Origin of the sequence: Saccharothrix sp. ALI-22-I, from assembly GCF_001984175.1 — a bacterium.
Lineage (GTDB): Bacteria > Actinomycetota > Actinomycetes > Mycobacteriales > Pseudonocardiaceae > Actinosynnema.
Window position 1 is genome coordinate 57,672 of record NZ_MTQP01000058.1, and the last position, 115,343, is coordinate 173,014.

86 protein-coding genes and 3 pseudogenes (2 of these 89 cut by a window edge) are annotated in these 115,343 nt (G+C 70.0%); 49 read left to right on the plus strand and 40 right to left on the minus strand.

The genetic code is table 11. The features are described from left to right. The 4 genes and pseudogenes from ALI22I_RS17500 to ALI22I_RS17510 all read right to left on the minus strand — a co-directional run. Positions 1-295: the beginning of an extracellular solute-binding protein gene (locus tag ALI22I_RS17500; protein WP_077006584.1), read on the minus strand. Its footprint begins 1,130 nt before the window's first position; 295 of the gene's 1,425 nt are visible here — the first part of the coding sequence; the start codon lies at positions 293-295; its stop codon lies beyond the left edge, outside the window. 96 nt (positions 296-391) lie between these two features. After that, positions 392-559 carry a hypothetical protein gene (locus ALI22I_RS53735; RefSeq protein WP_238598414.1) on the minus strand — a complete coding sequence of 56 codons (168 nt, stop codon included), beginning with the start codon at positions 557-559 and terminating at the stop codon, positions 392-394. Positions 560-938: 379 nt separating this feature from the next. Continuing rightward, positions 939-1,265, minus strand: a pseudogene (locus ALI22I_RS53740) (Gfo/Idh/MocA family oxidoreductase); the annotation flags it as partial. Positions 1,266-1,312: 47 nt separating this feature from the next. Next, entirely contained in the window at positions 1,313-2,056 is a 744-nt protein-coding gene (locus tag ALI22I_RS17510; protein WP_238598415.1) for a FadR/GntR family transcriptional regulator, read from the minus strand. Positions 2,057-2,128: 72 nt separating this feature from the next. Between ALI22I_RS17510 and ALI22I_RS17515 the strand changes: the two genes are divergently transcribed. Together ALI22I_RS17515 and ALI22I_RS17520 are read left to right on the plus strand one after the other, a co-directional pair. Further along, the gene (locus ALI22I_RS17515; RefSeq protein ID WP_077006586.1) at positions 2,129-3,286 is read left to right on the plus strand and encodes a mandelate racemase/muconate lactonizing enzyme family protein; all 1,158 of its coding nucleotides are present in this window, start codon (positions 2,129-2,131) and stop codon (positions 3,284-3,286) included. Between the two features lie 745 nt (positions 3,287-4,031). Next, positions 4,032-5,804 carry a hypothetical protein gene (locus ALI22I_RS17520; RefSeq protein WP_077006587.1) on the plus strand — a complete coding sequence of 591 codons (1,773 nt, stop codon included), beginning with the start codon at positions 4,032-4,034 and terminating at the stop codon, positions 5,802-5,804. Positions 5,805-6,087: 283 nt separating this feature from the next. On the opposite strand, the gene ALI22I_RS17525 is transcribed toward ALI22I_RS17520, so the two are convergent. Continuing rightward, complete coding sequence (locus tag ALI22I_RS17525; RefSeq protein ID WP_143532264.1) at positions 6,088-6,336, minus strand: hypothetical protein; 249 nt, start codon at positions 6,334-6,336, stop codon at positions 6,088-6,090. 619 nt (positions 6,337-6,955) lie between these two features. Here ALI22I_RS17525 and ALI22I_RS17530 point away from each other — a divergent pair. Continuing rightward, on the plus strand, positions 6,956-7,792 hold the full coding sequence (locus tag ALI22I_RS17530; RefSeq protein ID WP_077006589.1) for an MBL fold metallo-hydrolase: 837 nt from the start codon (positions 6,956-6,958) through the stop codon (positions 7,790-7,792). A gap of 142 nt (positions 7,793-7,934) precedes the next feature. Here the strand turns inward: ALI22I_RS17530 and ALI22I_RS50930 are convergent, their stop codons facing one another. Beyond that, positions 7,935-8,084 (minus strand): hypothetical protein, encoded by a 150-nt coding sequence (locus tag ALI22I_RS50930; protein ID WP_179118261.1) that lies wholly within the window; start codon positions 8,082-8,084, stop codon positions 7,935-7,937. Here ALI22I_RS50930 and ALI22I_RS17535 point away from each other — a divergent pair, their 5' ends adjacent. From ALI22I_RS17535 to ALI22I_RS17555, 6 genes are all read left to right on the plus strand, one after another. Continuing rightward, positions 8,085-8,852 carry a hypothetical protein gene (locus tag ALI22I_RS17535; RefSeq protein ID WP_238598416.1) on the plus strand — a complete coding sequence of 256 codons (768 nt, stop codon included), beginning with the start codon at positions 8,085-8,087 and terminating at the stop codon, positions 8,850-8,852. It abuts the gene before it with no gap. Positions 8,853-9,378: 526 nt separating this feature from the next. Next, positions 9,379-9,894, plus strand: a complete 516-nt coding sequence (locus ALI22I_RS17540; protein ID WP_077006590.1) for a GNAT family N-acetyltransferase — start codon at positions 9,379-9,381, stop codon at positions 9,892-9,894. Between the two features lie 39 nt (positions 9,895-9,933). Continuing rightward, a complete protein-coding gene (locus ALI22I_RS54700; protein ID WP_274522976.1) occupies positions 9,934-10,059 on the plus strand; it encodes a hypothetical protein in 126 nt (41 codons plus the stop codon). 79 nt (positions 10,060-10,138) lie between these two features. Beyond that, the gene (locus tag ALI22I_RS50935; protein WP_179118262.1) at positions 10,139-10,306 is read left to right on the plus strand and encodes a hypothetical protein; all 168 of its coding nucleotides are present in this window, start codon (positions 10,139-10,141) and stop codon (positions 10,304-10,306) included. Positions 10,307-10,341: 35 nt separating this feature from the next. Continuing rightward, the gene (locus ALI22I_RS55125) at positions 10,342-10,476 is read left to right on the plus strand and encodes an SDR family oxidoreductase (RefSeq protein WP_238598417.1); all 135 of its coding nucleotides are present in this window, start codon (positions 10,342-10,344) and stop codon (positions 10,474-10,476) included. 56 nt (positions 10,477-10,532) lie between these two features. Then, positions 10,533-10,889: an MmcQ/YjbR family DNA-binding protein gene (locus tag ALI22I_RS17555; protein WP_238598418.1), complete on the plus strand. Its 357-nt coding sequence runs from the start codon at positions 10,533-10,535 to the stop codon at positions 10,887-10,889. A 182-nt stretch (positions 10,890-11,071) separates the two neighbouring features. Here the strand turns inward: ALI22I_RS17555 and ALI22I_RS17560 are convergent, their stop codons facing one another. Both ALI22I_RS17560 and ALI22I_RS17565 read right to left on the minus strand, forming a co-directional pair. Further along, positions 11,072-11,785 (minus strand): hypothetical protein, encoded by a 714-nt coding sequence (locus ALI22I_RS17560; RefSeq protein ID WP_077006591.1) that lies wholly within the window; start codon positions 11,783-11,785, stop codon positions 11,072-11,074. A 12-nt stretch (positions 11,786-11,797) separates the two neighbouring features. After that, entirely contained in the window at positions 11,798-18,298 is a 6,501-nt protein-coding gene (locus ALI22I_RS17565) for a DNRLRE domain-containing protein (protein ID WP_077006592.1), read from the minus strand. 191 nt (positions 18,299-18,489) lie between these two features. Between ALI22I_RS17565 and ALI22I_RS17570 the strand changes: the two genes are divergently transcribed. The 22 genes from ALI22I_RS17570 to ALI22I_RS17675 all read left to right on the plus strand — a co-directional run bounded on the left by ALI22I_RS17570 (position 18,490) and on the right by ALI22I_RS17675 (position 41,204). Beyond that, positions 18,490-18,924: a helix-turn-helix domain-containing protein gene (locus ALI22I_RS17570; RefSeq protein WP_077006593.1), complete on the plus strand. Its 435-nt coding sequence runs from the start codon at positions 18,490-18,492 to the stop codon at positions 18,922-18,924. Further along, positions 18,921-19,406: a hypothetical protein gene (locus ALI22I_RS17575; protein WP_077006594.1), complete on the plus strand. Its 486-nt coding sequence runs from the start codon at positions 18,921-18,923 to the stop codon at positions 19,404-19,406. Before ALI22I_RS17570 ends, ALI22I_RS17575 begins: the two co-directional genes overlap by 4 nt. Next, a complete protein-coding gene (locus ALI22I_RS17580; protein ID WP_077006595.1) occupies positions 19,399-20,478 on the plus strand; it encodes an MAB_1171c family putative transporter in 1,080 nt (359 codons plus the stop codon). Before ALI22I_RS17575 ends, ALI22I_RS17580 begins: the two co-directional genes overlap by 8 nt. Before the next feature lie 198 nt (positions 20,479-20,676). Then, the gene (locus ALI22I_RS17585; RefSeq protein ID WP_077006596.1) at positions 20,677-21,933 is read left to right on the plus strand and encodes a sensor histidine kinase; all 1,257 of its coding nucleotides are present in this window, start codon (positions 20,677-20,679) and stop codon (positions 21,931-21,933) included. A 15-nt stretch (positions 21,934-21,948) separates the two neighbouring features. Continuing rightward, positions 21,949-22,593, plus strand: coding sequence for a response regulator (locus ALI22I_RS17590; protein WP_077006597.1), 645 nt, complete (start codon positions 21,949-21,951; stop codon positions 22,591-22,593). 81 nt (positions 22,594-22,674) lie between these two features. Then, positions 22,675-23,412, plus strand: coding sequence for an ABC transporter ATP-binding protein (locus ALI22I_RS17595; protein ID WP_077006598.1), 738 nt, complete (start codon positions 22,675-22,677; stop codon positions 23,410-23,412). 11 nt (positions 23,413-23,423) lie between these two features. After that, entirely contained in the window at positions 23,424-25,307 is a 1,884-nt protein-coding gene (locus ALI22I_RS17600; RefSeq protein WP_077006717.1) for an FtsX-like permease family protein, read from the plus strand. A gap of 42 nt (positions 25,308-25,349) precedes the next feature. Then, positions 25,350-26,027 carry a DUF998 domain-containing protein gene (locus ALI22I_RS17605; protein ID WP_179118264.1) on the plus strand — a complete coding sequence of 226 codons (678 nt, stop codon included), beginning with the start codon at positions 25,350-25,352 and terminating at the stop codon, positions 26,025-26,027. 340 nt (positions 26,028-26,367) lie between these two features. Continuing rightward, positions 26,368-27,339 carry an ArsR/SmtB family transcription factor gene (locus tag ALI22I_RS17610; RefSeq protein ID WP_143532265.1) on the plus strand — a complete coding sequence of 324 codons (972 nt, stop codon included), beginning with the start codon at positions 26,368-26,370 and terminating at the stop codon, positions 27,337-27,339. 118 nt (positions 27,340-27,457) lie between these two features. Next, entirely contained in the window at positions 27,458-28,651 is a 1,194-nt protein-coding gene (locus ALI22I_RS17615; RefSeq protein WP_077006601.1) for a LeuA family protein, read from the plus strand. Next, entirely contained in the window at positions 28,651-30,051 is a 1,401-nt protein-coding gene (gene leuC, locus ALI22I_RS17620) for a 3-isopropylmalate dehydratase large subunit (protein ID WP_077006602.1), read from the plus strand. The genes ALI22I_RS17615 and leuC overlap by 1 nt, the downstream gene beginning before the upstream one ends. Positions 30,052-30,066: 15 nt before the next feature. After that, a complete protein-coding gene (gene leuD / locus ALI22I_RS17625) occupies positions 30,067-30,684 on the plus strand; it encodes a 3-isopropylmalate dehydratase small subunit (RefSeq protein ID WP_077006718.1) in 618 nt (205 codons plus the stop codon). Next, positions 30,677-31,720 carry an isocitrate/isopropylmalate dehydrogenase family protein gene (locus ALI22I_RS17630; RefSeq protein ID WP_077006603.1) on the plus strand — a complete coding sequence of 348 codons (1,044 nt, stop codon included), beginning with the start codon at positions 30,677-30,679 and terminating at the stop codon, positions 31,718-31,720. The genes leuD and ALI22I_RS17630 overlap by 8 nt, the downstream gene beginning before the upstream one ends. A gap of 21 nt (positions 31,721-31,741) precedes the next feature. Beyond that, positions 31,742-31,951 carry an MbtH family protein gene (locus ALI22I_RS17635; RefSeq protein WP_077006604.1) on the plus strand — a complete coding sequence of 70 codons (210 nt, stop codon included), beginning with the start codon at positions 31,742-31,744 and terminating at the stop codon, positions 31,949-31,951. Between the two features lie 10 nt (positions 31,952-31,961). After that, the gene (locus tag ALI22I_RS17640) at positions 31,962-33,119 is read left to right on the plus strand and encodes a pyridoxal phosphate-dependent aminotransferase (protein WP_238598430.1); all 1,158 of its coding nucleotides are present in this window, start codon (positions 31,962-31,964) and stop codon (positions 33,117-33,119) included. 153 nt (positions 33,120-33,272) lie between these two features. Beyond that, positions 33,273-33,671 (plus strand): cobalamin B12-binding domain-containing protein, encoded by a 399-nt coding sequence (locus ALI22I_RS17645; protein ID WP_238598419.1) that lies wholly within the window; start codon positions 33,273-33,275, stop codon positions 33,669-33,671. A gap of 68 nt (positions 33,672-33,739) precedes the next feature. Further along, a complete protein-coding gene (locus tag ALI22I_RS17650; protein WP_274522979.1) occupies positions 33,740-35,035 on the plus strand; it encodes a methylaspartate mutase in 1,296 nt (431 codons plus the stop codon). Next, positions 35,032-36,039 carry an asparagine synthetase A gene (locus ALI22I_RS17655; RefSeq protein ID WP_077006606.1) on the plus strand — a complete coding sequence of 336 codons (1,008 nt, stop codon included), beginning with the start codon at positions 35,032-35,034 and terminating at the stop codon, positions 36,037-36,039. Before ALI22I_RS17650 ends, ALI22I_RS17655 begins: the two co-directional genes overlap by 4 nt. After that, a complete protein-coding gene (locus tag ALI22I_RS17660) occupies positions 36,036-37,331 on the plus strand; it encodes a glutamate synthase-related protein (protein WP_077006607.1) in 1,296 nt (431 codons plus the stop codon). Before ALI22I_RS17655 ends, ALI22I_RS17660 begins: the two co-directional genes overlap by 4 nt. Beyond that, positions 37,328-38,839 carry a hypothetical protein gene (locus ALI22I_RS17665; RefSeq protein WP_202971003.1) on the plus strand — a complete coding sequence of 504 codons (1,512 nt, stop codon included), beginning with the start codon at positions 37,328-37,330 and terminating at the stop codon, positions 38,837-38,839. Before ALI22I_RS17660 ends, ALI22I_RS17665 begins: the two co-directional genes overlap by 4 nt. Before the next feature lie 23 nt (positions 38,840-38,862). Next, the gene (locus ALI22I_RS17670) at positions 38,863-40,047 is read left to right on the plus strand and encodes a trans-sulfuration enzyme family protein (RefSeq protein ID WP_238598421.1); all 1,185 of its coding nucleotides are present in this window, start codon (positions 38,863-38,865) and stop codon (positions 40,045-40,047) included. A gap of 44 nt (positions 40,048-40,091) precedes the next feature. Continuing rightward, positions 40,092-41,204, plus strand: a complete 1,113-nt coding sequence (locus ALI22I_RS17675; RefSeq protein ID WP_143532267.1) for a class I SAM-dependent methyltransferase — start codon at positions 40,092-40,094, stop codon at positions 41,202-41,204. Positions 41,205-41,279: 75 nt separating this feature from the next. Here the strand turns inward: ALI22I_RS17675 and ALI22I_RS55600 are convergent. The 4 genes and pseudogenes from ALI22I_RS55600 to ALI22I_RS17695 form a co-directional block, all read right to left on the minus strand. Further along, positions 41,280-41,483, minus strand: a pseudogene (locus ALI22I_RS55600) (IS3 family transposase); the annotation flags it as partial. A 171-nt stretch (positions 41,484-41,654) separates the two neighbouring features. Then, a complete protein-coding gene (locus tag ALI22I_RS17685) occupies positions 41,655-42,866 on the minus strand; it encodes a cytochrome P450 (protein WP_077006608.1) in 1,212 nt (403 codons plus the stop codon). Next, complete coding sequence (locus ALI22I_RS17690) at positions 42,863-44,182, minus strand: MFS transporter (protein WP_077006609.1); 1,320 nt, start codon at positions 44,180-44,182, stop codon at positions 42,863-42,865. The genes ALI22I_RS17685 and ALI22I_RS17690 overlap by 4 nt, the downstream gene beginning before the upstream one ends. 30 nt (positions 44,183-44,212) lie before the next feature. Then, on the minus strand, positions 44,213-45,214 hold the full coding sequence (locus ALI22I_RS17695) for a TauD/TfdA family dioxygenase (protein WP_077006610.1): 1,002 nt from the start codon (positions 45,212-45,214) through the stop codon (positions 44,213-44,215). 347 nt (positions 45,215-45,561) lie between these two features. Here ALI22I_RS17695 and ALI22I_RS17700 point away from each other — a divergent pair, with 347 nt between their 5' ends. The 7 genes from ALI22I_RS17700 (at position 45,562) to ALI22I_RS17730 (ending at position 73,179) form a co-directional block, all read left to right on the plus strand. Continuing rightward, positions 45,562-54,990: a non-ribosomal peptide synthetase gene (locus ALI22I_RS17700; protein ID WP_077006611.1), complete on the plus strand. Its 9,429-nt coding sequence runs from the start codon at positions 45,562-45,564 to the stop codon at positions 54,988-54,990. A 31-nt stretch (positions 54,991-55,021) separates the two neighbouring features. Continuing rightward, positions 55,022-68,065 (plus strand): non-ribosomal peptide synthetase, encoded by a 13,044-nt coding sequence (locus tag ALI22I_RS17705; protein ID WP_077006612.1) that lies wholly within the window; start codon positions 55,022-55,024, stop codon positions 68,063-68,065. Further along, the gene (locus tag ALI22I_RS17710; protein ID WP_077006613.1) at positions 68,062-69,435 is read left to right on the plus strand and encodes a serine hydrolase domain-containing protein; all 1,374 of its coding nucleotides are present in this window, start codon (positions 68,062-68,064) and stop codon (positions 69,433-69,435) included. The genes ALI22I_RS17705 and ALI22I_RS17710 overlap by 4 nt, the downstream gene beginning before the upstream one ends. A 61-nt stretch (positions 69,436-69,496) precedes the next feature. Further along, positions 69,497-70,573: an enduracididine biosynthesis enzyme MppP gene (gene mppP, locus ALI22I_RS17715; protein ID WP_202971004.1), complete on the plus strand. Its 1,077-nt coding sequence runs from the start codon at positions 69,497-69,499 to the stop codon at positions 70,571-70,573. Next, on the plus strand, positions 70,566-71,798 hold the full coding sequence (locus ALI22I_RS17720; RefSeq protein WP_077006614.1) for an aminotransferase class I/II-fold pyridoxal phosphate-dependent enzyme: 1,233 nt from the start codon (positions 70,566-70,568) through the stop codon (positions 71,796-71,798). The genes mppP and ALI22I_RS17720 overlap by 8 nt, the downstream gene beginning before the upstream one ends. Next, a complete protein-coding gene (gene mppR / locus ALI22I_RS17725; protein WP_077006615.1) occupies positions 71,795-72,622 on the plus strand; it encodes an enduracididine biosynthesis enzyme MppR in 828 nt (275 codons plus the stop codon). Before ALI22I_RS17720 ends, mppR begins: the two co-directional genes overlap by 4 nt. Before the next feature lie 161 nt (positions 72,623-72,783). Further along, positions 72,784-73,179 (plus strand): HNH endonuclease, encoded by a 396-nt coding sequence (locus tag ALI22I_RS17730; RefSeq protein WP_143532268.1) that lies wholly within the window; start codon positions 72,784-72,786, stop codon positions 73,177-73,179. Between the two features lie 148 nt (positions 73,180-73,327). Here ALI22I_RS17730 and ALI22I_RS17735 read toward each other — a convergent pair whose 3' ends face one another. From ALI22I_RS17735 to ALI22I_RS17750, 4 genes are all read right to left on the minus strand, one after another. Beyond that, complete coding sequence (locus ALI22I_RS17735) at positions 73,328-74,455, minus strand: transcription termination factor Rho, short form (RefSeq protein WP_077006617.1); 1,128 nt, start codon at positions 74,453-74,455, stop codon at positions 73,328-73,330. 388 nt (positions 74,456-74,843) lie between these two features. After that, the gene (locus tag ALI22I_RS17740; RefSeq protein WP_077006618.1) at positions 74,844-75,587 is read right to left on the minus strand and encodes a glycosyltransferase family A protein; all 744 of its coding nucleotides are present in this window, start codon (positions 75,585-75,587) and stop codon (positions 74,844-74,846) included. 126 nt (positions 75,588-75,713) lie between these two features. Continuing rightward, positions 75,714-76,826, minus strand: coding sequence for a fatty acid desaturase family protein (locus ALI22I_RS17745; RefSeq protein ID WP_077006619.1), 1,113 nt, complete (start codon positions 76,824-76,826; stop codon positions 75,714-75,716). A 12-nt stretch (positions 76,827-76,838) separates the two neighbouring features. Then, the gene (locus ALI22I_RS17750) at positions 76,839-77,894 is read right to left on the minus strand and encodes a ferredoxin reductase (protein ID WP_077006620.1); all 1,056 of its coding nucleotides are present in this window, start codon (positions 77,892-77,894) and stop codon (positions 76,839-76,841) included. 83 nt (positions 77,895-77,977) lie between these two features. Between ALI22I_RS17750 and ALI22I_RS17755 the strand changes: the two genes are divergently transcribed. The 3 genes from ALI22I_RS17755 to ALI22I_RS17765 all read left to right on the plus strand — a co-directional run bounded on the left by ALI22I_RS17755 (position 77,978) and on the right by ALI22I_RS17765 (position 81,215). Beyond that, positions 77,978-79,123 (plus strand): PucR family transcriptional regulator, encoded by a 1,146-nt coding sequence (locus ALI22I_RS17755; RefSeq protein ID WP_077006621.1) that lies wholly within the window; start codon positions 77,978-77,980, stop codon positions 79,121-79,123. Between the two features lie 148 nt (positions 79,124-79,271). Next, entirely contained in the window at positions 79,272-80,417 is a 1,146-nt protein-coding gene (locus tag ALI22I_RS17760) for a glycosyltransferase (RefSeq protein WP_077006622.1), read from the plus strand. A gap of 291 nt (positions 80,418-80,708) precedes the next feature. Next, positions 80,709-81,215 carry a universal stress protein gene (locus tag ALI22I_RS17765; protein ID WP_083751802.1) on the plus strand — a complete coding sequence of 169 codons (507 nt, stop codon included), beginning with the start codon at positions 80,709-80,711 and terminating at the stop codon, positions 81,213-81,215. A 56-nt stretch (positions 81,216-81,271) separates the two neighbouring features. On the opposite strand, the gene ALI22I_RS17770 is transcribed toward ALI22I_RS17765, so the two are convergent. Genes ALI22I_RS17770 through ALI22I_RS17815 form a run of 10 tightly spaced genes read right to left on the minus strand, consistent with a single transcriptional unit; the run spans position 81,272 to position 88,054 of the window. Beyond that, positions 81,272-82,858 (minus strand): FAD-dependent monooxygenase, encoded by a 1,587-nt coding sequence (locus ALI22I_RS17770; protein ID WP_077006623.1) that lies wholly within the window; start codon positions 82,856-82,858, stop codon positions 81,272-81,274. Next, entirely contained in the window at positions 82,851-83,180 is a 330-nt protein-coding gene (locus ALI22I_RS17775) for a TcmI family type II polyketide cyclase (protein ID WP_077006624.1), read from the minus strand. Before ALI22I_RS17775 ends, ALI22I_RS17770 begins: the two co-directional genes overlap by 8 nt. After that, positions 83,165-83,623, minus strand: a complete 459-nt coding sequence (locus ALI22I_RS17780) for an SRPBCC family protein (protein WP_077006625.1) — start codon at positions 83,621-83,623, stop codon at positions 83,165-83,167. Before ALI22I_RS17780 ends, ALI22I_RS17775 begins: the two co-directional genes overlap by 16 nt. A 1-nt stretch (position 83,624) precedes the next feature. Further along, positions 83,625-83,867, minus strand: coding sequence for an acyl carrier protein (locus ALI22I_RS17785; protein WP_077006626.1), 243 nt, complete (start codon positions 83,865-83,867; stop codon positions 83,625-83,627). A gap of 1 nt (position 83,868) precedes the next feature. Then, positions 83,869-85,107, minus strand: coding sequence for a beta-ketoacyl synthase N-terminal-like domain-containing protein (locus tag ALI22I_RS17790; RefSeq protein ID WP_077006627.1), 1,239 nt, complete (start codon positions 85,105-85,107; stop codon positions 83,869-83,871). Continuing rightward, on the minus strand, positions 85,104-86,360 hold the full coding sequence (locus ALI22I_RS17795; protein WP_077006628.1) for a beta-ketoacyl-[acyl-carrier-protein] synthase family protein: 1,257 nt from the start codon (positions 86,358-86,360) through the stop codon (positions 85,104-85,106). Before ALI22I_RS17795 ends, ALI22I_RS17790 begins: the two co-directional genes overlap by 4 nt. After that, positions 86,357-86,746 (minus strand): cupin domain-containing protein, encoded by a 390-nt coding sequence (locus tag ALI22I_RS17800; RefSeq protein ID WP_077006629.1) that lies wholly within the window; start codon positions 86,744-86,746, stop codon positions 86,357-86,359. The genes ALI22I_RS17795 and ALI22I_RS17800 overlap by 4 nt, the downstream gene beginning before the upstream one ends. After that, positions 86,743-87,351, minus strand: a complete 609-nt coding sequence (locus tag ALI22I_RS17805) for a SchA/CurD-like domain-containing protein (protein ID WP_077006630.1) — start codon at positions 87,349-87,351, stop codon at positions 86,743-86,745. The genes ALI22I_RS17800 and ALI22I_RS17805 overlap by 4 nt, the downstream gene beginning before the upstream one ends. Beyond that, positions 87,348-87,719, minus strand: coding sequence for an antibiotic biosynthesis monooxygenase family protein (locus tag ALI22I_RS17810; RefSeq protein WP_238598422.1), 372 nt, complete (start codon positions 87,717-87,719; stop codon positions 87,348-87,350). The genes ALI22I_RS17805 and ALI22I_RS17810 overlap by 4 nt, the downstream gene beginning before the upstream one ends. Then, on the minus strand, positions 87,716-88,054 hold the full coding sequence (locus ALI22I_RS17815) for a hypothetical protein (protein ID WP_077006631.1): 339 nt from the start codon (positions 88,052-88,054) through the stop codon (positions 87,716-87,718). The genes ALI22I_RS17810 and ALI22I_RS17815 overlap by 4 nt, the downstream gene beginning before the upstream one ends. A 590-nt stretch (positions 88,055-88,644) precedes the next feature. Between ALI22I_RS17815 and ALI22I_RS47790 the strand changes: the two genes are divergently transcribed. Both ALI22I_RS47790 and ALI22I_RS17830 read left to right on the plus strand, forming a co-directional pair. Then, positions 88,645-90,042, plus strand: a complete 1,398-nt coding sequence (locus ALI22I_RS47790; protein WP_083751817.1) for a family 43 glycosylhydrolase — start codon at positions 88,645-88,647, stop codon at positions 90,040-90,042. A gap of 17 nt (positions 90,043-90,059) precedes the next feature. Then, a complete protein-coding gene (locus ALI22I_RS17830; protein ID WP_077006632.1) occupies positions 90,060-91,511 on the plus strand; it encodes a glycoside hydrolase family 43 protein in 1,452 nt (483 codons plus the stop codon). A gap of 171 nt (positions 91,512-91,682) precedes the next feature. Here ALI22I_RS17830 and ALI22I_RS17835 read toward each other — a convergent pair whose 3' ends face one another. The 4 genes from ALI22I_RS17835 to ALI22I_RS17850 are packed head-to-tail and all read right to left on the minus strand — an operon-like array spanning position 91,683 to position 97,496. After that, positions 91,683-94,400, minus strand: a complete 2,718-nt coding sequence (locus tag ALI22I_RS17835; RefSeq protein ID WP_077006633.1) for a hypothetical protein — start codon at positions 94,398-94,400, stop codon at positions 91,683-91,685. After that, a complete protein-coding gene (locus tag ALI22I_RS17840) occupies positions 94,397-95,287 on the minus strand; it encodes a carbohydrate ABC transporter permease (RefSeq protein WP_238598423.1) in 891 nt (296 codons plus the stop codon). The genes ALI22I_RS17835 and ALI22I_RS17840 overlap by 4 nt, the downstream gene beginning before the upstream one ends. Further along, the gene (locus ALI22I_RS17845) at positions 95,284-96,186 is read right to left on the minus strand and encodes a carbohydrate ABC transporter permease (protein WP_077006634.1); all 903 of its coding nucleotides are present in this window, start codon (positions 96,184-96,186) and stop codon (positions 95,284-95,286) included. Before ALI22I_RS17845 ends, ALI22I_RS17840 begins: the two co-directional genes overlap by 4 nt. Beyond that, positions 96,183-97,496: an ABC transporter substrate-binding protein gene (locus ALI22I_RS17850; RefSeq protein ID WP_077006635.1), complete on the minus strand. Its 1,314-nt coding sequence runs from the start codon at positions 97,494-97,496 to the stop codon at positions 96,183-96,185. The genes ALI22I_RS17845 and ALI22I_RS17850 overlap by 4 nt, the downstream gene beginning before the upstream one ends. A 207-nt stretch (positions 97,497-97,703) precedes the next feature. On the opposite strand from ALI22I_RS17850, the gene ALI22I_RS17855 reads away from it, so the two are divergent. Beyond that, on the plus strand, positions 97,704-98,468 hold the full coding sequence (locus ALI22I_RS17855) for an IclR family transcriptional regulator (protein WP_179118266.1): 765 nt from the start codon (positions 97,704-97,706) through the stop codon (positions 98,466-98,468). A 213-nt stretch (positions 98,469-98,681) separates the two neighbouring features. Here ALI22I_RS17855 and ALI22I_RS17860 read toward each other — a convergent pair whose 3' ends face one another. Continuing rightward, positions 98,682-99,620, minus strand: coding sequence for an SGNH/GDSL hydrolase family protein (locus tag ALI22I_RS17860; protein ID WP_077006636.1), 939 nt, complete (start codon positions 99,618-99,620; stop codon positions 98,682-98,684). A 374-nt stretch (positions 99,621-99,994) separates the two neighbouring features. Between ALI22I_RS17860 and ALI22I_RS17865 the strand changes: the two genes are divergently transcribed. Next, positions 99,995-100,390, plus strand: coding sequence for a bacteriophage spanin2 family protein (locus ALI22I_RS17865; RefSeq protein ID WP_077006637.1), 396 nt, complete (start codon positions 99,995-99,997; stop codon positions 100,388-100,390). A 401-nt stretch (positions 100,391-100,791) separates the two neighbouring features. Further along, positions 100,792-101,454, plus strand: coding sequence for a lytic polysaccharide monooxygenase auxiliary activity family 9 protein (locus ALI22I_RS17870; protein ID WP_077006638.1), 663 nt, complete (start codon positions 100,792-100,794; stop codon positions 101,452-101,454). A gap of 268 nt (positions 101,455-101,722) precedes the next feature. Here the strand turns inward: ALI22I_RS17870 and ALI22I_RS17875 are convergent, their stop codons facing one another. From ALI22I_RS17875 to ALI22I_RS17895, 6 genes are read right to left on the minus strand one after another with little or no spacing between them, the layout of a single operon-like run. Continuing rightward, positions 101,723-102,874, minus strand: coding sequence for a cytochrome P450 family protein (locus tag ALI22I_RS17875; RefSeq protein WP_238598432.1), 1,152 nt, complete (start codon positions 102,872-102,874; stop codon positions 101,723-101,725). Continuing rightward, positions 102,811-104,187 (minus strand): cytochrome P450, encoded by a 1,377-nt coding sequence (locus ALI22I_RS53750; RefSeq protein WP_238598424.1) that lies wholly within the window; start codon positions 104,185-104,187, stop codon positions 102,811-102,813. Before ALI22I_RS53750 ends, ALI22I_RS17875 begins: the two co-directional genes overlap by 64 nt. Next, the gene (locus tag ALI22I_RS17880) at positions 104,184-104,780 is read right to left on the minus strand and encodes a GTP-binding protein (protein WP_077006640.1); all 597 of its coding nucleotides are present in this window, start codon (positions 104,778-104,780) and stop codon (positions 104,184-104,186) included. The genes ALI22I_RS53750 and ALI22I_RS17880 overlap by 4 nt, the downstream gene beginning before the upstream one ends. Further along, positions 104,758-105,111, minus strand: coding sequence for a DUF742 domain-containing protein (locus ALI22I_RS17885; protein ID WP_077006641.1), 354 nt, complete (start codon positions 105,109-105,111; stop codon positions 104,758-104,760). The genes ALI22I_RS17880 and ALI22I_RS17885 overlap by 23 nt, the downstream gene beginning before the upstream one ends. Beyond that, positions 105,108-105,533, minus strand: coding sequence for a roadblock/LC7 domain-containing protein (locus tag ALI22I_RS17890; RefSeq protein WP_077006642.1), 426 nt, complete (start codon positions 105,531-105,533; stop codon positions 105,108-105,110). The genes ALI22I_RS17885 and ALI22I_RS17890 overlap by 4 nt, the downstream gene beginning before the upstream one ends. Beyond that, positions 105,530-106,789: an ATP-binding protein gene (locus ALI22I_RS17895; RefSeq protein ID WP_077006643.1), complete on the minus strand. Its 1,260-nt coding sequence runs from the start codon at positions 106,787-106,789 to the stop codon at positions 105,530-105,532. Before ALI22I_RS17895 ends, ALI22I_RS17890 begins: the two co-directional genes overlap by 4 nt. Positions 106,790-107,275: 486 nt before the next feature. On the opposite strand from ALI22I_RS17895, the gene ALI22I_RS17900 reads away from it, so the two are divergent. Together ALI22I_RS17900 and ALI22I_RS17905 are read left to right on the plus strand one after the other, a co-directional pair. After that, positions 107,276-108,238, plus strand: a complete 963-nt coding sequence (locus tag ALI22I_RS17900) for an ATP-binding cassette domain-containing protein (RefSeq protein ID WP_077006644.1) — start codon at positions 107,276-107,278, stop codon at positions 108,236-108,238. Then, complete coding sequence (locus tag ALI22I_RS17905; RefSeq protein ID WP_077006645.1) at positions 108,235-108,981, plus strand: ABC transporter permease; 747 nt, start codon at positions 108,235-108,237, stop codon at positions 108,979-108,981. Before ALI22I_RS17900 ends, ALI22I_RS17905 begins: the two co-directional genes overlap by 4 nt. A 119-nt stretch (positions 108,982-109,100) precedes the next feature. Here the strand turns inward: ALI22I_RS17905 and ALI22I_RS17910 are convergent, their stop codons facing one another. Then, on the minus strand, positions 109,101-112,229 hold the full coding sequence (locus ALI22I_RS17910; RefSeq protein WP_077006729.1) for a BTAD domain-containing putative transcriptional regulator: 3,129 nt from the start codon (positions 112,227-112,229) through the stop codon (positions 109,101-109,103). A 99-nt stretch (positions 112,230-112,328) separates the two neighbouring features. After that, a pseudogene (locus ALI22I_RS49325) lies at positions 112,329-112,472 on the minus strand (short-chain dehydrogenase); the annotation flags it as partial. A 28-nt stretch (positions 112,473-112,500) separates the two neighbouring features. On the opposite strand from ALI22I_RS49325, the gene ALI22I_RS17920 reads away from it, so the two are divergent. Further along, the gene (locus ALI22I_RS17920; protein WP_179118267.1) at positions 112,501-112,761 is read left to right on the plus strand and encodes a hypothetical protein; all 261 of its coding nucleotides are present in this window, start codon (positions 112,501-112,503) and stop codon (positions 112,759-112,761) included. 83 nt (positions 112,762-112,844) lie between these two features. Here ALI22I_RS17920 and ALI22I_RS17925 read toward each other — a convergent pair whose 3' ends face one another. After that, positions 112,845-115,343: the 3' portion of a type I restriction endonuclease subunit R gene (locus tag ALI22I_RS17925; RefSeq protein ID WP_077006647.1), read on the minus strand. The gene runs 552 nt beyond the window's last position; 2,499 of the gene's 3,051 nt are visible here — the last part of the coding sequence; its start codon lies beyond the right edge, outside the window — the gene reads right to left on this strand; it ends in the stop codon at positions 112,845-112,847.

The window sequence follows — 115,343 nt, forward strand, 5'->3', positions numbered from 1 at the left end:
TGTCGCCGGCGTCGCCGGAGACCAGGTCGTTGCTGACCGTGGTGCCGGTGGCCTGCGCGAACGCCTGCAGCGACCTGTCCAGCGCCTGGTTGGCGGCCTCCGAGTACAGCTTCTGCGAGAGCATCCCCACCGACCCGCCGCGGAGCGCGGCCGCCTGGTCGAGCAGCGCCTGGGGCACTTGGACGTCGACCTGCGGCACAGCGGGGCCGCCGCCCCCGCACCCAGCGAGACCGAGCACGCCCAGCGCGCTCATCCCGAGGAACGTGCGCCTCGATAAGTCCTTCTTCTCTTCCATGATCACTCCTCTCGCGTCCGATCGAGCGGACGCTTACCGACGGGGCGACGTTGCAACCGGCGGGACAGCGAGGCGAGCGCCGCGCTGCCGGGTCGTTCATGCGGCGAAGGACGCCGAACTGCTGATGCGTTGTCCTGGCAGCCCGTCGAACAGCCCGGTCGAGCCACGGGGCCGCCACAGCGGTACCGGGCCCGCGCCGGGCACGGGGTCGAGCGCCAGTACGGCCGCCCGTTCCGCGGAGTCGAGAGCCCGCTGGACGACCATCGCGTTGGCCGCACTCCGAACTGCACGGCATCGGCGAAGTCGACGAGCTCCGCGCGGTAGCCGTTGTCGATACCGCGGAAGACTGTCGTGGGTGGTGGCGTCGGAGCCGCTGCGCGTCACGCGGCGCTCCGACTCGGATGTCGTTGGGTTCGGGCGGCACCGGGATCTCGGGGTAGGACGCGGTGTAGTTGCCGATGGCGCCTCCGGTGAAGACGAGGTCGAGCGCGAGGTCCGACGGTGCGTCCATCGTGCTGTTGGCCGCCTGCACGGCACCGTGCACCCGCGCGATGTCGCCGCAGAAGAAGTTCTCGCCCACCACGAAGGTGCGGTCCGGATGCCCGGCCGCCAGTGCGAGGAAGGCCGCGGCCTGCTCCGCGTCGACGCCGGTCGGCTTCTCGCAGAGCACGTCCTTGCCGGCCGTGAGCGCGTCGCGCGCCACCTCGTACAAGTGCGGGATCGGCACCGAGATCAGCACGGCGTCCACGTCGTCGCGGGCCGGCAACACAGCCCGGTCGGCGGCGGCCCGGGCTGGACCGGCCCCGCTGTAGTCGGCGAACCGCCTGCTCTGCTCGGCGGACCGGTCGCTGAACGCGGTGACCACGTACCGATCGGCGAGCCTGCGCAACGCCGGCCAGTGCAGCTTCTCGACCGCGAGTCCGGTGCCGATCAGCCCCAGCCGGATCGGCGGAATCGCAGGTGCTGCCATGCCTCTTCCGTCCTCGTCATCGGTCCGGATCTCGGTCGTGCAGTGCGCTAGCGCCGCCGGGCGGCCCGCTTGGTCTGCTGCTCCTTCTCCGCGAGGAGCGTGGAGTTTTTGCTCAGGTGCCTGCGCATCGCCGCGCGGGCACCTGCCGGGTCGCGCGCCACGAGCGCCTCGTAGATCTCCGTGTGGTCGGCGGTGGCGCTGCGCAGCGCGGCCGGCGCCTCGTTGGTGATGCGTCGGCTGGCCGTGCCGAGCCAGCGGGCGGAGTACATGATCCGGTCGAGGATGCGGTTGTCGGCCGCCCGGCAGATCTCCATGTGGAATTCGTGGTCGACCTCGAGGTAGGCGTCGGGGTCCGCCTCAAGCGCCGACATGCGGTCGATCTCGTCCCTGAGCCGGTCCAGCGTCTCGTCGGTGATGCTGGCCGCGGCGATCGCGGCAAGTTCGGGCTCGAGCAGCACGCGCAGCTGGTGCAGCTCCTGTAGCAGCTCGCCGACGATCTCCGTGGGCAGCCACTCGACCAGCAACGGGCTCAGGTAGTCCCACTCCGCGCGGGGGCGCACGACGACGCGGCGGCCCTGCGCGACATCGACGATGTCGAGCGAGGCGAGGATCTTGAGCGTCTCCCGCGCCACCACGCGGGACACCCCGAACTCCCGGGAGATGTCGAGCTCCGACGGGGCCCGACCGTCCTCGATGTCGCCGCTGACGATGCGCCGGGTCAGGTGTGCCGCCACCTGCACCGGGAGAGTCCGGACCTTGACAGCATCCGGAGACTCTTGTCCCCTTTGCATGTCATCAGCTTATAGGACAAGTTGGACACCGCGACAGTCCGTTCACATGCACGACCCGGCGGCGGGAGAGCAATGCGGATCGTGAACGTCACGACGGCAGTGGTGGCCTACCACGGTCAGGCCACGCTGGTGCGGATCGACACCGACGAGGGCCTCAGCGGGTTCGGCGAGGCCAATCCCGATGCCGGCGCAGGCGCCGTCGTCGGAATGATCAACTTCCTGACGCCCCTCCTGATCGGCGAGGACCCGCGCAACGTCGAGCGGTGCTGGGAGAAGCTGCGCCGCAGCAAGGTCTTCGCGGGCCCCCAGGGCGGGGTGTTCGTGATCGCCCTGTCCGGGATCGAGCTCGCGCTGTGGGACCTCGCAGGCAAGGCCGCGGGCCAGCCGGTCCACCGGCTGCTCGGTGGGAAGTTCCGCGATCGGATCCGCCTCTACGCCGACTGCGGCGATGGCGACGACCCAGCGGGCTCGATCGCCGGGTGCGTCGACCGAGCCCAACGGATGGTCGCCGAAGGCTTCACCGCCATCAAGTTCGACATCGACGACCTGCACCACCCTGCCAAGTTCGACGCCTTCAACCACACGATCAACGCCGCCGAGCTGCGAGCGATGGTCGAGCGCGTAGCAGCCGTCCGGGAGGCGATCGGACCAGACGTCGATCTGGCCATCGACCTACACGCCCGCTACGACGTGCCGAGCGCATGCCGAATCTCGTGGGAGCTCGAGCCGTTCCACCTGATGTGGCTCGAGGAGCCGCTGCCGGCGGAGAACATCGACGCGCTGGTGCGGGTGCGCGCACAGACCCGCACGCCGATCTGCGCAGGCGAGAACCTCTACCTGCGGTGGGGATTCCGCGAGCTGCTCGAACGCGGCGCCGTGGACGTCATCGAGCCGGACGTGCCGAAGTGCGGTGGCCTCGCCGAGGCCAAGAAGATCGCCAACCTCGCGGAGCTCCACTACATTCCCTTCGCACCGCACCTGGTGTCGACGCCGCTAGGCACGATGGCCACGTCGCACCAGTGCGGAGCGATCCCCAACTTCCTCGTCCAGGAATGGCACGCCCTCGAGGAGCGCGCGGTGTGGGACAGCTACGTCCACGCCCCCGACGGGAGTGGCTCGATCGTCAAGGACGGCTACATCACGCTTCCCGACACTCCCGGCATCGGCGTGGAGCTCGACATGGACGGCGTCCGGGCACACGCCGTCGCGGGCTATGGAGTGTTCGAGTAGCGGAGCCGATCACCCGGCTGCCCTGTCCAGCCTTCTCAGGACCTCGGAAATCCTGGAACTCGTGCTCGCGCTGATCACAGGTCGAGTTCGGTGCCGACACCCGCTTCCCGTGCCGTCCCTCGGCCCCACACCGATGCGCGCCCCGCACGACGCCTGGGCGATGCTCGTACTCGCCGTGGACATCCTGGCGACGCAGGTCAAAGGCACAATGCCGACTTCTTGGTCTTCGAGGTGGTGAGGACCGGGGTGGTGTTGTCGATGTTGGACAGGGTGTGGCGGACGAACAGGATGTGGTCGTCGAGGTGGATGTCGTGCCAGTGCAGGGCGAGGGCTCGCCTTTGCGCAGGCCGGTGCCGATGACGACTTCGTACAGGTCGGCCAGCGGGTCGTCGTGGTCGGGAACGCACACTCCACGGCGTCCGAGCAGCTCGCCCTGCTCCGCGACGGCGGCCTGCTCACCTCCCGCCGCGACGGCAAGACCGTCTACTACCGCGCCGACGGGGCCAGAGCCCACTTGTCACCCACAAAGCCATGCACCCGACGACCGCGGTGTGGTCCCCTGTTAATCGGGTCGGGGACACCGTTGTGGGGGGTTGGGATGAGCGAAGACAGATCGAAGGCACAGCCACCGGCGGCCGAACCGCCGGACGAAGCGTCAGTGTCACAGCTTGTTGCCGAACCAGCACAACTTGAAACCACGGTCGCAGAACTGCCGACGGAGCCGGCATCGGCGGAGCAGGAAGCGATGGCGGAGCAGGAAGCACCGACCACCGAAACGGCAACCGCCGAACCGCCGGCGGACCCCGCACCGGCCGAATCGGAAGCACCGCAGGCCACCGAGCCGACAGCGGCCGACTCGCCGGCCGCCGGACCGGATCCGGCTGAACCACCGGCCGCCGGACCGGCGACCGCCCACTCCTCCGAACTCTCGGCGGCTTACCCCACCGTGGTGAGTCCGTGGGCACGGCCGACCGGGCCGGAGGAGCAAGCCGAGTGGGTCGACCCGACGCCGACCGACCCGATCCTGCGGATACCTCCGACGCCGCCCGAGCCGAAATCCACCGCGGCAGCCGTGCTGTTGAACCTGACCGGGGTCGGCGCCGGCTACTTCTACCTGCACCGACGCTGGCAGGCGTGGACGGCGACGGTCCTCGCCGTCGTGCTCGTCGTCGTCGCGTTCGCCACCAACGCGGCGGCCAACCCGTGGTTGTGGCGGATCCTGGCGGCGGTCTGGCTCGCGATCCTCGTTCTCGACGCGCGGCGGATCGCGGTGAAGCACCCGCCGATCGCGAACCGCCGGCCCGTGGTGATCGGGGCGATCGCGGTGGTCGCCGTGGTGGGCGCGTACATCGGGTACGGCGTGCTGGGCCGCGGCGCCTACGATGACGGGCTCGCCGCTCAGGGCCGCGGTGACTGCGCGGCGGCGACCGACCAGTTCAAGGCGGTGACCGGGCCCTACGAGCTGACGCTCAGCTCGGACATCGCCGCGGCGAACCGTGGCCTGGCCGAGTGCGCCGACTTCACCCACGCGGCCGACTCCGAGGACGAAGCCGCCGCCGTGCAGCGCTACGGCCAATTCCGCCTCGACCACCCGGACAGCCCGCTGAGCCCGTTCGTCCGCGACAAGCTCGTCGAGACCTACTCGACCTGGGCCCGCAGCCTGCGCGACGAGGGCCGGCTGTCCGATTCGATCAAGGTCTACCGCGACCTGCTCTCCGAGGACGAGTCGTTCGCCCCGGAGGTCGCCGACGCCTACCTGCGGCTGGCGAAGAAGCTCACCTCCGAACCGCCCGTCAGCGCCAGTGCGGCGGCCGCCGCCCTTGAGGCGATCGCCGACGAGTTCGGTGACACGCCGACCGCCAAGGAGGTGCCCGCGGCGTTCGACGCGCTCTACGCGGCGGCCACCGCGCCGCTCGCCGCCGGCCGGCCGTGCCAGGCGGTGGACGTCCTTGCCTTCTTCGCGGGCCTGACCAACAAAGTCGCCGCGAAGGTGGTGGGCGAGGCGAAGAACCAATACCCGCGCGCCATGCTCGACTGCGGGCTGAACGAGCTGCGCGACGGCCAGGCGGCGGTCGCGGTCGGCACGCTGGACCGGTTCATCAGGACCTTCCCGGGCCACGGCGACCTGCCGCAGGCCCAGTCGGCGCAGATCGCCGCCCAGGTGGCCATCGGCACCGGCGCGCGGGTGCCGGTGCCCGCACCCCTCGGCGCGGGCGGCCCGATCACGATCACCTTCTACAACACCGTCAACAGCTCGATCAACATCAAGTTGGCGGGCTCCACCGCGCACGAGTTCACCCTGCCGCCGTGTACGGCCTGCCCGGAGTTCTACGCGCCCGGCACCGGCGCGGACGCCTGCAACTCGCCCATCGGGCGGCCCTTGTTCGCCGTCGGTCTGGGCGAGGGCACCCACCACGTGCTCGCCGAGTTCGAGGACAGCGGAGAACTGGTCAAGCAGTTCGACGCCAGTGCCGGCGGGTTCGACCTGTACTGCCTGTACGTGGAGCGCAACAGCTGATCCGGGGCGCGCCGCCGGACCCGGCAACAGGTCCGGCCGCGCGCCTTCAGGCAGGGACGAGGTCTCGGCGAGGACGGTGTCTTGTCATCCTGTTGAAGCTCTGAGCGACCACTCCGCGAATCTGCGCGCTGCCGAAAGCCACCACCGTAACTGTGGCTTGCATGTTCGACCGCGACAGCTCGATGTCGTTGATCAAGACATCCGGGGTGCGGTCGACGCGGCGAGTGGTGTTGCCGTTGACAAGGCTTTGGTCACTTGATGGTGTAGGACCGCCAGTCCTGAGTCATGAGCCGCGTCCCGTGCGGCGTTGGTACTCGGCGAGCATCCGTTCACCATATTCCTCGGCCTGGGCTTCCGTGCCGCCGTGTCCCCAGACGCGCCGCGACTCCTGGTGGTAGATCTCGTGGAAGATCGTCTTGATCGCTGTTTCCCGATCGGCCAGTCCCATGTCGGAGATGTAGATGATCGGTCGTCCCTGAGCATCGGTCAACCAGGACACGACCGGCTGCTGGGAGATCCGCCTAGAGTCCACCGCGGTCCCACAGCAGAGCCATCCGGCGCGCGATCCAGCCCCATCTCTCTACAAAGGACACGAGTACCGCGTGGAGCGGCACTGTGCCGACCCTGGGCGACAGTCCGGGACAGTGACATCGTCTCCTGGTCTCAGGTCCCTGGTGCGACGTGATCCGGCCAGGCGAACGACCACCCTGGCTGGGTGGTGACGAGTCTGGCCTGGCGCCGGGCTGGTCGACGGTCCGGTACTGGTGGCCCGCGCACTCCAGCCCAGCCACGACGCCAGCTCGGTGCGGCTGCACCACACCGACCCCACGAGCACCACGTCCGCGGTACTTGATCGAAAGATCGGAAACTATCATCTACACGTGAAACTGTCATTCTTGCGCGGAAGCTACAAATGTACTTTCCGCGCGAACATGAGCAAAAGTGACCGTACGACCTGGTGTTTCCGCACGATGTGATCGCTCGGCAGTAGCCAGGCAGTAGCCTGGTGTCCGCGCTACTTGATCACTCGCTCGAAGTGAGCGACACCGAACCGCGGACAGCGGACGGGGAGGTGCTGTGGAGCAGCGGCAGTTCAAGCAGGGCGTCACGATGCACCGTTACGCCCTCCGGGATGCAAAGGAGGCGAGCTCGTGCTGAGGCAGGTCGCAGAGGGTGTGCTGGTCCACGAGAGCGAGTTCGTGCAGAGCAACGCCGTTGTCGTGCAAGGCCGTGCCGGCGTGTTGCTCATCGACCCCGGGGTGCAGGACCACGAAATGGCCTGCCTCGCGAACGACCTGTCCGATTTGGGTCAGACCGTTGTGGCAGGCTTCTCGACGCATCCGGATTGGGACCACCTGCTCTGGCACCCCCGGCTCGGCGCGGCCCCTCGTTACGGCACGGCCCGATGCGCGGCCACTGTCCGGGATCAGCTGTCCGACCCCGGTGCGAAGGCCGAGATAACCGCGCACCTGGAGCCGACGGGCATCGCCGAGCAGGTCCCGCTGGACCTGTACGGCCTCATCACCGCCCTGCCCGCCGAGACGACGCGGATTCCATGGGACGGCCCTGAAGTCCGGATCATCGAGCATCAGGCGCATGCACCGGGCCATGCGGCACTGTTCATCGAAGACCGCGGGGTTCTCGTCGCCGGCGACATGCTCTCCGATGTCTTGGTACCGATGCTCGACTTGGACGACACCGCTGACCCGATCGGGGACTACCTCGCCGCGCTGCGGCTGCTCGACGACGTGGCGGGCGACGTCGATGTCGTCGTCCCCGGCCACGGGTCAGTCGGCGGAGCTGATCAGGTACACGCACGGATCGAGCGGGATCGGGCGTACGTGCTCGCCTTGCGTGAGGGCCATGTCCCGAGTGACCCGCGGGTCGGCCCATCGGCCAAGCCCGGCTGGGAGTGGGTGAGCGATGTGCACAACGGGCAAGCCCGGCGCCTCGCCGAAAGAAGCGAACGCGGCGGCACTCGTGGCTGACGATCGGATCTTCCGCAGTACATGAGCAAATGCTCACGACATGCTCAAGTACACCCGGAAGTGTTCTAGTGGTGTGTCTCAGAGGGTTGACCCGGTAATCGGCTCTGGGAGGTGAGGGTTGGTGCCCGGCGAACGTCCATCGCTACCACGTGTCCGCGAACAGGACGCCGCCCGAGGCGTCCAGCGCCTGCACGATGTGCTCGTCGGCAGGCGGCTGATCGAACACGTTGACCACGAATGCGCCGGAAGCGACCGCGGCCGTTGCCACGGTCGTGCCGTCGAGCGTCTTCACGTGCACCGAGGCGACGGCGGACGACACCTGACCCCACCACGTGCACTCGGTGCCGAAGGCATCACTTACGACATCGGCTTCACTCCCGGTGGGCGGAGTTCGCGGCCCGTCTTCGACGTCGACGCGGTGCGACGGGAGATCCGTGTCATCGCCGACGACCTGCACTGCGATGCCGTGCGGATCACCGGCGGCGCCCCCGAGGCATTGGCCCGGCTCGCCGAGCTCCCTGCCCGGTTGGATGCCGTGCTCGCCGACACCGCGGCGGCGGTGCGCGAACGGTTCCGCGGCAAAGTCACCTACGCCGCCGGAACCTGGGAACAGATCGATTGGGCACCCTTCGACATCGTGAGCGTCGACGCCTACGGCGACGCCGGCGACGCCTTCCGCCAAGGCGTGCGGGATTATCTCCGGCACGGCAAGCCGCTCGCGGCGACCGAGTTCGGCTGCTGCACGTACCGGGGCGCGGCCGAACGCGGAGGCATGGGCTGGGACATCGTCGACTACGAAGCCGACCCGCCCCGCCTCGACGGCGACTACACCCGCGACGAGGACGAACAGGCCCGCTACCTGCGCGAGATGTTGGCAGTCTTCGACGAGGAAGGCGTGGACACCGCCTTCTGGTTCACCTTCGCCGGCTACGAGTTCCCGCACCACACGGACCCGCGCTTCGACCTCGACATGGCCTCCTACGGGGTATGCAAACTCATGCCCGACGGCAGTCTCGCCCCCAAGCGGTCCTTCCACGCCATGGCCAAGGCATACCGATGAAGCGCCGCAGAACTACCCGATGAACGCCACACAATCGGCATAGAGCGTTGGGGTCAGCGAACCGTCCGCAGTACCTGATCAGTTGGTCATGTGACGGTCATCCGCACGCGGAAGCGGTCACGTGTGCGCGGAAACTGCAGCAGCTGTACGTTCCGCGCGAACATGAGCAGACTTGATCGCATGATCTGGTGTTTCCGCGCGACGTGAGCGGGCCCGTCCCCAGTTGGTCTCGAAGCGCACGGGCCATGCACAAGCTCATGCAGCAGCACGACCGACCCACCCTCGCCGCCCGCAACACCGCCATGATCGAGTCAATTGCCGAGCTCCCACCGATCGTCATGAGCGATCTGTTCGGCATCCACCCCGGCACGGCACAGCCGAGCCAAGCTCGCCCAAACCAGCTGGACGGAGCACCTCGCAGCCTGCCAAGCCACCCAATAGGTCATGCACCTCGCGTGGCGGATGATCGTTCTGGTTGCAGGAAACTCGGTGGCCAGGTGCACCGTCGCTCGGTAGCCTTCAGCCGGTGCCCGAGTTGCAGCGCCTGCGAGCCGACCATGCTGCAGCAGTCCTGGCTTTCGAGTTGGCAAACCGTGCCTACTTCGCTGCCTCGATCCCGGACCGGGGCGACGAGTTCTTTGATCAGTTCACCGAACAGTTTCGTGCCCGGCTGGCCGACCAGGAGGCCCACGGCGGCGCCTACTATGTGCTCCTCGCCGAGGATGGCTCAGTCATGGGCCGGTTCAACTTGGTCTTCGCCGAGCCCGGCACCGCAGAACTCGGTTACCGCGTCGCGCAGCACGTCGCGGGCCGCGGCGTGGCGACCGCCACGGTCCACGAGCTGTGCCGGCTGGCGCGGGTGCAGCACGGACTGCACACGCTCAGGGCAGCCACCTCCCTCAAGAACGCCGCATCCCAGAGGGTTCTGACCAAGACCGGGTTCGTTCCCGCCGGACCGGCGGACCCCGCCGAACTGGGTGGTAAGCCAGGCATCTGGTACCAGTGCGATCTAACTGTGGACAACGGCCTGACCAGCCGCTGACCCTGGCTCATCGCCCAGCCTGCAGAGAAATAGCGCACGGTGATCGGCGCGGCCATCGCCCACGCCCGACGCAAGGAGTCCCAGGCGATCGCGATGAACGTCGTGCTGATCGTCGTGGCCGCCGTCGTGGCGTGGGGTCGGCTTGGCACCTACTCGTTCAGTTAGGACTGTCATACCCGCTCTCGCCGTCGACGACGTACTCATCCTGCTCCGGCACATCGAGGCACCGCCGGAGAGCCTGGTGATGACCGGCGGCGTGTTCCACGGCACCCCGGCCAAAGGCCAGCTCGCCGTGTTCGGCGAAGGCGACGCGCTTCGCTTCGCCGCCGCGCCTCACCAGGATTCATGCACCCCCAAGCTGGAGCTGTACGTCATGGCCGGCCGGCCGATTCGCGAATCGTTCATCCACTGAGGACCGTTCGTCATGAACACCCGAGAAGAACTGGGATGACCGGGTTGACCCCGGCCGGCCGGTTCGTGTCCCCGGAGGAGTTGACCGGCCTGGTCGTCTACCTCGCAGGCCCCGAGTCCGGCTACCTGACCGGCGCGACGATCAACATCGACGGCGGCTACACCGTCTGAGCCGAAGGAAAACGGCATCACCGACTGATCTGCGTGTCTGACAGAGGAGAGGTGTGATGATGGACGCGAAGACTCTGCAGGAGACAGCCCGTGCGCGTGCCGAGAGCCTGCCGGCGGCCGGCCTGGAGCACCCCTTCGGGCCCGACTGGGAGGTTTTCAAGGTCCAGGGCAAGGTGTTCATGCTGATGACCGAGGTACCTGGCCGACCGGTGGTGATCCTGAAGTCCGATCCTGGCGACGCCGAGGCCCTCCGAACGTCCTACCCGGACATCACACCGGGCTACCACATGAACAAGAAGCACTGGATCACACTCGCCCCAGGCGACTCGATCGATGAGAAGCTGGTCGAGGACCTGGTGACCGACTCCTACCGACTGGTGGTCGGCACGTTGCCCCGGTCCCGGCGACCCTAGGGTGGAGGTCTCGAAGAGGTCGCAGGCGAGCAGGGCGACGGCCTGCGAGCGGAGGAAGGTCGACCAGGTGGTAGCGGCGCGCTCGGCTGCCGGGTCTTGCGCAGATTCTGCGGCACACCGGGGGTCTTGCCGCAGGACCCCCGTGCGCTATACGTCAAGAGTGGCGGTAGTAGTCGCCTTTCTCATCCTGCCTCGATCGCCTGGACGATCAGCTCGTTGCGCGCGTCCTGGCCCAGCGGTTCGGTGGTGTGGACGCCGTCGCTCAGGTACGCCGTCAGCCGGGTCGGCTTCGCGGCCAGGAACTCGGCCCACCGGACGATGCGCAGGTTGGGGTGCCGGCGTTGCGCGTCGGCCAGTTGGAGGTTGACCCAGGCGCTGTTGCGCTGGTCGGCCAGCTGGATGGCGTCGCTGTAGCGCCTGCGCGACACCTGCGTGTTCACCCAGTACACCGTCCTGGTGGGACCGGCGATGGCCAGCGCCCGGTCGACCTGGGCGGCGAACACCGGCGGCGTGAAGATGTCGTTGGACCCGGTGGCCATCAGCAGCCTGCGCGGCAGGCCGTAGGTCTGCGCCCACTCGGCCAGCGCGTCGACCGCGGGCGCGGTCGGGCGGCCGGACCAGTTGTGCACGGCCAGCAGGTCCCCGGTGCGGCCCCGCAGGCGCAGGGCGAGCGCGTAGCCGTCCTGCACGGCGATACTGTCGCCGAACATGAACAGGCCGTCGGCGTCCCGCACCTGCCTGATGGTGGTGGCCGTGGAGATGGCCTTTGACGAACCTTCCCACGGGCCCAGCGCGCCGGATCCGTAGTCGTCGGCGAACGCCGGCTCGGCCGTCAGGAGCGTGGACCCCACGGCCAGCGCTCCGGCGGTGAGCAGTCGTCGACGTGTGGTGCTCATCGTGTTCCCCCGTCATTCCCAGTTGCGCCAGCGCATCATTCCGATGTGGACGTTCGTCGTGTACCAGGCGACGGCGATGTAGGGGCGCGCCTTCGGGTAGCGACGCCACGCCTTGCCGTAGAGCCCGCCTTGCCTGCGGTGGAGGACCTTGCGGAAGTGGCGGGCCTTCTTGCCCCACCGCACGCTTTTCCTGGCCGACCAGAGGATCGCCTTGCGGCCCCAGCGGGACTTGGCGAACATGCGGCCCCGGCCGCCCAACACCACGCCGAACGCGGTCGTGGCCAGTTCGTTGTAGGCGTCGCTGCGCCTGCCCGCCAGGCCGTAGAGACCGGCGGACGCGAGGCCCAAACCGACGCTGATCGCTTGGCAGCGCGCGTTGGTGCACATGCCGACGGCCGTGGCGACGTGGGACACCGCGCCCGCGGCTCTGCCGCACCAGCCGCACTTCTTCTTCCACCACTTCTTCTTGCCGTCCAGGTCGACCTGGTTGACCGGGTCGCTGGGGTAGGCGTAGGCGGTGGAGTTGCCGCCGGGCACGGGGTCGACGCTGGTGAACAGCCCCGTGGCCGGGTTGTAGAGGCGCACGCCCATGAGCAGCAGCCCGGTCGCGGAGGTGGCCCGCTGTTCGGCGCCCAACCAGCCGTACCGCCCGGTCGCGCCGGTCGGTGCGCCGAACTCGTCGTAGGAGTTCCAGCCGTCGATGCCGACGCCGGGGGAGTCCGACCGGGGCAGGTCGACGGTGGCCACGATGTCGTCGTGGCTGTTGGCGAGCATGAGCTGCGCCGCGCCGGACTGGTCGACGGTCAGCGACAGGTTGCCGTCGACCAGCTCGGCGTAGCGGCGGCTGACGCCGTTCTCGGTGACCCACGTCGGTTTGTCGGTGGCGGCGGTGTAGTGGCGGACGGTGGTGGTGGAGCCGGCCGCGTCGGCCACGGTCTCAGTGGCGCGCCGGTCCAGCGCGTCGAGGGTGAACGAGGTGGTCCGGCCGCCCTGGGTGATGGACCTCGCCAGGTCGTTGTCGTGGTAGGCCAGGGTGATGTCGCCGTCCTGCGGGTTCGGCGCGTCGGCCGCCGGCAGGGTCAGCGTGCGGCCCAACGGGTCGTAGGCGTAGCCGGTGACGGGGCGGTCGGCGGTGTCGAAGGTCCGGGTGGTGGTCGAGCCGCCCGTTCCGGCGCAGGAGCCGTCCGCGGCGGGCGGTGTGGTGGTCTTGGTCAGGCGGTTGTCGTTGACGTCGAAGCCGTAGGAGCGGGTGACGCACCCGGCGGCGCGATCCTGTACCTGGGCCAGCCGGCCGGCGGCGTCGTAGGCGTAGGACCGGTCCTGCGGGAGGCTGTCGGTGTACGCGCCGCCCTCGGGGGTCCACTCGCGGACCACCCGGCCGGTCGCGTCGTTGTCCTGCGACCAGGCCAGCCAGCCGCCGTCGGGGTCGACGGTGGTGGTGCCGTCCTCGTTCTGAACGGTGACCTGGCCGGTGTAGCGCAGGCCGACGGGCTCGCCCGCGTTGTCCAACTCCGTGTGGCGGGTGACCCCGCCGGGCAGCTTCTCCGTGGTCAGCCCGCCGTCGGCGTCGTAAGCGCCGGTGGACGTCCACGTCGAGCCGCCCGTGGTGACCTCGACCTTGGTGGTCAGGCCCCGGCGTTCGGCGCGGCCGGCGGCGTCGGTGCCGTCGTAGGTGTAGCGGGTGGTGCCGTTGGCGTCGGTGACCGTGGCGATCGACCCGGCGGCGTCGTAGGTCGTGGTGGTCGGTGACTCGCCGGAGGGCTGGTAGGTCGTCTGGCGGCCCCACGAGTCGTGGCCGGTGGTGATCGTTGCCGCGACCGAGCCGTCCGGGTTCTTCGCGGTCACCTTCGTGGCCGCGCCGGCCAGCGGGTCGTACTCGGTCTCCTTACGTGTGTTCGGGGTGGAGTCCGGCAGGCCGGTGACGCTGGTCGAGGTCGACGCGGTTCGGCCGTCGGGCAGGTACGTGGTCACGGTGGTCCTGGTGACCGCCCCGGACGTCTCCACGACCGTGGCGGGGGAGAGCAGGTAGGTGTACGCGGTAGTGGTGGTCGTCGGCAGGGTCGGGCCGGAGCTGGGGGCGGCGGCCGGCTGGGTCTTGCAGACCAGGCCCGCCCACTGCGGCTTGTCGCCGCACTCGCCGTTCGCGCCGGCGGTGTAGTACGCGGTCCGGGTGGTGCCCGCGTCCGTGCCCGAGGAGTTGGGTTGGCGCGCCTCGACCACGCGGCCTTCGGCGTCGTAGCGGGTGGTCTTGACGGTGTCGCCGCTGGACACGACGCCGTCCAGGTCCACGTCGGTGGTGACGCGGCCCGGAAGGCTCAGCGCCCAGCCGTCCGGGTCGCCCGGGACCGGCGCCGCGTAGTCGGTGAAGCTGCGGGAGACCACCTCGACGTCCTCGCCCGTGCCGGGGTCGTGGGCGTAGGTCGTCTCGGTGGTGGGCAGGCGGTAGGGCAGGGTCGACGCCGGGTTGACCCCTCCGTTGGGCGCGCCCTGGTCGAACTCGGTGCGGGTGTGGGTGCGCAGCCATCGGGTGGTGCCGTCGCGCAGGGCGGCGGTCCGGGCCGGGCCGTAGGTGTCGGTGACCAGGGTGCCCGCCGGGGTCACGACGGTTTCGCCGCTCTTGATGTCGCCGTTGTAGACGGTGAGGGTGGCGAGCTGGTCGACGGTGGCGCCGGAGGGCAGCTGCCCGTCGATGACCAGCCGCAGGGCGCGTTCGTCCAGCTCGCGCACCACGTTGCCCTGGGTGTTGTAGTCGGTCGCCGTGTGCTGCCACGCGCCCGCGCCGAACTTGGCCGTGTTGACGGTGTAGCCCTGGGCGTCGGTGTACTGGAGGTCCGCGTGCTCCCAGTCGGTGGCGGCGATGGCCGACGGCGAGGTCGAGGCCACCGGGTGGTCGGGGCCGAAGACGGCGAAGCCCTTCACCGGGACTGCGGCTTGGTTCCAGCGCTCGACGGAGGTCGTCGACAGGTCGGGCAGGCCCGCGCCGCTGGTCGGGACGTCGTAGACGAACGACGCCAGGGTGGCGACGCCGCCGGTCGGGTCGCCGGCGGGCCGGTCGCGCTTGACGTTGGCGAGCTTGACGTCCGGCGCGGCGGTGTAGGCGAGCTGGAACGGCACCTGGCCCGCGGGCTTGACCGAGGTGAGCCGGTTGCCGGAGTCGTAGCCGTAAGTGGTGGTCAGGTTGTTGCGCGGGTCGGTGGCGGTGGCCAGGCGGCCCGCGGTGTCGTAGGTGTAGGCGGCGACCTTGACCGCGTCCATCTCGCCGCGTTCGGGGTTGAAGATGTCCAGCCACGCGGCGACCAGTCGGCCGTTGGTCGACCCGGACGCGCCGTACTCCAGGCGCAGTGACCGGCAGCCGACCGCGTTGGTGTAGCCGCCCTGGGCGTCGGTGCAGACGATGCCGGGCGCGGAAGGAGCGAGGACGCGGGTGACCCGGCCGGTGGTGTCGTAGCTGTAGGTGGTCTTGCCGGGGACACCGGGCTCGGTGATGGCGGTCGGGCGGAACTTTCCGGCGGCGGACGTGGTGGGCGCGCCGGTGCTCGTCGTGGCGAACGTGGTGACCGTGCCGTCGTCTTCGGTGTAGGCGATGGTGGTCGCCGCGCCGGTGCCGCTGACGGTCAGCTTGCCCGCGTCCAGCGCGGTCTCCTCGTCGGCGGGCAGCCACGTGCCGGCCTGGAAGGTCGCGGTGGTGCGGCGGGCGCCGGCGGGCGACTCGTACACCAGGGCCGTGCCGTCGCCGTCGAGCAGGGCGATCGTGCCGTCCACGCGGGTGTTGTCCACCAGCCGCATCCCGGCGACGCCGCCCTCCGCGCCGTCGAACTGGGCCGTCCAGCCGGGGCCGAAGACGCCGTTGACCACGTCGGTCGCGCCGGCGAACGTGGAGTGCGAGCGGGACAGCGTCAGCTCGCCGGTGTAGCCGGGCACCGACACGTCGGTTGTGTCGAGGTTGAACTCCCCGGTCCACAGCGCGACCTGACCCGGCCCGGCCTCGGCGGTGGGGAACCCGTTGCCGAACGCGTGCGGCACGCGCAGGACCGTCGTGCGGGACTGCGACCACGTGCACTGGGTGGAGGCGCTGTAGACCAGGCACACCTGGACGTCCAGCAGCACGGGCACGCGGTCGTTGAGTTGCGTGGGCTGGATGCCCGCGGTGGCCGGGTCAGCGTCGAGCTGCCCGTCCTGGGTCTCGGCGGCGGTGTTCCAGATGCCGGTGACGCTCACGCCGGCCGTGCCGTTGTCGGTCACCGTCAGGGGTGCGTTGGTCGTGGTGTTCCAGCCGGTCGTCTCGCTCGCGCCGCCGTACCCGGACACCCGCCAGCGCACGTTCGCGCTGATGGTCGAGGAACTGCCCTTCGGCGGGCCGGAGGCGGTGATGCGGACACCGCCCGTGGTGGTGGTGCGGGGGTTCACCGCCGGACTGGACAGCGTCGAGCCGCCGTAGCCGAAGGAGTAGCCGCCCAGCCCGGACAGCAGACCGGACGGGGTCTCGGCGCGCACCGCGATGGAGTGCTGGCCCGCGGTCTTGGGGATGACGACGGTGGCCTTGCCGGTGCCGCCCATGCTGGTCGGGGTGATCTTGAGGTGTCCGGGCGGCCCGCCGGTGAAGTTGGTCGGGTAGGGCTTGGCGTCCACGTTGACCCGGACGTAGCCCGGCGCGCTCCAGCCGGTGCCCGTGGCGGTGATCGTGCACGTGATGTCCGCCGTCGGCGGCGTGTCGGTCCAGGAACCGTTGGCGTACGGGCAACTGACCGTCGGCACGGCCGGTGTGGTCGCGGCGATGCGCACCAGCGCCCAGCCCGACCAGCCGGACCTGAGGGTCCCGTCGGTGGTGCGGGCGCGGACCACGATGGCGGTGTTGTCGGGCAGGTCGGCGTTGGGCTGGCAGCCCGCGGTGGTGCCCGACGGGTAGGACGAGCTGGTGCAGGTGGCCTTCAGCGTGGTCGCCGAAGTGGTGGTGGAGGTGTGGAACTCGAACTCGTAGCGGACGTTGTTGCCGTCGGCGTCGGTGCCCTTGGACGACACCCATGTGCGCCGGTTCGCGGTGTAGAGGTAGCTCGCGCCGCCGGGTGCCGCGTAGGACACCGCGTTGACGATGGTCGGCGTCGCCGGGGTCGCGGGCGGGCGGTTGTAGGTGTAGGAGATGTACGGGTCCGCCGAGCCCTCGCTGGAGTGGAACCTCTTCCAGGAGTTGGAGTCCGCCTCGTTGCCGGCCATCAGCGTCATGCCGCCGACGGCGTAGCTCGCGTTCGACCACGCCTGCACCAGCGGCGTGATGGGCACCGACATCCGGCCCGCCGGGCAGCCGCTGTCGTGGCCCTTGGCGACGCTGGTCGAGCCGTACTGCGAGCCGATCGTGGGCTGCGCCGTCCAGCGGGTGGCGGTGGAGGCGAGTTGGGCGCTGCGCACGACCATCGTGGACGGGGTGCACGAGTACGACCACGTCTCGAACAGCGACAGCGACGCGCTGAGGATCTGCTTGCCCTTGAACGGGGCGACGGGGACGTTGAGGAACGACCGGGCCTTCACCGCGCCGCCGTTGTAGGTGCCCAGCTTCAGCTCCGCCGAGCCGGACTGGTCGCTGGTGTAGTCCGACTGCACCCAGGTGTCGAAGTTCGGGAACGCGTTGGCCACCGCGTAGGTCGGGTCGACGGTGACCGGGTAGGAGCGCTTGGCGTCCAGGAACCAGGAGGCGTCCGGGGTGACGACGAGGTGGTCGCCCTCGACCCGGAGGTCCACCTTGGCCCGGTTGACGGGCTCACCGCTGCGCTTGTCGACCTCGGCGTCCCACATGTAGGCCACGGGGATCGAGGAATGGGTCCTGCCCTCGGCGTCGAGGAAGGTGATCGACCCGTCCGGTTCCTGCCGGGCCGTCAGACCCTTGGTGCGCAACGGGACTCGCCACACCGGTGCGGTGGCGGGGCGGTGCTTGACCACGAAGTCGTACTCGAAACCCGAACGGCGGGTGTGGACGACGAAGTCCACGCCCGGTTCGACGTCGGCGTAGCGAGCGGTCGTGCCGTCGAGCGTGGGCTCGGGCAGCGGCCACGGCGCCTCCCACCGGACCTCGCGGGCGTCGTCGGGGGCCGCGGCGACGAGCAGCCCGCCCGCCTTGCCGTTCTGCTTGCCCAGCTTCACCCCGAGCGGGTGCCCGCCGGGTGCGACCGTGCCGTCCCGACCCCGGCGCCAGATCAGGTCGACGTCCTTCCAGCGGCCTTCGGCGGTGCGGAACCGGACCGCGCCTGTGTGCTCGTCGGTGGTCATCGTGCCGTCGGGGTTGGCCCAGGTGGTGGAGGTCTGCGTGCGCAGCGACTCGACCTCGACCTTCGACCCCTGTGCCCGCGCGGTGACCGCGGCCGAGGTGACGTCCGGGCGCGAGTCCACTCGCGCGGGGGCGGGTGACGTCGGCGCGGCGGTCGCGGCCGGTGGCCGGACCGTCTCGGCGCCGGCCGCGACGAGCACCGCGACCAGCGCGATGGCGATGAAGGCGGTTCTGCGCGGTGAGCGTGGTGCGACCACGGTTCCCCCTGGGTGTGCGGGGGGCGCGCCCCGGCGTCCCGACCGCGAGACCCCTCACCCCGCGGTCGGCTCTTCATCTCAGTTGACGAAGTGGTGGCCACCGTAAGCCGCCATGAAAACGCCGTCAACAGGGGCAAACGGGTGAACCGTTTGGGCTTCATGCCAGTTGTCGCCGGCGTAGGCTGAGGGCTATGTCCGACGATGCCGGTTCCCTCGCCGCCAAGGTGGACCGCCTGTTCCGGACCGTGCGCCCGCGCGACGGTGGCGAGTACTCGTTCGAGGAGGTCGCCGCGGCGATCCGCGCCAAGAACGGGCCGACGATCTCCGCCACCTACCTGTGGCAGCTGCGCAAGGGGCTGCGCGACAACCCCACCAAACGCCACCTGGAGGCGTTGGCAGGGTTCTTCGGTGTGCCGCCCGCGTACTTCTTCGACGACGCCGAGGCCGAGCGCATCGACGCCGAGCTGGCGTTGCTGACCGCGCTGCGGGACGCGCCCGTGCGGCAGATCGCGTTGCGCGCCAACGGGTTGTCCGCGAAGAGCCTCCAGGCCATCGCCGAGATGGTCGACCGCGTCCGGGAGCTGGAGGGGCTGCCGGCGTCCGCCCCGCCGAGCGCCGAGACGTGACCGGGCTCCGGGTGCGCAAGCGGCACGCGGCCCTGCTGCGCGACCTGCCCGCACCGGTGCCGTTCGACGCCCGCGCGCTGTGCGAGGGACTCGCCGAGCGCCGCGGCCGGTCGATCCGGCTCATCCCCGTGACCGGGCTCGGGGACCTCTGCGGCATGTGGGTCGCCACCGACACCGCGGATCTGATCTTCCACGAGGCCGACACCACCCCGCCGCACCAGGACCACATCATCCTGCACGAGGTGGCGCACCTGTTGTGCGACCACTACCCGGCGTCGCTGTCGGTGGCCGACCACGCCCGGGTGCTGCTGCCCGACCTCGACCCGGACATGGTGCGACGGGTGCTCGGGCGGGCCGCCTACTCGACCGTGGAGGAGCGGGAAGCCGAACTGCTGGCGTCGCTGATCCGCCAGCGGGACGTGCCGGACCGGACGTTGACCGGGTCCCTGCGCAGCGCGTTGGACGGTTGGCGGTATGGGTGAGGCGTTGCGCCAGTGGGGGCCCGCGGCGCTGGCGTGGGCGCTGGTGCTCGCCCGAGGCCCTGGTGGCGCCGCGCGGCGGCGGGTGCGGTGGGTGCTGGTGGGTCTGGCGTGCTCGCTGACCGCGCAGATCCCCGCCGTGTACGCGCTGGTCGGTGAGGTCTCCGGGGTGCCGGACGCGGCCCGGTTGGTCAGCCACGCCGGCATGGTGTTCACCGCGTGGGCGGCGCAGGAGTTCGTGGCGTGCATGAACGGGCTGCCGCGCGGCCCCCGGTGGCAGGTCTGGTGGGCGGCGGGTGCGTTCGGGCTGATGTGCGTGCTGTTCGCCGCCCTGCCCGACCTGCGCCCGCAGTCGCCGTGGGTGATGGAGTACTGCCTGGTCTACGCGGCGGCGCAGGCGCCCGCGCTGGTCGCCGTGATCGGCCTCGGGGTGCGCCACGCCCGGGACCGGACGTTGCGGGTGAGCCTGCGGCTGATCACGGCCGGCACCGTGCTGGGACTGCTGTACCTGGTGGACAAGTCGATCCTGGCGGTCGCGCCGCGGGCCGGGTTCGAGTTCCCGTTCGGCCGGTCGGTGCTGCCGGCGAAGGTCCTGCCGACCACGGCGTACGTGCTCGTGCTGGTCGGCGCGGCGCTGCCGGCGGCGGTGAGCTGGCTGCACCACTACCGGCTGCACCGCGGTCTGGGGCCGCTGTGGCGGGCGCTGTACCAGGCCGATCCGAGGATCGCCCTGGACCCGCCGTCGGTGCCGGACGTCGTGGTGCTGCGGCACTTGAGGCTGCGCGTGTACCGGCGGGTGATCGAGATCCGGGACGGTCTTCTGGCGCTGCGCCCTTACCGCTGTCCCGAGATCGCTTCGTCCGCGCAGGCCCGGGCCGTCGCGTCGGGGTTGACCGGTCGGGCTCTGGAAGCCGCCGTGGAGGCCGAGATCGTCGCGGCGGCGCTCGTGCGGTCCCGGCAGGCCGCGGTCGCCACGTCCCCGGCGGGCCCGGTCGTCGGCGGGGTGGACCTCGCCGACGACACGGCGTTCCTCGCCCAGGTCTCCGCCGCGTTCACGGCTCTGCCCCGGCGGTGATCGCCGCGGCCCGGATCGGTCGGGCGTGGAGTGCTGTCTTCCCGGCCCCGAGCGCAGCAGCAGTGCGGACGTTCGTCAGGGTGGTCGAGCGGTCCGGTGGGCACGACCGGGCGGCCGCCGGCGATGGGGCCACCTCATCGGAACACCCAGCAGAGGCGTCGGTGTCCCGTGCACCGGGCCGTCGGCCACACTGTGCCTATGGTGAGGCGGGGGTGGGTGGGGCGGCGGCTTCGAGAGGCTGCTTACGCACTGAGTGACGGGCCGTTGTCGCTGCTGGGATTGCTGTGCCTCGCGGGATGTCTTGTCATTGGCGTGGCGCTGCTGGTGGTGGTGGTCGGGGTTGGTCTGCTCGCGGTCGGTCTGATCGGGGCACGGGCCTGGGGGCGGCTAGAGCTCGCACGGGCTCGTGCGCTGCTGGGTGTGCGGTTGCCGGCGCTGCCGGCGGCCGAGCCGGCGGTCTCGTCGGCGGAGTGGCTGCGGGCCGCGCTCACCGATGGGCGCGGGTGGCGCGCGGTGGGATACGCGCTGGTGAAGGTGCCGGTCGGGGCGCTGACGACGACGGTCGCGCTCGCCGGGTATGGCGGGGCGGCGGCAGGGCTCAGCTATCCGGCGTGGGCGAGTGCGGACCCGATGGTGTTCGGCAGCTTCGTGCTGGACACCCCGGGCCGAATCACGTCGGTCGCGTTGGCGGGTCTGCTGCTGCTCGGTCTCACCCCGTTCGTACTGGCCGGACCGCTGGCGATCAGCAGGGTGGCCGTGGTCGGGTTGCTCGGTCCGTCGCGGCCGGGACGGCGGTTGCGGGCGCTGGAGCAGGCGCGGGGGCAGGCGTTGGCCAACACCGCTGCGGAGTTGCGGCGCATCGAGCGGGACCTGCACGACGGCACCCAGGCCAGACTGGTGGCGCTGGCGATGGATTTGGGGCTGGCCCGCGAGATGGTGGCCACCGAAGAGCGCGACGACACGTTGGCGGCGGTGCTGGCCGCGGCGCATCGCAACGCCCAGCAAGCCTTGGCCGAGTTGCGCGGCATCGTGAGCACCATCCACCCGCCCTCGCTCGATGCCGGGTTGGGGCCGGCACTGGAGGCCTTGACCGAGGTCATCACGGTGCCGGTATCGGTATCGGTGCGGCTCCGGCGGCGTCCCGCACCCTCGATCGAGACGATCGTCTACTACTGTGCGGCCGAACTGCTCGGCAACGTGGTCAAGCACAGCGGCGCCGGCACGGCTACCGTGACCGTCATCGGCGAACGGCGATGGCTCACCCTTCGGGTCCACGACGACGGCCGCGGGGGCGCCGAGGTACGGCACGGCTCACCCGGGAACAGCCGGAACGGCGGCGGGACCGGGCTCGCGGGGCTGGTCGGGCGGGTGGAGGCGGTGGACGGCAGTTTCGAGGTGCACAGCCCACCCGGCGGCCCGACGACCGTCACGGTCGGCGTACCGGTCCTGGTCTGACGGGGGAGCGATCGAATGCGTGTCCTGGTCGCGGAGGATTCCGCGGTACTGCGCGACGGGCTGGTCCGCCTGCTGCAGGCCAAGGGGCACGAGGTGGTCGGCGAGGTGGACAACGCCGACGACCTCCTGCCTGCCGTTGCCCGGCACGATCCGGACGTGGCGGTGGTGGACGTGCGGATGCCCCCGACCGGTACCGACGACGGGCTGCGGGCCGCGATCGACGTGCGGCAACGGCACCCGCACGTCGGAATCCTGGTGTTCTCCCAGTATGTCGAGGCGCACCAGGCGCGACGGCTGCTCAGCGAGGACGCGACCGGCATCGGCTACCTCCTCAAGGACCGGGTCTCCGAGGTCGGCGAGTTCGTCGCGGCGATGGAACGGGTTGCCGGCGGCGGCACGGTGCTCGACCCCGAGGTGGTCTCGCGCCTGATGACGGCCGGCCGCGGGCGGCCCGGGATGGCGGGCCTGTCCCGGCGCGAGCAGGAGGTGCTGGCGCTCATGGCCGAGGGCCGGTCGAACGTGGCCATCGCGAGCGCCTTGGTGGTGACCCCCGGTGCGGTGGAGAAGTACATCAGGGCGATCTTCACCAAGCTCGACCTGCAGTCCACCGGGGACTCGAACCGGCGCGTGCTCGCCGTGCTGCGCTACCTCGAAAGCTAGGGAGTGGGGATAACCCCCGTATTCGGAAATGCCTGCTGCCCGCACTGCGCCGGGATGCCGCGGTCGTGTTGCCTGTGATCTGTGATTGATGCGATCGCACTGGACGCCGTCAGCAAGGTGTACCGCACGCCCGTAGGCACTCTGACCGCCCTCGACGAGGTGAGCGTCGCCTTCCCCCGCGGCAGCATGACCGCGGTCATGGGGCCATCCGGCTCCGGGAAGTCGACGCTGCTGCACTGTGCGGCAGGTCTGGACCGGCCGACCGCCGGGCAGGTGTGGCTCAATGACGTCGACCTGGGTTCGCTGGCGGACCGCGAGTTGGACCGGGTGCGCCGCGACCGCATCGGCTTCGTGTTCCAGGCGTTCAACCTGCTGCCGATGCTGTCCGTGCGGGACAACGTCACGTTGCCGTTGCGGATGGCGGGGCGCAAACCTCACCGCCATGAGGTGGACGCCGTGCTCGCCGCGGTCGGGCTCGGCGACCTCGGCCGCAGGCGCCCGGCTCAACTGTCCGGTGGCCAGCAGCAGCGGGTCGCGGTTGCCCGCAGCCTGATCACCCGTCCGGACGTGATCTTCGCCGACGAGCCGACCGGTTCGCTGGACTCACAGACCGCGATGCAGGTCATGCGACTGCTCCGCGAGGCCGTGGACGAACACGGCCAGACGGTCGTGCTCGTCACCCACGACCCACTCGTGGCGGAGTGGGCCGACTCGACCGTGTACGTCCTGGACGGCCGGATCGACAGGGCGCCGCGCCAGACCGAGGCGAAGCTGCGCGCTGTCGCATCCGGTTCCCGGGACCACCGGGGGACGCGGTGATCAGCCTCCGGATGCTCGTACACCGGCCCGCGCTCTACGTGGGCGCGTTCGTCGCGCTGTCCCTGGCGACCGGCTTGGTCGGGGTCACGCTCGCGGCACTCCAGGCGATCTTCGACGCGCAGACCCCCGGCGGCCCGGTCGTGGTCGTCAACGGCGGGTCGTTCTCCCGTGACCCGGTGGACCTGGGCGGAATCGACAACGTGCTCGTCATCAGCGCCACGGTGTCGACCTTCGTCGGGATTCTCGTAGTGGCGAGCGCGTTCGGGTTCGGCGTCGCGATGCGACGGCGGGACCTCGCGTTGCTGCGGCTGGTGGCGGCCGGCGGTGGGCAGGTGCGCCGGTTGGTGCTCGGCGAGTCGCTCGTCGTCGGCACGCTGGCCGGAATCGCCGGCAGCGGGCTGGCCGTGCTCACCGCCCCGCTGGCGGGACAGGCGCTGTCGGGCGGGTTCTCCCCGGTGCCCCTGACCGTCCAGCCGAACCTGGTCCATTTGCTGATCACCTTCGCGATCGGGTTGGTCGTGGCTCTCCTCGGCGCCAACCTCTCGGCGCGGCGCGCTGCCCGGGTCCGCCCCGCCGAGGCGCTGCGCGAGGCTGACCTGGACACCGGACTGGTGTCGGCGGGCCGGCTGCTCATGTCCGTTCCGCTGCTCGTCGGCGGCATCGTCATGCTGGTGCTGGCGCCCGGCGGAGGCGCCGAGGCCTCGACCCCGCTGGCGGTGTTCGGCGGCCTTGCCTTGACGGCGGGCGCCGCCGCGTTGGGCCCGCTGTACCAGCCCGCGCTGGCGCGCGCCGTTCTGCTGCCGGCCCGTGGCACGATGGGCCGCCTCGCCGCCGCTTCGGTCGGCACGGCGCGACGGCGTACCGCGGCCATCGTCACGCCGGTGTTCGTCGTGCTGGCGGTCACCGGCGTGCTCAGCGCCGTACTGGGCACCACACAGGGTGCGCTGCGCGCTGACGAGCAGACCCGCCAGCGCGCCGAACTCACCATGCCGGACCCGTCCGCTGGCGGTTATGCCGCCGCCCGCGCCACCCCGGGGGTCGCCGCCGTCTCCGCACCTGCCTCGCTGCCGATCGTGCTCGCGCGAGACGTCGACACGGCCGAACGCCGGATCGCCTCGGTGGTGGACCTCCCGGCATGGACCGCGACCACGGCGGTGGACGACCTCACCGGCGACCCCGGCCCGCTGGCCTCCGACGAGATCGCCATCTCACGCGACTACTCGGGCTGGTACGGCTTTCGCCTCGGCTCCACCATCGACGCCACGCTGTTCGACGGGCGAACCGTCACCCTGACCGTCGTCGCGATCGTCGCGGCCGGATCGGTCGGACCTGCGGTGATGGTCTCTCCGGACCTCGCCCCGAACCAGGTCGAGCCACCCCGGAGTGCCCTGCTGGACCTGGCTCCCGGTGTGGATGCCGCCGACGTGGCCGGACGGCTCCGTGCGGCCGGTCACGACGTCCACACGACCGGCGCGACCACCGGCCGGTCCGCGGAGGACGCCGCGAACTTCGCGGTCATGGTGATCATCACCGGTCCGGCCGTCGGGTACGCCCTGGTCATGATCGTCAGCGTGCTCGTGATGGCCGGCGCCACCCGTGGCCGGGAACTGATGACACTGCGCCTGCTCGGCGCCGGCCGTGCGCGGGTACGCCGGCTGCTGCTCTGCGAGACCGCGGCCGCGGTGACGGTCGGCATCGCCCTCGCCGCCGCGATCACCGCAGCCAGCCTGCTCGCACACCGATCCGCTCTGCTGCGCGAGTTCGCCGTCGCGCCGCCCACCGTCGCCTGGTCCTGGTGCGTCGCCGTCGCCGCTGCATTCGCCGGTGTCGCCGGTGTCGTGGCCGTGACGACGGCCGATGCCCGTGTCCGTCGACTCAGCGCCTCCGCGAACTGACGAACCAGAGAAGAGGGGGCCATACCGATGTACGTCGGTGAGATGGGGATTGATCGGCCGCGCGAGCTTCCGTGGCAGGAGCTCGTCCTGGGCGGGACCGCCGTCGCGGTGCTGCTCGGGTTGCACCTCCTGCCGGACTCGGGCGGCGTCGACCCGGTGTACGAGTTGTTGTCGGAGTACCCGTTGCGTTCGGTTGTTGTCGGTGTGCCGTACACGCTCGCGTTGCTGAGCGCGAATACCGCTGTGGTGCTGCTGGGCGTTGCCATGGTTCGGCAGGGACTGTTGCGCGGGTGGCTGACGACGACGTTGCTGGCCGTGTGGTGTCTGAGCCTGCTCGGGTTGACCGTGTTCCTCAAAGATCCCGTCGGCTCGGCCGGCACCTGGTACGGCACGGCGCACAAGCTGTGCACGGTGGCGAACTTCGTGAGCCTGCCGGCGCTGTGCGCGCTGTTGTGGCGGCGCTTCCGCACCGTCTCCGGGTGGCGCGGGAACGCGCGCAGGGTCGGCGTGCTCGCCGCGTTGAGCATGGTCTGCGCGGTTCCGTTCGCGGCGGCGTTCCTGCGGTACGGCGGTCAGCTACGAGCGACCGGCACGGTGCTCGGCCTGATCGAACGGTGCATCGTCGTCCTCGACATCGCCACGATCGTCACGCTGGCGGCGTGGTCCCGTGCCATGGCCGCGGCACGAGACAAACGTCGTTTTGATCACGAGGTAATCTGATGTTAATATGCAGTTTGCTGGTTGTGCACGATATCCGAGTAAGACGTTGTCGGGTGCGGTTAAGTTTCTGCTTAAACACATAATCCGACCGGAAAGCTTTTACCGTGATCGGACTTCATCATGGTAGACTTTGACGGGCGTCATGGGGGCGGTCGGGGCGGCATGACCTCGACGAAAATCAGGCGATCCCCGTGTCGTGCGCTGTACCTGAGCTAGGGCCGTTTCTTTGGGGAGATTCGGGGGTAAAGTGCAGATTCCTGGGGGTTCGGTGTGGCGGTCCGTGATCGGAGTCAGAAGTCCTGCCGACAGTGGTTATGCGCGGCGGGAGCGTACCTGAGCCGTGCGTAGAATAATTTTCACCCTCGAAGACCTCACCAAAATTCGAGTAAAATCGACGGCCGGTCCCATCGCCGAGGCCGTGTTCGCGCTGGAGATGCTGAGCCGGCCGAACAACGTCTATTTCAGCAATTGGATCCAGCGCGTCAACACGCAGCTCGGCAGTCGTGCCCATGCGATTCGCGCGATCATCAAGTCGACCCGGCCGGTGCCGGATCTGCTGTTCACGTTGGAGTCGTCGCGCGCGTCGGAGAAGACCACTCGATCGTCCGGTCTCAGTTCGAGCGAGATCCTGGCCGCGGTCGACGGATTCTGCCGGCTCGCGGTCATGCCCAACTGGCGCCGGATGCTGCGGTACCTGGAGGCCGAGCGGGACGCCCGGGGCAGGATCCTGACGACGGGTGGGGTGGAGCGCCTGCTGGGCACGTTGCACCCGCAGGTCAAGTGGAACCCGCCGGTGCTCGAAGTGCCCGACGAGCGCGAGGGCGACGTCCGGCTGAACGGCAGGAGCCTGCTGCTCGCGCCTTCTTTGTTCCTGGTCAACAAATCCGCCGTGCTGATCGACGCGGATCGGGCGGACGGTCAACCGATCCTGTCCTTCGCGTCGCCGCCGGACCTCAAGGCGGCCAACGGGCTGTGGGAGATGTGGGACGAGTACGACCGTGGCGACCAAGCGCTGTCGGCGCTGGTCGGCCGGACACGGGCGGCGGTGCTGCTCGCCCTGGCGGACACCAGCAGCACGACCGGGGAACTGGCGGACCGGTTGCGCGTCTCGGCGGCGGCGATCAGCCAGCACACCGGGGTGCTGCGCGCGGCGGGCCTGATCAGCACCAGGCGGAACCGGAACATGGTTCTGCACACCCTCAACCCGCTCGGCACCGCTCTGCTGTCCGGCGACACGCTGGACAGCGCCCACCTGGCGGCGATTCCGCAGCCAAACCGCGGGCTAGATGGTCGGCGCTTTAGCGCAAGCTAAAAGGGCTGGACGGGTCGGCTTGGCTGAATACCCTTGGAAGGGTGGCACTCACACGACGGGGACGCCGAATTTGCTTGCCGGCCCTCGGTGGCCGATGGTGAAGGGTGGACAGCCGAGAATGATCAAGGAAGACAACTCGCGACAACGCCGGATCTCTTTCTTCGACGCCACACTGCGCGATGGCGAGCAGGCTCCCGGAAACGTGATGTCGCCGGCGCAGAAAGTACAGTTGGCCCTACTGTCCGAAGAATTCGGCGCGGACACCGTCGAAGCGGGGTTTCCCGGTTCTTCGCCGGCGGATTTCACGGCCACCCAAATGATCGCCGAGGCGCTCACCACGGCGAAGTTCGCCACGTTCAACCGGGCCAGCACGGACGATGTCGCCTGCTCGATGCGGGCAGGTGGCGCTCGGGAGAACCACCAGGTGCAGATCTGCGGGACAGGCAGTGAACTGCACTTGGAGCACAAGCGCGGGATCAGCCGGGAAGAGGCGATCCGTGAGACGGGCGAGGCCATCCGCCTCGCGGTCGACCTGGGCGCCACGAACATCTCGTACGGCGTGGAGGACGCGAGCCGCGGCAGCTTCGACCTGATCCACGCCCTGGTCGACGAGGCACTGGAGGCGGGCGCGACCACGGTCATCCTCGCCGACACGACCGGCTTCGCCATGCCCCAGGAGTACGGGGAGCTGTGCGCCGCGGTCCGGTCCTGGATTCCGGACGACGTCGCGCTGTCCACGCACTGCCACGACGATCTCGGTTTCGCACTGGCGAACGCGATCGCCGGGATCGAGGCCGGTGCCACAGAGGTGCAGTGCACGCTCGGTGGCATCGGGGAGCGAGCCGGGAACACCGCACTGGAGGAGCTCGCCGCGGTGCTGAGCTACAAGGGCGACGAGCTCGGCGTGCGCACGACGATCGTCACCGAACGGCTCTACGCGGCCTTCCAGACGCTGTGCGAGGTCATCTCGATGCCCCCGCCGAGGAACAAGCCGGTGTTCGGCGACAACGCGTTCTCCACCCAGGCCGGTATCCACCAGGCCGGCATCCTCCGCAACCCGGCGACCTACGAGTACATCAACCCGTACCGGTTCGGCAGGAAGCGTTCGCTGCTCGTCGGCAGGCACTCCGGCCGGGCGATCCTGCGCTACCTGCTGGAACGGATGGACGTGGCACCGGACCCGGTGCTGCTGGACGAGCTGTACACCGAGTTCATCGCGCAGCGGGCGAACAGCGACTGCGACGAGCTCGACGAGCTGAGCGAAATGGTCCGCGCGCGGCTGGCGGAGCGCACCGCGATGGTTGCCGGTTGATGGGCACGCCACGCACGCTGTACGGCAAAGTCTGGGACCGGCACGTCGTCGACCCCGGCACCGCCGACCTGCTCTACGTCGACGTGCACCTGGTGCACGAGGCGACCTCCGCGCAGGCCTTCGCCGGTCTGGCCGAAGCCGAGCCGAGGCGCGGCGTCCGCAGGCCCGACCTGACCCTCGCCGTCGAGGACCACAACGTGCCGACCGACTCGTTGACGGTACGCGACCCGGTCACTCTGCTGCAGGTCGGCACACTGCGGCAGAACTGTGCCACACACGGTATCGAGCTCTATCCACACGGACACGACCGGCAGGGCATCGTGCACGTGGTCGGTCCGGAACTCGGCATCGTGCAGCCCGGGATGAGCGTGGTGTGCGGCGACAGCCACACCTCGACGCACGGCGCGTTCGGAGCGCTGGCCTTCGGTGTCGGAACCAGCGACGTCGAACACGTGCTCGCCACGCAGACGCTCGCGCTGGCGCGGGCGAAGACGATGGCCGTGGAGTTCGTCGGCGTCCCGCCGCGGGGCGTGCAGGCCAAGGACCTGATGCTCGCGCTGCTGGCCGAGATCGGTGCGAACGGCGCGCGCGGCTACGCGGTGGAGTACCGCGGCGAGGCCATCCGGAACAGCTCGATGGAAGCCCGGATGACGATCTGCAACCTCAGCATCGAGGCCGGCGCGCGCGTCGGCATGATCGCGCCGGACGAGGTGACCTACGAGTACCTGCGCGACCGCCCATACGCCCCCGTCGGCGACGACTGGGACGCCGCCGTGGCGGACTGGGAGTCGCTGCGCACCGATGACGACGCGACCTTCGACCGGGTGGTGCACGTCGACGTCTCGTCGTTGACCCCGTTCGTCACCTGGGGCACCAACCCCAGCCAGGCGGTGCCGCTCGCGGAAGCGGTGCCGCACCCCGACGACTTCCCGGACGCGGAGGACCGTCGTGCCGCCGAGCGCGCACTGGAGTACATGGACCTGACTCCCGGCACGAAGATGCGCGACATCCTGGTGGATGTGGTGTTCCTGGGATCCTGCACCAACGGGCGGATCGAGGACCTGCGGCAGGCGGCGGAAGTGTTGCGCGGTAGGAAGATCGCGGCCGGGGTGCGCATGCTGGTCGTGCCGGGTTCCATGACCGTGCGCCGGCAGGCCGAGGAGGAAGGTCTGGGCAAGGTCTTCCACGACGCGGGTGCCGAGTGGCGGTTGGCCGGGTGCTCGATGTGCCTGGGCATGAACCCGGACCGGCTGGCGGGTGCGCAGCGCTGCGCGTCCACGTCGAACCGCAACTACGAAGGGCGCCAGGGCACCCACGCCAGAACGCACCTGGTGTCGCCGGCGGTCGCGGCCGCCACCGCCGTTGCCGGGCACCTGGCCGTGCCCGCGGACCTGGACTGAACTTCGGAGATGACGATGCGACCGATCAGCGGCCACACCGGCACCGGCATCCCGCTGCGCAGGAGCGGCGTGGACACCGACCAGATCATCCCCAGCGGCTTCTGCCGGAGCCTGCGGAAGACCGGGTACCAGGACGCGTTGTTCGCGACGTGGCGGGTCGATCCGGACTTCGTGTTGAACGACCCGGAACGGGCCGACGCCTCGGTACTGGTCACGGGGCCGGACTTCGGGACCGGCAGTTCCCGCGAGCACGCCGTGTGGGCCTTGCGGGACTGGGGTATCGGCGCGGTGATCGCGCCGAGCTTCGGCGACATCTTCTGGCGCAACGCGTTGCGCAACGGTCTGCTCGCGGTGCGGGTGCCGGAGCAGGCGACCACCGCCCTCCTCGATCTCAGTGAGGCCGAGCCGTGGACGCCGATCACGGTGGATCTGGTGGGGCAGCAGGTTCGCGCGAGTGACGTCGTGGCCGACTTCGAGATCGACGCCGACGCGCGGCAACGGCTGCTGCTCGGGAGGGACGAGATCGAGCTGACGCTCGGCAAGGACGACCTGATCAAGGCGTACGAACGCGGTCGGCCCCGGTGGCTGCCCCGGCTCGGCCAGGACCTCGTTCGAGCGGATTCCCATGACTGAGCCCGACACCGCGAAGCCGGTCGTGGTCATCCCCGGCGACGGGATCGGCCCGCAGGTCATCGAGCAGGCGCTGGCGGTACTGGACGACCTCGACCTCGGTCTCAAGTTCGACGTGTTCGACCACGTGCACGCCTCGACCTATCTCGCGGAAGGGCATCCGCTGTCGGATGCCGACCTGCGCACGATAAGGGAGAGCGCGGGGGTGCTGCTCGGTGCGATCGGCGATCCGCGCGTCCGCACGCCGGACTACGCGCGCGGTGTGCTGCTGCGGCTGCGCTTCGAACTCGACCTGTACGTGAACTACCGGCCTGTGCGGCTGCTGCAGGATCGGCTCAGCCCGGTGCGGGACGCCGGGCGGCGCTTGATCGACTGCGCCGTGGTGCGGGAGAACACCGAAGGGCTCTACGTCGGTGTCGGCGGTGTGATGCACCAGCACACCGAACACGAGACCGCGGTGGACGTGGAGCTGAGCAGCTACCGCGGGGTGACCCGGGTCATCGACTTCGCGCTGAAGACGGCGCGGCGCGGGGTGTGCATGGTCGACAAGTCGAACGCGGTGCCCAACGGCGGCGGGCTCTGGCAGCGGTGTTGGGCCGCCGCGCGGCAGCGTCCGGAGATCGACCGCTCGCACCTCTACGTCGATGCGGCGACGGCGCGCCTGGTACAGGACCCGACCGCGTTCGACGTGATCGTGACCACGAACTCCTACGGCGACATTCTGAGCGACCTCACGGCCCAGCTGGCCGGCGGTCTCGGACTGGCGCCATCGGCCAACCTGAACCCGGACACCGGGCTCGGCCTGTACGAACCCGTGCACGGCAGCGCGCCGGACATCGCGGGAACCGGGTCCGCCAACCCGATCGGGGCGATTCTCAGCGCGGCGCTGATGCTGGAACGCACCGGTTACGCCACGGCGGCTGCGGCGGTGCGCGCCGCGGTGAGCCATTCGGTCGCCGCATGGCGATGCACCCCGGACATCGGTGGCGATCTGAGCACGCAACAAGCCGGCGAGGCCATCCGGGCCGCGCTCCACTGACAGCAGGGGGACGACAGTCTCATGACGAACCCTTTCGACGACCAGGACGGCACGTTCCTCATGTTGGTCAACGACGAGGGACAGCACTCGCTGTGGCCGGAGTTCGCCGAGGTGCCCGCGGGTTGGCAGGTCGTGCAAGGTCCCGCCTCCCGCGAGTCCCTCATGGACTACGTGGAGAAGAACTGGACGGACATGCGGCCGAAGAGCCTGGTCGCCCGGATGGACGGCTGAGTTGGACACGGTGGTAGGCACCGGCTCACCGGCACTATCGCGCCGCGCGTCGAGCATCCGGGCGATGGAGCTGGGGTCGTTGATGCGCATGGCCGGCGAGGCGGGCGCGATCGACATCGCGCTGGGTATCCCGGAGGAGCCGCCGCCGGAGGACGCCGTCAGCGCGGCTACCGCCGCGCTGGCAGCCGGACTGCACCAGTACGGCCCACCCGCCGGGTTGCCGGAGTTGCGGGCGGCGGTGGCCCGGTTGGCCGGCCCGGCGAGGAACTGGGCCCTGGACCCGGAAGCCGAGGTCACCATCACCTGTGGTGCGACCGAGGCGATCATGGTGGCGCTGCTGACCGTCACCGACCCCGGTGACGAGGTGCTGGTGATCGAGCCGTTCTTCGAGCTGTACCCGGGGATGGTGACGATCGCCGGCGCCATCCCGAAACCGGTGCGGCTCACCGGTCCGGACTGGCGGTTGGACCTGGATGCCGTGCGGGCCGCGCTCACCCCGCGCAGCAGGGCCGTACTGCTCAACACCCCGCACAACCCGACCGGCAGGGTCTTCGACGACGCCGAACTGACCGGTCTGCTTCGGCTGTGCGCAGAGCACGACCTGGTCCTCATCACCGACGAGGTCTACGAGCACTTCGTCTACAAAGGACTTCACAGCTCGCCGGCGGCTGATCCGGCACACCGCGCGCGCACGATTGTGGTCGGCAGCCTGTCCAAGAGCTTCCGGATGACCGGTTGGCGGATCGGCTACTGCCTCGCCGAACCCGGCCTGACCGAGGGGCTGCGGCGGGTCCACGAGCGCACCACAGTAGGGGCGAGTCATCCGCTGCAGCGCGGTGCCGCCGTGTTGTCGCAGCGGCACCTGGCCGACAGGGAATCGCTGCGGTCGATGCGCGACGAGATGGCCGCACGCCTCACCGGGTTGGGGTTCGAGGTCAGCCTCCCGGAGGGCGGCTGGTTCGCACTGGCGCACATCGGTGGACTCGCCGCCGGCTCGACCCGACTGGCTCACCGCCTGGTGCGGGAGGCCGGTGTGCTGGTGGCGCCCGGCTCGGCTTTCTTCGCCGACCGTGCCGACGGCGAGGAGTGGATCCGGGTCACCTTCGCCAGGGACCCGGCCGCGACGCGCGAAGCCTTGACGAGAATGGAGCGGCTGTTCGGACGGTGACCGTGAGAACGGTCGCATTTCGGCAGAGCGAAATGTCATTGCGCGGCCGCCGACCCACTCGGCAAGCTGGTCGTGAGGGATAACGGTCGAGTGGAAGTGGGCGGTGCCAGGCCGGTGAACTCCACGAATTCGACGAGGGTGCTTCGCGTCCTGGTGACGACTGTGGCGTCCGACTCGCACAGCTGGAACCTCGTCTACCTGCAACTGATGCTCGAAGAAATGGGGCACATTGTGGACAATCTCGGGCCGTGTGCGCCAGTCGATGAAATGATCGCGCGGTGCCTCGAATCGCGGCCCGATCTGGTCGTGGTCAGCAGTGTGAACGGTCACGGATACGCCGACGGTATGCGCTTGATCTCGACGCTGCGCAGTCACCGGGACCTCCGCGGCATACCGGTGGTCATCGGCGGGAAACTGGGAATTCATGGCACGGAAAACCAAGACCACACTGACCGCTTGCTGCTCGCCGGATTCGATGCGGTTTTCTCCGACGGCGGCGGGTTGCGCAGCTTCGAGTCGTTCGTGCGGCAGTTGCCCGCGGGTGCGGCATGAGGTGCACCGTCACCGTGACTGAGCCGGGATCGGCGCCCGTCGCCGCGCCACCGCCGAGTGCCCCGAGCGTGCGCTACGGCGCCTTCGCGAACTTCATCTCGATGGCGCGCGCGGCCGGAGAGCTGGTGGTGCAGCCGCGGATGGGCATGTGCGACCCGAAGCAGATGCGTGCCGGACTGCTGGCCACCAAGCTGGCGCGGGCGACGACGGTCGGCACGATCACGCTGGACAGCTTCACCAGGACCGGTGACCTCGCGGCCGTGCGCAGCGCCCTGCGCGATGGCGTCGACCTGAACGGCTACCCGATCGTCACTTACGGACCTGAGCGGACCAGGGAGATGCTGCGGGGAATCTGCGAGGAGGGCTTCCCCGTGCAGATCCGGCACGGCTCGCCGGCGCCGAAGGACATCGTGGCGACTCTGATGCGCGCCGGTATCGACGCCACCGAGGGCGGGCCGGTGTCCTACTGCCTCCCCTACAGCAGGACGCCCCTGCGCGAGTCGGTCCTCAACTGGGCCCGCAGCGCGGAGATGCTCAGCGAGTTCCGGGGTGTCGGGGTCGAGCCGCACCTGGAGACGTTCGGCGGTTGCATGCTCGGCCAGCTCTGCCCGCCGAGCCTGCTCGTGGCGCTGAGCGTGCTGGAAGGGATGTTCTTCCACCAGCACGGGCTGCGCAGCATCTCGCTGAGCTACGCCCAGCAGACTCATGCCGGCCAGGACCAGGAGGCGCTCCTGGCCATGCACCGGCTGGCCGGTGAACTGTTCACGGACATCGACTGGCACGTCGTGGTCTACACCTACATGGGCGTCTACCCGAACACCGAGCGCGGCGCGCTGCGGCTGCTCGGTGAGGCCGCCGAACTCGCCGTCCGCGGTGGCGCGGCCAGGCTCATCGTGAAGACCGCGGCCGAGGCGCACCGCATCCCCACGATCGCGGAGAACGTGCAGGCGCTGGAGTACGCGGCGAACGTCGCGACCGGAACGGAGCGTTCGGACATCATCGGCACACCTCCGGAGAGCGAGATCTACCGGCAGGCGTCCGACCTCGTGCACGCGGTGCGCGAGCTGCACGCGGACATCGGCGTGGCACTGCGGATGGCGTTCGACCGCGGCTACCTCGACGTGCCGTACTGCCTGCACCCGGACAACGCGGGCCGGGCGCGGACCAAGCTGACCGAGGACGGCCGGCTGGTCTGGTCCAGGGTGGGCGCGATGCCGATCAAGCCCCCCCGTTCCGGGTGGGCCACGACCGAGCTCGGCTCGGCGGAACTGCTCGCAGCACTGTCCTATGTGGCGCGGCGCTGCGACGAGGAAGCGGCTCAGTTGGGAACACTGCCCGCGGCGGAAAGGGGACAGGTCGAATGACGCAGCCGGAAAGCAACGGGGGCGGCCACGTTCTGCCGACGCCTGCGGAGCACTTGAGCTCGCCGCGCACGCGTGCCGTACTACGCGTGCAGCAGCGACTGCTGGCCGCCGCGCGCGAGTACCTGGTGGGCGAGCAGGGTTGCATGGAACTGCTGCCGCCGATCATAGGTCCCGTCACCGACCCGGGTGCACGGGGCGCCAAGCAGGTGGACATCGACTACTACGGCCGCACGTACAAGCTGATGACCAGCGGCATCCTGTACAAGCAGGCGGCGTTGCTCGGTTTCGACCGGATTGTCAACGTGGCGCCGAACGTCCGACTCGAACCGCTGGAGACCGCGTCGACGCGGCGCCACCTCGCCGAGTTCCACCAGTTGGACGTGGAGATCGCGCACGCGTCCCGGGACGAGGTCATGGACCTCGCCGAGGGACTGCTGAAACACGTGGTGCGCGCGGTCGTCGACGATCGCGCCGCTGAGCTGGAGTTGTTGAGCAGAGACGTGGCCGCGCTCAAGGAGGTCGTCAACGGTGGTTTCGACCGCCGCCGCCACGCCGATGTGGTGGCGCAGGTGCGCGCGGGCGGCTACGAGCAAAGTCCCGATGCCGAGATCGACTGGCACGCGGAGGCGTCGGTCTCCGAGCAGGCCGTCCGCCCGTTCTTCATCACCGACTACCCGAAGGGTTCGCGGGGCTTCTACGACCGGGAAAGCGAGACCGAACCGGGAGTGCTGCGCAACTTCGACCTGATCGTGCCGGAAGGCTACGGCGAGATCGCCAGCGGCAGCGAACGGGAATGGGACTACCGGCGCATCATGACCCGGTTGCGGGAGACTGGGGAGAACCCGGCGAAATACGACTGGTACCTGGACATGGTGCGCGCGGGCATCCCGGCCAGCGCGGGGTTCGGCATCGGCGTCGAACGGTTGACCCGGTACCTCACCGGCGTCGACGAGGTCTGGCAGGCGAGCGCGTTCCCGAAGGTACCGGGGGTGTTCTCGGCGTGAACACCCCTCTTGACGCTCCCGGTTTCCCCCGCGAGGAGGTCGCCGAGCGCGCGCGGCACGGCGTCGCCGCGATCTACCCCGACGCCGCGCGCTACGGCGTCTCGGTGTTCGGCGGCACGGTGCCGGTCGCGGCCGACGCCCTCGACGCGATGCGGTTGGTGCCGCCGGTCTTCGTGCCGCGCCGGTTGGAGAAGCTGATCGAACTCGGCCGGGAACCGGTGCACCACGACGTCGACCTCCGCACCGACATCGGCGGCTTCGCCAGCAGCCTGCCGGTGTACGTCTCGGCGTTCGGGTCGACCGAGGTGGCGGGCCGCGACCTCGGCGTCGCGGTGAGCGGGCAGGCCGCGGCTTGCGGCATCCCTGTGGTGATCGGCGAGAACGTGGTACCGGTCAACGGTTACCGAAGCGTGGATCGCGCCGGCCGGTCGATGCTGCGCCGCGTGCACGCGTACCTGGACGCGGTGCCGGACGGACTCGGCGGAGTGGTGGTGCAGCAGAGCACCGAGGACGCCGACGCCGAGGTGTGGAACCTGGTGTACTCCGACCCGGAGGCCCGCGCGCTGCTGGATTCCGGCCGGTTGGCCTTCGAGTTGAAGGTGGGCCAGGGAGCCAAGCCCGGTCTCGGCGGGATGACGCTGCTGGACTCCGCGAGTGCGGCGGCGCTCCAGGGCCGGTACACGATCGACGAGGCCGGCGCGGACGGCCGCCGATTGCGGCACAGCAGTCCCGGCACCTTCACCGAGGAGGTGCTCCGGCAGCAGATCCGCCTGATGCGCAACAACTACCCACGCGCGCGGACGTGGGTGAAGCTGCCGCCGGCGCGGGACGTCCTGGCGGCCTTCGACATCGCGGTCACCGCGGGCGCGGACGCGGTCACCGTCGATGGTGCCGAGGGCGGCACGGGGTGGGCGCCGAAGTGCTTCCTGGAACACGTGGGGCTGCCGCTGGCCGAGTGCCTGCGCCGGATCGGCGAGCCCGCGGCGCGGTCCGGGTGCTTGTTGGTGAGCGGCCGGTTCTGGGAGGGCAGCCGGACGGTCAAGGCGCTCGCACTCGGCGCCCGGGCGGTCGGTATCGGTCGGGCGGCGCTCCTCGCCGCGGCGGCGCACGACGACGGCGTGCGGAACTTCGTGCGGGCACTGTCCGCCGAACTCCAGCTGCTCATCGCCGCGCTGGGCAAGTACTCGCCAGAACCGTTGTCCAGCGAGGACGTCTGGGACCCCAGCGGTGCGCCACACGCACCCGCATGGGACGCATCGGCATATCACGACGGCCTGGCGGAGGCGCCATGAACACTGATGTCGAGTCCACAGCGCTGTTGCGCAAGCAGACCTACGACGAGCTGACCGAGGTGCTCTCCGAGGCGGATCTCCGCGGCGTGCGGGAGTGCGCCGAACGAATGCTCGCCGACCTCGGCGCCGAGCGGCAGGTGCGGGAGCGGACCGTGATGGTCGCCTACGGTGGCGGCAAGGACAGCGCGTACATGCTCGCGTTCGTCCGGGCCGTCCAGTTGCTGATCGCCCGCGAGTACGGTGACACGTTCACCATGCGGGTGGTGACCATGCGGCACGCGGGGATGCCGTACGCGGTGATGGCCAACGTCGATCGGTCGTACCAGGCGCTGCGGCTCTACGACGATCCGGACTGCGAACTGCTGCTCGTGGACGGCAACGAGGTGAATCCGTTCCACGTGGATCGGCCGCAAAGCCCGGAAGTCGTCGAGCGCAACCGCACCGACATCCTGATGACGGGGCACCGCACATTCGCCGACGGCCGTCCGACGTTCTGCAACGCCTGCAACTTCAGCGTGGCAGCGGCGTTCGGTCTCGCCGCCGCCTACGACGGCGGCGTTGACATGATCGTCACCGGGGACTCACCGCAGGAGCAGAGGTCCTACTTCCTGTGGATCTGCCGGCTGGCGCGCCGCCTCGGCGTCCGGCTGCCGGAACGCGGCGAGTCCGGGTCGGTGAGCTTCGGCAGTGTGCTGTCGGTGATCGACGACATCGCTGCGGCCTACTTCGCCGACATCCACGGCACCGGCGCGAAAACGGAGATCGCGGAGCGCAGGGTCGAGGCCCGCGTGCCGCGACGGCTGAGCTTTTTCACGATCTACACCGACACCGCCTACGCCTCGGGCGACCACTGGGAACTGCTCACCGGCTACCTCCGCTTCGTCTTCGACGACACGGCGTTCAACTTCACGGAGTCCGACTGCGCCAATCCGGCCCTGATGGCCCACCTGCGGGCGCTGCGCTGCGAACGGCTGTACGGGCAGCGCTACGCGGATGGCCTCGCCGAGTACGTGGAGTTCGCGATCAACCTCATGCGCGGCAAGCAGATCCCCGAGTACCTGATCCAGGTGATGCGGGATCGCTACGCCGGTCCGGACGCGCCGGAGCGGATGCGGCAGGCGATGAACGCATACGCGCTGGACACCTTCGGGATCACCGAGGAACAACTGGTCGCGATGGTGTACTCGCCGTTCGCCGAGCGCGGGCTCGGCTTGGCGGACTACCTGCGTGTCGAGCACCCCGCGCTGGCGGCCCAGCAGGAGAGGATCGTGGCCGTCCTGAACGGACAGCGCGACCCCGATGTCGAGGAAAGCCTGCGGGCGATCTCGGGGCTGCGCACCGATCAGCTCCGCACGCTGTACACCAGCACGCTGCGACCGCGTTCCGGCGAACTCACCGGCGGGGCCATGGTGGACCTGATCCTGGAGGGCGATCCGCACAAGCGGACGGTGTTGACCAGGCAGGACCCGAACGGTCCGGCCGTGCCGGAACTGATCTCCGGCCGATGACCGCGTTTCGAATGGAGGTACAGGTGAGCGATTCCCAGCGACACGACCGGGTGCAGACGCGGGCCGTGCACATCCGGGCCAGCGTGCCCGAGGGCAGTGTGCCCGCCGCGGTGCCGCTCTACCAGACCTCGCTGTTCACCTTCGAGGACCTGCCGACGTTCGCCGATGCCTGGTCCAAGCCGGACGGGGCGTTCACCTACAGCCGATTCGGCAACCCCACGACGAAAGCCTTCGAGGATGCCGTGGCGGACCTGGAAGGCGGCAGTTCGGCGATGGCCACCGCCTCCGGGATGGGCGCGGTCAGCACCGTGCTGCTGTCCCTGCTGCGCACCGGGGACCACGTGCTCGCGCAACGCGGACTGTACGGCGGCGTCTTCACGCTGCTCGCCGATCTGTGCGAACGCTGGGGCATCGAGGTCACCTACCTCGATGCCGAGGACCCTGCCGAGGTGGCCGCGGCGTGTCGCCCGACCACCAGGATGCTCTACCTCGAAACGATCGCGAACCCGTTGGGCCAGGTCTGCGACCTTCCGGCGTTCACGTCCGCGGCACAGCGCGCCGGACTGATCACGGTGGTGGACAACACCTTCGCCTCACCGGTGCTCTGCCATCCGCTGCGGCACGGTGCGGATGTCGTGGTGCACTCGACCACCAAGTACATCGGCGGCCATTCCGACGTGGTCGGCGGCATCATCGTCGTCAAGGACCAGGAACTGGCGAGCACGCTGTGGCGGCGTGGCACGGAGCTGGGCGCGTGCGCCGACCCCTTCGCCGCGTGGCTCTCCATTCGCGGCCTGCAGACGCTGCCGGTCCGGATGCGCCAGCACTGCGCGAACGCCGAGGTGGTCGCCACCCGCCTGACGGAGCACCCCAAGGTGGCCAGGGTCTACTGGCCCGGGTTGCCCGACCATCCCAGCCACGCCACTGCGCGTGCACTGCTCGACGGTTACGGCGGTGTGGTCGCCTTCGACCTGCACGGCGGGATGGAAGCCGCGCGCTCGTTCACCTCACGTATCCGGCTGGCCTCGCTGGCGCCGTCACTCGGCGGTGTCGGCACCACCGTGCTGCACCCGGCGAGCATCTCGCACAGCGGGATGGACCCGGACGCGTTGCGTGCGGCCGGAATCGACCAGGGCACGGTGCGGGTCGCGGTGGGCCTGGAGCACCCGGAAGACCTCTGGTCCGACCTCGCACAGGCGTTGGACTGACGATCCCGAGACCGAGAAGGACCATGATGACTGTCGTCGAGCCCATGTTGAATGCCGAACCGAGCACGATCATCAAGCCGTTGGTCGACACGGCGCTGCTGCCCGGCCATGGGCTCCAGCACGACGTGGTCACCGCCGCACACCGGGTCTACGAGCACCTGATCGCGATCTGGGCGCCCGGTGTCATCGAGGCCGCGCACGATCTCGGCGTGTTCGTCGAACTGTCCGCGGGACCGGCCACGGCCGAGCGACTCGCCGAGCGGCTGGACACCGAGCCGCGGGCCACCAGGGTGCTCATGGACGCGTTGTACGCCTATGACATCGTGGAGCGGACGACCGAGGCCAGTGCGCCGCCGTCGTACCGACTGCCTGCGGCGATGCGGGAATGCCTGCTGCCCGGCGGCATGTTCAGCCTTGTCGGCAAGATCGCCTACGACCGCAGGCTGGCCTGGCGGGCGTGGCAGGACTTCGCCGGTGCGGTGCGCCGGGGCAGCAGGGATGGCAGCGGAAGCGACCAGCTCAACCAGATCTCGGTGGACGAGTACGAGTCGCTGGTGAGCGGGATCAACTTCTGGGCGCCGCCGGTCGTCCAGGTGCTCCGGCAAGGGCTGCGCGACCTGGCGTGGCCGTGCGACCGCGCGGTGCGGATGGTCGACGTCGGCTGTGGCACCGGTCTGTACGGCCAGTTGTTGCTGCGCGAGTTCCCACAGTGGACCGCCGTCGGGCTGGACGTGGCACGAATCGCGCCACTGGCCACCTCCCAGGCGGCCGAACTCGGTGTGGCAGCGCGGTTCGAGGCCACGGTGTGCGACTTCTGGCAGGACTCCTGGGGTCAGGACGTCGACCTCATCCTGCTGGCGAACATCTTCCACCTGCAGACCCCGGAGTCCGCCGAGACGTTGGTGCGACTGGCCGCCGAGGCGCTGGCCGAGGACGGCATGTTGTGCATCGTCGACCACGTCGTCGACGACGAGCGCACCGCGAAGTCGGCGCAGGACCGGTTCGCCCTGCTGTTCGCCGCGTCGATGCTGGCCACGGGCGGCGGGGACGCCTACACGCTCAAGGACTACGACGACTGGTTCGTCCGGTACGGGTTGCGCCGGGAGCGGATCCTGGAAACACCGATGCACCGCATCCTGTTGGTGACTCGTGCGTGAAAGTCTCCGAACGACCGGTGCCCCCTCAAGTGCCTTGGCACTTGAGGGGGCACCGGTGGTGGTGCGTCGGCGACGCAGCCTGTGAAGCCCCGGCCGGCGGATGATCCGCGCGACGCGCTTGTGCTCGACCGGGTGTCCGGCCTCGCGCAGCTCCGCAGTGATCCCGGGGACGCCGTAGGCGCCGGCCGAGCCCCGATGGACCGTGCTGATGAGGGGCCACCGGGCGGCCGTCGGCGGTGCCGCGGGCGGCCCGGGCGGCCGGGCCGCCCGCAGTGGCACGCCAGTGGTGGAAGCCGGACCGGGCGATGCCCATCACCCGGCACAACCGCGTGACGCCTGATATGACCCGCACCGCCCTGACCACTCGGCCTTGCCGGAACGCGCCTTTCGCAGCGGTGACCCGGTCGACCGACGCGAATTCGCCCCGGGGCCGGGCGCGGCGACGCGTTGTCAGGCCGCCGGGACGAGCCGGACCGGCAGACTGGCGTAACCGGAGAAAACCGTGGAATAGAGGTTTTCCGGCGGTGCCGTCGCCTCGAAGTCCTGGACGTGTGCGCACAACGCGCTCAGCAACGCGGAAATCTCGGCCCTGCCGAGGTAGGCGCCGATGCAGAAGTGCGGGCCGTGCCCGAACACCACGTGATTGTTCGGTTTCCGGGACAGATCGAACGACATCGGGTCGGTGAACTCGCGTTCGTCGAAATTCGCGGACGCGTGCCACAGGGTCACGATGTCGCCGGCGCGGATCAGGGTGTCGTGCAGTCGCACGTCCGCGGTGGCCCGCCTGCCGACGTGCCGGGTCACCGTGGTCCAGCGAAGGATCTCGTCGACGGCGGTGGCGAGTTCGACCTCGCCCGTGCGCAGCCGTCGCCACTGGTCGGGGTGGGCGAGGAAGGCGGCCACCGCGCCGATCATGGTCAGCCTGGTGGTCTCCTCACCGCCGAGCACCAGGCCGTAGCAGTTCAGGATGATCTCGTCCTCGGACAGCGGGCGCCCGTTCACCTCACAGGTCGCCAGCATGCTCACGACATCGGTGCCCGGGTCGCCGGCGCGGGTCTTGGCCAGCTTCGCGAAGTACATCAGGATCTCGTTCTTGGCCAACCAGCTGCGCATCGCGTCCTGGCCGGGCTCCTCGGCGGCCAGCGCCGACTTGGCCGTCCGCTGCACCTCCGCACGCTGCGCGTCGGGCACGCCGAGCATGTCGCAGATGGTGGCCAACGGGATGTGCGCGGCCACGTCGGCGGCGAAGTCGCACGTGCCTTGCCGGACGGCCTCGGCGACCACCTTGTCGGTCGCGGCCCGCATGTTCGCCTCGACCACCTGCAACGCCCTCGGTGCGAACGACCTGAGCAGCGTCCGGCGCAGCTCACGGTGCCCGGACCCGTCCGAGATCGCGAGCATCTTGCCGGAGGCGGAGTCACCGCCGTTGAGCAACGTGTCCAGCACGTTGCCGTGCGCCGAGGAGAAGTTCTCCGCGTCCCGGTAAACCCCGACGACGTCCCGGTGCCGCGACAGCACCCAGAAACCTGGCCGCTGTTCGGATTCCGCGTTCCAGTACACCGGCTTCTCGTCCCGCAACCCGCGCCAGAACGCGGTCAGGTCGTGCTCGACGAACGTGGTGGAGTCGGCCAGATCGATCCCGGTCGGCGCGTGCGTGGTCACCTGGCTGATCCCTCCTCGGCTTTCGGCTCCGCCGCCGCGGCGTCCTCCGTGCCGCGGAAATGGCGCAGTGTAGGGCTGAGTGCGGCGATCAGCGCCGGGATGAAGCAGAGCCCGGCACAGACGAGCAGGGCGAAGCGGGAGCCGCCGAACTCGACGAGGATGCCGCCGAGGGCGGGCCCGATCGCGCCCGACGTGCCGTCCAGCGTGCCCATCGCACCACTGAGCTTGCCGCGCATCTCGTCCGGTGTGAGCAGCAGCTGGTGGGTCATGATCGTCGTGTTGGCCAGTGGTGCGACGAACGCGCCGGCGGCCAGCAGCAAGCCGGAGGCGAGCGGCGAGGTGAACACCGCCAGCAGCGGCATGATCAGCGTCACCACCCACACGACGCCGGTGATGGAGAGGTAGGGGGTGAGCAGCCTGTGCAGTGGCGCGGCGGCCAACGCGCCGAGCAGGCCGCCGACGCCGAGCATCGCGACCATGATGCCGATCATCGCCGAGCTGACGCCCTGCTGCCCGGCACGGATGATGATGGTGATCAGCACCGCGGCGAACACGAGGTTCAGCACGACCGCGCACAACGAGGTCACCATGATGAACGGCTGGCGGACCATCCAGCGCAGGCCGCTGGTCAGGTCCTGCCAGAAGTGCGCCGGTGCCGGCGGCGGCCCGTCCTCGTCGGGTTCGGCCGGTCGGTCCGCGGTCGGCCGGCGTGGGATTCGCAGGAACAGCAACAACAGGACCGACAGCAGGCCGAGTGCGCTGTTCAGCAGGAACGGCAAGACAAGGGCCAGTCCCAGCAGGACACCGCCGAAGGTGTTGCCGAGCAACTGGCCGACCGACACCCGCACGTTGTTCAACGCCAGCGCGGTCGGCAACTGGTCGTCGGTCACCACCTGCGGCAACGAGGCCGCTTCGGCGGGCCACGTCGCGGCCAGTGCCGCGCCCTCGACGGCCGCGGCGATCAACAGGTGCGACAGGGTCAGCGCGTCGAAGTGGATTGCCACCGCCACGCTGGCGTAGCCGAGCGTCCGCAGCACGGCACACCCGAGCAGGATGTTCTTGCGGTTCGCCCGGTCGGCGAGTACTCCGGCGGGCAGCCCGGCCAGCAGTTGGGCGCCGACCAGCACGGAACCGACCACCCCGGCCAGCGCGGGCGAACCGAGCACCCAGAGCGTGAGCAAGGGGTAGACGATGACGAAGACCTGGTTGGTCAGCTCGGATGCGCTCTGCGCGAGCCAGAGCAGGTTGAAGTTCCGGTTCCGGGACAGCGGAACCTTGTCCGTGGCCGGACCGGCTGTCGTGGGCGTCTCAGTCACCGCAGCGTTCCCCCTTGGTCATCGCGCGGTTCACAGGATGATCCGGTTGCGCCGGTCGCTACTGGCGTAGATGCGCCGGACGTCCCGGATCAGGTTCAGTCGCTTCAGCCACCGGTCGTGGCCGTCGTAGCGCGGGGTGAACGGCTCCCGGCCGTGCACCACCTGGTAGTTGTCCACGAAGATCGCGTCACCCGGCGCCAGCGCGACCCGGTCGACCACGTCGCCGAACATCCGTTGCGTCCGGTGGATCGCGTCCGTCGGTTCGCTTCCCGCCTCGGCGGACATGAAGTCGATGTCGAAGCGCAGATACGGCCGTTCGTGTGGGCCGAACAGCACCGAGCCGCGCTCGTAAGGCCTGCCGTCGAGGTGGTTGTCCGGCCCCACGCCGGTCGTGAAGCCGACCGCGTGGGAGTCGTCGGCGTAGAACCGGTACTCCGTCCGTCGTAGGGCCTCCCGCAGTTCCTGCGGAACCTCCAGGTCGGCCACTCGGACCACGGTCGTGCCCACCTCATCGGGATTGCGCAGGCAGAACAGGGAGACGTAGTCACCACGGCACGGGTGATAGACGTCCTCGGTGTGCAGCGACAGTTCGATCTCGCTGCTGGCACTGGTCAGCGCCGCCTCCTGACCGGGAACGGGGCAGACGTCGTGCACCACCCGACCGTCCTGCTGGTTGGCCCAGCCGAACGGTTCCGCCAGCCCGGCACCGACCAGCAGCAGGGTCAGCTCCTCCCGGCGTCCCGCTCCGGTCTTGGCGGCGACGTCCCAACCGGCCGGAGTGGGCGCCAGGCCGGGATCGATCGGCAGGTTGGACACCATCGCGATGTCGGCTTCGTTTTCGCGCACGTCGCAAAGGAACTGCCGCAACCGCAACGGCAGGCGCTGGGCGTGGGTGGTCGCCGAGCCGGCCAGGGCCAGCGGATCCCAGTGCTGTCCGTGCGTGGCCGTGCCGACCTCGTCCACGAGCGCGGCGACCTCGGCGCGTTCGGCTCCGGTGAGTTCGAGCCGATTCGGACTCCGTCGCGTGCTCATGCCGCGGTGATCTCGTAGAAGGCGGACCGGAACTCGATCCCGACTCGTTCGGCCTGGTTGGACACCCAATACCTCCCGCGTGCTGTCCAGATGGTCCTCAACCTTGCCGAACGCCGGAGCGCAAATCCACCGGATTAAGCCATTCCCGAAAAACGCAAGTCAGCGCGTCGGACGAAATTTGAACGAGCGGGGAACAGGACGCGAACGGCATGTCTTATTTGTGGCTGGCTTAATGATGTAGAGCCGCGGCACCTGCGTCAGTAGTGTTCAAATCGTCTGTCGTCAAGTTCGGCGGAAAATGGGTCTGACGTGCATAAACCGTCCTGTGTGATTCGTGGAGGTCGTCAATGTCTCTGGACAACCCGGTGACCGGGGAGACCATCGCCGAACTCTTCGAGGCACAGGTGCGCCGCCACCCCGACCGCCTGTCGCTGGTGCACGAACAGACCACTTGGAGCTATGCGGAACTCGACGCCGAGGCTAATCGACTCGCCCACCTCCTGATCGGGCGCGGCGCCGGGCCGGAACGGATCGTCGCACTGCTCCTACCGCCCGGCCCGGAGTTCGTCATCGCCGTGCTCGGCGTGCTGAAGACGGGCGCCGCCTACCTGCCGGTGGACATCGGCTATCCGCCGGAACGTGTCCGGCACATCCTCGCCGACGCCGACGCCGGCCTGCACCTGTGCACCGCGGCGACCGCCGCCCTGGTCGAGAACGGTGCGCCGGTACTGGTCGACCCCGTGCGGAGCGGGTATCCGGCGACCCCGCCGACCGACGCGGACCGACTCGCGAAGGTGGACCCGCGCCAGCCCGCCTACCTGATCTACACCTCCGGTTCGACCGGGCGGCCGAAGGGCGTTGTCGTCACGCACACCGGGATTCCCGGGTTCGACACCATCCGGGAGCGGTTCGGGCTGGACGAGAACAGCCGGATGCTCCAATTCGCCTCGGTCGGCTTCGACGCGGCGGTCTGGGAGATCCTCGCACCGCTGCTGACCGGCGGCACCCTGGTCACCGCACCACCGGAAAAGCTCTCGCCTGGCGAGCCGCTGGCCGAGCTGCTCACCGAACAGCGGGTCACCCACGCGAACATCCCGCCGGCGGCGCTGGCCGTGATGTCCCCGGCCACCGTTCCCGCGGATCTGTCCATCATCCTCGCCGGAGAGGCACCTCCTGCCGGCCTGGTCCGGGAATGGGCGGCGGACCGGCTGCTGCTCAACGCCTACGGGCCGACAGAGGCGACGGTCTGCGCCACGGTCAGCTCGGCGTTGCGCCCGACCGGCACGCCGCCGATCGGCACGCCGCTGCGCGGCGTCGGGGTCGTGCTGCTGGACGACCGACTGCGACCGGTGCCTGACGGCGAGGTCGGCGAACTCTACTTGTCAGGCTCCTGCCTGAGCCGCGGCTACCACAACCGGGTGGCGCACACCGCGGAGCGGTTCGTCGCCAACCCTTACGGTGCGCCGGGCAGCAGGATGTACCGCACCGGCGACCGGGCTCGGCGCCGTGCGGACGGCGACCTGGAGTTCGTCGGACGGGTCGACGACCAGGTCAAGATCCGCGGGTTCCGGATCGAGCTCGGCGACGTCGAGGCGGCGCTGGCCCGCTGCCCCGGGGTGCGCCAGGCCGCGGCGCGCACCGACGTGGACGACGCGGGGCAGCCGCGGCTGGTCGGTTACGTCCTGCCGGCCGGCGCGGCGGACACGGCCGCGCTGCGGGCGCGACTCGCCGAGAGCGTGCCCGACTACCTGATCCCGTCGGTGTTCGTCGGCATGGACGCCTTCCCGGTGACGGCGCACGGCAAAGTGGACCGGGCGGCGCTGCCCGCGCCGGACCTCCGCGAGCGACGTGAACTGTCCGGAGTGGACCGCCCGCGCACCGCAACCGAACGGCGGATCACCGAGATCTGGGCGGACGTGCTCGGGCTGCCCCAGGTAGGGGCGACCGAGCGGTTCTTCGCGCTCGGCGGCGACTCGATCCGGGGCATCCGGGCACTGTCCAGGACGATGGAGGAGTTCGACGTCGACCTCTCGCCGAAGACGTTGTTCGAGGTGCAGAGCGTGCGCGCGTTCGCCGCCGTGGTCGACGAACTGCGCGGCGAGCGTCGCACGTCCCGGATCGCCGTCGCCGACCGGGCCGGGACGCTGCCGATGTCCTTCGTCCAGCAACGACACTGGTTCCTGCAGGAGTTCGACCCGGACAGCTTCGAGTACAACGTCTCCGGCGCGGTGCGGATGACCGGTTCGCTGGACCTGGCCGCGCTCGGCACGGCGTTGCGCGGTGTGGTGGACCGGCACGAGGTGCTGCGCACCACGTTCGACTCGATAGACGGTCACGGCGTGCAGATCATCCACCAGGCAGGGCCGATCGACCCGCGGCTGGTCGACATCGCCGGCCTCGCGACCCCGGAGCGGGACGACGCCTATGACCGGGTCGTGCGCGAGGAGCTGACGCGCCCGTTCGACCTCCGGGTGGGTCCCCTGATGCGCGTGCTGCTGGTCCGCCTCGCGCGGGACGAGCACGTTCTGGTGCTCACCCAGCACCACATCATCACCGACGGCGCGTCGATGCGGATCCTGCTGGAGGAGCTCTGCGAGCTGTACGGCGCGGCCGTGCGCGGTGAGCCGGTATCCCTGCCCCCCAACGAATTGCAGTACGCCGACTTCGCCGACTGGCAGCGTCGCGAATGGACGGAGGAGGCGCTGGTCGGCCGGTTGGACTACTGGCGAGGGCAACTCGACGGCCTCACGGTGCTGGACCTGCCGACGGACCACCCTCGACCGAGGACCCGCACCGCCCGCGGCGACCTGTGCCACGTCACCGTCTCCGCCGAGACGACGGCGCAGTTGCGCCGGGTCGCCGAGAAGTCGGACGCCACGCTGTTCACCGTGCTGCTGGCCGCGACGAACCTGATCCTGAGCCGCTACTCCGGTCAGCGGGACGTCGCGGTCGGCACGGTGACCACGGGGCGCAACCACCCGGAGCTCGACCGGTTGCTGGGGTACTTCATCAACACGGTCGTGCTGCGGTCCGAGGTTGACGAGTCGGCGTCGTTCGCGTCCTTCGTCGGCCGCGTCCGGGAGAACCTCGCGGACGCGTTCGCCAACCAGGACGTCCCCCTCGAACGGCTGATCGACATCGTCCGGCCGGACCGCGACTCCGCGCGCACCCCGTTGTTCCAAGCCATCGTGATGATGCAGGACGCGTTGTTCCGCGGTGCGGAGGTGGCCGGCCTGCGGCTGGAGAAGGCGGAGCTGCCGCAGCTGACCTGCATCACCGACCTGACCTTCGAGTTCGCCGAGCGGGACGAGGAACTGCGGGTCTCGATCGGGTACAGCACGGACCTGTTCGACCGCGACACCATCGTCCGGTTGGGCGCGAACTTCGCGGAGCTGCTGAACGCCGTCGCCACCTCGGCGGCACAACCGATGCTCCGGATGTCCAGCCTGTCGGGCGAGCAGCACGACCTGGTGGTGCGGCGCTGGAACGACACGGCGGTGGCCTACCCGTCGGATCGCCCGTTGCACGAGCTGTTCGCCGAGATCGCCGCCGCCAAACCGGACGCGATCGCGTTGCGGCACGGCGTCGCGGTGTGCGACTACGCCGAACTCGACCGGCGGTCGAACCAGATCGCCCACGAGTTGCTGGCCAGGGGAGTGCGCCCCGGCTCCTTCGTGGGGTTGTGCCTGGAACGCGGAATCCCCCTGGTGGCCGGGATGCTCGGCGTGCTGAAGGCCGGTGCCGCCTACCTGCCGCTGGAACCGGGACTGCCCGCCGAGCGAATCCGCCGGCTGATCGCCGAGGCCGGTGCGGAGCTGGTGCTCGCGACCACGGCCACGGCGGGACTCCCCGGCGGCGAGGTGACCGTGGTCGACCTGGAGGCCGAGGCGCGTGAGCTGGCCGGTCGTCCGGACCACGCGCCCCTGGTGCGGGTGCACGGACTGAGCCTCGCCTGCGTGCTGTACACCTCCGGCTCCACCGGTCAGCCGAAGGGCGTGCTCGGCACGCACCGCGGGATCGTCAGGGCGGTGTGCGGCACGGACTTCTTGGACCTCGGTCCGGGGCGGACGGTACTGCAGGCGATGCCGATGTCCTGGGACGGGATGCCGCTGGAGCTGTGGTCCGCGCTGCTGCACGGCGGGACCGCGGTGCTCTACCCGGAGCGGACCGTGGACGCGGACACGATCGCGGCGCTGGTCGCCGAGCACGAGATCGACACGCTGTGCCTGCCGGCCGGGCTGTTCGGCGTGCTCGCCGAGCTGCGCTCCGCGGCGCTGCGCACTGCCGACCAGGTGATCGTCGGTGGGGACACGAGCGCCATCGCGGACGTGCGCGCCGTGCTGCGGGCGAACCCGGACCTGCGCCTGGTCAACGGATACGGTCCCGTCGAGGGCATGATCGTGTCGACGACGCACGAGGTCGGCAGCGCGGACGTGGCCGAGACGAGCACGCAACTGCCGATCGGCCGCCCGGTCGCGAACACCCGCGCCTACGTGCTGGACGCCACGCTGAAGCCGGTGCCGACCGGTGTGATCGGCGAGCTCTACGTCGGCGGCGACGGACTGGCCTGGGGCTACCTCGGACGTCCCGGACTGACGGCCGAGCGGTTCGTCGCCGACCCGTGCGGGCCGCCCGGCGGCAGGCTGTACCGCACCGGGGACCGAGCCCGGTGGAACGCCGATGGTCTGTTGGAGTTCTGCGGCCGGGCCGATGACCAGGTGAAGCTGCGTGGCTACCGGATCGAGCCGGAGGAGGTGGCCGCCGCGCTGCGCGTGCACCCGGGGGTGCGGGCCGCCGTGGCCGTGGTGCGCGAGGACGTGGCGGGGGCCAAGCGGCTGGTCGGCTACGTCGTGCCGGAGCGACCCGACGGGTTCGACGTCGGCGCGCTGCGCCGGTTCCTCGCGGACCGGTTGCCGGACTACCTGGTGCCGGACTCGTTCGTGCAGTTGCCCGGACTGCCGTTGTCCCCCAACGGAAAAGTCGACGTCAAGGCGCTGCCGAAACCACCCGTGGCGGAGGAAGCCGAGGACACGGCGGCGCGCAACCCGGTCGAGGCGGCGCTGGCCGAGGTCTGGGCGGAGGTGCTCGGACTGGACCGGGTCGGCGTCCGCGACAACTTCTTCGAACTCGGCGGCGACTCCATCCTCAGCCTCCGGGTCGTCGCCAGGGCGCGCCGACGCGGCATGGTGATCAGCACCAAGGACGTTTTCGCCGCGCAGAGCGTCGCGGAGCTGGCAGCGGTGGTGCGGACCGACGTGGTACCCGCCGCGGAGGTGGAGATCGACGGGCCGGCCGAGTTGCTCCCGGTGCAGGACTGGTTCCTGGCCACGCACGAGGCACACCCGGAACGGTTCAGCCAGTGGGTTCGGGTGGGACTCGCCGACGGGGTCGACCAGGCCGCCCTGGAGCAGGCGCTGCGAGCCGTCGTGACGCGGCACGAGGCGCTGCGGTCGGGCTTCGACCGTGAGCACGGCACACAGCAGGTGGTCGACGGGGAGCTGGATCCGCTCGTGGCGGAGGGCACGGACCCGTTCGAGGGGTTCGACCTGGCCAAGCCGCCGTTGCTGCGTGCGGTGCGCTCCGGCGACGAGCTGCTCCTGGTCGCGCACCACCTGGTGGTGGACGCGGTGTCCTGGCAGGTCGTCCTGGACGACCTGGCCACCGGCTACGCCCAGGCCCGCCGGGGTGAGCCGGTCGAGCTCGGCCCGCACGGGAGCACCTACCGGAGCTGGGCGAACAGGCTCGCGGCCGCCGCGCGGCACGGCGACTTCGACGCCGAGATCGCGTACTGGTCCCGGGTGGACGGTGACGACGCCGGCGGCGAACCGCTCCCACGGGACCTGGCCGCGCCGGACTCGGCGAACACGGTCGGCACGGCGGACACCGTCGAGGTGCGGCTGAGCCGGACCGAGACGGACGCGCTGCTGCGCGTGGTGCCCTCGACCTACCACACCCGGGTCAACGACGTGCTCCTGACCGCGATCGGTGCCGCGGTGGCCGGCTGGACGGGGCGGCCACGGCTGACCGTGCGCCTGGAGGGACACGGCCGGAACCCGGGGGAGTGGTCCGGGGACGCCGACATCGCCAGGACCGTCGGGTGGTTCACCACGCTGTACCCGGTCGCGCTCGATCTGCCCCGAGTGGGCTGGGGCGAACTGCTCAAGTCGGTGAAGGAGCAGCTCCGCGCGGTGCCCGGAGACGGCCTGGCGCACGGCGCGTTGCGGCGGCTGGGCCGCGTGCCCGAAACAAGGCCGGAGATCAGCGTCAACTACCTCGGGCACTGGGACGAGACGGCGCCCACCGGTGAGCTCTTCGACGGCGCCGCGCCGAGGATGGGCTTGGACCAGCACCCGGACCAGCGGCGCATGCACCTGCTCGACGTGACCGGCATGGTGCGTGACGGGCAACTGGAGCTGGCCGTCACCTACTCGCGGCGGATGCACCACGAGCGGACCGTGCGCGGGTTGGCCGAGGCCACGCTGGCCGGGCTGCGCTCGATCATCGACCACTGCCGGCGCCCGGACGCCGGTGGCCGCACGCCGTCGGACTTCCCGCTGGCCGGGCTCGACCAGTCCGAGCTGGACCGGTTGGTCGGCGACGGGCGGGGGGTGGCCGACATCTACCCGCTGACCCCGATGCAGAGCGGCATGCTGTTCCACAGCCTGGCCGAGCCGGACTCCGACGTGTACAACGCCCAGCTCACTTTCGTGCTGGACGGCGTCACCGACATCGAGTCGCTCGCGGAAGCCTGGCGGCGGACCGTGGCGAGGTTCGACGTGTTGCGCACCGCCGCGGTGTGGGAGGGAGTGCCCCGACCGCTGCAGGTGGTCCGGGAGCACGTCGAGCTGCCGCTGACGATCGTGGACCACAGCGCCATGACCGAGGATCAGCGGGCCACCGCGCTGGCCGGCCATCTCGCCGCCGACCGCATCACGCCGGACGAGCTGAGCGAGGCGCCGCTGGTCCGGATCACCCTGATCCGGCTGTCCGAGGACTCGGTCCGGGTCGTGCAGACCGTGCACCACCTGGTCATCGACGGGTGGAGCATCCAGCAGGTCTTCGACGAGGTGTTCGCCAACTACGCGGAGCTCGCCGGCGGAGCACCCGCGGTGCTCCCCGCGCGCAGGCCCTACCGGGACCACGTGGCCTGGCTGGCAGCACAGGACGAGGACGAGGCAGTCCGGTTCTGGACCGAGGCCCTCCACGGACTGACCGAGCCGACCCGGCTGCCCTACGACGTCATGCCCGGTCCCGGTCACCGCACGAACGCCGCGCGGCGACACGCGGCCGGTCTGTCCACAGAGGATTCCGCACGGCTGGCGGAGTACGCACGCGTTCACCGGATCACGCTGAACACCGTCGTGCAGGGCGCCTGGGCGCTGTTGCTGTCCAGGCACGCCGGTCAGTCCGACGTGTGTTTCGGCGCTACCGTCTCGGGCAGGCAGGCCGATCTGCCCGGTGTGGAGTCGATGGTCGGACTGCTGATCAACACCATCCCGGTCCGCGCCGTGGTCGACACCCGGCGGGACACGGCCGGATGGCTGGCCGACCTGCAACGAGCGCAGGTGGACACCCTGCGGTTCGAACACTCGTCACTGGCGATGATCCGCGGCTGCGCCGAGATCGAGCAGGAGAACCTCTTCGACAGCCTCGTGGTGTTCGAGAACTACCCCGTGGACACCGGAAGCGTGGCCCGGCACGGCCTGCGCATCGGTGACTTCCAGGCGCACGAGCCGACCAACTACGCGCTCAACCTCATCGTGTACCCCGGCTCGGAACTGAGCTTCGTGCTGAGCTACGACCCGGCCCTGTTCCACTCCGACACCATCGAGGTGCTGCTCGCACACCTGGCGAACCTGCTGCGCGGCATCGCCGCCGGCACCGGCGGCACACTCGGCGACCTGCCGATGCTGACCCGGGCCGAGGAAGACGCCGTGCTCGGCGAGTGGATCGACACGGCGGTCGACTACCCGCTCGCGTGCGTGCACGAACTGGTCACCGCACAGGCCGAACGGACACCGGAGTCCACCGCGCTCGTCCACGAGGACACCACGGTCAGCTACGCGGAGCTGGAGCGGCGCGCCAACCAGCTCGCCCACCACCTGTGCGACGCGGGCGTGCGACCGGAGTCGCTGGTGGCGCTGTTGCTGCCGCGCGGCGTGGACATGGTCGTCGGCATGCTCGCCGTGATGAAGGCGGGCGGCGCCTACGCGTTGATCGACCCCGCCTTCCCGGACGAGCGCATCGGCGTGGTGCTCGGCGAACTGGCCAGTCCGGTCGTCATCACCTACGACGCGCTGCGCGGCCGGCTGCCGGAACGGGCACCCACGGCGGTCTGCCTGGACACCGAGGCCGTGCGGATCGGGCGGCGTCCGCACACACCGCCTCCGGTCGAGGTCGGCATCGACAGCGCCGCGTGCGTCATGTTCACCTCCGGCACCACCGGGGCGCCGAAGGGCGTCGTGCACCCGCACCGCAGCACGGTGCGCACGTTCTTCGGCACCACGTTCCTGGAATGGGGCCCGGACCAGACCTTCCTGCAGTACTCGCCGGTGTCCTGGGACGCGATCTCGCTCGAACTGTGGGGCGCGCTGCTGCACGGCGGCGTCTCCGTGCTGGTCAGCGGTCAGGCTCCGGCGGTGGACACGATCGTGTCCCACGTACTGGAGCACCGGGTCACCGCACTGTGGCTGTCGGCGAGCCTGTTCAACGTACTGGTGGACGATTTCCCCGAGGTGTTCGACGTCGTCCGGCAGATCGCCACCGGTGGCGAGGCGGCCTCGCCGGAGCACATCCGGATGGCCCGCACCCGCTACCCCGACCTGCGACTGGCGCACTGCTGCGGCCCGGTCGAGAGCATGGTGTTCGCGGCCGCGTTCGTCCGCCCGCCCGCCGACGAGAACAGGCCGCTGATCCCGGTGGGCCGACCGCTGGCGAACACCCGGTTCTACGTCCTCGACGCCGATCTGCGGCCGGTCCCGCCAGGAGTGGCCGGCGAGTGGTACGTCGCCGGCGACGGTCTGGCCGGCTATTACCTGAACCGCCCGGGGCTCACCGCGGAGCGTTTCGTGGCCGACCCGTTCGGGGCACCGGGAAGCCGGCTGTACCGCACCGGGGACCTCGTTCGCTGGCGCCGGGATGGCATGCTGGAGATGCTCGGCAGGGCGGACGACCAGATGAAGATCCGCGGGTTCCGCGTGGAGCCCGGTGAGATCGAGTCGGTGCTGGTCCGCTGGCCCGAGATCGCGGAGGCCGCGGTCACGGTGCGCGAGGACCGGCCGGGAGCCAAGCGCATGGTCGCGTACCTCGTGCTCGGCGCCGGCTCCGCTGTGGACGGTTTCGACGAGGTCAAGCTGCGCCAGTACCTCGCCGAGCGGCTGCCGGGACATCTGGTGCCCGCTGCCTTCGTGGTGCTCGACGCGCTGCCGTTGACCACCAACGGCAAGTTGAACCGCAAGGCGCTGCCCGCGCCGGCGGCGCGGGCGGAAACCGGTGCGGAGTACGTCGCACCGAGGACGTCGACCGAACGCGTGCTCGCCGAGATCTGGCAGCGCCTTTTCGGTGTGGACCGGGTCGGCGTGCACGACGACTTCTTCCGACTCGGCGGCGACTCCATTTCCAGCATCGGTGTGGTGTCGCGGGTCAAGGAGGCTTTCGGCGTACGGATTTCGCCGCGCGTGTTGTTCGACACGCCGACCATCGCGGCGATCGCCGGCGTGATCGAGGAGGCGGTGCTTGCCGACGTCGAACAGTCGCTCTCGGTGGGTGGGCAGTGAGTCGGGGTAGGACGAGGTTGCGAGGTGTGCGGTGACCGAAGCGCGGACGGAACGGCAGCAGCGGATCGACTCGCTGCCGGAACACGCCAGGAAACTCCTGGAGAGCAGGCTGGCCGGGACCGGCCCGGCAGCGGCCGGCGACGAGCGCATCCCGCGGGTGTCGCGCGACGGCGCGCTGCCGATGTCCTACGCCCAGCGGAGCCTGTGGTTCCTCGACCAGTTCGAGACCGGCGGCGTCCAGTACAACACCGCGGTCGGCGTGCGGCTGACCGGTGAGACGGACCGCGACGCCGTTGCCGAGGCGCTGCGTGCCGTGCTGGCCAGGCACGAGGCACTGCGCACGACCTTCGATTCCGCCGACGGCGTCGGTGCCCAGTTGATCCAGCCGGCAGGCGAACCGTCGCTGCGCCACGTCGACCTGACCGGACTGTCCGCTTCGGACCGCGAGGTGGAACTCCAGCGGCTGCTCACCGAGGAGTCCCGGACGCCGTTCGACCTCGTCGCGGGCCCCCTGCTGCGGGCTGTGCTGATCGCCTGTGCGCCGCAGGAGCACGTGCTGGTGCTCAGCATCCACCACGCCGTCACCGACGGGTGGTCGATGAGTGTGCTGGTCCGTGACTTCTGCGAGTGCTATCGCGCTTCGGTGCTCGGTACGGCCCCGGACCTCCCGGAACTGCCGCTGGGGTGGGCGGACTTCGCGGTGTGGCAGAACGACCAGGTCGACTCCGGCCGGATGGACGCGCAGCTCGCCTACTGGCGGCAGCAGCTGAACGGGGCGCCGGTGTTGCGGCTGCCCACCGATCGGCCGCGCCCGCTGCTGCTCGGCCCGGCCGGTGCGCTGCACTGGTTCACCGTGCCGGCGACGACCACGACCGCCCTGCGCGCGTTGGCCTCCGGTGCGGGCGCCTCGCTGTTCATGGTGCTGCTCGGCGCGACCCAGGTGCTGTTCTCCCGATACAGCGGGGAACGCGAAGTGACGCTCGGCACGATCACCTCCGGCCGGTCCCGCACCGAGTTGGAGAACGTCGTCGGCCTCTTCGTCAACACCGTCGCCCTGCGCTCCACAGTAGACGGTGAGCTGAGCTTCCGGGGGTTCCTCGCCCGGGTGCGGCACACCGTGCTCGACGCGTTCGACAACGCCGACCTGCCGTTCGAGCACGTGGTCGAGGAACTGGTACCGGACCGCAACACCGGCAGCACCCCGCTGGTCCAGGCGACGGTGACGTTGCAGAACACCCCGGGCATGGTGTTCGACCTCCCCGGCCTCACGGCCGAACCGTTCCCGTTGCCGAGGGAAAGCGCCACCAGGGAACTGAGCCTGGAGTTCACCGAGCGGGACGGGGCGCTCCACGCCAGCCTGGAGTACAGCACGGAGCTGTTCGACGAGGACACGGTCGCACGGTTGGCCGCCAACCTCGTGCACCTGCTGGAGCAGGTGACCGCTCACCCGGACACGCCCCTGCGTCAGCTCGGCGTCACCGCACCCGCCGAACGACGGCGGATCGACGCCTGGAACGACACCGCCGTGGACCAGGGCACGCCCCGACCGCTCCACGAGCTGTTCACCGAGCAGGCACGGCGCACGCCGGACGCGGTCGCCGTGGAGTTCGACCACACCCGCCTGACCTTCGCGGAGCTGGACGCGCGGGCGAACCAGATCGCCAACGAGCTGGTCGGCATGAACCTCGGACCCGGCCGGCTGGTCGGGCTGTGCCTGCACCGAGGTCCGGAACTGGTGGTCGGCATCCTGGGCATCCTCAAGGCAGGGGCGGCGTACGTGCCGCTGGATCCGACGTACCCGGCCGAGCGGATCCGGTTCATGCTGGCGGACAGCGGCGCGACGGTGGTGCTCGGCGAATCCGGCCTGCGTGACCTCGTGGCCGGCACGGCCGAGCTGATCTGCCTGGACAGCGACGCCGCGCGGATCGCCGGCCGGCCACGCACCGCGCCGGCCGTCGAGGTGACGCCGGACGACCTCGCCTACGTGATCTACACCTCCGGCTCCACCGGAACGCCCAAGGGGGTGCAGGTCGAGCACGGCAACCTGCACTACATCGCACACGCCTGGGACCGGCGTTACCGGCTGGCCGAGACCAGGCCGCGGTTCGTGTCGGTGTCCAGCATCTCGGTGGACCTCTTCCTCGCGGACTTCATCCGCTCCGCGCTGTTCGGCGGCACCATGCTGATCTGCCCGGCCGATCTCGTCACCGAGCCGCCCAGGCTGCTGGACCTGATCGAGCGCACCGGCGCGACCGGGATCGAGTTGGCGCCCAGCCTGGCCGCCACCCTGGTCGCCGAGGCGCGGACCAGGGGCGGGGGCCTCGGGACGCTGCGGTTGATCTCGGTCGGTTCGGAAGGCTGGCGGATCGCGGACTGCCAGGAACTCCTCGACGAGGTGGCACCGGAAGCTTTGGTGTTCAACGCGTACGGCGGCACCGAGGCCACGGTGGACTCCACAGTGCACCGGCCGACACCGAAGTCGCTGGCCGGCCGCACCTTCGTGCCGATCGGCAAGCCGCTGCCCAACACCGTCGTCGAGGTGCTGGACGAGGCGGGACAGCCGGTGCCGATCGGTGTCCCCGGTGAGATCTTCATCGGTGGCGACGGCGTCGCTCGTGGTTACCACAATCGTCCTGAGCTGACCGGACAACGCTTCGTGCGCCGAAACGGCCGCAGGTTCTACCGGACCGGCGACCTGGGCCGGTGGCTGGCCACCGGCGACCTGGAGTTCCTCGGCCGGGCCGACGACCAGGTCAAGGTGCGCGGGTTCCGGGTCACCCTCGGCGAGGTGGAGAGCGCGTTGCTGGCGCACCCGGACCTGGCGGACGTCGCGGTGACCGCCGTGTCGAACGGCGTGGGGCCGCGTCTGGTCGCCTACCTGGTCGCCGAGCCGGGCACGACAGTGCCGGAAACCGGTGCGCTACGGGCATTCCTGCGGCGCAGCCTGCCGGACTACATGGTGCCCGCGATGTTCGTGCCACTGGCGGAGTTGCCGACCACGCCCAGCGGCAAGGTGGACCGGGCGAGGCTCCCGGAACCCGTGGGGCCGGCCGAAACCGGCACCGACTACCTCGCGCCGCGCACCGAGACCGAGCGGCTGATCGCCGACACCTGGGCCGAGGTGCTCGGCGTGGCACGGGTCGGGGTGCGGGACAACTTCTTCGAGCTGGGTGGCGACTCGATCCTGAGCATCCAGCTGGTGGCCAGGCTCCGCAAGGCCGGACTCGAATTGTCCACGAAGGACGTGTTCCGGAACCAGACGGTCGGCGAGCTGGCCGCGTTGCGGGACACCGTGACCACGGCCGTGGCGGCGGAACAGGGCGTGGTGTCCGGCGCCGTGCCGCTCACGCCGATCCAGCGGTGGTTCTTCGAGGCGCACCCGGTGCACCCCGAGCACTACACGATGACCATGCACCTCGGCATCGACCCGAAGGTGGACGTGACCGCGCTGCGCCGGTCCGTGGCCGCGCTGCTGGCCAAGCATGACGCGTTGCGGATGCGGTTCCGGCGACAGGACGGGCAGTGGCGGCAGCACAACGACCCGGCCGAGCGGTACGACGTGGTGTCTCTGTACACCGTGGACAGTTCTGAAGCGGTGGCCGCACACGCGGAGGCCATGCAGTCCGGGCTCGACCTGGCCAACGGTCCGCTGTTGCGGGTGTCGGTCGTGCACGCCCCGGAGCACACCCATCTGCTCGTGGTGGTGCACCACCTCGTCATCGACGGGGTGTCCTGGCGGATACTGCTGGAAGACCTGGAGGAGTTCTACCGGCACGAGTCCGAGGGCGTGGCGGCCGAACCGGGGGAGAAGACGACCTCCTTCCAGCAGTGGTCGACCAGGCTCGGCGAGGTCACCGCCGAGGGCCGGTTCGAGCCGGAGCTGGACTACTGGCGGGAGATGGACCCGGCCGCCGCGCCGAGGTTGCCCCGGGATTTCGACGGGCCGAACACCGCGGGCGGCGAACGCACGCTGTCGGCCGCGCTGGACGCCGACCTGACCGATGCGCTGCTGCACCGGGCGCCCGCCGCCTACCGCACGCGGATCAACGACCTCCTGCTCAGCGCGGTCGGCAAGGTTTTCGCCGAGTGGAGCGAGCACGACCTGGTCGCGGTCGGTATGGAGGGCCACGGCCGCGAGGACCTCGGCGACGACATCGACGTCTCCAGCACGGTCGGCTGGTTCACCACGCACTTCCCCACCCTGCTGCGGATGCCCGCCGGGGACGGGCCAGGGGCGCTGATCCGCTCGGTCAAGGAGCAACTGCGCGCGATCCCGAACCGGGGGATCGGCTACGACGCGCTGCGCTACCTCGGCGAGTCCACCGAGCTGGCCGGGCATCCGCTGCCCGAGCTGAGCTTCAACTACCTGGGCGTGTTCGACACGGTCACCGGCGCCGGCCCGTTGTACCGCGAGCGGCTGCCCCTGATCGGCGCGGATCACCACCCGGACCAGACGCGGCCGTACCTGCTGGACGTGGTCGGCCTGGTCGCCGATGGACGCCTGGAGTTCATCTGGGTGTACTCCGCCGGGATCCACCGGGAGAGCACGGTGCGGCGGCTGGCCGACCGGCTGGTGGCGGTGCTCGGTGAGCTCGTGCGGCACTGCCTGCGTGACGGCGTCGGCGGGGCAACGCCGTCGGACTTCCCGCTGGCACGGCTCACCCAGTCGCAACTGGACACCGTGCTCGGCGACGCGGCCGGCGTGGTGGATGTCTACCCGCTGACCCCGATGCAGAGCGGCATGCTGTTCCACAGCCTGGTCGAATCCGACGCCGGCACCTACTTCGAACAGACGAGCTTCGAACTCGACGGCGTGGCTCGCCCCGACCTGCTGGCCGAGGCGTGGCGCCGGGTGGTGGCGCACAACCCGGTCCTGCGCACGTCGTTCCGCTGGCACGACGTGCCGCAGCCGCTGCAGGTGGTGCACCGCGGGGCGGACCTCCCCGTGCGGATGCTGGACTTCTCGCGGTTGTCCGAGCCGGAGCGCCGGCGGCGGATCGCCGAGTTGCTCGAAGAGGACGCGGAGCAGGGCATCGACCTGACCGAGGCGCCGTTGCTGCGGCTGGTGATCATCCGGCTGTCCGCGAGCCGCGTGCTGGTAGTGCGCAGCTCGCACCACATCGTGCTGGACGGGTGGAGCACCGGGCACGTCTGGGCGGACATGTGCGCGAGCTACGACGCGCTGGTGGCGGGCACCGAACCCGTGCTGCCGTCGCGGCCGGCGTTCCGCACCTACCTGGAGTGGCTGGCGGAGCGGGACCACGAGGAGGCGCGGCGGTTCTGGCAGGGCGAACTGGCCGGGCACCGGGGTCCGACCAGGTTGCCCTACGACCGCGAGCCGGAGCCCGGCCACCCGGTGCGGTGCGACGCGACGCACCGGGTCCGACTGGACCGGCCGGCCACCGAGGCGCTCACCGCCACCCTGAAGAAGCACCGGCTGACCGTGAACACCGCGGTGCAGGCCGCCTGGGCGATGCTGCTGGCCGAACACAGCGGCGACCGCGACGTGGTGTTCGGCGCGACGGTGTCCGGTAGGCCGGAAGACCTGCCGGACGTGGAGGACTGCGTCGGCCTGTTCATCAACACCCTGCCGGTGCGGGTGCGGTTCGAGGAGGGACTGCCCGTCGCCGACTGGCTGTCCGAACTGCAACAGCGGCAGGTCGCGACGCGGCAGTACGACTTCGTCTCACTGGCGCGGGTGCGCGGCGAGGGCGAGCAGGGCGACCGGCTGTTCGACAGCCTGGTCGTCGTCGAGAACTTCCCCTTCGACACCGAGACCGCGGGCAGGCACGGGCTGCGGGTGGTGGACATCCAGGCGGAGGAGGCCACCACCTTCCCGCTCGGGGTGGCCGTCCACACCGGTGACGAGATCGAACTGGTGCTCAGGTTCGACCCCGACCTGTTCTCCGCGGACACGGTCGAACAGCTGGCCGACCGGATGCTCGAACACCTCCGGGCGTTCGCGGCACACCCGCTCCGGCCGCTTCGCGTGCCCGTCCCGGACGAGGTGGCGCCGCACGCGGTCGCCGGGTACCTGAACCGCCTGGCCGAATCGGAACCGGCACAACTGGCCGCCGACCGCCGCCCGCACACGGTCACCGGCCGCCGCGGCGAACGCCGGTTCGAGATCACCGCGCGGCGGATGACCGGCCTGCGGGAGCTCGCCGCCCGGCACGACACGGACCTGCGGACGACGTTGCTCGCCGTGACCGCAGTGCTGGTCAGCAGGTTCACGGGTCAGTCGCGGTTCGTGCTCGGCACGGCGGGTCCCGGGACGGACACCCTCGCCGTCGACTGCCTGGTCCCCCCGGACGAGACCTTTCCCCTGGTACTCGGCCGGATCGTGGCGAGCGCGGCCGAGGCGCTGCGGTACGCCGGGCACACCGCGGACGACGACCGCGTGCCCGAGACGTCGGTCAGCGTGCTGCTACGCGACACCGGCACCACTCCGGTGGCAGGCGAGGACATCGTCGTGGCGGTCCGCGAGGGAGCGGACGGCGCGGTGGGACTGATCGACTTCGCGGCCGAGAAGTTCCAGCCGGAGACCATCCGGTCCCTGATCGACGCGTTGCTGGCGTTGATCGACGCGATACCGGCCGACGAGGACACCCCGGTCAGCGCGCTGGCCCTGCTCGGACGGCGGCGGCGAGCGGAGTTGTCGGCGCACACCGGCGGCGCCTCCGCGCCCGTGTCCCCGCTGTGCGTGCACGAGTTGGTCGACGCGCAGGCACGCCGGACGCCGGACGCGGTCGCGGTGCGTGCCGGGGCGACCCTGACCTACGCGGAACTGGTGGCGCGGGCCAACCAGCTGGCACGTCACCTGGTGTCGCGCGGCGCGGCGGTGGACACCCCGGTCGCGGTCTGCCTGCGGCGGGACGCGGACATGGTGGTGGCACTGCTCGCGGTCATGAAGGCCGGTGCGGCCTACCTGCCGATCGAGCCGGACTACCCGCGCGAGCGGCAGGCGTTCATGATCGCCGACGCGGGCGCGCGGCTGCTGGTCACCGATTCCGAGCTGCTGCCCGGCCTGCCCGTCGAGGGCCGGGACGTGGTGCTGGTGGACACGGACAAGCCGGTGATCTCGACACACCCGGCACAGCCACCGGGCGTCGAGGTCGGTGCGGACGACCTCGCCTACGTCCTGTTCACCTCCGGCTCCACCGGCAGGCCCAAGGGTTCGCTGATCGAGCACCGCAACGTGGTCAACATGATCGAGCACACCACCCAGCGGTTCGGTTGTGCGCCGGGCGAGGTGTGGGCCGTGTTCCACTCCTACGCCTTCGACGTCTCGGTCTGGGAGATGTGGGCATGCCTGGCCACCGGCGGCACGGTCGTGGTGGTGCCGCAGGACGTCGCCGGCGATCCCGTGCGACTGTGGGAGTTGCTGCACACCGAGCGGGTGGCCGTGCTGCACCAGACGCCGACCACCTTCCGCGAGTTGGTCCGCGTGGCGGTCGAGCGCGGGGCGGCGGTGCCTCCCGCACTGCGTGTGCTCATGATCGGTGGCGAGAACCTGGAACCGGTCCACCTGCGCACCTGGTTCGACCACTACGGCGACGCACCGACCCGGCTGGTCAACATGTACGGGACCACCGAGACCTGCGTGTTCGTCACCTGCCAGGAGGTGGACCCCGACGACGTCGCCGAGCGGGGCAGGATCTCGATCGGCAGGCCACTGCCCAACTACACCGTCCACCTGCTCGACGAGCGGGGCGAGCCGGTGCCGCTCGGTGCGGTCGGCGAGTTGTGCGTCGGCGGTGCGGGGGTGGGCCGCGGTTACCTGAACCGCCCGGAGCTGAGCGCGGCGCGGTTCGTCGAGCACCCGGCCTTCGGCCGGATCTACCGGACCGGCGACCTGGCCAGGGTGGCGCCGGACGGGCGGCTGGACCACCTCGGCCGGGCCGACGGCCAGGTCAAGATCCGCGGGTACCGGATCGAGCTGGGTGAGGTCACGGCGGCGCTCACCGGGCACTCCGCCGTCGCGGAGGCCGCGGTGCTCGCGCGGGAGGGCGTGGACGGACACCGCTTCCTGGTCGGCTACGTGGTCGGCGAGAACCCCGGCAACCCGCCGGACAGCGCTGAACTGCGCGCGTACCTCTCCGGTGTGCTGGCCGAGCACCAGATCCCCTCGATGTTCGTTCCCGTGCCGAGGCTGCCGTTGACGCCCAACGGAAAACTCGACACGCGCGCGCTGCCGGCCCCGAAATCCGCCGCACCGTCTTCGGCCGACCACCAGGCGCCGAGGACGCCGACAGAAGCGGCGGTCGCCGAGGCGATGGCCGAGGTGCTCGGCCTCCGCACGGAGGACATCGGTACGTCGGCGAGCTTCTTCGAGCTCGGTGGGGACTCGATTCTCAGCATTCGCGTCGTGTCCCGACTCCGCTCCCGGCTCGGCGCGGAACTCTCGCCGCGGCAGCTGTTCGACACCCCCACCGTCGCGGAACTCGCGGCCGTGCTGGATCGCCAACCGGCGACGGACGGCGTGCTCGCCACGATCCCGGCCGCGGACCCGGGCGTGGAGATCCCGCTGTCGTTCGCACAGCAGCGGCTCTGGTTCCACGCGGAGTTCGACCCGACCTCGGCGGAGTACAACACCCTGCTGCCGATCCGGATCACCGATCCGGCGCCGAGCTCGTCGATCCGTGCCGCGGCGGCGGCGGCGCTCGCCGACCTGATCGAGCGGCACGAGTCGTTGCGCACCACGTTCGACGTCGTGGCCGGTCGTGCCGTGCAGCGCATCGGCAAGGCGACCGCACCGGCACTCGAACCCATCGACCTGACGGGCAGGACGGACGGCAAGGCGGCGCTCGCCGACCAGTTCGCCGAGGAGCTGTCGGAGCCGTTCGACCTGCGGCACGGTCCGCTGCTGCGGGCCCGACTGGTGCGTACCGCCGAAGCCGAGCACGTACTGGTGCTGACCATGCACCACATCATCACCGACGGCTGGTCGACGGGCCTGCTCGCGGACGAGTTCGTCACCTGCTACCAGGCGCGGATGCGTGGTGCGGTTCCGGAGTTGCCGCCGCAGCCGCTCCGCTACGCCGATTACGCGGTGTGGCAGCGCGAACGCGGTGAAGGGCCACGTGCCGAGCAGGACCTGGAGTACTGGCGCGAGTGGCTGAACGGCATGGAGCCGCTGCGGCTGCCGGTGGACCGGCCGCGTCCGCCGATCCGCGAGTCGGCGGGCAACGCGCTGGAGTTCGCGGTCGACGCCGAACTGAGCCAGGCCCTGGCCGCGCTGGCGCGGGCGCGGGGCGCCTCGCTCTTCATGGTCCTCTCCGCCGCCGTGCGGGTGTTGCTGGCGCGTTACTGCGGGCAGGGCGACATCGCGGTGGGCACCGTCGTCGCGGGCCGCGACCGGGCCGAGCTGGAGAACGTGGTCGGCCTGTTCGTGAACACCCTCGTGCTTCGGTCCACAGTGGACGAGTCGGCCACCTTCGTGGAACTGCTGGAGCGGGAACGGGAAACGGTGCTGGAGGCGTTCGCGCACGGTGACGTGCCGTTCGATCAGCTCGTCGACCTGCTCACCGAGGAGCGTGATCCCAGCCGCCCGCCGCTGGTCGACACGATCGTGACGCTGGAGAACACGCCACGGCCGACGCGACTGGACGGAGCGTTCGCGCCGTTGGAGCGCCTGCCCATCGAGGGCGGCGACGTCAGCCACGACCTCGCGGTGGACTTCGTCGAGCAGGACGGCGTGCTGACCTGGAGCCTGAGCTACAGCACGGCGCTGTTCGACCGCGCTACCGCACAGCGGATCGGCGAGCACCTGCGGATGCTGCTGACCGGGGTGGCGACCGCGCCGGAGGTGCCGCTGGCCGAACTGCCCCTCGCCACCCCGGCCGAGCGCGACCAGCTGGCGGAGTGGAACGCGGTGCCGTACGAGCACCCCGCGTGGCGCCTGGTCCAGGACCGGTTCGCCGAGCAGGTGCGGCAGCGCCCGGACCACGTCGCGGTCAGCTGCGGCGGCGAGCGGTTGACGTTCGCGGAACTGGACGCCGAGGCGAACCGGCTGGCGCACCGCTTGGTCGCACTCGGCGCCGGCACGGACGTGCTGGTGGGGGTGTGCGTGGCGCGCGGGGTGCGCGCGGTGGTCGCGATGCTCGGCGTGCTGCGGGCGGGCGCGGCGTTCGTGCCGCTCGACCCGGAGTACCCGCCGAACACGGTGCGCCAGATGGCCGCCGACGCCGCGGTGTCCATCCTCGTCAGTGAGGCGGACCTGCTGCCGCTGTGCCGGGACGAGCAGGCGGCCGACGCCATCCGGTCCGTGGTCCTCCTGGACACCGAGCGCGACCGGTTGGCCGAGCTGCCGGACACCCCGCCGGACGTCGAGGTGGGCGTGCGCGACCTCGCCTACCTGATGTTCACCTCCGGTTCCACCGGCAGGCCCAAAGGTGTGCTGATCGAACACCGCAACGTCGATCACCTGGTTCGGGTGTGGGACGTGTACTACGACTTGGCCGACATGCGACCGCGGTGCCTGTCGGTGTCCGGCTTCGGCGTGGACCTGTTCTTCTCCGACTTCCTGTGGTCCACCGTCTTCGGCGGCGAGATGATCATCTGTCCGGCCGAGTCGGTCACCGATGCCGTCGCACTGGTCGACCTGCTGGTGCGGACCTCGGCCGAGGTCATGGTCACGGTCCCCGCGCTGGCCAGGGCGATCGGCCAGGAGCTCGCCTGGCGGGACGCCCGGCTGGACTCGCTGCGGGTGCTCGCGGTCGGCTCCGAGGGCTGGCAGGCAGGCGAGTCCGCCGAGTTGCTGCGCCGGATCGGTCCGGACACCCGAGTGATCAACGCCTATGGCGCGACCGAAACCACCGTCGACGTGACCCTGTTCGAGGCCTCCGCGTACCGGGAGGTCCAGGACGCGTTCCGCGGCGAACCGTACGTCCCGATCGGCCGGCCGCTGCCGGACACCCCGGTGTACGTGCTGGACGAGCACCTGCGGCAGGTGCCGATCGGGGTCGTCGGTGAGATGTACATCGGTGGCGGCGGGGTGGGCCGCGGCTACCTGAACGCGCCGGAGCTGACGCAGCGGAGGTTCCCGCGCGACCCGTTCCGGCCTGGTGACCCGGACGCCCGGGTCTACCGAACCGGTGATCTGGTCCGCTGGTTGCCGGACGGGAACCTGGTCTTCGTCGGCCGTACCGACGACCAGGTCAAGATCCGCGGTTTCCGGGTCGAGCTGGGTGCGGTGGAGAACGCGTTGTCGCGGCACCCGCGGGTGAGCGCCGCGGCGGCTGCGGTGCGCACCGACGAGCGCGGTGTGGCCAGACTGGTCGGCTACGTGGTGGCAGCCGCGGATCAGGCGGTGGACCCGGTGGAGGTGCGCCGGTTCCTCGCGGAGCACCTGCCGCCGTACGCGGTGCCCGGCACGGTCGTCGAAGTCGAGCGGTTGCCGCTGACCTCCAGCGGAAAGCTCGACCGGCGCGCGCTGCCTGCTCCGGCGGTGACCGACCTGGCCGGCGGCACGCACGTGCCGCCGCGCACCGATACCGAACGCGCGCTGGCGCGGGTGTGGGCGGACGTGCTCGGCCTGCCCGTCGAGCGGGTCGGCGTGACCGACAACTTCTTCGAACTGGGCGGCGACTCGATCCTGAGCATCCAACTGGTGTTCAAGGCACGCGCCGAGGGTCTCGCGGTGTCCACGAAGGACCTGTTCCTGCGGCAGACCATCGGGGACCTGGCCGAGGTCGTCACCGTCACCGGGGCCGTCGAGGTGGACACGGCCGCGATGTCGGGGGAGGTTCCGCTGACGCCGGTGCAGCACGACTTCTTCGAGACCGTCACGGTCGCACCGCACCACTTCACGCAGTCCGTCACCGCCGAGCTGTCCGACGACGTCGACCCCGCCGCGCTGGGTGCCGCGTTGCGTGCGCTGGCGGCACACCACGACGCGCTGCGGCTGCGGTTCGAGCGCGCGGGCGCGGGGTGGCGCCAGTACATCGAGGACGGCACCGGCGCCGACGTCGAGCTGATGACCGTGCTCGACCTGTCCGATACGGACTCGTCACGGCTGTCCGAGGCGATGGCCGCGCGTGCGGCCGAGGCGGACGCGGGTTTCGACCTGGCAGGCGGACAACTGCTCAAGGCGCTGGTGTTCGACACCGGCGCCGGCAGGCCGAGCTACCTGTTCCTGACCGTGCACCACCTGGCCGTCGACACGGTGTCCTGGCAGGTGCTGCTGGCCGACCTCGGCGTCGCGTACCGGCAGGCGGTCGCCGGCGAGCAGCCGGACCTCGGCGCGAAGGGCTCGTCGTACCAGGCGTGGGCGCGCCGGTTGCTGCACCATGCCGAGCGCGGCGGTTTCGACGGCGAACTGGACTTCTGGACCGCGATGCCGGAGCCGGCGCCACTGCCGGTGGACCGGGAGGGACTCCGCCTGGCGGCGTCGACGCAGGCCGTCCAGGTCTCCTTGAGCGCCGCCGACACCGAGGTGCTGCTTCGTGGTGCGCCCGCGGTGCTGCGGACCAGCGTCAACGACGTGTTGCTGAGCGCGGTGGCCTGGGCGCTGGCGCGGTGGACCGGAACGCACACGGCGCACCTTGAGCTGGAGGCGCACGGCAGGGAGGAACTGTTCGACGACGTCGACATCGCGCGCACGGTCGGCTGGTTCACCAGCATCTTCCCGGTCGCCCTCGAAGTCGACGAGACCGTGGACTGGCGGGCCGTCGTGCGTTCGGTGCGCAAGCAACTGCGGACGATCCCCGGCAACGGGCTCGGCTACGGCGCCCTGCGGCACCTCTCCGCCGAGGGAACACCCGGCGCCGCGCTCGCGTCCCGTGCGCGACCGCAGGTGATGTTCAACTACCACGGTGTCGTCGACGGCGCCGACGGTGCGGGGCGGCTACTCCCGTTCGGCAGGTTCCACGACACGCTCGGGCAACCGAAGAGCCCTGCGGAGGCACTGAGCCACTTGCTGGACTTCATCGGTGCGGTGGGCGAGGGCACGCTGCGCTTCGAGATCCGGTTCAGCACCGACGCGCACACCGAGCAGACGATCCGAAGCCTCGCCGCGTACCTGGACGAGGCGCTGCACGGGATCGTCGGGGAGCTGCGGGGGAGCCGACGGTGATCGACCAGCCGTTCCTCGACGACCTGCTCGCGCGCACCCGCGCGGAGTTCGGCGTCCCCGGCGCGCAGCTCGCCGTGCACACCCCGCAAGGCCGCTGGCAGACCGTGGTGGGTGACGCCGGCCCCGGTCGCGGGCCGGTGACCACGGACACGGCGTTCCCGCTCGGGTCGCTGACCAAACCGGCCACCGCGACCCTCGCCATGATGCTGCTCGACGACGGTGACCTCGAACTGGACGAGCCGCTGGCCGAGTACCTCCCCGAACTGGGCGGGCCCGCGGCGGGGCGCACCGACCGGCTCACCGTGCGCGGCCTGCTCAGCCACACCGGCGGGTTGGCCTCCGACGTGGCCGAGCGCACGCTGGGCACCCGGCAGCGGAGCCGGTGGGTGGCGGACCACCTCCGTGAGGCGGACCTCGTGCACCGACCGGGATCGGTGTTCTCCTACTCCAACGTCGGCTACCTCCTGCTCGGTCACCTCGTGGAGCAGCTCACCGGTGTCACCTGGCGGGAGGCCGTCGACACGATGCTGCTGGCGCCACTGGGCATCACGCCGGCGTTCGTGCTGGCCGAGCCGCCCGATCGCACCATCGCATGTGGACATACGCACCGGGACGGGCGTGCCGTGCCGATCGAGCGCCAAGCCCTGCCGATCATCGAGGAACCGGCCGGCGGTCTCGCGTTGAGCGCGGCCGATCTCGCCGTGCTCGCCGGAACACAGCTGACGATCCCGACTGGGCCGACTTTGCTGAGCGCGGCCGCGCGGAGCACGATGGCCACCGATCAGCTGACCGGCATGACGGTGCCGCCCGGGATCGCGGACGGCTGGGCGCTCGGCTGGGCGGTGTACCGGGACACCGCGACGGAATGGCTGGGGCACGACGGAACCGCGAACGGCGGGTCCTGCCACCTGCGGTTCGATCCGCGCGCCAGGACGGTCGTCGCCTTCACCAGCAATGCGGGCACCGGCATCCGGATGTGGGACCGCCTGGTGGAAGAACTGCGCGCGGCGGGGATTCCGGTGGGGCACACGCCGCTCTTCGGCCCGGCCCCGGAACTGGACCGAATACGCACGCCGGACGAGTGCGTCGGCCGTTTCGTCAACGGGGACAACGAGATCCGGGTCCTGCGCGGTCCCGGTGGTGTGCCGACGGTGAGCCTCGACGGTCCCGCGCAAGCGGAACTCGTGTGCTTTTCGGATCTCCGGTTCGAGATCCGGCAACAAGGTCCGGGAATGAGTTATCCCGGTCGATTCGTGCGAGACCCGGTGAACGGGAGCATCGATCTCCTCCAGCTCGCCGGTCGTGTCGCGAGAAGGCATCCACTACAACCAGAGACGATGGGGTCAGGTGAGCGCAGTGCAGCCCGCTGAGTTGAAGACGGAATCCGCAGCGTACGTAGACGCGAATCTCACCCAGCTTGAGTATCTCGCGTTGAACAGCGAGATGAACCTGGCCGACGGGCATGCCAGGCAAGCGTTGACGACAAGCCAGGCGGTGATCATCGACTCGCTTCCCGAACTGTTCCGCATGTCTGCGGAAACTCCCGTCGAACAGCTCGAATCCCGTGCCCACGGTGCGTTCTTCCACGCACTCGGCCAGCACGAGTACCCGGGCGCGGACGGCCGAGTGCTGGCCTGCTACTCGTCATCGGTGGCCATGGAGATCCTGTCCAGGGCAGTGGTGACCGAGATCGACCAGATGGCGTTGCTGCACCCGACGTTCGACAACATCCCGGACATCCTGCGCGGCGTCGGCATCACGCTCCGGCCGATCGAAGAGGACCTGTTGCACGACGCCGACCTGCCGGACTCGCTGTTGGACTCGGTGGGCGCGGTGTTCGTGACCACCCCGAACAACCCGACCGGCCGGGTGGTCGACGAGGAACGCCTGCGACGGCTGGCGGAGCAGTGCCGCGAGCACGACGTGGTGCTGTGCCTGGACACCTCGTTCCGCGGGTTCGACCCGCGCGCCCAGTACGACCACTACGCGGTGCTGGAGCAGGTCGGTTGCCGGTGGGCCGTGGTCGAGGACACCGGCAAGCTGTGGCCCACCCTCGATCTGAAGGTCGGCTGGCTGGTTACCTCGGCGAACCTGAACCTGCCAGTGGACCGGATCTACTCCGACATCCTGCTCGGCGTCTCGCCGCTCATCCTGACGCTCGTCGAGCACTTCGCCCGGGATGCGGCGAACGGCGGCTTCGCCGAGCTGCACGAATTCATCCAGACCAACCGTTCCGTGGTGCGCGGGCAACTGGCCGGCCTGCCCGGGTTGAGCTTCCCGGACCTGCACAGCACCTCCAGCGTGGAACGCGTGCAGGTCGACGGTCGGTCCTCGATGGACATCTGGGCGGCGTTGCGCGAGGAGAACGTGCACGTCCTGCCGTGCCACCGATTCCACTGGTTCAACCCGGCCGAAGGCGACCGCACGATTCGTTTCGCACTGGCTCGGCAGACGAATCTGCTGGAGTCCTGTGCCAAGACGCTGCGCTCGATCCTGGCCGATGGTTGACGGTTGCTCGTCGGCCGCCGGTCCACTGGCCCATTCGCAGCTGTGGAACGGCGACGTGGTGCAGGGCGGAGATTCCCCGGAGCCGTGGAATCTCGGTCCCGGCTACCTGCAGCAGGAGTTGCTACCGGTTGACCTGCTGCGGGAGGCGTACTGGAGCGCACTGGCCGAGTACGGCGCCGCGGCCCTCGGCTACGGCGCGGACAACGGAGCCAGGGTGGTACGCGCGTCGCTGGCGGCGCGTGCCGCGGTTGACGATGGCGTGCCGTGCGAGGCAGATCAGGTGGTGCTCACCGCGGGCACGACCCAGGCGCTCTACCTGATCTGCACCGCGTTGGCCGGCGCCGGCTCGGTCGTGCTGGTGGACGAGACCAGCTACGACATCGGCAGGCGGTTGTTCGCCGAGAGCGGCCTGTCTACGCGGCAGGTGGCATCGGATCCGGCCGGCATGGATCCGGTCGCGCTGGCGGCCACGATCCGCGCCGTGCGTGCCGAGGGAAGGCAGGTCGGGTTCGTGTACCTCAATCCGACCTTCCACAACCCGACCGGCGTTGTGCTGCCGGGACCGCGGCGGCGCGAGCTCGTCGAGGTGGCCGGCCGCGAAGGTGTTCTCATCGTGGAGGACGACGCCTACCGCGAACTGAACCTGGACGAGGAGAAGCCGCCGACCTCACTCGCCGCGCTGGCGGACTACCAAGGCGTGATCCGGCTGGGCTCCTTCTCGAAGACGTTGGGGCCGGGCCTGCGGCTGGGCTGGCTGATCACCAACGCGGAACTGGCCGAGCGGCTGGTCTCCCGTGCGGTGTTCGCCAGCGGCGGGTGTCTCAACCACACCACTTCACTCGCGGTGGGCACGATGCTGCCCCACTCCTACGACCGGCATCTGCGTTGGCTGCGCGGAGAGCTGCGGCGGCGCCGGGACGCGTTGGCGGCTGTACTGCGCGAGGAACTGCCCGCAGGGGTCGGGTTCGCTGTCCCGGCAGGCGGATTCTTCCTGTGGTTGCGCTTCGACAGCGGCGTGGACGACGAGACCCTGGTGAGCGCGGCCGCGCAGGCCGGGGTGCGGGTCGCCGCGGGTTCCCGCTTCGGGAGCAGCGGCCCGGCGATCCGGCTGGCCTACAGCTTCAACTCCCCGGCGGGGCTCACCGAAGCCGGACACCGCCTCGCCACGGCGTGGCGCCCACTGCTGCGGAGCAACTCATCCAGGAATGGAGCACATCCACGATGAACCACACGGTCCCGCCATCGGCCGGCCTCCGTGGCTACAGCATGCCGTTCTCGCCGAACGGCCGGTCGTCCACCCTGACACCGCCACCGTGGCACTTCTCCGGCGAGGTGATCATGGTGGACTACCGAATCCCGCCGGAGGTCGCCGCCCGGTTCCTGCCGGCAGGGTTGCGCCTGGGCGAGGACGCAGGCGCGGCGGCGGCGGTGTTCGCGCACTGGAACTGGTGCTCCGCGGACGGGGCGGAACTGGCCAACCCGCGACACTGCCAGTTCGGCGAGTTCCTGATCCTGCTGAGCTGTCAGAACGAGGGACGTCAGTACGCGCGTTGCCCCTACAGCTGGGTCGACAAGGCGGTTCCGCTGGTTCGCGGCTGGGTGCAGGGCATGCCCAAGCAGTTCGGCGAGATCGACCAGACCAGGCCGAAGCTGGTCGGACGGGCCGGGCCTCGACCGGACGGCACCGGTCGCTTCGACGGGACGCTTTCCGTCGGCGGTCGCCGGGTCGCCGAAGCGACCGTGTACCCGCGCGAGATCACGACCGAACGCCCCGTGCTGCACGACGTGCCGTTGGTGCACACCAGGGCCATGCCGCCGTGGCTGGACACCGATGTCCCGGACGGGCGGTTGGTCACCACGAACGTCACCGACGTGGAATTCTCCGAAATCTGGACGGGGGAGGCGGAACTGCGGATGTTCGACGCACTGGACGCCGACTTCGCTGAACTGCTGCCCGTCGAGGTGGGCGCCGGCTATGTGTTCCAGTACGCGGAAACGCTCACCGGAGGCACCCTCTTCGAGCCCGGACAGGATGGTCCCTCGCGATGACCGAGGTTGCCCTGGCTCCGGCGACGTCACGCTGCGAGCCACGGTGACCGGCACGGGTCAGACGGTCCTGCTGCTGCACGCGGGCGGGACGTCGGCGGTTGTGATGAGACGGAACGGCGGGTCTGTCCGCTTGAAGGTGTGACGGGCGGTAGGGTCCGGGCATGGCTGTCGGTGGCAGCAGGAGGGCACGTGCCGCGCGCAAGCGGAAGCGCCGGATGGAGCGTGTCGAGAACGACCTCTCCGTGGCGGAGTGGGCCGCGCTCAAGGTGGCCTGGGGTGGCTGCGCCTACTGCGGGTCCACCGGCGTACCTCTCCAGAAGGACTGTGTGCAGGCGTTGTCGCGCGGAGGGCGGTACACGCTCGACAACATCGTGCCCGCGTGCGGATCGTGCAATGCGAGCAAGTGCAACGCCGAGGTCACCGGCTGGCTGCGGCGGAAGCGGCTGGACGAGCGGGCGTTCCTGCTCCGTCACGTGGAGGTCAACGCCGAGTTGGCGTTGCGGTTCGGGAGCCCGGCTGTCCCGGGAAGCCCTGCGCACGACGAGGCGCGTGGTTAGCCGGCAGGCCCCCGCCGCTTCACCGCAGTTCAACGGCCGCGGCCCACCCGCACGACCTGCACCGCGTCGTCGACCGGGTCTCCAGCGTCTACATCGACCGAAGCCACATCGACCGAGACGACAACGCCATTTCTTGATTGACAAGGAGCTATCGCGGAACGCTGGTCGTGAGGCGGGTGAGGAACTCGGCGTTGTCGCCGGTCTTGCGCAGACCGTCGAGCAGCACGTCGATCGCATCCTCTTTGCCGACGAGGGCGCGGCGCAGCAGGCGGATGGCCGCGGTCTCGCCTCGCGTCAGCAGGAGGTCGTCCCGGCGGGTGCCGGACTGGTGCACGTCCACGGCGGGGAACACGCGTCGTGCGGCGGTCCTGCGGTCCAACCGCAGCTCGGCGTTGCCGGTTCCCTTGTACTCCTCGAAGAGCAGCGCGTCGCCCGCGGAGCCGGTCTCCACCAACGCGGTGGCGATGATGGTCAGTGAACCGCCGCCTTCGACGTTGCGGGCCGCACCAAGGAACCGCTTGGGCGCGGTGAGGGACCCGGCGTCCACACCGCCGGACAGTGTCCGTCCGGACGCCGGTGCGGCGAGGTTGTAGGCGCGGCCCAGCCGGGTCGCGGAATCCAGCAGCACCACGACGTCCCGGCCCAGCTCCACCAGGCGTTTGGCCCGCTCGACGGCCAGTTCGGCGAGCGCGGTGTGGTCGCGCGGCGGGTGGTCGAACGTGGCGGCGACGACCTCGGCCGGCACCCCTCGTGCCAGGTCGGTGACCTCCTCCGGGCGTTCGCCGACCAGGACCAGCATCAGATGGCACTCCGGGTGGTTCTTGGCGAGGCCGTGCGCGATCGCGCGCAGGACGGTGGTCTTGCCGGCCTTGGGCGGCGCGACGATCAACGCACGCTGTCCCTTGCCGATGGGCATCAGCAGGTCGACCACCCGCGTGGTCAACTCGTGCGGCTCGGTCTCCAGCCGCAGCCTGTCGTCCGGGTGGGTGGGCACGAGGTCGGCAAAGGACGGCCGGGCAGGGGAGTGGCGCGGGTGCGCGCCGTTGACGGCCTCGACCGCGACCAACGGCGCGACTTCGCCGCTGCGGGCCGCGGGTGCGACTCGCCCGTGGATTTCGTCGCCGCGCCGCAGCCCGTGTTCGCGCACCAGTTGCGCCGCAACGGCGATGTCGCCCGGTTCCGGCAGGTAGCCGTCGGTGCGGAGTACGGCGCCCCGGTCCATGATGTCGAGGATGCCGGAGGCGAGCCAGGTTTCGGAATAATCGTTGTGGTTCAAGGGTTTTCTCCCTGATCTCGGGAATGGTGACGACGCGGCCACGCCGCGGTGGGAACCCGTTGACACGTCGGGGAAGGCTGCGTGAGCCACATCCGGCCGGTTCGGGGATTTCGTGAGAAAATCTCGTGGTAGGGGCTGAGCCGCCTACGTCAACGAGAACGAGATGTCACGCATCGTAGCCGTTGGCGTGGACGACGCGCAAGTGTGCCCGTTGGGCTGGCCGTGAGCGGGGCATCCAGGTGCGGGCGCGCACCACCGCACTGCGCGACCGCCCGACGACCAACCGGCCGCTGTCGACGACACGGAGTCGCCTGCTGACCAGGTTCTACTCCGGACGTACCTGGTCGACGTCGTGTGGCCGCTCGACCGGATCACGGAGTCGAACGCGTCACGCGCCTGCCCTCAGCCCCAGTGCGCGCACTGCCTGAAGACGTTGCCGCACAACGGTCTGCGACTCGCCGTGCAGTGCCACCCACGACGCCTGGCGGGTGGACTGGCCGAGGTGCCTGCGGTACAGGAATGTCACGTCCGGCGTGAGGAAGCCGGGTGTCAGCTCGGCGAGCGCCACCACCAGCGCCAAGTCCTCGGCGCGGGGCACGGCGGCCCACCCGCCCAGTGCGCGGACCGTGACCGAACGCGCCGTGATCCCGCCGCACGGCACCGGCGTGTGACCGTGGTCGAGGACGAACGTGCCCACCACACCCCGCTCGACGACTCCCGCCGGTAGCAACGCCGGGTACGGCAGCCGCATGTCTCCGGGAAACAGGTCGTCCGCTTGGCCGGCCACCCAGTGGATGTCGGGATGCTCGGCGAACGCGGAGATCGCGGTGGCCAACGCGTGTGGCAGAAGCCGGTCGTCGCAGTCCAACACGTGCACCAGCTCACCGCCCGCCCTGGCCAGCCCGAGGTTGCGGGTGGCGGCGATGCCGAGCTGTTCGCCGTTGGCCGCGTACCGGCCGAAGGGGAACCTCCCGACCACCTCCGCGAGCCCCGGCTCCGGCCCGTCCTCCTGCACCACCCAGTCGAACTCCCAACCGTCGGGAAGCTCCTGGGCGGCCAGGCTCTCACCCGCCTCGACCAGCAGATCGGCCCGGTCTGACTGGGCAGCCGTGAGGACCGACAACAGCGCCATGAAGATCCTTCGGGTGGGGGATCAACGGACGTGGTCAAACCTACCGCCGCCGGCGAGTCGCGACCTCGTGCTTGCCGAAATTTGCCATCCGTTGGCTTCTCGGTCGGGAGAGGGTAGGACATTTGGTCACGCCGCGATGCGTTCCTTCGCAAGGTCAGGCGTCTTGACGCCCCTGTTCGGCAGCGACAGCCGGAAGACCTTGCGCCACGCCGAGAAGAGCTGCTTCGGCAGCGATCCCGTGACGTACTCCAGGCCGTAGCGCTCGAACAGCTCCTGCACCTTCGGCGCGATCTCGCCGTAGCGGTTGCTCGGCAGGTCCGGGAACAGGTGGTGCTCGATCTGGTGCGACAGGTTGCCGGTCATGATGTGCAGCAGCTTGCCGCCGCTGATGTTGGCCGAGCCGAGCATCTGCCGCAGGTACCACTGGCCGCGCGTCTCGCCGACGATCGAGCGGCGTTCGAAGGTCTGCACGCCCTCGGGGAAGTGGCCGCACATGATCACCGAGTGGCTCCACAGGTTGCGGACCAGGTTCGCGGTGAACGTCGCGGCGAGCGTCGTGAGGAACGACGGGCCGGACAACAGCGGGTGGATGACGTAGTCCTTCAGAACCTGCTTGCGGATCTTCTTGCCGACCTCGCGGACCCGCGCCCGGAACTCGGGGCTGTTGCGCCGGCGCTTGTGCAGGTTCCTGCCGAGTTCCAGGTCGTACGCGGCGATGCCGTATTCGAAGAAGCAGGCGTTGACGAAGTTCCACAGTGGCTGGCCCAGGTGGAACGGCTGCCACTTCTGGTCCTCGTCGACGCGCATGATGCCGTAACCGAGGTCGTTGTCCTTGCCGATCACGTTGGTGTAAGTGTGGTGCAGCTCGTTGTGGGAGTGCTTCCACTGCGCGGCGGGCGAGACGTGATCCCACTCCCAGGACGTGGAGTGGATCTTCGGGTCACGCATCCAGTCCCACTGTCCGTGCAGGACGTTGTGGCCGATCTCCATGTTCTCCAGGATCTTGGCCACGGACAGGCCCGCGGTGCCGATCAGCCAGGCAGGCGGGAAGAGGGAGAACAGCAACACACCCCGGCTGGTCATTTCGAGCTTGCGCTGCACTGAGATGACCTTGCGGATGTAGGCCGCGTCGCGTTCGCCGCGACTGGAGATCACCTCGTCGCGCAACGCGTCCAGCTCGCGGCCGAGCTGCTCGATCTGCTGGTCGGACAGGTGGGCGGTGGGGTCGATGGCGGTCATGCTGCTCGCTTCCTAGCGTTCGATCTCGCAGGCGCCCGCCGCGGCGGACACGCAGGTCTGGATGAGGACGCCGGGCTCGGCCGTGATGACCTCGCCCGTGCGCAGGTCACGGACGGCGCCCGCGCGCAGTGGCGTGACGCAGCCGAAGCAGATGCCCATGCGGCAGCCGGACGGCATCAGCACGCCCGCCTGTTCGCCGACGTCGAGCAGCGGCGTGGACCCGTCGGCCTCGACGGTCCTGTCGGTGGCGGTGAACGTGACCGCACCGCCCTCGCCTGTCACCAGCACGTTGGGGCGGAATCGCTCGGTGTGCAGGCGGTCGGCGATGCCGTGCCGCGCCCAGTGCTCCTCGGCGGCGTCGAGCATGCCCGCAGGGCCGCACGCCCAGGTCTCGCGCTCGGCCCAGTCGGGCACGTGCTCGTCGAGGCGGGCGATGTCGAGCATGCCGTCGGTGTCGGTGTGCAACTCGATCAACCGGAGCGCCTTGTCGGCGGCCAGGTCGTGCAGGTCGTTGCGGAAGATGACGTCGGCTTCGGTCGGCGCGGAGTGCAGCATGACCACGTCGGCGAGCTCGGCTTCGCGCACCATGCCCATCGCGGGCGTGATGCCGCTGCCGGCCGTCAGGTAGAGCACCTTCGCGGGCCTGATCGCGGGCAGCACGAAGTCGCCGTCGGCCTGGTGGAGCTGGATGACCGTGCCCGGCTTGGCCCGGCGGACCAGGTGGTTGCTGACCTTGCCGTCCGGCATCGCCTTCACGGTGATCGTGATGCGGCCGTCGGCCCGGTTCGTGGGCGAGGTGACGGAGTAGGCCCGCCACAGCCGCACGCCGTCGACGTCCACTCCGACCCGGACGTACTGCCCGGCGACGTGGCCCTTCCAGCCGCGGCCGGGCTTGATCACGACGGTGGCCGCGTCGCTGGTTTCGGGGTGGATCGCCTCGATGCGTCCACGCAGGGCGGCACCCGCGCGTAGCGGGTCGACCAGGTCCAGGTAGTCCGACGGCAGCAGCGGCGTCGTGACCATCTCCAGCAGCCTCAACGCCCTGGTGCGGAGGGCGACGCTTGTCATGTGTCCAGCATGATGTGGCTTCACACGTAAAGTCCTGACCGTACGACGTGAAATCTGCTCTCGAATTTGTACTGGGAGAACAAATGAGCCGTGCTGTCGAAGGTGCCGCCGAGCTCGGCCTCGACCACGCCACGATCATGACGCTGCGGGCGTTGCTGCCGGTCACGGCCAACGAGGTGGTCCAGGCGGTGATCGACGAGGTGCCCAGTTACGAGGGCGCGCTGTCGGGCCGGATGGGCGGCACGATCCGCCGCGCCGTGCGCACCGCGCTGGGCCACTTCCTGGACGTGGCGGACGGCGCGGACACCCAGGAGGTCGCCACCGAGGCCGCCTACGAGCTGGGCCGCGGCGAAGTGCGCGACAGCCGCCCGATGGATGCCTTGCTCAGCGCCTACCGGGTCGGTGCGCGAGTGGCGTGGCGAGGTCTCGCCGCCGGAGCCGTGTCGTCCGGTCTGCCCGCCGAAGGGCTCGCCAAGTTCGCCGAGCTGCTCTTCGCCTACATCGACGAGCTGTCCGCGGCCAGCGCCGCCGGGCACGCCGACGAACTGGCCATCCGAGGCCGGGCGCGGGAGCGCTACCTGGAGCGGCTCTGCCGTGACCTGATCGCGGGCGCGGGCGAGGACGTGTTGCTCGTGGGTGCCGAACGGGCGGGCTGGACGCCTCCCGGTTCTCTGACGGCCGTGTTGCTGCCGTCCGCACAAGCCCGCTCGGCGCATCGGCTGCTCGACCCCCGCACGTTGCTGCTGGAGGATCTGCAGGACTCGACGGCCGTGCTCCTGGTGCCGGACGCGGACCGCGGGCACGTGCTGCGACTGCTGGCGGACCGTTCCGCCGTAGTCGGCCCGGCCCGGCCGTGGACGCGGGTGGCGTCGTCGTTCGCCCGGGCCATGCGGGCCCGTGCGTTGTCCGCGGGCACCCTCGACACCGAGCAGTGCTTGGTCGACCTGGTGCTCAACGCCGACGCGGAGGCTTACGCCGATCTCCGTGCACGAGTGCTGGCGCCGTTGCGCGATCAGCGGCCGGCGACCGCGCGGCGGCTGGAGGAGACGCTGCGGGCGTGGCTGCTGCACCACGGGCGGCGGGATGAGGTGGCGGCGTCGCTGTTCGTGCACCCGCAGACCGTGCGGTACCGGATGGGTCAACTGCGGGACCTGTTCGGCGATCTCACCTCGCCAGAGCGGGTCCTCGAACTCACGCTGGCACTGGCCAGGCACACGGTGATCCCGTGATCGTCCGCGGCGGCTCGGACAGTTGGTGCGCTTGGACATCCCGTACCGCACCCGTCTCGCCCGCCAACCCGAAGTGACGTCAGTCCCGCCCGCAGGAACCGAGCGAAATTCACCTTCCGTGGAAAAAGAACTCGCTACGTTCTTCCCGGTGCGAATCCTCTTCTCAAGCCTGGGCTCATACGGACACACCTACCCCCTCCTGCCGCTCGTGATCGCCGCCCGCGAGGTGGGCCACGACGTCACGTTCGTGACCACGGCCCCGTTCGCGCGCGCCGTGACCACGTACGGCATCGACCACGTCGCCGGCGGCATGGACATGCTCGCGGCGTTCGAACTGGCCAACGCGGGGCCCGCGGCCCGGAAGGCGCCCGATTTCCGGCCTGAGCGGGTCTCGAAGGTGTTCGGCTCGATCCTGCCGCGCAGCTACGCCGCGGACCTGGCGCCCATCATCGTCGACCGCAAGCCCGACCTGGTCGTGCACGAGCTTGCCAACCCCGGCGCGGGGCTGGCCGCGAAGGTCGCGGGCGTGCCTGCGGTATGCCACTCGTTCGGCCGGATGTGGCGGCCCACAGGACCTCCCGAGGCCTTGCGCGGAAACCTGGCCGAGGTCGCCGCGGATCTCGGCGTCGACCTGCCCGACGGCGACCTCATGCCGCTCGGCAACCCCTACCTCGACATCTGCCCGCCGTCGGTGCAGGACCCGGAGTTCCCGGTCTCGCCGACCGACATCATCCCGCTGCGGCCGGTGCCGTTCTCCGAGCCCGGTGAGCTGCCGTCGTGGGTGCGCGAACACCGAGAGCCGTTGGTATACCTCACGTTGGGCACGGCGTTCGGTGACGCGGGTGTGCTGCGCACCGCCATCGCGGGGTTGGCCACGCTGGATGCGAAGGTACTCGTGTCCAGCGGTCCGAGCGTCGCGGTGGGCGCGCTGGGCGACGTGCCGGACAACGTGGTCGTGCGGCCGTGGTTGCCGCAGGCCGACCTCCTGCCGCACGTGGACCTCGTGGTGCACCACGGCGGCGCCGGCGCCATGATGGGCGCGTTCGCCACGGGCGTGCCGCACCTGGTCCTACCGCAGGGTGCCGACCAGTTCAGCAACGCCGAGGTGGTGACCGCGGCCGGGCTCGGCGACCAAGTGCTCGCCGCGGAGATCACCGCCGAGGTGATCGCGACCAAGGCGCGCCGCCTGCTGACCGACGAGGCCGTGCTCGGCGCGGCCAGGGCGATGGCCGAGGAGGTGGCCGCCATGCCGTCACCGCATGACGTGGCCCGCGCGCTTCCCGAGTACGCCTGAACCCGTTCGCCGCCTGACCGCGCTTCCAGGCCTCCCGGGTCGCGGTCAGGCGGGCACGGTGAACGCCACCGGTTGCCCCTCGCCCGTTGGATCACGGACGATTCAGCTGCGCCGGTCGGCGATCAGTCGAGGTGATCTTCCGCATCCGTCCGGCCATCCGCTTGGACCGAATTGTCCCACAATTTCAATTGAAGTCAGGGTGTATTAAAGGTCGAGTAAATCGGCCTTTGCCTTGACCCGTGGAAATGGCGTAAAAAAGGCGTAAAAGCTGCCGATGGCCTCTCGACAGGAATGGGTGGCTGTTCGACGATCTTCACATGCCAGGAAAGGCCGGACCCGGCGCATAGCCGCTCCGGGACAGCGTGCGGAGGGAGACGCGCAGTGGAGGCCAACCAGATCGTCGTCGGTATGGACAACTCACGGGCAAGTGCCGCAGCACTGGAGTGGGCCATGTGCCAAGTGCGAGACGGGGGGACTGTGGTGGCGGTGTCGGTGTGCGGTATGAGGACTCCGTACGGCAGCGCGGATGTCTTCCACAGCACCCGCCTGCGCGTCATGCGCGACGCCATCGCGCGGATCAGTCCGCGTGAGGGTGTACGTGTGGAGCAGTCCGTGCTCGACGGCGAACCAGGTCCGGCTCTGGTGAAACTGGCGGAACAGGCCGACAGCCTGGTGTTGGGTCTCCACGGGTACCGCCGGGGTGGGGAGACGGTCGTCGGATCCGTGATCGTGCACTGCCTGAAGCATGCGTCCTGCCCGGTCGTGGTGGTGTCGAGCGACGGCACACCGGTGACCTGACCACAGTCGACGGCGTGCGTCCGCGTGCCCGTGCCGGCGGGTCTCGCAGGTCGTGATCAGCGGAACAGCACGCGGTCGACGGCCTCGGCGAGGGCGTCGGTGTCGGCGGTTCTGGTGCGCCAGGCGATGAAACCGTCCGGCCGGATCAGCACGGCGCCGTCGTCGGTGATCCCGTAGCGGCGGGCGAACGTGCCTGTGGTGTCGCGCAACGACCGACCGATCCGGCAGTGGTCGATGCGGACGCCGGACCGGTCGGCGACCTCGGCTGTGGCCCGGTCCCAGCCTGCGGAGCCGGTCAGGAGCACGAATCCCCGCCCCATCATGTCGACGGGTGACGTGAGGATGCCGTTGTGCTCCAACGGAACGTGAGGCGCACGGGTTCCCGGCGCGCCGGACGGGTGATCCGGGTCCTCGACCAGGTGCGGCGTGACGTCTTCGGGCACGAAGGCGCCTGCGGGGTAGGTGTAGCCGAACATCGTCATCCGTTGGCGCACGGCGCTTTCGCGGGCATCGCCGGGGCCGCCGTTGACCAAGCCGTACCGCTCCACGGTCAACCGGGTCGTGTGCTGGGCGACGGGCAGGCGTTCGGCCTCGTAGCTGGCGGGCAGTCCGGGCCCGGCCAGACCCCGGTGGTGCAGGGCGATCTTCCACGCCAGGTTGAACGCGTCCTGCACACCCGTCGCCACGCCGAACGTGCCGACAGGCGGCATCGCGTGGGCGGCGTCGCCCGCCACCAGGACGCGGTCGGCGCACATCCGGTGGGTGACGTGGCCGGTGATCTCCCACGGCGTGTCGGACACCCGGTCGATGACGATCGGCAGGTCGTCCATCCCGATGGCCGCCCGGACCAGTCGGACGCATCGGGTCTCGGTGAAGGCCGCCGCGTCCTCACCGGGTTCGAGGGAGATGGCGAACCGCCAGCGCTTCACGCCGTCGATCGACGTGAGAAAGCCGTGCACGGCGGGGTTGCGCAGGGTCAACGCGACGATCTTCCGCTCCCGCAACGGTTCATGCAGGTCGGCGTCGAAGTAGACGTTCACCTTGCGCGCGAGTGTCCCCGAACCGTCCTGCCCGATGCCGAGCATGCGACGGACCGGGCTGTGCGCTCCATCGGCCGCGACGAGGTAATCGGCGCGCACCGGTTGTTCGTGCCCGGTGCGGTGGGAGCGCAGCAGCGCGACGACGCCGTCCGGTCCGTCGTCCACCGCCACGACCTCGGTGTCGTAACGCACATCCACCCCGGCCGAGACGGCGCGGTCGCGCAGCAGCGGTTCGAGCTGGTTCTGGTCGATGGCCGCCCACCCGCACGGGCTGAGCGCGCCGGTGTCGGCGACCAGGCGGTTGGGCAGCCGCACGAGTTCCGGGCCGACCAGGGTCTCGGCGTGCGCGACCACGCCGTGGTCGGCGATCGGCGACCGCACCTCCCGGATGGCGTCCTCCAAGTCCACGGCGCGGTAGAGCTCCATGGTGCGCGGGTTGAGCGCGCGTGCCCTGGGGTCGGACAACGGCTCGCGGTGGCGTTCCACCAGCAGCGTCGGCACGCCGTACCAGGCGAGGAACACCGCGGCGGACAGGCCGGTCACGCCACCGCCGGCGATCAGCACCGGGATGTGCGGCCCACCGGTTGGAATGTGTTCAGCCATGACGTTCCCACCGGTAGAACTCGTGTGCCATCGCGTCCTTCGGTTCACGCCACACCTCAGGGTCGTAGGGGGTCACGAACGGGCGCAGGTCCTCGCTGATCCGGCTGAACCGCGGGTTGTGGCGGTGTTCGGCCACCGCCTCGTCGAGTGGCCGGTCGCCCTCGACCAGGTGCAGGTACAGGTCGCCGAACTGGAACAGGCTGCGCGACCGCACCCCGATCGCGGTGACCAGGTCCGGGTGGCGGTCCGAGTCCGCGAACACCGCCGCGATCTCCGCGGCGGCGTCCGGGACCATCCGGGCGACGATCAGGGTGCGGTGCACGCGAACTCCTCGACCTTCTGCTTGATCAGTGACATCTGGACGCGGCTGTTGTCGTTGATGCGCCGGGTCATGGCGGCGTCGTCCACGGGTGCGTCCGGCTTCATCGCGAAGTCCTGCACCCAGCGCATCCGCACACCCCCGTCGACCTGCTCATAGGTCCACCGGATGTCCATCCGCTCGAACGGGCCCGTGGTGACCCGCCGCGCGGTGACCGTCCTGGTGGTGGGGTCGGCGACGCGCTCGGACACCCAGGACCACACGTTGCCGTCCGCGTCCGGGTGCATGGTGAGCTTGAAGACGACGCGGTTCCCGTCGCGTTCCAGCACCTGCGCCGACGCGTACTCGCTGAACAGGTCCGGCCAGCTCTCGACGTCGTTGGTGCGCTCCCACACCAGGTCCATCGGCGCCGCGATGACGATCTCGTTGTCGGTGTGCCCGGTCATCTCACGCCCTCCCGGACACGAGGTTGAGCAGCTCCAGCGGCGACTGGTCCGGCTGCATGTCGACGTCGCGGGACATGCCGTGGTTGCGTTGCAGCTCCGCCAGGACCCCCATCAGGCCGAGGGAGTCCACGCCGAGGTCGTCGAAGGTGCGGTCCGAGTCGGTGACCTGCTCACCGGTCACGGTGACGCCGGTGCAGCGGCTGATCAGCGCCGCCAGGTCGTTGGGGGAAAGGTGTGCGTCCACGTCAGTTGCCTCCTTGGATCGGTTCCGGGCGCCGGAGGACCAGCGCCGAGTTCCCGCCGTGCTGACCGCGGGACAGGACCAGGGCGGTGCGGATGTCGGCCGCGCGGGCGGCTCCGGTGACGAGGTCGAGGTCGAGGTCGAACCGGCAGTCGCGGACGCCCGGTGTCGGCGGCACGGTGCCGTGCTCGATGGCCAGGACCGCGGTGGCGACGTCGAGCACGGCCGCGCCGGAGTAGCAGCGCCCGTACCCGGCCTTCGGCGCGGTCGCCGGCACCCGGTCAGCCCGGTCGCCGAACAGCCGGCGCACGGCCTCGGCTTCGGCGGCGTCGGCGCGTCGGTCGGCCAACGCGTCGAGGAAGACCACGTCCACGTCGGCGGCGTCGACGCCGGCCTCGGCCAACGCGCCCTCGGCCGCGCGCAGCAGCCCTTCCGCCGACCGGTCGAAGCGCTGCGTGCCCGTGTAGGTGGCGCAGTGGCCCGCGACAACGGCCCGTACGTCGACACCGCGCGCGCGTGCGGCCTCCTCGTCCTCGACCACGAGCATCGCGCCGCCCTCGGCCGGTGTGAAACCGTTGGCACGGTAGCTGAACGGCAGGTACGCGGTGGTCGGGTCCTCGCCTGTGCTCAGCAGGCCGAGCCCGAGCTGGCAGCACATCGAGTACGGGCAGAACGGGGCTTCCGCGCCGCCCACGAGCATCGCCTTGGCGCCCCGGCGCAGCTCACCGGCTGCGGCCGCGATGGCGTCGAGACCGCCCGCCTCGTCCGCCACGAGAACGCCCGACGGCCCGCGCAGGCCGTTGCCGATGGAGATCTGGCCGGTGCAGGCGGCGTAGAACCACGCGATCGACTGGTAGGGGCCGACGTGCTCGGGCCCGTCCTTCCACAGCCGCTCGATCTCCCGTTGGCCGAACTCCACGCCGCCCGAGTAGCTCGCCGTCACCACGCCGAACTCGAACGGCGGCACGGTCCTCGGGTCGAGTTCGGCGTCACGCAGCGCCATGCCCGCCGCGGCGAGCGCGAAGTGGGTGAACCGGTCGGTCTGCACGGTGATCCGCGGGTCGATCCACCCCTCGGGCTCGAACTCGCTCACCTCACCGGTGACGACCACCGGATAGGGGTTGGGCTCGAACCGGCTCACCGGCCCCAGGGCCACGTGCCCGTCCCGCACGGCGGGCCAGAAATCACCGACCCCGATACCGCTCGGAGCGATCACACCGAGGCCGGTGACGACGGGGCTCATGACCGCCTCGCACGGGTCAGCACCACCGCGGACTGGAACCCGCCGAAGCCGCTGCCGACCGACAGCACCGCGCGCAGGTCCCGTTCCCTGGCGGTGTGCGGCACGTAGTCCAGGTCGCACTCCGGGTCGGGCGTGTCCAGGTTGGCGGTCGGCGGAACGACGCCCTCCGTGAGCGCCAGCACGCAGGCCGCCAGTTCGATGGAGCCGATGGCGCCGAGCGAGTGGCCGATCATCGACTTGATCGAGCTGACCGGCACCTCGTACGCCCGCGCACCGAGCACCCGCCGGAACGCGGCGGTCTCGTGCCGGTCGTTCTGCCGGGTGCCGGACCCGTGCGCGTTGACGTAGTCCACGTCGTCGGGTCCCAGCCGGGCCTGGTCCATGGCCCGCCGCACCGCCTCGGCCATCTCGACGCCCTCCGCGGTCAGGCCGGTCATGTGGTGGGCGTTGCTGCGGGTGGCGAAGCCCGCCACCTCGGCCAGCACCACCGCGCCCCGGCGGCGGGCGTGCTCCCACTCCTCCAGCACCAGCACCGCGGCGCCCTCGCCGAGCACGAACCCGTCCCGGTCGAGGTCGAACGGGCGGGCGGCGTGCGCGGGATCGTCGTTGCGCGCGGACGTGGCGCGGATGGCGTCGAAGCAGGCCACCGCGATCGGCGAGATCGGGGACTCGGCCGCGCCCGCGACCACCACGTCCGCCCGGTCCTCCTCGATGAGGCGCGCGGCGTGGCCCACCGCGTCCAGTCCGGCCGTGCAGCCGGTGGACACCGTGCGCACGGGCCCGCGTGCGCCGACCCGGTCGGCGACCTCGGCGGCCAACGCGGCCGGTGACAGGGCGCGGTGCAGGAACGGCGACGCCAACCGCGCGTCGACCAGCCAGTCGGCGCCGGCGTTCGAGGTGACCGCGTAGTCCCGCTCCAGGAGCGTCGTGGCGCCGACCGCCGAACCCGTGCACACGCCCAACCGCCACGGGTCCGCGAGGTCCATCTCGGCCTGCTGCCACGCCTCGTCCGCGGCGACGGCGGCGAACTGGACGTACCGGTCCATGCGGGCGACCTCGGCCGCGGTGAGCCCCGCCTCCGCCGGATCGAAATCGCACTCGGCGGCGATCCTCGACCGGAACCCCGCCGCGTCGAACAGGCTGATCGGCCGGGTGGCGGTGCGTCCCGCGGTCAGCAGCTCCCAGAACGCCTTCGTCCCGTTGCCGCCCGGGGCCACCACCCCCAGGCCGGTCACGGCCACCCGGCGCGTCATGGCGTCCGCTCCGTGTCGACGTGCCCCAGTTCGGGCCGGGGCGCGAGCGGGCACAGCTGGAACACCACGCGGGCGGGCCCGGAGCCGGTGTTGCGCACTCGGTGGCGGACCCCGATCGGGACCAGGAGCGCCTGGTCCGCGCGCACCTCGTGCGGTACGTCGTCGAGGTCCACCACGACCTCGCCCTCGACGACGTACAGGAACTCCTCGGAGTACGGGTGGTAGTGCTCGTTCACCCGCTCGCCGGGCTCCAGCAGCACCACGCCGAGGAATCCGCCGGTCGCGCCGACGGTCGTCGGGCTCAGCAGGACCCGGATGTCCCCGCCGCGCGCCAGGTTGGGTGCGGCGTCGTCCGGGCTCACCACCCGGTGCAGTTGGCTCGTCATGCCATCGCCCCCACTACACGATCGGTCACCAACGTCATCGGGCGCGCGAGCCGGACGTGCGGGGCGAGCAGGCCCGCCTGCGGCACGGCCGGCGGCACGCCGGACGACTCCACCAGGTGCACCACCAAGTCGCGGCGCCGGAACACCGTTGTGCCACAACCGGGAGCCGCACCCTCGGCGGCGAGCAGGCGGGCCACCTCGCCGCCCTGTCGCGGCAACGCCTGGTAGAGCGCGGCGGTGCGGGGCAGGTGACCGGAGTGCCCGTTCCGGGAGGCCACGACCCGCATCACCGAGGTGGCCAGGAAACGCCGGCGACTCGCGTCGTCGGACAGGTCGCGGTCCTCGACGAGGTGCGGGCGCAGCTGCTCCTCCACCGCCCGGATCTGCGGCTGCCCGGCCAGGTGCCGGATCGCCTCCGCGGGTGGGCAGGTGATGTCCACGACCCGCACGACGACCGGCCCGGCCATGAAGACCGACGTCCGGTCCAGCAGAGGGCGCGCGGCCTCCGGCCGACCCGCGGGCGGCGCGGAGTAATCGGACAGGATCTCGGCCACCGCGGACTCTGATCCCGGCCGCACCCTGAACGTCAACGCATAGCGGTTCACGACTTCGCCTCCAACCAGTCCTCGTTCGACATCGACACCGGCTCCGCCGCTGTGGCGAGGCGGACGTGGTAACGCAGCGACTCCCGGGCCGTCACGCACGCCATCAGAGGCGCCGCGAGTGCGCGGTGGCCGGCGCTCGCCTCCCACTCGTGGAAGTGCGCCGGGCTCGACCACTCGCTGGTGATCACCCAGTCGGCGGGGTCGTCCTCCGACTGGCACAGCTGATCACCGAGGTAACCATCCACTTGCGACACTTGGTGTCGGATACCCAGGTAAGCGGCCATAAACCGCTCTTCCGCGCCGTCCGCGACACGGAGTCGGAAGATCACCCGCAGGCGGCCTGCGCACCACGTGGCCACCGACGTCATGACGATGTCTCCTCCGGGTACGAGGCGATCCGGCACGCATGCTTCGCGACGTCGGCGGACACACCCTCGCCGTCCAGGATCCGGCGACACTCCCGGACATCCGCCCGCTTGCCCGTCTTGGCGATCTTGCACGCCCGGAGCACCGCGTCGGTCGCCTCGTGGCCGTTCTCCGTCACGTGGTCGATGCAGATCCCGGGATCGGCGTGGGCCGGGGCTGCGGCGAGCGACGAGAGCGCGGAGGCGGCGAACGCCGTGCAGGCGACCACGATCGCACGGACCGCCTTCGGGCCGCGTTTCGTTGTGTGGGACTTCTCTGTGCGGCACACGACCGACATCGGGTCATCCCTCCCATGTTCGCCCCCACGTGCTGCCGGACCGTCCGGCACGTCCGCGTCGGGGCATCGGAGCACCGGATGCCCGCTCAGGTGACCGGCTAGCCGGTGAGCCCTGTCAAGTCCTTCGGTCGGGCGTTACACCACCCGACCGGGTCACATGAGGTCACGGGTTTTAGGCCGATCACCGGACCCCGTCACACCACAGTGGAGTGTCCGAGCTGCCGAGGCGTTCGCACGCCACCTGTGCGCGCACAGCACGACGCCCCGACCGCCCTGAGCCCGGCGACCGGGCCGTTGTAGTTCGACACTTGATGTTAACGCGAACAACACGCATAATCTTGCGGACCCGCAGCGGCGCGAGGAGTCCACGGCATGACGTTATCGCTGATCGCTATAGAGCGGATCTTTGCGCTGAGTGGGTTAAACGCAGTGCAGGTGCGCGCCGTGGGAGCCCGTCACAGCCCGTGATGTTAGCGCTCACTTGTTAGATCTGAGCTGAGTTGTCCGCAGTCGCCCAGCGCGACCGGCAGCCCGCCGTGACGCACCGGCACACGTCGCATCGCCCCGACCACCGCAGATCGGAGCACTTCATGAAACGACGAGCACGCGCTCTCGTGGTGTCGTCCCTCGTCTTCGCCTCGACGCTCTCCCTGCCCGTCATCCCGGCGTCCGCGGACACGTTGCCCACCGGGGCGCGGTCGTTGGAGGCGGTGAACTACCCGGGTCGGTTCGTCCGGCACGCCGACTACCTGGGCGGGCTCGCCGCCGTGACCTCCGGCAGTTCGGCGCAGATCAAGTCGGACGCCACGTTCACCGTCGTGTCCGGGCTGGCGTCGCCGTCGTGCTACTCGTTCCAGGCGGCCAACGGGATGTTCCTGCGGCACCGGGACTACCGCGTGCGCCTGGAGGCCAACACGGGCGCGGCGACGTTCCGCGGGGACGCGACGTTCTGCGCGGTCGCCGGTTCGGTGACGGGCTCGGTGTCGCTGGTGTCGTTCAACCTCCCGGACCGGCGGCTGCGGCACCGCAACTTCGAGCTGTGGGTGGACGCCTTCCAGGACACCGCGGCGTTCCGCGCCGACAGCTCGTTCCGGTTGACCGCCCCGTGGACCCCGAAGACCACCAAGGGGCCGGTCATCCCCGGCCTGTTCGCCGACCCGCACATCGCGAATTTCAACGGCCGGTACTACCTGTACCCCACGACGGACGGCTACGCGAGCTGGTCCGCACCCCACTACAAGGCGTTCTCCTCCACCGACCTGGTCAACTGGACCGACCACGGCGTGATCCTGGACCACGGGCCGGACGTGTCCTGGGCGGACAACTCGGCGTGGGCGCCGGCGGTGGTTGCCAAGAACGGGCGCTACTACCTGTACTTCAGCGGCGGCGCGGCATCCGGCGACACGGCCAAGCACCTCGGCGTCGCCGTGTCCGACTCGCCCACCGGGCCGTTCCGCGACGCCCTGGGCAGGCCGTTGATCCGGGCGGGCGCGTACCCGGGACAGGCCATCGACCCGATGGTGTTCACCGACGACAACGGGCAGTCCTACCTGTACTGGGGCAACGGGTCCGCGCACGTCGTGCCGCTGAACGCCGACATGGTCTCGTTCGACCCGGCGGCGGTGCGCACGATCACCACGACGGGCTACCGCGAGGCGTCGTTCGTGATCAAGCGCAACGGCACCTACTACTTCATGTGGTCCGAGAACGACACCCGCGACGAGAACTACCAGGTCGCCTACGCGACCGGCCCGTCACCGCTCGGACCGTGGACCAAACGCGGCGTGATCCTCCAGAAGCGGCTGGAGCTGGGCATCAAGGGCACCGGCCACCACTCGGTGGTCCAGGCGCCCGGCACCGACACCTGGCACATCGCCTACCACCGGTTCGCCGTGCCAGGTGGCAACGGCACCAACCGCGAGGTCACCGTCGACCGCATGACGTTCAACGCCGACGGCACCATCGCCCCGGTCGTCCCCACCCTCTGATCCGAGGAGAAGAAACCGTGCAACGAACACTGTCGCGGATCGGCGCGATGCTGGGTGCGATGGTCCTGCTGATCAGCGCCCAGGTCCTGTTCGCAGTGGACCGGGCGTCCGCAGCGGACCCGTTCACCGGCTACCTGATGGCTCACTTCACCGGGGAGAGCACGACCGGCGAGCAGATCTACCTCGCCCACAGCCGCGACGGCCTGCACTGGAACGACCTGAACAACGGCGCTCCCGTCCTGCTGTCCACCGTGGGCACCCGCGGGGTGCGCGACCCGGCGATCGTCCGCTCGCCCAACAGCGACAAGTTCTGGATCATCGCCACCGACCTGCGCATCGCGAACGGCACGTCGTGGAGCGACGCGGCCAACCGGGGCAGCACCCAGCTCGTCGTCTGGGAGTCCACGGACCTGGTGAACTGGTCCGCGCCGCGCCTGCTGAACGTGGCCGGCGCGATCTCCGGCGCGGGTGACGCGTGGGCTCCGGAGGCGATCTTCGACCCCGCGACCGGTGACTACGTCATCTACTGGGCGACGAACGCGACCCTCAACGGCGTCAAGAAGCACCGCATCTACTACTCGCGGACCACGGACTTCCGCACGGTCACCGCGCCGACCCTCTACATCGACCGGGGCGCGGGCCAGGGCATCATCGACACCCAGATCGTGGAGTCGCCCACCAGCGTCGGCGGTTTCCGCTACTACCGCGCGTCCGCCGACGGGCAGATCACCATCGAGGGCAGCAACTCGATCCTCGGCTCGTGGACGCGGATCGGCGACCTGTCCCACATGGGCATCTCCAACGGGGCGACCGGCGGCAACGTGGTCGAGGGCCCGATGTGGATGCCGTTCAACGGCCGCAACGAATGGGGCCTGTGGCTGGACCAGTACGCCACCGGCCGCGGCTACATGCCGCTGACGTCGACCAACCTCGGCAGCACGAGCAACTTCCGCACGGTGTCGGACTACGCGCTCGGCGGCACCCGCAAGCGCCACGGCGGGATCATGAGCCTGACCGCCGCCGAGGAGAGCCGCGTGCTGGCCAAGTGGGGCGTGACCAGGCCGGTCAACCGCCTGCAGTCGTTCAACTTCCAGGACCGCTACGTGCGCCACGCCAACTTCGACGTGCGCATCGACCCGAACGTCAGCCCGCTCCAGGACTCCCAGTTCCGGATCATGCCCGGCCTGGCCGACTCCTCGGCGGTGTCGTTCGAGTCGGTCAACTACCCCGGCTACTACCTGCGGCACGTCAACAACGACTTCGTGCTCGCGTCCTACGACGGCACCACGCAGTTCCAGGCCGACGCCACGTTCCGCCAAGTCGCCGGGTTGGCGTCCTCGACGTGGAGTTCCTTCCAGTCCTACAACTTCCCCGACCGCTACATCCGCCACTACGCCTACCAGCTCAAGCTCGACCCGATCACCACCGCGACCGCGCGCAACGACGCCACGTTCCGCCTGACCAGCTGACCAAGCCGGACAGTGGGAAGGGGTGGACGCCCAAGCGTCCACCCCTTTTCCGCACCCGCAAAGAATCACTCGGTCGCGAGGGTCCTGGATGTCGTACGGGCGACTGCGCTGTTCGGCGGCTGTGTGCACGGTCCGGTCAGTGCCAACATGGACGTGGGTCGAACACGTCCGTTAGCCGATGTGGTCGGCTCCCTCCGCCGTCTGCTCGGGCACGCGGCTCGTCGGTTCGACGCGGCGGCCGTTGCGGAGATCGAGTACGAGCCGGTGACCCCGCCAGGCGGCGTCGAACCGCTCGGCGCTGAAGGGGACGCGGGCCGCCGGGTTGTCCAGGTGCGGCGGGTCGGCCGGCTCGCCGTCGTGGGCACCGTCGACGGTGAACGCGCCGGGCCACGCCAGTGCGAGCACCCGTCCGTCGCGGGCCCGCCACGACACCGAGTCGGGCGCGAACTCCGGATCGGCCAGCGAGGCCAGGAAGTGGTCGAACGAGCCGTCGGTCGCGGCTCGCCCCACCGTGGCGACGTAGGCCAGGCCGTCGCCGACCGGCAGCCAGGACTGGCCGGCCTCGTCGCCCGTTCGCCGCGGGCGGAACCCGCCGGCCGTGGCGACCGCGACGAACCCGTTGCCGACGCACCCCGCCAGCCACGGCCCGCGGGTCGCCCACCTGTCCATGTGGGGCGTGGGGAACCACAGGTGGGTCGAGCCGAACCAGTCGTGCTCGGGTATGCGGTGCAGGGCGAGCACGGTGTCCCGGTGCTGGTGGACCCGTGGCAGCACGCGATGCCCGGCCCAGGCGTTGGGCCGGGCGGACGACGAGGTGCTGTCGGCGGCCGGGTGGGTGGCGAAGACCTGCACCTCGGGAGCGAGGGTGGCGCCCCAGACGTGTTCCTGGAGGCCGGGCAGTCCTGAGCGGTAGTCCTGAACGCTGGAGAGCATCGCGTCCGGCGTCCGCCAGACCCGCAGATCCGACCCGTAAGGCCGCTCCAGCAGGTCGTGGTGGAGGCGGTAGCCGCCGCGGTACACCTGCCGGCCGTCCCACTCGTCGGGTGGTTCGGTCGCGACCGCCCGGACGAGGTCGGGCATGCGGTAGTGCGTGGCGGTCGCCAACGCCGTGGCGGGCAGCACCGCGGAGTTCAGGGCTCCCGTGCCCCACAGCGCCCACATGATCGGCGCGGTCTCCTCGAATCGGGACGAGCGCAGGGTGGGCACGTAGGAACGTCCGTGGGCCGCACCGTGCACGCCCCGCCACGAGTTGGCGGCCAGGGTGAACAACACCTTGTCCAGCAACGCCTCGGCGAGCCGCCGCATCCGGTCGTCGCGGGCGAACTCGATCCAGGAGACGAGGGCGAGCGAATCGATGGCGAGGTAGGCGTTGGAGTCGAACTCGCTGAACCCGCCGGCGAGCTTGCGCCGCATCCACTCCTCGGCCTGCCGGCGTCCGTGCTCGGCGTGCCGCTCACCGGTCCACCCGGTGTTGGTGAAGCGATCGTCCGGGAACAGTTCGCCGACGAGCGTCTCCGCCGTGTGCCACACGAACTGGTGGTTCTCGGTGAAGTAGCACATCGCGTCGAGGCCGGGCTGGTCGATCCAGTACTTGAAGCCGAGCAGCGACCGGCGCACCCGGTCGCGCTGGGCCGGCGACCACGCGTCGTCGCCGAGCCGCCGCCACAGGTGGACGAGGCCGACGGCCTCGAAGTCGGCGCAATCCGACCGCGAGTCGATCATCCCGACCGGCGGAGCGAGGTCGTCGTCGTGCAGTTTCGTCCCAGTGGCGATGGCGTGCCGGGCGAGCGCGCGGGCCACTCCCGCAACGCCGCCGGCGACGTGGCGCAACAGCTCCTCGCGCCACACCGCCTGCTCGGAGCCGTCCGGCGTCTCGCGGTGGACGGCGGGCACGCGTGCGGCGCGGAGCTGTCGGACGACGGGGGCCGCCGGGTCGTCGGCCCGCAAGGTCAGCACGGTCTCGCCGGTGGCGAGCATGGAAGCCGTCGTGTCCGTCGCGTCGGCCGGTTTCCCGCCCGGCGCGCCGGGTAGCTCCAGCCGGGCGCTGCCTCCGGCCAGCACCACCTCGCGGGGAACGTCGCCGTTCACACCCACGAGGTAGCGGGCGCCGGCCGGTCCGGTGAGTGTGACGGCGTTGTCGGTGGTTGCCCACGGGGTGAGCCCGACGGCGTCGAGCAGGTGCTCCGCCGCGGCGGAGCGGTGCTCGTCCGCACCGGGGGAGGGGATCACCACCCGGACCGGCAGCCCTTCCACGCGCAGGCTCGCCACGTGCCGGCATTCCCGGAAGGCGACCTGCCACGTGACGAGGTGGACGGCGGTCAGGCCGGAGCGGAGCCGGACGCGGGTTCGTGTCCGGTGGGGCTCCATGTAGGTGAAGTCGTCGGCCGACGCGACGAGTTCGCCGTTGACCAGCAGGGCAACGGGTCCGGTGCAGCCGACCTCCAAGGTGCGGTACTCGGCTTGGTCCACTTCGAACACCGTGGCCGCGATCGCGTGCCGGTACTCCGGGGTGAAGCAGAACTCGCTCCAGTCGAGGAGCCCGTCGGCGCCGGTGTGCCGCCGCTGCCAGGCGGCCCGCCGTGACTCGCCGCCCACGGTCGGCCGCCACGAGAACGCGGAGTCTTCCAGGACTTCGGGCAGCGGCTGGTCGAGCGCGAGTGGGTGGCGCTCGTAGAGCCGCCGTTTGAGGGGCGCGACATCGGGTCCGTTCGTCAGCACCCACCGGCCGTGTTCGCCCCACGGGCCGCCATCGGCGTCGAGCACTTCGTGCAGATCCCGGCAGGGCGTCGACCAGGCGGGCACGGTCAGCCAGTCGCGGACGTGGCCCCGCCGGTCGAGCGCGTGGACCGACCGGTCGGTCGTGGCGGTCGGCGGCACGTGGTTGCTCACTTGACGGCTCCCTTGACCAGGCCGGAGATGATGTGCCGCTGGAGGATCAAGAAGACGATGACGACGGGGATGATCGACATGACGGAGACCGCGAGGATCTGGCTGAACGGGATGGCCTGCTGGCCGGCGAACCGCGCGATCGCCACCGGCAGCGTCTGGACCGACTCGTCCTGGGCGACGATCAGCGGCCACAGGAAGTCGTTCCAGCGCCAGATGACCGAGAAGATCGCGAGGACCGCCAGGGCCGGTCGACACAACGGCAGCACGACCTGCCAGAAGATCCTGAACTCGCCGGCGCCGTCGATCCGCGCCGCCTCGATGGTCTCGTCGGGCAGCGTCAGCATGTATTGGCGCAGCAGGAAAACGCCCGTGGGGGTGGCTGCCGGCGGGATGATCAGGCCGAGCAGCGAATTGGTCATGCCGAGCGACGACACGACCTGGTAGATGGGCAGCAGGATCACCTGCAACGGGATCATGATCGCGGACAGGGTGATCAGGAAGAGCAGGTCGCGCCCGCGGAAGTTGTACTTGGCCAGGGCGTAGGCGGCCATGGAGTTGATCAGCAGCGTGAGCAGCGTCGCCGCGACCGTTACGGTCACGCTGTTGAGCAGGTAGCGCGGGAAGTCGAACGCGGCCAGGCCCGTGGTGTAGTTGTCGAACGTGAAGTCGTGCGGGTACAGGGTCGGCGGTTGCGCGGCCAGTTCGGCCTGGCTCTTGAACGACGACAGCCCGGCCCAGACGAGCGGGGCGACCACGATGATCGCGCCGACGATCAACACGGTGGTGCGTGCGATCGCGCCGACGGACGGGGTCTTGCCGCTCGTCGACGCCCACCTCTTGGCCGGTGGCGCGACCGCCCGCGGTGGTTCTTCCAGTCGCGCCGTCACATCGCCTCCGTCCGTCGACCGACCAGGTAGTTGAGGAACGTGACGGCGAAGATCACCAGGAACAGGATCACCGCGGCGGCGCTCGCCAGGCCGTAGGCGATGGGCGGGGTGAAGCCGTTCTCGTAGATGTACTGGATGATCAGCGTCGTCGCGCCGACCGGGCCGCCGCCGGTCAGCGTGAAGATGAAGTCGAACGCCTGGAACCCCGCGATGGTGGCCAGCGTGACGACCACCATCGTCGTGGGGCGCAGCAGCGGCAGGGTGATCAGCCGGATCTTCTGCCACGCGCCCGCTCCGTCGATCGTGGCGGCCTCGTCGATCGACGTGTCGATCGACTGCAGACCGGACAGCATGATCATCGTGTAGAAGCCGACGTGGACCCACACCCCGACCAGGATCACGGAGACCAGCGCCAGTGTCGGGTCGATCAGCCAGGCGGGTTGGCCGAAGCCGAGCGCGGACACGACCGAGTTCACCAGGCCGGTCTGGCGCTGGAGCGCGGCGTTCCAGATCAGGCCGACCACGACCGGCGACACGACGACGGGGAGGAAGTAGGCCGCGCTCAGCGCGCCTCGGCCACGTTTCTGGCCGTTCAGCAGCAGTGCGAGGACCGTGGCCAGCACGGTGCTCGCGACGACGAACCCGACGACGAACACGATCGTCTGCCGGGCGACGGCCCAGAACTCGTCACTGCCGAGGATGCGGTTGTAGTTGTCGGTTCCGACGGCGCGGAAGGTGCGGCCGTTGCCGCTGTCGTAGAAACTGATGTTGAACCCGTTGACGGCCGGCCAGAGGGTGAAGAGGCCGAAGATCACCATGTTCGGCAGCACGAACAGGTAGGGCACCAGCTTGCGCCGGGTGATCCGACTCCGCTTCGGCGTGGCCGTGGGACCGGTCATTTCGACGCCTTCACGATCTCGTCGATCTCTTTTTCGAGGTTGGCCACGCAGTCGGCCACGCTCTCCTGGCCGGCGACGACCTTGCCGAACTCCTTGATCAACGCGAGGGCCGCGCCGGTGAAGGCCGGGCTGGAGATCGCCTCGAAGCCGACCGTCGGCGTCGCGTCGATCTGGGAGATGAACGTGTTCATGTCGTCGTTGTGCGTGGGGTACTGGACGCCGGAGGCCACGAGGTCTTTGCGGGTCGGCAGCCAGTACGCCGCCTGGTCGATCTGCCGCTGGTTGTCGGTGCGGTTCATCCACTGCACGAACGCCGCGCCGAGCGTGGGTTCCTTGCTGCGGGAGAAGGCCACCATCATCTTCGAGCCGGGGAATCCACCGCACTCGACCGCGCACGGGTTGGGCACGGCGGCCCACTTGAACGGCGCCGACTTGGCGAACGCCCCGACCTGCCACGGGCCGGACAGGTAGACCGGGGCCTGCCCCGCGAGGAACGCGTCGTTGCCGCCCTTGTAGTTGGTGCCGGCGCCGAGCCAGAAGTCCTTGGAGATCTTGTTCTGCTGCAACAGGTCGTTGACCATGCCCAGGGCCTGCTCGGCCTTCGCCGGGTCCAGCCCTTCCTGCCCGTCGGCGCCGATGAGCGTCGTGCCGTACTGGCTGAGCACCGTGCTCAGCCGGTTGCCCGACACGTCGATGGAGATCGACGACGGCATGTTGTTGGCCGCCGCGACCTTGCCGGCCGCCTCGACGAACTCGGGCCAGGTCCACTTCGTCGTCGCGGTCGGCACCGGCACACCGGCCTTGGCGAAGGCGTCGACGTTCACGAACGGTCCGTTGATCGTCTGGTCGCTCGGCACCGCGTACATGTGCCCGGCATCGTCCTTCGTGGTCGACACCGCGCCGTCGGTGAACTCGTCGGGATAGGACTTGCCGAAGTAGTCGGTGAAGTCGAGCAGCTCCCCGGCGTACGGGTGCCAGTCCTGCACCCGCGCGACCTCCGGCACGGTGTCCCCGGTGATCCGTGCCTGCAACGACCTCTGCAGCTCGGCGTAGGGAACCACCTGCAACTCGACAGTGGCGCCGGTCTCCTGCTCGAACCGCCCGATGGCGGCCTTGGTGGCGTCGAGATCGGGCCCGTCGGTGAAGTACAGGTAGGTCATGCGCTTGCCCTTGAAGCTGCCGAAGTCGACAGCGACCGGTCCGGACGGGGAATCCGACTGTTCCGGTGTCCCGGGCGCGCAACCGGCCGCCGAGGCCAGCGCCAGTACCCCTACGACCGCCGATGCGAGTGACCGTGACCTGATCCGCATTCGAACCGCTCCTCGTTGACGCGGTGATTGCCTCACCCTTGCCGCTGTCCTGGTGCTACGGCAGACTCACTCACATCCTTCGGGAAGGAAAGCCCTTTCCGTCAGGCGGGAAGACCTCGGGGAGCCGATGACCGACATCCGTCCACCGGCCGGCCGTGTCCTACGTGCACGGGCACGTCCTGGTGGTGGACGGGGTTGGATGGCGCGTTGAGCACCGCACCGAAGCCGAACGCCGTGACCAAAGTGGTCCTCGTTCTCGAAGCGTTGTCGAGCGGCTACCGGATCAGCGAGATCAGTCGCAAGACGGAACTGCCCACCTCGACCGTCCACCGCATTCTGCAGGAACTCGCGGGGCTGGGCTGGGTCCGCGTCGATGCGGAGCACCGGTACCTGCCCGGCGTCCGCCTGATGTCACTCGCCGGCCAGGCGGCTACGGGCAGCGGCATCACCCAGATCGTCCGGCCCGTCCTGCAACGCTTGTGTTCGAGCACCGGACACACTGTCCACTTCGCGCTGCGATCCGGCGAAGAGGCGGTTTACGTCGACAAACTCCAGGGCGATCGGGCCTACGCCATGCGGTCGCGTGTGGGTCTTTCCATCCCGTTGCACAGCACGGCCATCGGCAAGGCGATCCTGGCCGGCCTCCCCGAGGACGAGGTGCGCGACATCCTGACCCGCACGCCGCTGAAGGCGATGACGTCGCACACCATCACCGACCCGGACAGGTTGATCGCGCACCTCACCTTGATAGCCGACCGCGGCTATGCCGTGGACGACAAGGAGAACGAGGAGCACACGCGCTGCATCGGCGCGGCGATCCTCGACCACAACGCGGTGCCGGTGGGTGGCATCAGCGTCTCGGCCCTGGCTTTCGACGTCGACCGCACAAAGGTGCGCACCTACGCCCCGCTCGTCGTGGCCGCCGCTCGTGAAGCCTCTCAGGCCCTTGGCCTGCCGGTCACCTGCCGCTGACCGGCAAACCGGGCCGCCAGTGGGACATCCGGGCCGCCCAGCTCGATCGGTGGACCCTCGCACCGGATCGTGCGCCAACCGGTGTCCGTGCAGACCTGGAAGCCGTCGTGCCGGTATGACAACGCCCGGGCTCCCGACGTGGGAACCCGGGCGGGCTGTCAGCCGGTCACCGTGATGATCCGGTCGTAGAAGTGGACGGTCCTGGTGCAGAGGTCAGACGAGCTGTGCCTCCGGCCCGAAGAGGAGGCGGCGCGCGACGAGGCCGGCCAGCGTGGCCTGGCCCGTCTTGTTCAGGTGCAGGACCGCTTCCTGCCCCTCCTGGCCAGGGGCGAGCGCGTCGAAGCCGCGGTAGTAGGGCTCGGCCGACTCGCACAGCGAATGCCCGGCGAATGCGGGGTCGAGGTCGACCGAGTTGGTGTACGGGCTGACGAACGTCACACCGGCCTGTCGCGCGGTCCGGCGCAGCGTCAGGTCGAGCGCGCCGGCCACCCGGTTGCCGTCGATCCGCTCCTGGCTGGTGAAGTACGCCGGCCCGCAGATGGGGTCGAGCGGGACGTCCGCGGCGTTCTCGCCCGCGGTGAGCTGGCTGCCGTAACCGGTCAGCACGATCCGTGCCCGCGGGCTGCGGGCCTTGATGTCGCTCAGCAGAGTGGCCACGTTCTGGCCCATGACCGGCAGCTTGGCGAGTTCGTCCCGCGTGGCCGCGCCGCTGCAGTCGCTCGCGATGCACAACCCGCCGTAGGCGGCGAAGTCGATGTCGTTGGTGCCGATGCTCAGGAACACCAGGTGGGTGTCCGAGCGAAGCGCGTCCAGCTGTGCCGGCTCGCCCTTGAACTCCTGGCGCAGGTCGCCGGTCGTCGCGCCACTGCAGGCGACGTTCGTGAACGCCACCTGCCGCCCGGCGGCCCGCAGTCTCCCGACGAGGGTTTCGGAGTACGAGTTGGCGCTGCGCCAGCAACCGTTCGCGACACCGGTGCCGTCCAGGTAGTCACCGGCGCCGGTACCCGAGCCGTAGGAGTCGCCCAGGGCGACGACGTTGAGCGTGGGTGCCGTCTCGGCCTGTGCCGAAGCGGCCCCGACAACGATCCCCGACACTGCCAGCGCCGCAGCCACCGCGGAAGCCGCGGCCGACTTGACGAAGTTGTAACGCACGAAAGAACCCCCAGGTTCGTAGTTGGTGGATCTCTGCCGATCATCGCACGGTTCGCCGACACCCGGTGGATGCACCGCAGGTCCGCCCGCCTATGACGGCGGTCGGACCGCGCCGGCGGTGGGAAGTTGTCCAACTGGTGAAGTAGTTGGCGAGTCCTTCTTGCACGGCCGCTTCGGTGAACCGGGCCGACCTGCCGGAGTAATCCGCGTCACTTTGACCGCCGTGCCGTTCGCAGGGCACTCTTGTGACCGAGGGGAGTACCCACTCAGCTCGTGATCGTCATTACGGTCGCTCCACAGCGGCTCGGTCACGGTGCCACCGCGGTCGGTGGTCGGGGAGACCTCTGGTTCGGACAAGAGCCGGAGGACCAGCCATGCGCGTTGCGACCCGTCTAGCCGCCGCCATCACCGCGATCGTCACCGTCACGGCGCTCAGCGCCTGCGGAAGTCTTCAAGAAGCCTCGAACACCGCTGCCGCCGTCGCCAACACGGCCTCCACCGTCCAGTTGTGCACGGAAGCGCTGTCCCAGGCCGCCACCGCGTTCGACCCGGGCAGCCCGGAGCAGGCGGTCGAGCAGGCGCACACCGCCGCGGCCACCTTGGACGACCTGGCCGCGAACGCCGCGGACACCACGATCAACGGGGCCATCACCGCCCTGGCCGCGACCCTGCGCGACGTGACGCTGGACGACCTGGTCCTCCGCCCGGCCGCGTGGCTGGAGGACAAGGCCACCCGGGTCGCCGACCTGACCGCCGCCTGCGCACCCTGACCGACCGCCTCCGCGTTGCCGCGCGGTGTGGTGCGGAGCCGGTCGCCTGTGATCGCAGGCCGGTCCGGTGTCGCAGGCGGGCGGTGACCGAAAGCTCGAACGGCGTCGTCTTTCGACGCCGTCACCCCATTGCCGCAACGCTTGATCATTTCGCCGAAGCACCTCGGAACCGGTTCGCGAATCATGTCGGACGCGATCGCCGTCATGCGCCGACGTCGCCGCGCAAGGGCAGGGCGACGTCGGGGCGTGCGGAGATCGTTTTCCGAGGTGCGGAACAGGCCGCAGCCATCACTCAATGTTTCGTTGAAGTTTCGGAGGGTGACGTATAGTCTGATGATTGCTCTGGGAGCGCTCCCATATCGATCACTGTTGCTCGATCATCGGAGAATGGAGGCTCATCCATGCGTATGCGCAGCACCTCCAGGTCCGTCACCAGACGGCGGGGCGTCATCGCACTGATCATCAGCATGCTGGCCTGCACGTTCGTCTGGACCCCGACGGCCTCGGCACACGGCACCATCGTCGGTCCGGCTACCCGCGCCTACCAGTGCTGGCAAACCTGGGGCAGCCAACACACGAACCCCGCCATGCAGCAGCAAGATCCCATGTGCTGGCAGGCTTTCCAGGCCAACGCCGACACCATGTGGAACTGGATGAGCGCGCTGCGGGACGGACTTGGCGGAAACTTCCAGGGATCGACCCCCAACGGGCAGCTCTGCAGCAACGCCCTCTCGCGCAACAACTCCCTGAACACCCCCGGCCAGTGGAAGACCACCAACGTCGGCAGCAGCTTCTCGATGCACCTGTACGACCAGGCCAGCCACGGTGCCGACTACTTCCGGGTCTACATCAGCAAGAACGGGTTCGACCCGACCACCCAGAGCCTCGGTTGGGGCAACCTCGACTTCATCATGCAGACCGGCAGGTACGCCCCGGCCAAGGACATCACGTTCAACGTCCAGACCTCTGGCGCCTACAGGGGACGCCACGTCGTGTTCACGATCTGGCAGGCTTCGCACCTGGACCAGACCTACATGTGGTGCAGCGACGTGAACTTCGGTTAGAAATCCGGCCGACCAACCGGAACTCGGAAGTGCCCGGCCCGGCGTCCGCAGTACTGGCGCCGGGCCGGGCTCCGGGTGTGCCTGCCCGGTTGTGGCAGCGCGTTTGGTGGTTCCGAATAGCGCTGATGTCCGTCATGGCTGAAATCAGCGGTCACGGCCGTCACGTCCGGCCAAGTGGTGCTCTCGATGACGACGGGGCGCGTCACCGCTGGTGACGCGCCCCGAGCCTTCGATGAACGCGCCCGGTGCGTCGGCCGCGTTCGCTTCGCTACTTCAGCGTCACCGGCAGGGATTCGTGGCCGTTGGAGATGAAGGACTGGCCTGGCTCCAGCTCGTGCGCGGCCACTGCCAGTTCCATCTTCGGGAACCTGGCGAACAGGGCCGGGAGGGCGATCTCCGCTTCCATGCGTGCCAGGGGGGAACCCAGGCAGTAGTGGACGCCGTGGCCGAAGGCCAAGTGGGTCTTGTCGGCCCTGGTGATGTCGAACTCGTCGGCTGTTTCGCCGTGGACCGCCTTGTCCCGACCCGCCGCCGCGTAGGCCGCCAGGATCGGTTCGCCCTTGCCGATGACGACACCGTTGCCGAGGTCGATGTCCTCCACGGCGTACCGCAGGGGCAGGTTCGCGACCGGGGCCTGCCAGCGCAGGGTTTCCTCGATCACGTCCGTCCAGCTGCTCGTCCCCGCGCGGACCGCGTCGAGCTGCTCCGGGTGGGTCAGCAGGGCCGTGATCGCCTGGTCCAGCAGGTTCACGGTGGTCTCGTAGCCCGCTGAGATCACCAGGATCAAGGTGTCGACCAGCTCGGCTTCCTCCAGCTTCGAGCCGTCGTCCTCACGCACCGCGATCAGGCCGGTGGTCAGGTCGTCACCGGGGTTCTCCCGCTTCGCCGCGACCAGCTCGTGCATGATCCCGTACAGCTGCACGACGTTCGCCTGGGCCGCTTCGGGTGTGACCGTGGTGTCGAAGACGCCGTCGACCACCTTCCGCAGCCTCGACCGTGCCTCGGCCGGCACGCCGAACAGCTGGCAGATGACCTCGATCGGGATCGGGTAGGCGAACCCCTCCCGGAGGTCCACCGGCTGTTCCGCCGCGTCGAGCTCGTCCAGCAGCCGGTTGGTGATCTCCTCGATCCACGGCCGCATCGCCGCCACGCGCCGTGCCGTGAACGCCTTGGACACCAGCGAGCGGAGGCGGCGGTGGTCGATCCCGTACGCGGTGAACATGTTCTGCACCGACACCCACAGGTGCAGCGGCCAGTCCTCGGAGATCTCGCCGGTGGTGTACGCCGGCCAGTGCTGCCGCGGGTCCTTGGAGACCCGCGGGTCACCGAGCAGGTTGCGCAGGGTTTCCTGACTGGTCACCGACCACGCAAGAACCTGGCCAGGGAGCTCCACCAGGGTCGCCGGCCCTCGTGCGGCGATGGCTGCGGATTCGGCGTGGATGTCACGGCCGGTGGGGTCGAGGACGATGGGGTCGGCTGGACGTTCCAACGGGTTTCTCCAGGTGACTCGTCGGGCTGGACGGGCACGGCTACCGGCGTGAAGCGCACGGGGAGCGCGGTGAGCGCGCGGTGGAACGGGCCCGGCCGCCACACCAGCTCGTCGACGGGGACGGCCAGCCGCATGTCGGGCAGGGCGTCGAGGATCTTCTCCATCGCCACCGAGGCGATCAGCCGCGCCTGCTGCTGGGCCGGGCAGGAGTGCACGCCCGCGCTCCAGGCGAGGTGGGCCCGGTTGCCCGAGCGCTGCTGGCCGGCCAGCGCGGGGTCGTTGTTGGCGGCCGCGAAGCTGATCACCACCGGCTCGGCGGCGGGCAGCCGGACACCGGCGAAGTCGGTGTCCTCGACCGGGTAGCTCGCCGAGTAGTTCGCCATCGGCGGGTCGGTCCACAGCACCTCGTCGAGCGCCTCCTCGACCGGCAGGCTGCCGCCGGAGAGGTCACCTGCGAACCGGTCGTCGGCCAGCAGCAGCCGGATGCCGTTGGCGATCAGGTTCTGCTCGGGCTCGGTGCCCGCGCCCATGAGCAGCACGAGCTGGTGGATCAGTTCCTCGTCGGTCAGCCGGGCCGGGTGGGCCATCATCCACGAGGGCATGTCGTGGTCGGGCCGCTGCCGCTTGAGCGTGACCAGCTCCACCATGCACTGCGTCAGCTCGGCGTTGGCCCGCTCCGGGTCGACCATGTCGAAGATGCCGCGCATGGCGGCGACCAGCCGGTCGCCCAGCTCCGGCGGACAGCCGTAGAGGTGGTTGTACATCATCAACGGCAGCAGCTGCGCGTACTCGCCGAGCAGGTCGGCCTCGTCGTTGCGGGCGAACCGCGCGATCAGCAGGTCCGCGGTCTGCTCGACCTGGACGCGCAGCGCGTTCGGGTCCACCCGGGCGAGGCTGTCGGTGACCACGGCGCGCAGCCGCGCGTGGTGGGCGCCGTCGGTGAACAGGCAGTTCGGCCGGTACATCATCATCGGCAGCACCGGGCTGTCCGGCGGCATCTTCGCCTGCCACCGCCGCGGGTCGCGTGGGAACGCGCTGGGATTGCGCAGGACGTCCAGCGCGGCGGCGTAGCCCACGACGAGGTTGGCGGGCACACCGGGTGCCAGCTCGACCGGGGCGACCGGCCCGTGCTCGCGCAGGGCCTGGTAGGTCGCGGCCGGGTCGGCGGCGAACTCGGGGCCGTACAAGGGCTTCCGGCCGTGGTGTGCGGGACATGCCTGCCCGGGGGCGGCTTGCGAGGTCACGCGTTCTCCTGGTTGCGGGTTAACAGGTGCTCGACAAGGGTGATGAGCGCCTGCGTGGACGAGGTGACGTCGCGGGCGTCGCAGAACACCAGCGGGGTCTCGGGCAGCAGGTCCAGCGCGTCCCGCAGCTCCTCCCCGGGGAAGGCGGGCGCGCCGTCGAAGGCGTTGACCGCCACCACGTACGGGATGCCGAGTTCTTCGAGCAGGCTCATGACCTCGAAGGACTGCTCCAGGCGGCGGGTGTCGGTGAGCACGAGCGCACCGAGCGCGCCGTAGGCGATGTCCTTCCAGACCTGGGTGAACCGCTTCTGGCCGGGCGCGCCGAACAGGTAGAGCACCAGCTCGTCGCTGAGCGTCAGCCGGCCGAAGTCCAGCGCCACCGTGGTGGTGGTCTTGCCGTCCACCCCGGCGAGGTCGTCGACGAGGGCGCCGGCCTGCGTCATCGGTTCCTCGGTGCGCAGCGGGCGGATTTCCGACAGGGTGCCGACGAAGGTGGTCTTGCCGATCGCGAAGGGACCCACGACCAGCAGTTTCACCGCCGTCCGCACGGTGTCGCGCAGGTAGACGCCGTCAGAGGCGAGCGCGGAGGCCATCGAGCACGTCCTTCAGCAGCTTCATGTCGGGGCGGGCGGTGTGCGAGACCGCGGCGTGCGCGACGATGTGACCGCTGTCGACCAGGTCGGACAGCAGCACCTTGGTCACGCTGATCGGCAGCGAGAGGTGCGCGGCGATCTCGGCCACCGACAGCGCGCCGCCGCGGCAGAGTTCCATCAGCCGCTTCTTCTCCGGCGACAGCCCGGAGACCTGCTCTCGGGTGGCGATCACGACCGTGACCGCGTCGAAGGTGTTGCGGCTGGCGCGGGCTCGGCCGCCGGTCACGACGTACGGTCGGACCAGTCCGCGCAAGCGCCTCTCGCCGCTCACTCCGCGCTGCCTGCCCCCCGCTGCGGCGGGCTTGTGGGTTCAGCCTGCCGCGGCGGACTGGTGAGCTCTTTGCCCAGCCGCTGGACGAGTTCCTGCAGCCGGAAGGAGACCGCCTCCATGTCCACCCGCGCGGTCGCCGACACGGCCAGGTACGCGCCCGGTCCGGCGGCGGCCAGGAAGACGTAGCCACCGACGAACTCACTGACCGTCTGCTGCCACTCCGCGCTGGTCTGCCCGCAGAACTCGGCGGTGGCGCGGGCCAGCGACTGCAGCGCGGACATCGCGGCCGCGTGCCGTTCCGCGTCGTCCCGGTCGATGCCGGCGGAGTGCGCCATCAGCAACCCGTCGGCCGACAGCAGGACGGCGTGCTTCGTCTCCGGCATCTTCAGGGCGTCGTCGAGCATCCAACCCAAATTGTTCATGCCTGGGTGTTCCCTTCAGCGACAGGCGGCGGGGTGATGGCCCGACCCGAATCGGTCCCGCGTTTCCAGGCGGCCAGCCCGGTCGCGATCCGCTGGTCGGCTGGTGCCGGCCCGGCAGGGGCCGACGGCGGCGGGCCCTGGTCGATGGGCTGCGTCCGCCGTCTCCGGGGCAGGCCACCGGGGGTGCGCCCCAGCACGGTGTCGTCCACGGGCGCGGCCGGCCGCTGTTGGGGCGGCAGCGCGACGGCGTTGTCGGGCATCGTGGGCTTGCTGACACGGGTGAGCAGCTCGGTCGGCAGGAACACGACCGCGCGCACACCGCCGTACGGCGAGCGCGTGTCCACCGAGACGCGGAAGCCGTAGCGCTTGGCCAGCACGCCGATGACCGCGAAACCGACCTGCGGCGGGTCGCCGAGCCGGTTGATGTCGCAGGCGCCGTCCCCGGCCAACAGCCGGGCCGCGCGCTGCAGCTCCTCGACGGTCATGCCGACGCCGCCGTCGTCGATCATCACGACCATGCCGTTGTGCGCCTGCTGGAAGTTGACCTCGACGCTGGTGTTGGGCGGCGAGTGCCGGGCGCCGTTGTCGAGCAGCTCGGCCACGGCCAGCACGACCGGCTCGACCGCGCGGCTGACCACCGCGACGTCGGACTCGGCCGGGACGTTGACCCGCAGGTAGTCCCGGATTCGTGAGGTGGCGCCGCGCGCCACGTCGGTCAGCGACGACGCCGACCGCTGCTGTCCGGGCCAGGACCCGCAGAGCACCGCGGTGGCCTGGGCCCGGCGGTTCAGCTGGGAGTTCATGTGGTCGATCCGCATCAGGCCGGCCAGCACGTCCGGGTCGTCGTGCCGGTCCTGCATGGCCGAGATCGCGACCTGCTGCTCGTTGGACAAGCTCTGCACCGCGCGCATCATCGCCTTGAGCGTGGCACGGGCCGACTGCTCGCCTCGCGTGCTCGCCTGCCGGACGGAGTCGGCGAACAGCGCGAGTACCCGCTCGTGGTCCTCGGCCGCTCCCGGGTGCCTCGGACCGGGCACCTCGACGGGCCGGTGACTCAGCGACTCCGCCAGGGCCGGCAGCCGAGCGTTGACCAGGTGCTGCTCCTCCTCGGCCCGGATCCGCACCCGGGCCTCGGCTTCCTCGGCCCGGACCTGCCACGCACGGGTGGTCCGTCGTTGGCGTACCAGCAGAAACACGGCGATCAGCACGACGGCGAGCAGGAACCAGAACGCCACCGCGAGTCTTTGTTGATCCATCAATTCCTCTGGTGCGGGCGAGCTGCCGGATACCAGTGCGCCAGCAGGGTCTGATCTTTATCACGGGACCGCATCGGACGCCAAGTGATTGCGACAGTCTCCTTCCAATGGAGCAACTATCGAGAAAGCTGGTACCATATGTCCACTTTAGACATTCCTTGCGGTCCGAAGTCGAAGTCTCCTCCGGGTCGGATGAGATGCGTGCGCGAACCGCGCGGTGATGGACAGGCCGCCTTCGGGGCGTGCGCTGGTGGGTGAGGGTGGCGTGGTGCGCCTGGGCGACGGCGTTGCCGAGGCCGTATCCGTCGCGGCGGCCGTTACGGTCGGGCGCCAGTCGCTGGAAGGGTTGGAACAGTCGGGTCGATCCTCTACCTCGCCCTGATCGCCCTGCTCAGCCTCGGGCGTCGCCACCGTCGTGCGGGACATGTCAGGCCCGTGTCAGGTCGAGGTCAGGGCGGTGTCAGGGCGGCCGGCCACTGTGGTGGCATGACGAGTTCAGCGATTGTGGCTTCGGGCCTGAAAAAGGCCTACAAAGACAAAGTCGTGCTCGATGGCATTGATTTCGATGTGCGTGCGGGTACGGTTTTCTCGTTGCTCGGCCCGAACGGGGCCGGCAAGACCACGGCCGTGAATGTGCTGACCACGTTGCTCAAAATGGACAGTGGAACAGCGCGCGTTGCCGGGTACGACGTCGCGACCGAGACCAAGGAGGTCCGCTCCTCCATCGGCGTCACCGGCCAGTTCGCCTCCGTGGACGAACTGCTGTCCGGCCGCGAGAACCTGCAGCTGATGGTGGACCTGCACCACTTCAAGGGCAGCGAGGGCAAGAACGTCGTCGAGCACCTGCTGCAGCGCTTCGACCTGGAGGAGTCGGCCGACAAGCTGTCGTCGACGTACTCCGGTGGCATGCGCCGCAAGCTGGACCTGGCGATGACCCTGGTCGGCCGGCCCCGGATCATCTTCCTGGACGAGCCGACCACCGGCCTGGACCCGCGCAGCCGCCGCACGATGTGGAACATCGTCCGCGAGCTGGTGGCCGACGGCATCACCATCTTCCTCACCACCCAGTACCTGGAGGAAGCCGACCACCTCGCCGACCAGATCGCCGTGCTCGACCAGGGCAGACTGGTCGCGGAAGGCACTCCCGCACAGCTCAAGCGCCAGATCCCCGGCGGTCACGTGCAGCTGCGGTTCGCCGGAGCCGCGGAGCTCGGCGCCGCGGTCCGCGTGCTGCCCGGCTCCACCCCGGACGAGGAGAGCCTGATCCTGCGCGTGCCCAGCGACGGCGGCGCCAAGTCGCTGCGCACCGTGCTGGACCGACTCGACGAGTACTCCATCGATGTCGAGGAATTCACCGTGCAGATGCCGGACCTCGACGACGTTTTCCTCGCACTCACCGGTCACTCGAGCGTCCCCGCCGAGTCCAAGACGGAGGCCACGGTCAAATGAGCAGCGATTCGGCGGTCATGCTTCGCCGCAACGTCAAGCACACCCTGCGCAACCCCGTCGCGGTGTTCAACGCGATCATCATGCCGATCGTCATGATGCTGATGTTCGTGTACGTCTTCGGCGACGCGTTCAACGTCGGTGGTGGCGACTACATCGACTACGCCACACCGGGCATGCTCATGATGGCCATCGTCTACGGCCTCAGCGCCACCGCCATCGCCGTCAACTCCGACATGACCAAGGGCATCATCAACCGCTTCAAGGTCATGGACGTCTCCCGCAGCGCCGTGCTGACCGGGCACGTCGTGTCCACCGTGGTGCGCACCACGCTCGCCCTCGCCGCCATCCTCGGTGTGGCCTTCCTGTTCGGCTTCAGCCCCACCGGATCCTTCCTGCACTGGCTCGCCGTCGCCGGCGTGCTCCTGCTGGTGATCGTCGCGGTCAGTTGGCTCACCGTCGCCTTCGGCCTGGCTGCGAAGACCCAGGAATCCGCGGGTTTCGCCATGGTGCCGCTGATCATGCTGCCGTTCTTCAGCAGCGCGATCGTCCCGGCCGACAAGATGGGGCCCGGCATCCGGGAATTCGCCCAGTACCAGCCCTTCACGTCGATCATCGAATCCATGCGCGGGTTCTTCACCGGCGTGCCGAACGACGGCCAGACGCTGGCCGCGATCGCCTGGTCGCTCGGCATCGCCGTCGTCGGCTACGTCTGGGCCCGATCGAAGTTCGACAAGCGGGCGTGACCGCCACCGGCTCACGCCGACCGGCCACCGTCCCCTCCCGCGTCGCCTCGGTGAATTCAACCTCGCCGAGGCGACGCCGCGCGGCTTGCCCGCTCCCGGTCAGGGGGCGTTTGCCACGTTCAAGAAGAGAGTGTGACCGTGACCAGATCACGCCAGTTCGTGTTCGTGCCTTCCCGCGTCGCCTCGGCGAACACCTCGTCGCCGAGGCGGTGCCGTGCGGCCTGCTCGATCCGCGCCACGTCCGGGTGGGAACGATCCGGCAGGCCACGCACGCTCGTGCTTGCCGCGAGCAGTCGCGCTGCCTGCTCGTACTGGTCGCTGCGCAGTGCCAGGTCCGCGACCCCGACGAGCATCTGCGCGATCCACGGTGCGTACCCCTCCTCGGAGGCCGCCTCGCAGGCCGCCGCGCGGTGCCTGCGGGACTCGTCGAGATCGTCGGCGAGGTATCCGAGCAGGTCGTGTGCTATCGCGCGGACGTGCGCCCGCTCCGCTTCGGTGCCCAGCATGGTCGTCGCGATACCGATTTGCCGGTGCACCTCCTCGGCGTCGCCGGCCCAACGAGCGAGTTCCGCCTTCGCGAGGGCCAGTTCAGCCAGCGCGTCCGGCCAGGTGACCCGTTCCGCGCACCGTTGCGCCTCGGCCATGGCAGCCGCGCTGGAGTCCTTGTCGCCCAGCAGCCAGTACACCCGAGCCTGTCGCGACCGCATGCCGATGACATCCTCGGTGGCACCGACTTCGGTGACGACCGCGATCGCCTGTTCGAAGTACTCGCACGCACGGGCGAACTCGCCGCGCACGGCGACCCGATCCGCCAACTCGGTCAGGGCGAACGACATCCCCCACCGTTCGCCGATCGCGCGGAACTCGGCGAGCGCCATTTCGAGATACGCGTCCGCGTCCCGTCCGCCGTGGCCGAGCACGATCCGCATCTTGCCGAGGTGCAGACGAGCCAATGCGTGCACCCAGGGGTCCTCGTTGTCCAGCAACGATTCCCACGCGGGCAGGAACGCGTCCGGCCCCTCCAGCATGCGTTCCAGTGGGGCGATCAACGCCAGCAACGGGTTGCCCCGCCGACTGCGCCGGCTGAACTCACGTGCCTGGTGGATCCACTCCGCCGCCTGCTGTTCGTTGCGCCGCCCGGAACTCAGGAACCCCACGACGAGGGTGTACGCCAGGGCCCGGATCTCATCGGGCACCTCGCCGGGAATGGCGGTGGCCGCGGTGATCAGCTCGTGGCCCTCCTCCTTGTGCCCGCTGAGCCACCAGTACCAGCCGGTGGCCGCCGCGAGCCGCATCGCCGCGTGCGCATCGCCGGCCGCGATCGCGCCACGCGTCGCAGCACTGATGTTGTCGTGCTCGGCATCGAGCGCGGCAAGCCATTCCAACTGCTCGGCGCGGCGGAGATGTGGCTCCGCGGTCTCGGCGAGTTCGGTGAAGTACGCGAGATGCGCGCTGCGCGCGAAATCCGATTCCCCCGCCTCGGCGAGCCGCTGGGCCGCGTACTCCTTGACCATGCCGAGCATCCGGTAGCGCGGCGCCGTGTCGCCCGCGGTGACCAGCAGCGATTTCTCGACCAGCGAGGTCAGCGATTCGAGCAGGTCCCCGGCACCTCCCGCGCAGACCGACTCGACCGCTTCCGGACTCGCGCCACCCGAGAACACCGAAAGCCTGCGCAGAACCATCCGCTCGGCTTCGGTGAGCAACTCCCAGCTCCAGTCGATCACCGCGCGCAGCGTCCGGTGCCGCGGCAGCGCGATCCGGCTGCCGCTGGTCAGCAGGCGGAACCGGTCGTCGAGCCGGTTGGCGAGCTGATCGAGGGACATGGTGCGCAACCTGGCCGCGGCCAGTTCGATCGCCAGCGGAATCCCGTCCAGTGCCCGGGAGACGCGTGCCATGGTCGCCGACGTGTCGGCATCGATCGTGAGGTCCTTGCGCACCGCGCTGATCCGGTCCCGCAGGAGCCGGACGGCAGGCGAGGACTCGATGTCGCGGGAGTCGGCGTCCGCCGCGGGCAGGGCCAACGGCACGACGTGCCACAGTGCCTCACCGGTGATGCCGAGCGGTTCCCTGCTCGTCGCCAGAATCCGCAGCCGCCGGCATTCCCCGAGCACTCGGTGGGCGAACGCGGCCGCCGACTCGATCACGTGCTCGCAGTTGTCCAGGATCAGCAGCGTCTCCCGCTCGCGGATCGCGGCGATGAGCCGGTCCGCCTGCTCCATGTTCGGTGCCCCGCCGAGCAGGGTGTCCCGGAGACCGAGCGCGGTGAGCGTCGCCTGCGCCACGTCGCCGTCCGCGCCGATGGCCGCGAATTCCACCAGCCAGGCCCCGTCTGGCAGTCCACCGAGCAGCGTGCGCGCGGTTTCCGTGGCCAGCCTGGTCTTTCCCGAGCCGCCCGGCCCGATCAGGGTGGTGAGCCGATGTCCGGAGACGAGCTCACGGACCGCGGCGACATCGGCTTCCCTGCCGACGAAGCTGGTCAGCTCGGCACGCAGATTGTTGTTCCGGTTTTCCTCCCGCCGTCCCACCTCGCCCCGCAGCAGCGCAACGTGCAGGGCGGACAGCTCCGGTGACGGGTCGACACCCAGCGCGTCGGCCAGGGCTTCCCGCGCACGCTGGTACACGAGCAGTGCCTCGGAGCTCCGGCCGGCCGCGACGAGGGCACGCATCAGCGCGGCGACGAGCCGCTCTCGTACCGGGTGCGCGCCCACCAGGTCGGTCAACTCCGCGACCAGCTCCGCACCGTGGCCCAGGCTGATCTCCGCGTCGAACCGATCCTCCAGCGCGGTCAGGCGCAGTCCTTCGAGCCGGGTGACCGCCACGTCGAACGCCGCACCGTCCTGCAGACCGACGTCCTGCATGGCCGCGCCACGCCACAGCGAGAGAGCTTCACGCAGCAGCTTCACCTGCTGGGGATGCTCGCCACCACGTGCCCGGCCGACGAGGCGTTCGAATCGCACGGCGTCGACGGCGTCGGGTTCCACCGCCAACCGGTAGCCGTCCGTCTGCCCCTCGACCGACCCCGCCGGCAGCACCTTCCGCAGCCGGGAAGCCAAGCGTTGCAACGCGTTCGCCGCGTCCGCGGGCGGGTGCTCACCCCAGATCCAGTCGACGAGCGTCGCCTTCGGGACCACGTGACCCGGTTTGAGCGCGAGGGCGATCAACAGCCCGCGCAGCCGAGCGCCCGGCACGTCGGCGAAGGCGCCGTCGTCCGTGCGAACCTCGAATGGGCCAAGCATCCCGATGTGCACCAGCCCGATTTTGCCATGGGTGATCGACAGGCCTCCCACTCGTGACGAGCTCCGTTCCGGGATGCGGCACTAGACGGGGAACTTCACGCCGGTGAGGTTCTCGACGTCCCGCACGGCCAGCACCACCGTCGCCCCGCGTTCCGCCGGCGCTCGGGCGGTTTCGAAGCCCAGGCCGGTGTTGGCGCCGGTCACGACCGCGACCCGGCCCTTCTGGTCGGGGATGTCGCGCTCGGTCCACTTCATGTCGCGCTCCTTGTAGACCGCCGGTCTCTTGCGGTCCGCCGTCGCCGGCATCGCGACCACGAGCGACCTCATCCGCCGGTACGTGCCGGAACTCGGCGACGGCGCCCGGACGGTGTCCATGATGGCCTTGATCCTGGCCGGCACCCTGTCGAGCTACTGCCGGCCCTCCGCAAGCGTGCTCGCCGCCTACGAGGCCGACCCCGCGGTGGTCGAACTCCGCCTGGACCTGCGCGCCACCCTGGAGAGTGCCATCGCCACGCTGATCGCGGGCACACTGGCGCGGTCCTAGCGCCACCGCTTGCGGGTGTGGAGGGTCGAGGTCGGCGAGGTGAGCTCGTACCGCTCCGCCAGGGTCCGTCGTGCCGTCATGGATCAGGCCACGTCCCGGCGCAGCGACTCGTAGGCGTAGCGGCGGGCGATGCTCTTCAACTCCGAGTTGAACTGCGGGTCGTCGGCGAACAGCTGCACCGCCTTGGTGTCGTTCTCGATGCGCTCGTAGAGCTTGTCCTCGAAGACCTCGTCGAAGACGTGCCCGAAGTTCTCCTCGTCGTTGGCGAACGCCGCGGCCCGCACCTGTGGTTCGGCCATCGCGGCCTCCGCCGAACCGCGCACGATGTCGTTCTCCCCGAGGTGGCTGCCGAACCGGTCGTTGAGTTCGGCGATCAGCTCGGCCAGCGACGCGAGGGGGCGTTCGTGCTGCCCACCGGCGCCTTCCCCGGTGAACCCGGGAAGCATCTGCTCGCCCTCGGGCGTGAGTGCCAGGTCGTGTTCGCCGGTCTTGCCGATCCGCAAGTGGGTGAGGTCGACCTGGCCGAGGTCGATGCCCGGGTCCTGCTGCCGGGCCAGTCGTGGGATGAGCATCTTCCCGTAGACGTAGAGCCGTTCCAAGGATCGGTCGGTGAACCCGACGACCTGCGCGAGGAATCCGTATTTGCGCACGTAGTCGCGCAGCGCCGCCCGGAAGTCCTCGGCTCGTTCGGCGTCGTCTTCGAGCAGCTGAGCGAACCGGTCGCGCGCGGGGTCGGTGAGCCGGTACAGCTCCGCGTGCGCGCGTTCCCACTTCGTCCGGTCGCCGGCCGACTGCTGGGCACGCTCGTACTCGGTGGCGAACGCCTCCATCTCCGACTCCACCAGCAACTGGTGGTCCATCACCGCCCGCTGCGCGTCGTAGATCAGGTTCGGGTCGGTGGGTGTGGTGATCGTCGCTTCGAAGAACGGCCTGAACTCCTCCTGGACGGTCTCGGCCTCGTTGGCGAAGTCCAGGACGAACAGGTCGTCCTGTCCCTTGCGCGGGTGGGTGCGGTTGAGCCGCGACAGGGTCTGCACCGCCGCCACGCCCTTGAGCGGCTTGTCGACGTACATCGTGGTCAGCAGTGGCTGGTCGAAGCCGGTCTGGTACTTCTCGGCCACGACGAGGATGCGGTACTCCGGCCGGGGGTTGAGGGCCGCGTTCTCGTCGTCGACGCGGGTGTAGGCGAACGCCTTCGGCAGCGCCGCCTCGCCGAAGCCGTTCAGCGAGGACTCGGTGACGGTGTCGGAGTCGAGGTTGTCCACCTTCAGCTCGCCCGAGAACGCGACGAGCACGCCGCAGTCCTGGTAGCCGCGCATGTCGACGTAGGCCTTGATCTTCCGGTACAGCTTGACCGCGTGCTCGCGGGAGCGGGTCACCACCATCGCCTTGGCGCGACCGCCGAGACGGCCGCGAGTGTGCTTGATGAAGTGCTCCACGATGATCTCGGCGCGTTGTTGCAGGCTGGCCGAGCTCAGCACCGCGAACCGGGCCAGGGCGGCGCTCGCCTTGCGTTCGTCGACCTCGCGGCCGTCGTCTCCGCCGGTGAGCCGCCAGTAGGTCTTGTAGGTGACGTAGTTGCGGAGCACGTCGAGGATGAAGCCCTCCTCGATGGCCTGGCGCATGGAGTAGACGTGGAACGGGCGCACGGTGTCACCCGACCGCACGCCGAACAGCTCCAGCGTCTTCGGCTTGGGAGTCGCGGTGAACGCGAAGTAGGACAGGGTCCGGTGCCGCCCACGGGCGAGCGCCGCCGCCGTCAGCGGGTCGTTGTCCTCGTCGATGTCGTCGCTGCCGAGCCTGGTCAACACCCGCTTGAGCGCCGCGGCGGACTCGCCGGACTGGGACGAGTGCGCCTCGTCCACGATGATCGCGAACCGCTTCCCGCGCAGGCCGTCGACCTTCTCCAGCACGTACGGGAAAGTCTGCAGGGTGACGATCAGGATCTTGGTCGTCTCGCCTGCCAGCGCGACGCTGACCTGCTCCGACTTGGAACCCTCCGACTTGTCGCCGATCTTGGTGACCACACCCGCGCGGTGCTCGAACTGGTAGATGGTGTCCTGCAGCTGCCGGTCCAACACGGACCGGTCGGTGATCACGATGACCTTGTCGAAGATCTGCTCGTTGTCCGTGCCGTGCAGGTTGGACAGCCGGTGGGCGAGCCAGGCGATGGTGTTGGACTTGCCCGACCCGGCCGAGTGCTGCACCAGGTAGTTGTGCCCTGCCCTGTGCTCGGCGGCGTGGTCGACGAGGGTGCGCACCGCGTGCCACTGGTGGTAGCGGGGGAAGATCAGGTTCCGGACGTGCGGACCCGGCTTGCGGCCACCGCGCTGCGGTTCCCCCGCCTCCAGGTGCACGAAGCGGCGGATGACGTCCAGCCACGCCTCCGGCTGCCAGACCTCCTCCCAGAGGTAGGAGGTGCGGTAGCGGCCGGGCGCGGCGGGCGGGTTGCCCGCGCCGCCGTCCTCACCGGGCCCGTCCGAACCGGTGTTGAACGGCAGGAAGCGCGTCTTCTCGCCGGCGAGGCGAGTGGTGAGGAAGACCAGGTCGGGATCGACGGCGAAGTGCACCAGCGTCCGCTT

Coding starts and splice junctions, on each gene's coding strand:
- ALI22I_RS17585 (WP_077006596.1), top strand. CDS start 20,677: ATGGTGAGGCGGGGGTGGGTGGGGCGGCGGCTTCGAGAGGCTGCTTAC.
- ALI22I_RS17635 (WP_077006604.1), top strand. CDS start 31,742: ATGACGAACCCTTTCGACGACCAGGACGGCACGTTCCTCATGTTGGTC.
- ALI22I_RS17880 (WP_077006640.1), bottom strand. CDS start 104,780: ATGGCCTCCGCGCTCGCCTCTGACGGCGTCTACCTGCGCGACACCGTG.
- ALI22I_RS17800 (WP_077006629.1), bottom strand. CDS start 86,746: ATGACGAGCCAACTGCACCGGGTGGTGAGCCCGGACGACGCCGCACCC.
- ALI22I_RS17815 (WP_077006631.1), bottom strand. CDS start 88,054: ATGTCGGTCGTGTGCCGCACAGAGAAGTCCCACACAACGAAACGCGGC.
- leuC (WP_077006602.1), top strand. CDS start 28,651: ATGGGCACGCCACGCACGCTGTACGGCAAAGTCTGGGACCGGCACGTC.
- ALI22I_RS17695 (WP_077006610.1), bottom strand. CDS start 45,214: ATGAGCACGCGACGGAGTCCGAATCGGCTCGAACTCACCGGAGCCGAA.
- ALI22I_RS17750 (WP_077006620.1), bottom strand. CDS start 77,894: ATGACAAGCGTCGCCCTCCGCACCAGGGCGTTGAGGCTGCTGGAGATG.
- ALI22I_RS17515 (WP_077006586.1), top strand. CDS start 2,129: ATGCGGATCGTGAACGTCACGACGGCAGTGGTGGCCTACCACGGTCAG.
- ALI22I_RS17605 (WP_179118264.1), top strand. CDS start 25,350: ATGGGGATTGATCGGCCGCGCGAGCTTCCGTGGCAGGAGCTCGTCCTG.
- ALI22I_RS17615 (WP_077006601.1), top strand. CDS start 27,458: ATGATCAAGGAAGACAACTCGCGACAACGCCGGATCTCTTTCTTCGAC.
- ALI22I_RS17630 (WP_077006603.1), top strand. CDS start 30,677: ATGACTGAGCCCGACACCGCGAAGCCGGTCGTGGTCATCCCCGGCGAC.
- ALI22I_RS17850 (WP_077006635.1), bottom strand. CDS start 97,496: ATGCGGATCAGGTCACGGTCACTCGCATCGGCGGTCGTAGGGGTACTG.
- ALI22I_RS17740 (WP_077006618.1), bottom strand. CDS start 75,587: ATGGCGCTGTTGTCGGTCCTCACGGCTGCCCAGTCAGACCGGGCCGAT.
- ALI22I_RS17600 (WP_077006717.1), top strand. CDS start 23,424: ATGCTCGTACACCGGCCCGCGCTCTACGTGGGCGCGTTCGTCGCGCTG.
- ALI22I_RS17590 (WP_077006597.1), top strand. CDS start 21,949: ATGCGTGTCCTGGTCGCGGAGGATTCCGCGGTACTGCGCGACGGGCTG.
- leuD (WP_077006718.1), top strand. CDS start 30,067: ATGCGACCGATCAGCGGCCACACCGGCACCGGCATCCCGCTGCGCAGG.
- mppR (WP_077006615.1), top strand. CDS start 71,795: ATGAACCACACGGTCCCGCCATCGGCCGGCCTCCGTGGCTACAGCATG.
- ALI22I_RS17845 (WP_077006634.1), bottom strand. CDS start 96,186: ATGACCGGTCCCACGGCCACGCCGAAGCGGAGTCGGATCACCCGGCGC.
- ALI22I_RS17560 (WP_077006591.1), bottom strand. CDS start 11,785: ATGAGCACCACACGTCGACGACTGCTCACCGCCGGAGCGCTGGCCGTG.
- ALI22I_RS17655 (WP_077006606.1), top strand. CDS start 35,032: ATGACGCAGCCGGAAAGCAACGGGGGCGGCCACGTTCTGCCGACGCCT.
- ALI22I_RS17720 (WP_077006614.1), top strand. CDS start 70,566: ATGGTTGACGGTTGCTCGTCGGCCGCCGGTCCACTGGCCCATTCGCAG.
- ALI22I_RS17665 (WP_202971003.1), top strand. CDS start 37,328: ATGAACACTGATGTCGAGTCCACAGCGCTGTTGCGCAAGCAGACCTAC.
- ALI22I_RS17890 (WP_077006642.1), bottom strand. CDS start 105,533: ATGAACAATTTGGGTTGGATGCTCGACGACGCCCTGAAGATGCCGGAG.
- ALI22I_RS47790 (WP_083751817.1), top strand. CDS start 88,645: ATGAAACGACGAGCACGCGCTCTCGTGGTGTCGTCCCTCGTCTTCGCC.
- ALI22I_RS17780 (WP_077006625.1), bottom strand. CDS start 83,623: ATGACCGGGCACACCGACAACGAGATCGTCATCGCGGCGCCGATGGAC.
- ALI22I_RS17895 (WP_077006643.1), bottom strand. CDS start 106,789: ATGGATCAACAAAGACTCGCGGTGGCGTTCTGGTTCCTGCTCGCCGTC.
- ALI22I_RS17900 (WP_077006644.1), top strand. CDS start 107,276: ATGACGAGTTCAGCGATTGTGGCTTCGGGCCTGAAAAAGGCCTACAAA.
- ALI22I_RS17675 (WP_143532267.1), top strand. CDS start 40,092: ATGTTGAATGCCGAACCGAGCACGATCATCAAGCCGTTGGTCGACACG.
- ALI22I_RS17870 (WP_077006638.1), top strand. CDS start 100,792: ATGCGTATGCGCAGCACCTCCAGGTCCGTCACCAGACGGCGGGGCGTC.
- ALI22I_RS17700 (WP_077006611.1), top strand. CDS start 45,562: ATGTCTCTGGACAACCCGGTGACCGGGGAGACCATCGCCGAACTCTTC.
- ALI22I_RS50935 (WP_179118262.1), top strand. CDS start 10,139: ATGACCGGCGGCGTGTTCCACGGCACCCCGGCCAAAGGCCAGCTCGCC.
- ALI22I_RS17905 (WP_077006645.1), top strand. CDS start 108,235: ATGAGCAGCGATTCGGCGGTCATGCTTCGCCGCAACGTCAAGCACACC.
- ALI22I_RS17745 (WP_077006619.1), bottom strand. CDS start 76,826: ATGACCGCCATCGACCCCACCGCCCACCTGTCCGACCAGCAGATCGAG.
- ALI22I_RS17555 (WP_238598418.1), top strand. CDS start 10,533: ATGATGGACGCGAAGACTCTGCAGGAGACAGCCCGTGCGCGTGCCGAG.
- ALI22I_RS17520 (WP_077006587.1), top strand. CDS start 4,032: ATGGCGGAGCAGGAAGCACCGACCACCGAAACGGCAACCGCCGAACCG.
- ALI22I_RS17730 (WP_143532268.1), top strand. CDS start 72,784: ATGGCTGTCGGTGGCAGCAGGAGGGCACGTGCCGCGCGCAAGCGGAAG.
- ALI22I_RS55125 (WP_238598417.1), top strand. CDS start 10,342: ATGACCGGGTTGACCCCGGCCGGCCGGTTCGTGTCCCCGGAGGAGTTG.
- ALI22I_RS17755 (WP_077006621.1), top strand. CDS start 77,978: ATGAGCCGTGCTGTCGAAGGTGCCGCCGAGCTCGGCCTCGACCACGCC.
- ALI22I_RS17765 (WP_083751802.1), top strand. CDS start 80,709: ATGGGTGGCTGTTCGACGATCTTCACATGCCAGGAAAGGCCGGACCCG.
- ALI22I_RS17790 (WP_077006627.1), bottom strand. CDS start 85,107: ATGAGCCCCGTCGTCACCGGCCTCGGTGTGATCGCTCCGAGCGGTATC.
- ALI22I_RS17570 (WP_077006593.1), top strand. CDS start 18,490: ATGTCCGACGATGCCGGTTCCCTCGCCGCCAAGGTGGACCGCCTGTTC.
- ALI22I_RS17865 (WP_077006637.1), top strand. CDS start 99,995: ATGCGCGTTGCGACCCGTCTAGCCGCCGCCATCACCGCGATCGTCACC.
- ALI22I_RS53735 (WP_238598414.1), bottom strand. CDS start 559: ATGGTCGTCCAGCGGGCTCTCGACTCCGCGGAACGGGCGGCCGTACTG.
- ALI22I_RS17580 (WP_077006595.1), top strand. CDS start 19,399: ATGGGTGAGGCGTTGCGCCAGTGGGGGCCCGCGGCGCTGGCGTGGGCG.
- ALI22I_RS17810 (WP_238598422.1), bottom strand. CDS start 87,719: ATGACGTCGGTGGCCACGTGGTGCGCAGGCCGCCTGCGGGTGATCTTC.
- ALI22I_RS17770 (WP_077006623.1), bottom strand. CDS start 82,858: ATGGCTGAACACATTCCAACCGGTGGGCCGCACATCCCGGTGCTGATC.
- ALI22I_RS17510 (WP_238598415.1), bottom strand. CDS start 2,056: ATGCAAAGGGGACAAGAGTCTCCGGATGCTGTCAAGGTCCGGACTCTC.
- ALI22I_RS17795 (WP_077006628.1), bottom strand. CDS start 86,360: ATGACGCGCCGGGTGGCCGTGACCGGCCTGGGGGTGGTGGCCCCGGGC.